This window comes from Massilia sp. AB1 (genome assembly GCF_018119385.1).
In the GTDB taxonomy this organism is placed as follows: domain Bacteria; phylum Pseudomonadota; class Gammaproteobacteria; order Burkholderiales; family Burkholderiaceae_D; genus Telluria.
The window spans coordinates 1-114297 of record NZ_JAGKSG010000014.1 but is presented as its reverse complement, the minus strand read 5'-3'; the positions used below and the strand labels follow the sequence as shown (position 1 = coordinate 114297).

General features: G+C 65.9%; 101 protein-coding genes and 2 tRNA genes (1 of these 103 only partly in view). 50 read left to right on the top strand and 53 right to left on the bottom strand.

Going from position 1 to position 114297, the window contains the following annotated elements:
- Positions 1–498: the end of a diguanylate cyclase gene (locus tag J8847_RS10830; RefSeq protein WP_211524704.1), read on the top strand. It extends 1581 nt beyond the left edge of the window; 498 of the gene's 2079 nt are visible here — the last part of the coding sequence; its start codon lies beyond the left edge, outside the window; its stop codon occupies positions 496–498.
- A 113-nt stretch (positions 499–611) separates the two neighbouring features.
- Here J8847_RS10830 and J8847_RS10825 read toward each other — a convergent pair whose 3' ends face one another.
- From J8847_RS10825 to J8847_RS10800, 6 genes are all read right to left on the bottom strand, one after another.
- Positions 612–905, bottom strand: a complete 294-nt coding sequence (locus J8847_RS10825) for a hypothetical protein (RefSeq protein WP_229512694.1) — start codon at positions 903–905, stop codon at positions 612–614.
- 73 nt (positions 906–978) lie between these two features.
- The gene (locus J8847_RS10820; protein ID WP_211524703.1) at positions 979–1773 is read right to left on the bottom strand and encodes a hypothetical protein; all 795 of its coding nucleotides are present in this window, start codon (positions 1771–1773) and stop codon (positions 979–981) included.
- A 9-nt stretch (positions 1774–1782) separates the two neighbouring features.
- Entirely contained in the window at positions 1783–5400 is a 3618-nt protein-coding gene (locus J8847_RS10815) for a tubulin-like doman-containing protein (protein WP_211524702.1), read from the bottom strand.
- Positions 5401–5424: 24 nt separating this feature from the next.
- Positions 5425–5883 (bottom strand): hypothetical protein, encoded by a 459-nt coding sequence (locus tag J8847_RS10810; RefSeq protein ID WP_229429696.1) that lies wholly within the window; start codon positions 5881–5883, stop codon positions 5425–5427.
- A 12-nt stretch (positions 5884–5895) separates the two neighbouring features.
- The gene (locus tag J8847_RS10805; protein ID WP_211524701.1) at positions 5896–7404 is read right to left on the bottom strand and encodes a hypothetical protein; all 1509 of its coding nucleotides are present in this window, start codon (positions 7402–7404) and stop codon (positions 5896–5898) included.
- The gene (locus J8847_RS10800) at positions 7404–8885 is read right to left on the bottom strand and encodes a hypothetical protein (protein WP_211524700.1); all 1482 of its coding nucleotides are present in this window, start codon (positions 8883–8885) and stop codon (positions 7404–7406) included. Before J8847_RS10800 ends, J8847_RS10805 begins: the two co-directional genes overlap by 1 nt.
- A 230-nt stretch (positions 8886–9115) precedes the next feature.
- Between J8847_RS10800 and J8847_RS10795 the strand changes: the two genes are divergently transcribed.
- The 7 genes from J8847_RS10795 to J8847_RS10765 all read left to right on the top strand — a co-directional run bounded on the left by J8847_RS10795 (position 9116) and on the right by J8847_RS10765 (position 19814).
- Complete coding sequence (locus J8847_RS10795) at positions 9116–10177, top strand: hypothetical protein (protein ID WP_211524699.1); 1062 nt, start codon at positions 9116–9118, stop codon at positions 10175–10177.
- A gap of 123 nt (positions 10178–10300) precedes the next feature.
- Positions 10301–11452, top strand: a complete 1152-nt coding sequence (locus tag J8847_RS10790; protein WP_373888791.1) for a sensor histidine kinase — start codon at positions 10301–10303, stop codon at positions 11450–11452.
- A 158-nt stretch (positions 11453–11610) separates the two neighbouring features.
- Positions 11611–13977, top strand: a complete 2367-nt coding sequence (locus J8847_RS10785) for a M1 family aminopeptidase (protein WP_211524697.1) — start codon at positions 11611–11613, stop codon at positions 13975–13977.
- Positions 13978–14084: 107 nt separating this feature from the next.
- Positions 14085–16475: a M1 family metallopeptidase gene (locus tag J8847_RS10780; protein ID WP_211524696.1), complete on the top strand. Its 2391-nt coding sequence runs from the start codon at positions 14085–14087 to the stop codon at positions 16473–16475.
- Positions 16472–16966, top strand: a complete 495-nt coding sequence (locus J8847_RS10775) for a DUF6702 family protein (protein ID WP_211524695.1) — start codon at positions 16472–16474, stop codon at positions 16964–16966. Before J8847_RS10780 ends, J8847_RS10775 begins: the two co-directional genes overlap by 4 nt.
- A 5-nt stretch (positions 16967–16971) precedes the next feature.
- Positions 16972–19026: a TonB-dependent receptor gene (locus J8847_RS10770; RefSeq protein WP_211524694.1), complete on the top strand. Its 2055-nt coding sequence runs from the start codon at positions 16972–16974 to the stop codon at positions 19024–19026.
- 41 nt (positions 19027–19067) lie between these two features.
- Positions 19068–19814, top strand: a complete 747-nt coding sequence (locus J8847_RS10765) for a 2OG-Fe dioxygenase family protein (RefSeq protein WP_211524693.1) — start codon at positions 19068–19070, stop codon at positions 19812–19814.
- A 235-nt stretch (positions 19815–20049) separates the two neighbouring features.
- Here J8847_RS10765 and J8847_RS10760 read toward each other — a convergent pair whose 3' ends face one another.
- Entirely contained in the window at positions 20050–21054 is a 1005-nt protein-coding gene (locus J8847_RS10760) for a DUF1800 family protein (protein ID WP_267876274.1), read from the bottom strand.
- A 135-nt stretch (positions 21055–21189) separates the two neighbouring features.
- Here J8847_RS10760 and J8847_RS10755 point away from each other — a divergent pair, with 135 nt between their 5' ends.
- The gene (locus tag J8847_RS10755) at positions 21190–22323 is read left to right on the top strand and encodes an efflux RND transporter periplasmic adaptor subunit (protein WP_211524691.1); all 1134 of its coding nucleotides are present in this window, start codon (positions 21190–21192) and stop codon (positions 22321–22323) included.
- A 13-nt stretch (positions 22324–22336) separates the two neighbouring features.
- The gene (locus J8847_RS10750) at positions 22337–25453 is read left to right on the top strand and encodes an efflux RND transporter permease subunit (RefSeq protein ID WP_211524690.1); all 3117 of its coding nucleotides are present in this window, start codon (positions 22337–22339) and stop codon (positions 25451–25453) included.
- A gap of 124 nt (positions 25454–25577) precedes the next feature.
- On the opposite strand, the gene J8847_RS10745 is transcribed toward J8847_RS10750, so the two are convergent.
- Positions 25578–26399, bottom strand: coding sequence for a YqjD family protein (locus tag J8847_RS10745; protein ID WP_211524689.1), 822 nt, complete (start codon positions 26397–26399; stop codon positions 25578–25580).
- A 477-nt stretch (positions 26400–26876) separates the two neighbouring features.
- Here J8847_RS10745 and J8847_RS10740 point away from each other — a divergent pair, with 477 nt between their 5' ends.
- Together J8847_RS10740 and J8847_RS10735 are read left to right on the top strand one after the other, a co-directional pair.
- Complete coding sequence (locus J8847_RS10740) at positions 26877–28058, top strand: DUF2325 domain-containing protein (RefSeq protein ID WP_211524688.1); 1182 nt, start codon at positions 26877–26879, stop codon at positions 28056–28058.
- A gap of 63 nt (positions 28059–28121) precedes the next feature.
- Entirely contained in the window at positions 28122–28727 is a 606-nt protein-coding gene (locus J8847_RS10735) for a YdeI family protein (RefSeq protein WP_211524687.1), read from the top strand.
- A 74-nt stretch (positions 28728–28801) separates the two neighbouring features.
- Here J8847_RS10735 and J8847_RS10730 read toward each other — a convergent pair whose 3' ends face one another.
- The 5 genes from J8847_RS10730 to J8847_RS10710 all read right to left on the bottom strand — a co-directional run bounded on the left by J8847_RS10730 (position 28802) and on the right by J8847_RS10710 (position 32331).
- Positions 28802–29749 carry a PEP-CTERM sorting domain-containing protein gene (locus tag J8847_RS10730; RefSeq protein WP_211524686.1) on the bottom strand — a complete coding sequence of 316 codons (948 nt, stop codon included), beginning with the start codon at positions 29747–29749 and terminating at the stop codon, positions 28802–28804.
- 272 nt (positions 29750–30021) lie between these two features.
- Positions 30022–30735 (bottom strand): arsenical resistance protein ArsH, encoded by a 714-nt coding sequence (gene arsH / locus J8847_RS10725; RefSeq protein ID WP_211524685.1) that lies wholly within the window; start codon positions 30733–30735, stop codon positions 30022–30024.
- A 3-nt stretch (positions 30736–30738) separates the two neighbouring features.
- Positions 30739–31461 (bottom strand): MIP/aquaporin family protein, encoded by a 723-nt coding sequence (locus J8847_RS10720; RefSeq protein WP_211524684.1) that lies wholly within the window; start codon positions 31459–31461, stop codon positions 30739–30741.
- A 12-nt stretch (positions 31462–31473) separates the two neighbouring features.
- Entirely contained in the window at positions 31474–31953 is a 480-nt protein-coding gene (locus tag J8847_RS10715; RefSeq protein ID WP_211524683.1) for an arsenate reductase ArsC, read from the bottom strand.
- A 33-nt stretch (positions 31954–31986) separates the two neighbouring features.
- Positions 31987–32331 carry a helix-turn-helix transcriptional regulator gene (locus J8847_RS10710; RefSeq protein WP_211524682.1) on the bottom strand — a complete coding sequence of 115 codons (345 nt, stop codon included), beginning with the start codon at positions 32329–32331 and terminating at the stop codon, positions 31987–31989.
- Between the two features lie 327 nt (positions 32332–32658).
- Between J8847_RS10710 and J8847_RS10705 the strand changes: the two genes are divergently transcribed.
- Genes J8847_RS10705 through J8847_RS10695 form a run of 3 tightly spaced genes read left to right on the top strand, consistent with a single transcriptional unit; the run spans position 32659 to position 35687 of the window.
- On the top strand, positions 32659–34065 hold the full coding sequence (locus J8847_RS10705) for an FAD-dependent oxidoreductase (protein ID WP_307727508.1): 1407 nt from the start codon (positions 32659–32661) through the stop codon (positions 34063–34065).
- Between the two features lie 52 nt (positions 34066–34117).
- On the top strand, positions 34118–35332 hold the full coding sequence (locus J8847_RS10700; RefSeq protein WP_211524681.1) for an MFS transporter: 1215 nt from the start codon (positions 34118–34120) through the stop codon (positions 35330–35332).
- Between the two features lie 37 nt (positions 35333–35369).
- On the top strand, positions 35370–35687 hold the full coding sequence (locus J8847_RS10695; RefSeq protein ID WP_211524680.1) for a helix-turn-helix transcriptional regulator: 318 nt from the start codon (positions 35370–35372) through the stop codon (positions 35685–35687).
- A gap of 122 nt (positions 35688–35809) precedes the next feature.
- Here the strand turns inward: J8847_RS10695 and arsN2 are convergent, their stop codons facing one another.
- The 4 genes from arsN2 to pepN all read right to left on the bottom strand — a co-directional run bounded on the left by arsN2 (position 35810) and on the right by pepN (position 40875).
- Positions 35810–36706 carry an arsenic resistance N-acetyltransferase ArsN2 gene (arsN2, locus tag J8847_RS10690; protein ID WP_211524679.1) on the bottom strand — a complete coding sequence of 299 codons (897 nt, stop codon included), beginning with the start codon at positions 36704–36706 and terminating at the stop codon, positions 35810–35812.
- A gap of 334 nt (positions 36707–37040) precedes the next feature.
- A tRNA-Thr gene (locus tag J8847_RS10685) sits at positions 37041–37116 on the bottom strand.
- Between the two features lie 78 nt (positions 37117–37194).
- The gene (locus J8847_RS10680) at positions 37195–38196 is read right to left on the bottom strand and encodes a class 1 fructose-bisphosphatase (RefSeq protein WP_211524678.1); all 1002 of its coding nucleotides are present in this window, start codon (positions 38194–38196) and stop codon (positions 37195–37197) included.
- 33 nt (positions 38197–38229) lie between these two features.
- A complete protein-coding gene (gene pepN, locus J8847_RS10675) occupies positions 38230–40875 on the bottom strand; it encodes an aminopeptidase N (protein ID WP_211524677.1) in 2646 nt (881 codons plus the stop codon).
- A gap of 182 nt (positions 40876–41057) precedes the next feature.
- Between pepN and J8847_RS10670 the strand changes: the two genes are divergently transcribed.
- Positions 41058–41723, top strand: coding sequence for a DUF4136 domain-containing protein (locus J8847_RS10670; RefSeq protein WP_211524676.1), 666 nt, complete (start codon positions 41058–41060; stop codon positions 41721–41723).
- A gap of 132 nt (positions 41724–41855) precedes the next feature.
- On the opposite strand, the gene J8847_RS10665 is transcribed toward J8847_RS10670, so the two are convergent.
- Genes J8847_RS10665 through J8847_RS10650 form a run of 4 tightly spaced genes read right to left on the bottom strand, consistent with a single transcriptional unit; the run spans position 41856 to position 44303 of the window.
- Entirely contained in the window at positions 41856–41999 is a 144-nt protein-coding gene (locus tag J8847_RS10665; RefSeq protein WP_211524675.1) for a hypothetical protein, read from the bottom strand.
- Positions 41996–42973 (bottom strand): quinone oxidoreductase, encoded by a 978-nt coding sequence (locus J8847_RS10660; RefSeq protein ID WP_211524674.1) that lies wholly within the window; start codon positions 42971–42973, stop codon positions 41996–41998. Before J8847_RS10660 ends, J8847_RS10665 begins: the two co-directional genes overlap by 4 nt.
- A 17-nt stretch (positions 42974–42990) precedes the next feature.
- Positions 42991–43386: a methylglyoxal synthase gene (locus tag J8847_RS10655; protein ID WP_211524673.1), complete on the bottom strand. Its 396-nt coding sequence runs from the start codon at positions 43384–43386 to the stop codon at positions 42991–42993.
- Entirely contained in the window at positions 43383–44303 is a 921-nt protein-coding gene (locus J8847_RS10650; RefSeq protein ID WP_211524672.1) for a DMT family transporter, read from the bottom strand. Before J8847_RS10650 ends, J8847_RS10655 begins: the two co-directional genes overlap by 4 nt.
- A gap of 244 nt (positions 44304–44547) precedes the next feature.
- Here J8847_RS10650 and J8847_RS10645 point away from each other — a divergent pair, with 244 nt between their 5' ends.
- The 10 genes from J8847_RS10645 to J8847_RS10600 all read left to right on the top strand — a co-directional run bounded on the left by J8847_RS10645 (position 44548) and on the right by J8847_RS10600 (position 53223).
- Positions 44548–45327, top strand: coding sequence for a DUF2182 domain-containing protein (locus J8847_RS10645; protein ID WP_211524671.1), 780 nt, complete (start codon positions 44548–44550; stop codon positions 45325–45327).
- 103 nt (positions 45328–45430) lie between these two features.
- Positions 45431–46156: a YebC/PmpR family DNA-binding transcriptional regulator gene (locus J8847_RS10640; RefSeq protein ID WP_211524670.1), complete on the top strand. Its 726-nt coding sequence runs from the start codon at positions 45431–45433 to the stop codon at positions 46154–46156.
- 13 nt (positions 46157–46169) lie between these two features.
- Complete coding sequence (purD, locus tag J8847_RS10635) at positions 46170–47435, top strand: phosphoribosylamine--glycine ligase (RefSeq protein WP_211524669.1); 1266 nt, start codon at positions 46170–46172, stop codon at positions 47433–47435.
- Positions 47436–47693: 258 nt separating this feature from the next.
- A complete protein-coding gene (hemF, locus tag J8847_RS10630) occupies positions 47694–48605 on the top strand; it encodes an oxygen-dependent coproporphyrinogen oxidase (RefSeq protein WP_211524668.1) in 912 nt (303 codons plus the stop codon).
- Positions 48602–49249, top strand: coding sequence for a nicotinate-nucleotide adenylyltransferase (nadD, locus tag J8847_RS10625; protein WP_373999879.1), 648 nt, complete (start codon positions 48602–48604; stop codon positions 49247–49249). Before hemF ends, nadD begins: the two co-directional genes overlap by 4 nt.
- Complete coding sequence (gene rsfS / locus J8847_RS10620; protein WP_211524666.1) at positions 49249–49926, top strand: ribosome silencing factor; 678 nt, start codon at positions 49249–49251, stop codon at positions 49924–49926. Before nadD ends, rsfS begins: the two co-directional genes overlap by 1 nt.
- Before the next feature lie 6 nt (positions 49927–49932).
- Positions 49933–50403, top strand: a complete 471-nt coding sequence (gene rlmH / locus J8847_RS10615) for a 23S rRNA (pseudouridine(1915)-N(3))-methyltransferase RlmH (protein WP_211524665.1) — start codon at positions 49933–49935, stop codon at positions 50401–50403.
- Between the two features lie 5 nt (positions 50404–50408).
- The gene (locus tag J8847_RS10610; protein ID WP_211524664.1) at positions 50409–51032 is read left to right on the top strand and encodes a nucleoside triphosphate pyrophosphatase; all 624 of its coding nucleotides are present in this window, start codon (positions 50409–50411) and stop codon (positions 51030–51032) included.
- A 93-nt stretch (positions 51033–51125) separates the two neighbouring features.
- A complete protein-coding gene (gene rng / locus J8847_RS10605) occupies positions 51126–52589 on the top strand; it encodes a ribonuclease G (RefSeq protein ID WP_211524663.1) in 1464 nt (487 codons plus the stop codon).
- Positions 52590–52593: 4 nt separating this feature from the next.
- Entirely contained in the window at positions 52594–53223 is a 630-nt protein-coding gene (locus J8847_RS10600; protein WP_211524662.1) for an N-methyl-D-aspartate receptor NMDAR2C subunit, read from the top strand.
- On the opposite strand, the gene J8847_RS10595 is transcribed toward J8847_RS10600, so the two are convergent.
- A complete protein-coding gene (locus J8847_RS10595; RefSeq protein WP_211524661.1) occupies positions 53213–54040 on the bottom strand; it encodes a trypsin-like serine protease in 828 nt (275 codons plus the stop codon). The two genes, J8847_RS10600 and J8847_RS10595, sit on opposite strands and share 11 nt — an antisense overlap.
- A 39-nt stretch (positions 54041–54079) precedes the next feature.
- Here J8847_RS10595 and J8847_RS10590 point away from each other — a divergent pair, with 39 nt between their 5' ends.
- Together J8847_RS10590 and J8847_RS10585 are read left to right on the top strand one after the other, a co-directional pair.
- Positions 54080–55303 carry a sensor histidine kinase gene (locus J8847_RS10590; RefSeq protein ID WP_211524660.1) on the top strand — a complete coding sequence of 408 codons (1224 nt, stop codon included), beginning with the start codon at positions 54080–54082 and terminating at the stop codon, positions 55301–55303.
- Between the two features lie 3 nt (positions 55304–55306).
- Complete coding sequence (locus J8847_RS10585; protein ID WP_211524659.1) at positions 55307–56035, top strand: LytTR family DNA-binding domain-containing protein; 729 nt, start codon at positions 55307–55309, stop codon at positions 56033–56035.
- A 26-nt stretch (positions 56036–56061) separates the two neighbouring features.
- Here J8847_RS10585 and J8847_RS10580 read toward each other — a convergent pair whose 3' ends face one another.
- The 4 genes from J8847_RS10580 to J8847_RS10565 form a co-directional block, all read right to left on the bottom strand.
- On the bottom strand, positions 56062–56460 hold the full coding sequence (locus tag J8847_RS10580) for a hypothetical protein (RefSeq protein WP_211524658.1): 399 nt from the start codon (positions 56458–56460) through the stop codon (positions 56062–56064).
- 5 nt (positions 56461–56465) lie between these two features.
- Positions 56466–56954 (bottom strand): hypothetical protein, encoded by a 489-nt coding sequence (locus J8847_RS10575; RefSeq protein WP_211524657.1) that lies wholly within the window; start codon positions 56952–56954, stop codon positions 56466–56468.
- Positions 56955–57008: 54 nt separating this feature from the next.
- A complete protein-coding gene (locus J8847_RS10570) occupies positions 57009–57158 on the bottom strand; it encodes a hypothetical protein (protein ID WP_211524656.1) in 150 nt (49 codons plus the stop codon).
- Positions 57159–57484: 326 nt separating this feature from the next.
- On the bottom strand, positions 57485–57889 hold the full coding sequence (locus J8847_RS10565; protein WP_229429695.1) for a DUF1622 domain-containing protein: 405 nt from the start codon (positions 57887–57889) through the stop codon (positions 57485–57487).
- Positions 57890–58044: 155 nt separating this feature from the next.
- Here J8847_RS10565 and J8847_RS10560 point away from each other — a divergent pair, with 155 nt between their 5' ends.
- From J8847_RS10560 to J8847_RS10550, 3 genes are read left to right on the top strand one after another with little or no spacing between them, the layout of a single operon-like run.
- On the top strand, positions 58045–59271 hold the full coding sequence (locus tag J8847_RS10560) for a hypothetical protein (protein WP_211524655.1): 1227 nt from the start codon (positions 58045–58047) through the stop codon (positions 59269–59271).
- The gene (locus tag J8847_RS10555; protein WP_211524654.1) at positions 59268–60317 is read left to right on the top strand and encodes a hypothetical protein; all 1050 of its coding nucleotides are present in this window, start codon (positions 59268–59270) and stop codon (positions 60315–60317) included. Before J8847_RS10560 ends, J8847_RS10555 begins: the two co-directional genes overlap by 4 nt.
- 37 nt (positions 60318–60354) lie before the next feature.
- A complete protein-coding gene (locus J8847_RS10550) occupies positions 60355–60966 on the top strand; it encodes a hypothetical protein (protein WP_211524653.1) in 612 nt (203 codons plus the stop codon).
- On the opposite strand, the gene J8847_RS10545 is transcribed toward J8847_RS10550, so the two are convergent.
- From J8847_RS10545 to J8847_RS10515, 7 genes are all read right to left on the bottom strand, one after another.
- A complete protein-coding gene (locus J8847_RS10545) occupies positions 60923–61726 on the bottom strand; it encodes an extracellular solute-binding protein (RefSeq protein ID WP_211524652.1) in 804 nt (267 codons plus the stop codon). The genes J8847_RS10550 and J8847_RS10545 overlap by 44 nt on opposite strands.
- Before the next feature lie 21 nt (positions 61727–61747).
- The gene (locus J8847_RS10540; protein WP_211524651.1) at positions 61748–62401 is read right to left on the bottom strand and encodes an energy-coupling factor ABC transporter ATP-binding protein; all 654 of its coding nucleotides are present in this window, start codon (positions 62399–62401) and stop codon (positions 61748–61750) included.
- Positions 62398–63105 carry an ABC transporter permease gene (locus J8847_RS10535; RefSeq protein WP_211524650.1) on the bottom strand — a complete coding sequence of 236 codons (708 nt, stop codon included), beginning with the start codon at positions 63103–63105 and terminating at the stop codon, positions 62398–62400. The genes J8847_RS10540 and J8847_RS10535 overlap by 4 nt, the downstream gene beginning before the upstream one ends.
- Positions 63105–63974 carry a formate dehydrogenase accessory sulfurtransferase FdhD gene (locus J8847_RS10530; RefSeq protein WP_229429694.1) on the bottom strand — a complete coding sequence of 290 codons (870 nt, stop codon included), beginning with the start codon at positions 63972–63974 and terminating at the stop codon, positions 63105–63107. Before J8847_RS10530 ends, J8847_RS10535 begins: the two co-directional genes overlap by 1 nt.
- Positions 63971–66772 (bottom strand): formate dehydrogenase subunit alpha, encoded by a 2802-nt coding sequence (gene fdhF, locus J8847_RS10525; protein ID WP_211524649.1) that lies wholly within the window; start codon positions 66770–66772, stop codon positions 63971–63973. Before fdhF ends, J8847_RS10530 begins: the two co-directional genes overlap by 4 nt.
- On the bottom strand, positions 66769–68472 hold the full coding sequence (locus tag J8847_RS10520) for an NAD(P)H-dependent oxidoreductase subunit E (protein WP_211524648.1): 1704 nt from the start codon (positions 68470–68472) through the stop codon (positions 66769–66771). The genes fdhF and J8847_RS10520 overlap by 4 nt, the downstream gene beginning before the upstream one ends.
- A gap of 64 nt (positions 68473–68536) precedes the next feature.
- Entirely contained in the window at positions 68537–70177 is a 1641-nt protein-coding gene (locus J8847_RS10515) for an OFA family MFS transporter (protein ID WP_211524647.1), read from the bottom strand.
- A gap of 122 nt (positions 70178–70299) precedes the next feature.
- Between J8847_RS10515 and J8847_RS10510 the strand changes: the two genes are divergently transcribed.
- The gene (locus tag J8847_RS10510) at positions 70300–71376 is read left to right on the top strand and encodes a substrate-binding domain-containing protein (RefSeq protein ID WP_211524646.1); all 1077 of its coding nucleotides are present in this window, start codon (positions 70300–70302) and stop codon (positions 71374–71376) included.
- Between the two features lie 176 nt (positions 71377–71552).
- On the opposite strand, the gene J8847_RS10505 is transcribed toward J8847_RS10510, so the two are convergent.
- Complete coding sequence (locus J8847_RS10505) at positions 71553–71789, bottom strand: hypothetical protein (protein WP_211524645.1); 237 nt, start codon at positions 71787–71789, stop codon at positions 71553–71555.
- Positions 71790–72022: 233 nt separating this feature from the next.
- Between J8847_RS10505 and J8847_RS10500 the strand changes: the two genes are divergently transcribed.
- Positions 72023–74287 (top strand): family 1 glycosylhydrolase, encoded by a 2265-nt coding sequence (locus tag J8847_RS10500; RefSeq protein ID WP_211524644.1) that lies wholly within the window; start codon positions 72023–72025, stop codon positions 74285–74287.
- Positions 74288–74368: 81 nt separating this feature from the next.
- On the opposite strand, the gene msbA is transcribed toward J8847_RS10500, so the two are convergent.
- Both msbA and J8847_RS10490 read right to left on the bottom strand, forming a co-directional pair.
- Positions 74369–76096 (bottom strand): lipid A export permease/ATP-binding protein MsbA, encoded by a 1728-nt coding sequence (msbA, locus tag J8847_RS10495; protein ID WP_211524643.1) that lies wholly within the window; start codon positions 76094–76096, stop codon positions 74369–74371.
- Positions 76086–77336 (bottom strand): O-antigen ligase, encoded by a 1251-nt coding sequence (locus J8847_RS10490; RefSeq protein ID WP_211524642.1) that lies wholly within the window; start codon positions 77334–77336, stop codon positions 76086–76088. Before J8847_RS10490 ends, msbA begins: the two co-directional genes overlap by 11 nt.
- Positions 77337–77388: 52 nt before the next feature.
- Between J8847_RS10490 and J8847_RS10485 the strand changes: the two genes are divergently transcribed.
- From J8847_RS10485 to J8847_RS10475, 3 genes are read left to right on the top strand one after another with little or no spacing between them, the layout of a single operon-like run.
- On the top strand, positions 77389–78222 hold the full coding sequence (locus J8847_RS10485) for a glycosyltransferase family 2 protein (protein ID WP_211524641.1): 834 nt from the start codon (positions 77389–77391) through the stop codon (positions 78220–78222).
- Complete coding sequence (locus tag J8847_RS10480) at positions 78222–78923, top strand: PepSY domain-containing protein (RefSeq protein WP_211524640.1); 702 nt, start codon at positions 78222–78224, stop codon at positions 78921–78923. Before J8847_RS10485 ends, J8847_RS10480 begins: the two co-directional genes overlap by 1 nt.
- Complete coding sequence (locus J8847_RS10475) at positions 78920–79621, top strand: PepSY domain-containing protein (RefSeq protein ID WP_211524639.1); 702 nt, start codon at positions 78920–78922, stop codon at positions 79619–79621. The genes J8847_RS10480 and J8847_RS10475 overlap by 4 nt, the downstream gene beginning before the upstream one ends.
- 138 nt (positions 79622–79759) lie before the next feature.
- Here J8847_RS10475 and J8847_RS10470 read toward each other — a convergent pair whose 3' ends face one another.
- On the bottom strand, positions 79760–81352 hold the full coding sequence (locus tag J8847_RS10470) for a methyl-accepting chemotaxis protein (RefSeq protein ID WP_211524638.1): 1593 nt from the start codon (positions 81350–81352) through the stop codon (positions 79760–79762).
- A 245-nt stretch (positions 81353–81597) separates the two neighbouring features.
- Complete coding sequence (dnaE, locus tag J8847_RS10465; RefSeq protein WP_211524637.1) at positions 81598–85092, bottom strand: DNA polymerase III subunit alpha; 3495 nt, start codon at positions 85090–85092, stop codon at positions 81598–81600.
- A 204-nt stretch (positions 85093–85296) separates the two neighbouring features.
- Between dnaE and J8847_RS10460 the strand changes: the two genes are divergently transcribed.
- Positions 85297–86172 (top strand): sulfurtransferase, encoded by an 876-nt coding sequence (locus J8847_RS10460; protein ID WP_211524636.1) that lies wholly within the window; start codon positions 85297–85299, stop codon positions 86170–86172.
- Between the two features lie 117 nt (positions 86173–86289).
- Here J8847_RS10460 and J8847_RS10455 read toward each other — a convergent pair whose 3' ends face one another.
- The 5 genes from J8847_RS10455 to J8847_RS10435 all read right to left on the bottom strand — a co-directional run bounded on the left by J8847_RS10455 (position 86290) and on the right by J8847_RS10435 (position 92394).
- Positions 86290–86883, bottom strand: coding sequence for a DUF4214 domain-containing protein (locus tag J8847_RS10455; RefSeq protein WP_211524635.1), 594 nt, complete (start codon positions 86881–86883; stop codon positions 86290–86292).
- 228 nt (positions 86884–87111) lie between these two features.
- Positions 87112–88449 carry a TolC family outer membrane protein gene (locus J8847_RS10450; protein WP_211524634.1) on the bottom strand — a complete coding sequence of 446 codons (1338 nt, stop codon included), beginning with the start codon at positions 88447–88449 and terminating at the stop codon, positions 87112–87114.
- 1 nt (position 88450) lies between these two features.
- Positions 88451–89803, bottom strand: coding sequence for an HlyD family type I secretion periplasmic adaptor subunit (locus tag J8847_RS10445; RefSeq protein ID WP_211524633.1), 1353 nt, complete (start codon positions 89801–89803; stop codon positions 88451–88453).
- Positions 89800–91578: a type I secretion system permease/ATPase gene (locus J8847_RS10440; protein WP_211524632.1), complete on the bottom strand. Its 1779-nt coding sequence runs from the start codon at positions 91576–91578 to the stop codon at positions 89800–89802. The genes J8847_RS10445 and J8847_RS10440 overlap by 4 nt, the downstream gene beginning before the upstream one ends.
- Before the next feature lie 258 nt (positions 91579–91836).
- A complete protein-coding gene (locus J8847_RS10435; RefSeq protein ID WP_211524631.1) occupies positions 91837–92394 on the bottom strand; it encodes a cytochrome C in 558 nt (185 codons plus the stop codon).
- Between the two features lie 264 nt (positions 92395–92658).
- Here J8847_RS10435 and J8847_RS10430 point away from each other — a divergent pair, with 264 nt between their 5' ends.
- The 4 genes from J8847_RS10430 to J8847_RS10415 are packed head-to-tail and all read left to right on the top strand — an operon-like array spanning position 92659 to position 96596.
- Positions 92659–93456: an ABC transporter permease gene (locus J8847_RS10430; RefSeq protein ID WP_307727507.1), complete on the top strand. Its 798-nt coding sequence runs from the start codon at positions 92659–92661 to the stop codon at positions 93454–93456.
- A gap of 11 nt (positions 93457–93467) precedes the next feature.
- A complete protein-coding gene (locus tag J8847_RS10425) occupies positions 93468–94742 on the top strand; it encodes an ABC transporter ATP-binding protein (protein WP_211524630.1) in 1275 nt (424 codons plus the stop codon).
- A 31-nt stretch (positions 94743–94773) separates the two neighbouring features.
- Positions 94774–95778, top strand: a complete 1005-nt coding sequence (locus J8847_RS10420; protein WP_211524629.1) for an FkbM family methyltransferase — start codon at positions 94774–94776, stop codon at positions 95776–95778.
- Positions 95775–96596, top strand: a complete 822-nt coding sequence (locus J8847_RS10415) for an FkbM family methyltransferase (protein ID WP_229512692.1) — start codon at positions 95775–95777, stop codon at positions 96594–96596. Before J8847_RS10420 ends, J8847_RS10415 begins: the two co-directional genes overlap by 4 nt.
- A 9-nt stretch (positions 96597–96605) precedes the next feature.
- On the opposite strand, the gene J8847_RS10410 is transcribed toward J8847_RS10415, so the two are convergent.
- Both J8847_RS10410 and J8847_RS10405 read right to left on the bottom strand, forming a co-directional pair.
- Positions 96606–97391: a hypothetical protein gene (locus tag J8847_RS10410; RefSeq protein WP_211524628.1), complete on the bottom strand. Its 786-nt coding sequence runs from the start codon at positions 97389–97391 to the stop codon at positions 96606–96608.
- Positions 97392–97507: 116 nt separating this feature from the next.
- On the bottom strand, positions 97508–98512 hold the full coding sequence (locus J8847_RS10405) for a hypothetical protein (protein ID WP_211524627.1): 1005 nt from the start codon (positions 98510–98512) through the stop codon (positions 97508–97510).
- A 242-nt stretch (positions 98513–98754) separates the two neighbouring features.
- Here J8847_RS10405 and J8847_RS10400 point away from each other — a divergent pair, with 242 nt between their 5' ends.
- On the top strand, positions 98755–99201 hold the full coding sequence (locus tag J8847_RS10400) for a nuclear transport factor 2 family protein (RefSeq protein ID WP_211524626.1): 447 nt from the start codon (positions 98755–98757) through the stop codon (positions 99199–99201).
- 17 nt (positions 99202–99218) lie between these two features.
- Here the strand turns inward: J8847_RS10400 and J8847_RS10395 are convergent, their stop codons facing one another.
- Positions 99219–100163 carry an ABC transporter substrate-binding protein gene (locus tag J8847_RS10395; RefSeq protein WP_229429973.1) on the bottom strand — a complete coding sequence of 315 codons (945 nt, stop codon included), beginning with the start codon at positions 100161–100163 and terminating at the stop codon, positions 99219–99221.
- A gap of 80 nt (positions 100164–100243) precedes the next feature.
- Positions 100244–101002, bottom strand: a complete 759-nt coding sequence (locus J8847_RS10390) for a CPBP family intramembrane glutamic endopeptidase (protein WP_211524625.1) — start codon at positions 101000–101002, stop codon at positions 100244–100246.
- 201 nt (positions 101003–101203) lie between these two features.
- Between J8847_RS10390 and J8847_RS10385 the strand changes: the two genes are divergently transcribed.
- Positions 101204–101542 carry a zinc ribbon domain-containing protein YjdM gene (locus J8847_RS10385; protein WP_211524624.1) on the top strand — a complete coding sequence of 113 codons (339 nt, stop codon included), beginning with the start codon at positions 101204–101206 and terminating at the stop codon, positions 101540–101542.
- Positions 101543–101659: 117 nt separating this feature from the next.
- Entirely contained in the window at positions 101660–103480 is a 1821-nt protein-coding gene (locus J8847_RS10380) for a hypothetical protein (RefSeq protein ID WP_229512690.1), read from the top strand.
- A 13-nt stretch (positions 103481–103493) separates the two neighbouring features.
- On the opposite strand, the gene J8847_RS10375 is transcribed toward J8847_RS10380, so the two are convergent.
- Positions 103494–104234 (bottom strand): hypothetical protein, encoded by a 741-nt coding sequence (locus tag J8847_RS10375; protein WP_211524623.1) that lies wholly within the window; start codon positions 104232–104234, stop codon positions 103494–103496.
- A gap of 446 nt (positions 104235–104680) precedes the next feature.
- Here J8847_RS10375 and J8847_RS10370 point away from each other — a divergent pair, with 446 nt between their 5' ends.
- The 4 genes from J8847_RS10370 to J8847_RS10355 all read left to right on the top strand — a co-directional run bounded on the left by J8847_RS10370 (position 104681) and on the right by J8847_RS10355 (position 107948).
- Positions 104681–105259 (top strand): lipocalin family protein, encoded by a 579-nt coding sequence (locus J8847_RS10370; protein WP_211524622.1) that lies wholly within the window; start codon positions 104681–104683, stop codon positions 105257–105259.
- 194 nt (positions 105260–105453) lie between these two features.
- Positions 105454–106380, top strand: coding sequence for a CAP domain-containing protein (locus tag J8847_RS10365; RefSeq protein WP_229429975.1), 927 nt, complete (start codon positions 105454–105456; stop codon positions 106378–106380).
- Positions 106381–106539: 159 nt separating this feature from the next.
- Positions 106540–107007, top strand: a complete 468-nt coding sequence (locus tag J8847_RS10360) for a host attachment protein (protein WP_211524621.1) — start codon at positions 106540–106542, stop codon at positions 107005–107007.
- A gap of 53 nt (positions 107008–107060) precedes the next feature.
- Positions 107061–107948, top strand: a complete 888-nt coding sequence (locus J8847_RS10355) for a UV damage endonuclease UvsE (RefSeq protein WP_211524620.1) — start codon at positions 107061–107063, stop codon at positions 107946–107948.
- 58 nt (positions 107949–108006) lie between these two features.
- On the opposite strand, the gene J8847_RS10350 is transcribed toward J8847_RS10355, so the two are convergent.
- Genes J8847_RS10350 through ssuE form a run of 3 tightly spaced genes read right to left on the bottom strand, consistent with a single transcriptional unit; the run spans position 108007 to position 109519 of the window.
- On the bottom strand, positions 108007–108702 hold the full coding sequence (locus J8847_RS10350) for an alpha/beta fold hydrolase (protein WP_211524619.1): 696 nt from the start codon (positions 108700–108702) through the stop codon (positions 108007–108009).
- A 14-nt stretch (positions 108703–108716) separates the two neighbouring features.
- On the bottom strand, positions 108717–108911 hold the full coding sequence (locus J8847_RS10345; RefSeq protein ID WP_211524618.1) for a hypothetical protein: 195 nt from the start codon (positions 108909–108911) through the stop codon (positions 108717–108719).
- A 26-nt stretch (positions 108912–108937) separates the two neighbouring features.
- Positions 108938–109519, bottom strand: a complete 582-nt coding sequence (gene ssuE, locus J8847_RS10340; protein ID WP_211524617.1) for an NADPH-dependent FMN reductase — start codon at positions 109517–109519, stop codon at positions 108938–108940.
- Positions 109520–109762: 243 nt separating this feature from the next.
- Between ssuE and J8847_RS10335 the strand changes: the two genes are divergently transcribed.
- Together J8847_RS10335 and J8847_RS10330 are read left to right on the top strand one after the other, a co-directional pair.
- Positions 109763–110260: an acyl-CoA thioesterase gene (locus J8847_RS10335; RefSeq protein ID WP_211524616.1), complete on the top strand. Its 498-nt coding sequence runs from the start codon at positions 109763–109765 to the stop codon at positions 110258–110260.
- A 57-nt stretch (positions 110261–110317) separates the two neighbouring features.
- Positions 110318–110393 (top strand) — tRNA-Phe (locus J8847_RS10330).
- Between the two features lie 521 nt (positions 110394–110914).
- On the opposite strand, the gene J8847_RS24145 is transcribed toward J8847_RS10330, so the two are convergent.
- Positions 110915–111805, bottom strand: coding sequence for a transposase (locus J8847_RS24145; protein ID WP_373999874.1), 891 nt, complete (start codon positions 111803–111805; stop codon positions 110915–110917).
- A gap of 447 nt (positions 111806–112252) precedes the next feature.
- Entirely contained in the window at positions 112253–113209 is a 957-nt protein-coding gene (locus J8847_RS10320; protein WP_211524615.1) for a GNAT family N-acetyltransferase, read from the bottom strand.
- Between the last annotated feature and the right edge of the window lie 1088 nt (positions 113210–114297).

The window sequence follows — 114297 nt, the reverse complement described above, 5'->3', positions numbered from 1 at the left end:
ATCAACGACACCTACGGCCACGCGGCCGGCGACGCGGTGCTGACCGCGATCGCGGCCGGCCTGCGCGAGATCCTGCGCGAGACCGACATGATCGTGCGCTGGGGCGGCGAGGAATTCCTGGCCTACCTGCCCACGATCCCGGCCGGCGGCCTGGACGAAGTGGCCCAGCGCATCCTGAACGGGATCGCCTCGATCCGCGTGCGGCACGGCGAGGGCGAACTGTCGGTGAACGTCTCGATCGGCTACGCGCCCTTCCCGATCCGGGTCGGCGGACAGGCCCTGCCGTGGGAGCGCGCGGTCAACCTGGTCGACATGGCGCTCTACCTGGCCAAGTCGCACGGGCGCAACCGCGCCTACGGCGTGCGCGGCTTCGCCGATCCGGAGAAGGCGTGCATCGACGAGATCGAGCAGAACCTGGAGCGTGCATGGCGCGCGGGACAAGTGGACCTGTCCGTCGTGCTGGGAGAGTGGAAGGAATTGCGCATCGCGAGCGCCTGAGGCGGGCGTAGGGTGGACGGCTTGCCGTCCACGCGGTGATAGTTTGCAGAAAAATCATCCGGCGCGATAGTCGAGCCGCCACTGTCTCCGCGTGGACGGGAAACCCGTCCACCCTACTTTTTATCCTGCAGCTTTTCCCCGGCCTCCTCGACCTTCTTTCCGATCTTGTCGGTCGCCCGGTCCAGCCCGCGGCTGGCGTCGCGCGTCGCATCCGCGACCTTGTCGCGCGCCTCTTCGGCGGCGCGGTCGGCCTTGGCCAGCTCGTCCTTCACGCTGTCCGATACCCGGGCGCCGGCTTCGTCCAGCACCTTGCCGGCCTTTTGCGCCGGCCCCATCTCTTCCTCGCCGCGGCCGCAGCCGGCCAGCACGGCCAGCGCCAGCAGCGCGCCCACCACGCTCGTTTTCATGTCGGTCTCCTTGCTGTCCTTCTGAGCGCCAGCATACACCCAGCCCGATTCAGGCGGCTGACGCTACAGTCGCTCATTGCCCGCTGCCAGACGGATCGGCCAGCGGATGCTCGCGCCTGCCCTCGTCGATGCGCTGCCTCAGCGCCCGCGTCTCCGCGTCCTCGCCCCAGCGCCGCGTGAACACCGCCAGGCGCGCCCGCGCCTTGTCGTAGGCGTCGGCCTTGATCAGTTTCTGGATCGCCCCGCGCGTCTCGAACCACGCTTCGCGGCGCTGCTCGGCGCGGGTGCAGGCCTTCGCCGCGTCGTTCAGGCGCCGCTGGACCTGGGTCAGCTGCTCGGCCGTCGCCCGCGTCTCGCGCAGCGCGATCAGCTCGTCCTGGGCTTCGCGCGCCTTGCACTCCTTGGCCAGCGCCACCGCCTTGTCCATGCGGCGCTCGATCAGGGCCTTGGAAGGATTCGCCACCAGCCACACCAGCCACAGCACGCCGAGTGCGAGCGCCCACCAGCGCAGGCGCACGGGACGGCGTCCGGGCGGCTGCTTGGCCGGCGCCGCACCTGCGGCCGGCTTGGCGCCGAGCGTGCTCTTGGCGGCGGATGCGGGAGCGGCCGCAGGCGCCGGCTGTGGCGCAGGTGGAGGCGATGCCGCAGCGGGCGGCGATGGCGGAGGCGGAGGAGGTGCAGGCGGCACCGGGCGCAGCGGCGGAGCAGCTACCGTCGCCGCCGCCGCTGCTCCCACTTTGACCGGCTGCGGCATGGGCGCGCCCGGGCGCTGGGCGGTCCCGCACCACGGGCAGAAATTCACCGCGCGCGGAAAGCTCCGCCCGCAAGCGGCGTTGATGCACCGGTAGATCGCTTCGTTCTGAGCCATGCGGTCCTTTTACTCCGGATCGGGAACGCCGTCGTCGGGATCGGGGATCGCCGCGCCCAGCAGCGGCGCCAGCTCGGGCAGCGCGCCGACGGTGCTCCACTTGTCCAGCTTCGGATTCCAGCGCATGTCCCAGACCCGGGTTCCCGCGTCGATCTCGCCGCGCGCCGCCATCTGGCCCAGCTCGTCCTGCGTGTAGGGACCGCGCTGCGCGCCCTGCAGGAACAGCTTGTAGCGGTTGGCGCCGGACGGCGCGGCAACCGGCGGCACCGCCTTGCGCTGCAGGACCTCGGCCGCCCTGTCATCGCTGGCCAGGTAGTCGGACAGGATCACGCGCTTGTCCACCGGCCGCTCGACTTCCCAGCTATAGGCGTCGCTGGCCGAGCCGGGCACGGTCTCGGTCCACTGCGCGATGCCCGAGAGCGCGGTCTCGATCTGGCTCGGCGACAATCCAGGATCGGCATTCGCCGCGCGCCGGATCCACTGGTCGTACAGGCGCCGCGCGGTGATGTTGGGCAGCGAAGGAGACGGCAGCTGGGCGCCGGTCTCGTCGACTTCCAGGCGCGGCTCGTAGACGCGCAGCTGGTAGTGGCGCATCAGGGCCGCCAGCAGGGCCAGCTGGTGCGGCCCCATTCCGGCCAGGCGCGCCTGCACCGCGCCGATCACCTGCTCGCGGTAATAGGACGGCAAGCCGTTGGAACGGATCGCGTATTCGTTGCCGATCTGAAGCCATTCGCCCGATCCCGGCTCGACCTCGAACAGGTATTGCCCGCGCGGCTGGAAGCTGGCTTCGCGGTCGCCCAGGTCGGCCTTGCGCCGGATGACGCCCAGCGCGATCGCCTGCAGGAACCATTCGTAGTCGTCCGCCAGCCGGTTCAGCTCGTCCATCGAGGGCGAGATCGGATGGCGGAAGCGCGTGGCGTCGAAATGCAGGTGGGTCGGGATCTTCGGGTTCTCGATCTGGTAGGAGGCGCGCCAGGTCGGCAGGCCGCGCAGCACCGTCATCGGGTAGCCGGACAGCTCGATGTAGCACACCGCGCGGCCATTGAAGCCGGTGTTGACGATGGAGACCAGGTCGCCGTGGAAGTACCCGGTCGGCACCGCCGCGCGCAGCTCGGCCTCCATCTTGCGCCAGGCGCTCACGTCGCCCACGCCGATGAAGCACTTGAACTGGTCGGCGGCGGGGGTGAACTCGGCCGAGAAGCGCGCGTTCACCCAGGGCATGGCGCTGCGTATCCATTCGCCGAACACGCGCTGGCGTTCCTGCGGGGTCAAGGCGGACAGGCGCTCGAGCAGCGGGTCGACGGGTTCGGGCTGTTCGAGCTCCTGGCTGGAGAGCTGCAGCTGGGCGCGGCGGAACAGCTTGAGCAGCAGTTCCGAACGCAGGCGCTCGTCGCCCAGTTGCGGGAACAGGCGCGCCGAGCCGCCGAATTCCAGCAGCACTTCCTCGCTCCAGGCGCTCACGTCGCCGGTCAGGCGCACGGGCGGCGGCGTGGTGTCGGCGGCCAGCTTGATATAGGTGGCGTGTTCCTGGCGCGCGTCGGCGCGCAGCTGGCTGATGCGCTGGTCGGCGGCGGCCAGCATGGCCTGCACCTGGCGCCGGCCTTCCTGGAATTCGCCGGCGATGCCGCTCCATTGCGCCTGCCCGTGCTCGTCGGTGCTCTGCGGGTCGCCCAGCCAGGCCGACATGCCGCGCATGACTTCGATCGACTGCCCGGCCGACACCGCCAGCAGGTGGAAGCGCAGGTAGTCGGCAATGTCGCGCTTGAGGTGGTTCATCACTTCGCGCGCCTGCGGCTCCTTGCCGAACATGCGGCCGGAGGCCTGCGACAGGTTGTTCAGCGATTCTTCCACCTGGCGGGTGCGCAGCGCGTCGCGGATGTCGCGGTAGCGGCGTCCGTTGCGCTCGGCGTTGGCCAGGTCGCGCTGCTGCAGGCGGGCCTTGACCTGCTCCAGCAGCGACAGCACGAATTCCAGCCCGCCCTGCTTGCGGTCGTCGAGCAGCGCGTACAGGCGCTCGCGCACGCGGCCTTTCAAGCGGCCCAGCAGTTCGTTCGTGTGCCGCTTGATGCGGTCTTCGCTGGTCTCGGCGGTGGCGCCGGCCTCGCGGATCGCATCGCGCTCCAGGTTCGGCAGCAGCTCGGCCACCTTCTCGCGCCACAGCTTGATGTCGTAGGACGCCATGATGCGGTCCATCTCGAGCTGCACCTTGCTCTCGACCCGCTCGAGCAGGGACCTGCCGTCGCGGTCCAGCAGCAGGGTATTGGTGAGGGTGTATTCGGGGAAGGCGGTGACGTCCACGGTGCCCTTGCGGAAGTCCGGGAACTCGTCGAAGGGACGCTCGGCCATGTCCATCTGCTCGCGCATGAAGCTGTCGCGTTCCTGGTCCCCTGCCCTCCGGGCGGCGGTCCCGTCGCTGCTCACCATGCCGAAGAAGGCCTTCACCATCAGCCCGGCCAGCTCGTAGGCGCGGATATCTTCGACCAGGCTTTGCTGGGTGTCGAGCACCGACTGCCCGAATGCCGAGTACACCTTCGAATAGGACAGGCGCATGTCGCCGAAGCGCGCCTCCGGCACCTTGGGATTGTAGGGCCCGAGCTTGTGCTGCTGCTGGTTGACCGCCACCGAGCGCTTGCGGTTGGCGAAATCGGCCGAGGCGAAGTCCTCGAACAGGGTGTCGGCCACCATCTGGTAGACGTCCTTGACGTCCAGTGTCGCCTTGTTGGCCAGGTTGGCGGTATCGACGAAATAGACGTCGTCGAAAGGCGTGCCGGTGCCCGTGATGCTGTCGGGCTCCATCCAGTGCACGCGCGCGTTCATGTCGCGCATCGCCGTCTCCAGTTCCATCAGGGTGGCGTAGGCGTTGGCCTCGGTGCGCTCCTTGTTGGCCTTGGCGTAGCCAGAGGGCATGAACAGCACCAGGTCGACCTGGCTGTCCGACACTTCCTGGCGCGCGATGGCCTTGGACAGCCAGCCCAGGTCGATCGCGCTGCCGGCGCCGGTGCCGCCGGCGGCGGAAGCGATCACGACGATGCGGAACTTGGAGGTATCGACCTGCAGGCCCAGGCGCTGGTAGTTCTCCTTGCGCTCGATGCCGGCATTACTGCTCAGGAAGTTGAGCGCGCCCTTGATGCGCCCGCGCAGCTTCGGGTATTTGTCGAACAGGTAGAGCCGCGCCAGCGCGCGGATCTGGCCCGCGCCCTTGGACGGGTCGATGCCCAGCGAGCGCAGCTTCTTGGGACGCAGCGGCATCCAGTTCTCGATCAGCGGGAAGCGCGCCAGGCTGTCGTCGGACTCGTGGTACTGGGGCAGGTCGAGCGGCTCGACCAGGCGCTCCTCGTCGCTCAGGCGCACCAGCTCGTACCAGGGATCGGTGCGCTGCGACTTGCCTTCGTCGATCACGGCATTGCTGTCGAGGTCGAAGTGCAGGAAGCGCGCGACCGGGAAGTCGCCGATGGATTCCACCCGCGTCGGATGGTGGCGGTTCCACACGGCCGACAGGATGCGGCGGCGGATGCGCATCATCACTTCCATGCCGGTGCCGCCGGCGCCGATGAACAGCGTGGGCCGCAGGTCGACCTTGAGCTCGGTCTTGGCGCCCAGGGTGCCGGGTTTGGGGAAATCTGCCATGTTCGATTCTCTTTCCAATAACTTTTAGCGTCGCCCGGTGAACAGCGCCGCAACCAGGGCCACCACCCCGACGATGACCAGCGGCCCCATGACGCCGAAAGTCATGTAGCGGCTGGCGTTGATGATCGCCAGCACCGCCGCCGCCGACAGGAAGCCGAGTCCGATGAACAGCAGCCAGCCCGCCGTGCCGGCCGACGAGGGCGCCACGCGGCGCACCACCAGGTGGTGCACGTAGGCGTTCCGCACGAAGAAGTAGACCACCAGCAGGATCACGAACACCACGGCGCCGATCGCCAGGTCGCGGGTCGAGGTGTCGGTGGCCGGGGGCATCCCCTCCGTGCCCGGCACCACTTCCACCGGGCGCCCCGCCGTCTCGGGCGCGGTCTTCGGCAGCGTATCCTGGGGCGAAGCCGATTCCTCGGGCAGCTTGAAGCCGGGATCGGCGGGCGACGGCGCGGTGGGTTGCTGGGTTCCTTGCATCATGGTCCTCTCGTCTTAGCGGCCCAGCCTGACCTGCGCGCCTTCGCGCAGGTCCAGCAGCTGGTGGCCGAACAGGGTGGTCTTGAGCTGGGCGACCTGCTGCCCGGCCTTGTCGTAGATCGGTTGGGTGGTGCCGGGACGCGCGCGCATGGTGCGCAGCTCGTCCTCGACGGTCAGGTGGGCGACGCGCGGCCGGGCATAGGCATAGGCCGCCGCGCCCGCCGCCCCCAGCAGCGCCAGCGCGGCGCCGCCCAGGGCCAGCAGCGGCCCCATGCCGTAGTGGACGCGCACTTCCACCGGCAACACGGCGGTCGAGGCCTGCACGCGCGCTGGCGGGATGAAGATGTCCGGCAGCGGGTCGCCCGGGAACAGCGCCGCCATGCGCTGGCGGAAGGCTTGCGACAGCTCCAGCTTCTGGTCCGCCAGGTGCAGCTGGATGGTCCCCGGCAGCACATAGGCCGAACCGGCCGATTTCAGCGCTTGCGCCGACCACTTGTCGGGGATTTGCGCCACCGGCAGGGTCATGGTCGAGCCCAGGGGAGCGGGTTTGCCCGGCGCCAGCGCGCTGACCTTGCTGCTGGCCAGCGAGATCGGGCGGTTCTCGCCGCCCAGCGTGGAGCGCGCGCTCAGGGTGGCCGAGGAGATCGTGTACGGGTACATCGTGTTCTCGAGATTCCACTCGATGCGCGCCGTGGGCTGGCGCGCATCCGGCGCCACGTCGGCGCGCAGCACGCCGTTCGGCGCGGTGGCGAAGCGCACGCCCGGCGCGTTCTCGACCTTGCGCGGCGCCAGCCGCACCGTGTCGCGGTCGAGCGGCTTCAGGCGCGCGGGCGGCTCGGTGATCACGCGCTCGACCCGCCTGGCGGCCAGCAGCGCGTCGAGCGCCCTGTTGCCCTCCGCGCCGACGGCGAAGGCGTACACCATCAGGCCGTTGGCGCTGTAGTGCTCGCCCTTGACCGGCATGCGCAGCGGGAAGGCCAGCGCCTTGGTGATCGCCGCGCCGCCGTGGATCAGCTGGTAGAACTCGCGGTTGCGCTCCGCCGTGGCCTGGTCGTTGTTGGGGCTGTTGCGGTTGTTGGTGAACAGCCAGACGATGCCGGGCTTGCCGCCCAGCGCCTGCGTGATGGCCGCCTGCACGGCCTCGCCCAGGTCGGTATCGGCCAGCGCGGCGCTGCCCGGCTTGCGGGCCGTGTCCAGGCCGCGCAAGGCCTGGGTGATCTTTTGCGCGGAGTCCTGTCCCGCCTTGAAGGACAACAGCGCCCTTGGCGACGGCGCGCCGGGCAGCGACTGGTTGAAGGCGGCCAGCACCACCGCCTCGCCCGGCTGCACCACGCTGCCCGCCAGCGCGCCGACCAGCGGCTTGAACTGCGACTGCGGATCGCTGTAGAAGGGTTCCATCCAGCCCGAGTTCTGCACCAGGAAAACGTGCGGAACGGCGAAGGCCCAGGCCGGGACCGCCGCCATAAACATGGCCAAAGCAGCCGCAGCCAGCATGCGCCCGAGGGAGGGGAACAAGGTCCTCATCACGCGAGCTCGTCCAGCCGCCAGCCGCGCATCTGGTTCCAGTCGGGATGCTGCAGCCACAGGCAGTTGTCGTAGACCAGCGGCACGCAGTCGAGCGGCCGCGCCAGGCGCGCGATCTCGTCCAGGATCACATTGCGGCGGCCGATCCATTCGACCGTCACGCGCGGAATCACGCGGTCGTCCAGGGCATCCTCGGCGCGTCCCGTGTACTTGTGCAGGCGCAGCACCAGTCCGCTCGGCTGGCTGCGGTTGTTGTTGAAGCTGCGCAGCAGCGGCACCACCAGGGTGTCGTCCTGGCTCTGGTCTTCGATGTGCTCGGCCGACCAGGGCTCGTCCACCACCGGATGGCCGCGCCGGAACAGGAAGTTGGCGAAGCCCAGGCGCGCGCCGTCGATGCCGACCCTTTCGGGCTGGTCCGAGCCTATTTCGAGGAAGGAATAGCCCTGGCCATCATGCCCGATGTGCCACAGGCGTCCGTCGCGGCTCTGGGTCGGACCGCCGAAGGCCAGGCGCGGCTGCCATTCCGGCGGCCAGGGCAGGAACCGGGGCGCTTCGCCGGGACGCCAGGCGAGCTGGCCCGCTTCGTGCAGCCAGAACAGGCGGCCGTCGTAGCCAAAAGGGCGCGACCAGCCGGAGGCCGGCAAATCGGGGCAGGGAAACTGCTGCGCCTCGTCCAAGTCGGTGCGCGCGCTCCACAGGTGCACATTGCCCGGCGCCCCGGCCAGGCAGGCCAGGTGGCGGCGCATGATGCCCGGCGCGGCCAGCACCGGCGCGTCGTGCACGGGTTCGAGGCGATAGCTTTCGCTGACGGGATTGATCCACAGGCGCTGCAGGCCGCCGGCGGTCGGGACCAGCGCCACTTCTCCGCGCCCGCTCCCCTCGGCGGGCAGCCATGCATATGCCGATGCGGTGAAGGCCAGGCTGGCGGCGCCATCCTCGGGCGCCAGCACGTGCCACAACTGGGCCAGCGGGTCCCAGTATTGCAGCACGCCGCGGGTGTGGGCCAGCGCCAGCAGGCGCTGCTCGGGAAAGCCGTAGCCGGCCGCGGCGAAGACGCACCAGGCGTTGGGCGGCGCGGGCATGCTGCGGTCGGCGCGGCCCACGTGCGGGGCCGCGGGGCGTTCTTCCAGGCTGTCGCCCAGCGCCAGCGAAGTGACCGGCAAGCCATGCGGAACATGGCGCGGCAGCGACTGGTCGGCGCCCGGCCCCCACCAGCCGGGCCGCCGGGAAGGCTGGCCGTTCAGGCGCTGCAGGGGCTGGCCGCAATGCGGGCAGTGGGCGAAACCTTCGGGATAGATGGGCGCGCAGCCGCAGCTGGCCGGCAGCGAGGCGCCGAGCAGGCGCGCGACGTCAGGCAGGCGCGCGCCGGCGTGGGACTGCCAGTCGATGCGTCCCAGTCCCTCGGTGGCCAGCAGTTCGAACTGCCCATTCCTCTCGTCTTCCTGCCAGATGCTGGCAGGCGTTTCCCATCGGTAAGCCACACATACTCCCGTTCACCGGCGCAGCGGCGCCCGCGCCATTTGATTTGTCGAAACAAGGCCTGTCGAGACCGTTGTTGTTGCTCAAATCATAGCGCCGCCCACTGTCGCGCGGCGCGCCGTTCACGGGGTAGCATGCAGCGACACTGCCGGGATCAAATAGCAGGCTGTTCAGCGGAACTTTCAGGCCGAAACCGTATAATGACGGGCTGGATATTCCGTTAGCTTTCCCCATGAACTCCGCCGTCCCTTCCACTATCGCGCCAGCTGGCGACCTGCCCCCGCACGCCGTCGAGGCCGCCAGCGCGCACCTGGCCGACCTGCTTGCCATCGCCGTCGAGCACGGTCCTGGATCCGCGCACGCCGCCCTGGTCGTCTACGACACCCGCACCGCCCTGGCGCGCGCCCTGCTCGCCGCCTACCGCCGCAACCTGCCGGACGCGCGCTTCATCGACTTCGACAGCGTCACGCCGGAAACGGTGCTGGAAGCCTTCCGCAGCATGCAAGCCAGGGATCTGGTAGTGCTGGTGCAGTCGACCAACTTCCGCCTGGACGGCTTCCGCATCCGGGTCGAGCTGTTCAAGCTGGGCCTGAAGGTGATCGAGCACGTGCACCTGTCGCGCATGCCGGGGGCGCAGTCCGAGCACTACATCGAGGCGCTGGCCTACGACCCGGCCTATTTCCGCGGCACCGGGCGGGCGCTGAAGGCGCGCATCGACAGCGCGTCGCATGCGCGCGTGGAAGGCGGCGGCGAGGTGCTGCACTTCGCCTCGCCCTTCGAGCCGGCCAAGCTGAACGTGGGCGACTACAGCGAGATGAACAACGTGGGCGGCCAGTTCCCGATCGGCGAGGTGTTCACCGAGGCGCTCGACCTGGAAGCGGTGCATGGCCGGGTCCAGGTGCATGTATTCGGCGACACCAGTTACCGCTCCAACCGCCCGGACACGCCCGTGACCATCGTGATCGACAAGGGCCGCGTGGTGGCGGCCGAAAACGCCACCCCGGCCTTCCAGGAAGTGCTGGACATCATCCGCGCCGACGAGGGCGAGGTCTGGGTGCGCGAGCTGGGCTTCGGCCTGAACCGCGCCTTCACGCGCGAGCGCCGGGTGGACGACATCGGCACCTACGAGCGCATGTGCGGCATCCACCTCTCGCTCGGGGCCAAGCACGGCGTCTACCCGAAGCCGGGCTTCAAGCGCAAGGACGCCCGCTATCACATCGACGTGTTCGCGGTGACCGACGCAGTCTACCTGGGCGACGAACGGGTATACGCCGACGGCCGCTGGCTGGTGTAACAAAAAAGTGCTTGTATTCCTGCGGCATGGTGATGCTATGATGTAATTATTACAATTTACAAACGGACGGCGATCATGGGAGACGGCGTTCTTGGGGATGTTCCAACTCATGTGAACGATCATGTGAGCGAAATACAGGGCATAGGCGCTGTTCCACGCATTCTCGACACCGTCGCCGCCATGACCGGGCTGCGCTTCGTCGCCATCGCCCATGTCACCGCTTCATCCTGGACCGCCTGCGCGGTGCACGACCGCCTCGACTTCGGCCTGCGCCCCGGCGACACGCTCGACGTCGACACCACCATCTGCAGCGAAGTCCACGCCACCCGCCAGGCGGTGATCATCGACAGCGTGCGCCACAGCGAACGCTATCGCGAACACTACACGCCGCGCATCTACGGCTTCCAGAGCTACTTCTCGATTCCCATCTTCCGCCCGGACGGCTTCTACTTCGGCACCCTGTGCGGCCTCGATCCGGAACCGGCGCGCCTGAGCGACGGGGCCACCGCCGCCACCCTGGCCCTGTTCGCGGAACTGATCTCGAACCAGCTGGAATCCGAGCGCTCGCTGCGCGCGGCCCGCAGCGCCCTGTTCACGGAACGCGAGACGGCCGAACTGCGCGAGCAGTTCATCGCCGTGCTGGGCCACGACCTGCGCACCCCGCTGGGCGCGATCCTCAGCGGCAGCGAGATCCTGGGGCGCCGGGTCGAGGATGCCGGCGCGCGCCAGCTGGTGGAGCGCATCCGCCGCAGCGCCCGGCGCATCGCGGGCCTGGTCGACGACGTGGTCGACTTCACGCGCGGGCGCATGGGATCGGGCATCGCCCTCGACCTGCGCGAGCGCGACGACATCGGCGTGGTGCTGGAACAAGTGGTGGACGAACTGCGCGGCGTCTACCCCGGCCGCCAGATCGACACCGCCATCGATACCCGGCTGGCGCTGCGCTGCGATCCGCAGCGCCTGTCCCAGCTGCTGTCGAACCTGCTCAAGAACGCGCTGGTGCACGGCGCTCCGCAGCGTCCGATCACGGTCACGGCCGCCCTCGACGGCCCCAGCTTCGTCCTGCGCGTAACCAACGAAGGCCCGGACCTGAGCCCGGCCATGATCGGCCAGCTGTTCAAGCCCTACTGGCGCGCTTCCTCGCGCGCCGGCAGCGAGGGGCTGGGCCTGGGGCTGTACATCGTCGGCCAGATCGCCGCCGGCCACGGCGGCGCGATCCGCGTCACCTCGGCCGAAGGACGCACCTCGTTCACCTTCAGCATGCCGGTGGAGTGATCCCGGCGGCGGCGTGGGGGGCGCATCGTCAATACGATGTGCCTTGCAAATGTCGCATATGTATTATGTATCAGCTTTTTTACAAATCCCCCGAACAATTGCCGGATGGCTAAAGATAGAATTGTTTTTCCTACTCCAACACCAATTCCAGGGGAAATATGATTCGTTTGCCCATCAGCCTGGCAGCGCTGTGCCTCACTGCCTCGGCTTTTGCAGCTGCGCCTTTCGACGACAAGTTCCGTCAGCTCGATGAACTGCTCCCGACCCCGGGGGCGATCCGTACCGCATCCGGTGCGCCAGGCCACGCCTACTGGCAGCAGCGCGCGGACTACACGATCCGCGCCACCCTCGACGAAGAGCGCCGCGCCATCAACGGCTCGGGCACGATCACGTACTACAACAATTCCCCGGATACGCTGAAGTACCTGTGGCTGCAGCTGGACCAGAACATCTACAAGCCGGATTCGGATGCGCGCCAGAGCGCCACCGTGGCCTCGCGCCAGGCATGGGAAAAGCCGCGCAGCCCGGCCGAAGGCCTGAAGTTCGACGGCATGCGCTCGATGCTGACCGCCGCCGAGTTCCCGGGCGGCTTCAACATCACGAGCGTGAAGGACAGCGGCGGCCGCACCCTGCCTTACACCATCAACAAGACCATGATGCGCATCGACCTGCCGCAGCCGCTCAAGCCGGGTGCGCGCGTGTCGTTCAACGTCGCCTGGAACTACAACATCAACGAGCAGAAGGTGCTCGGCGGCCGTTCCGGCTACGAGAAGTTCGACGACAAGAACGACCTGTTCGAGATCGCCCAGTGGTTCCCGCGCATGGCGGCCTACTACGACGTCTATGGCTGGCAGCACAAGCAGTTCCTGGGCGCCGGCGAATTCACGCTGGAATTCGGCGACTACGACGTGCAGATCACCGTGCCGGCCGACCACATCGTGGCCTCCACCGGCGAGCTGCAGAACCCGGGCGAGGTGCTCACCGCCGCCCAGCGCGACCGCCTGAAGCAGGCCCGCACGGCCAAGAAGCCGGTCATCATCGCCACCCAGGCGGAAGCCGAAGCGCGCGAAAAGCAGCGCACCGGCGGCACCAAGACCTGGCACTTCAAGGCCAGGAACGTGCGCGACTTCGCCTTCGCCACCAGCCGCAAGTTCATCTGGGACGCCCAGGGCATCAAGAGCGGCAACGTCGACGTGATGGCGATGTCCTACTACCCGAAGGAAGGCAATCCGCTGTGGGAAAAGTACTCGACCCACGCGATCGTCCACACCATCGAACAGTACAACAAGTACTCCCTCGACTATCCGTATCCGGTGTCGATCTCGGTCAACGGCCCGGTCGGCGGCATGGAATACCCGATGATCACGTTTAACGGTCCGCGTCCCGTCAAGGACAAGAAGACCGGCGAGCTGACCTATTCCAAGCGCACCAAGTACGGCCTGATCGGCGTGATCATCCACGAAGTGGGCCACAACTACTTCCCGATGATCGTCAACTCGGACGAGCGCCAGTGGACCTGGATGGACGAGGGCCTGAACTCCTTCGTGCAGTCGCTGGCCCAGGAAGCCTGGGAAGAGGACTGGTCGGAGATGCGCGGCCACCCGCGCCAGATCGTCGACTACATGCGCAGCCGTAACCAGGTGCCGATCATGACCAACTCGGAGTCCCTGCTCCAGTTCGGCAACAACGCCTACGCCAAGCCGGCCGCCGCGCTGAACATCCTGCGCGAGACCGTCCTCGGCCGCGAGCTGTTCGACTTCGCGTTCAAGGAATACGCGCAGCGCTGGAAGTTCAAGCGCCCGACCCCGGCCGACTTCTTCCGCACCATGGAAGACGCTTCCGGCACCGACCTCGACTGGTTCTGGCGCGGCTGGTTCTACACCACCGACGCGGTGGACGTGAGCCTGGACGGCATCACCGAGTACACGGTGGCCAGCAAGGATCCGGAAGTCGAGAAAGCCTGGCAGCGCGCCAGGAAACAAGCAGAGCCAATCTCGATCACCGACCAGCGCAACAAGGGCATGGAACGCCGCGTCGACCGCTTCCCGGAGCTGAAGGACTTCTACAACGAGCACGACGACTTCACCGTCACCAACAAGGACCGCAACAAGTTCAACGAAACGATGGCGGACCTGGAAGACTGGGAGAAGGAACTGCTCAAATCGGGCAAGCACCTGACCCTGGTGGACTTCACCAACAAGGGCGGTTTGGTGACCCCGCTGATCGTCGAGATCGAACTGAAGAGCGGCAAGAAGTACATCGAGCGCATCCCGGCCGAAGTGTGGCGCTATTCGCCGACCAGGATCACCAAGCTGTTCATCACCGACGAGCCGGTGGTGGGCATGGTCCAGGACCCGTATTGGGAAACGGCGGATATCGACGTCAGCAACAACGCCTGGCCGCGCAAGTCCGAGCCTTCGCGCCTGGAGCTGTTCAAGAGCGAGCGTGACCAGAACAACCTGATGCGCGACTACAACACCAAGCTCAAGACCAAGGAGCAGAAAGAAGACGCGAAGTCGGAGTAATCCGGTGTTCGAGCTTTAATTGAACGCGTCGGCGGCATAGCCGCCACCCCTACCGGCGGGACACATACAGGTGTCCTGCCGGTTTCTCATTCAGCCTATACACTTGTATGAACATCAAGCACCTGCAGGCCAGCCTGGCCGCACTGATCCTGGGAATGAGCGCGGCCGCGCATGCCGCGCCGGCGATCGAGGATAAATTCCGCCAGCTCGATGAGCTGCTGCCCACGCCCAACGAATTCCGCACCGCCTCCGGCGCACCGGGCCACGCCTACTGGCAGCAGCGCGCCGACTACCGCATCAAGGTCACGCTCGACGAGGCAAAGCGCGCGGTCACGGGTTCCGGCAGCATCACCTACCACAACAATTCGCCGGACACGCTCTCCTACCTGTGGGTGCAGCTGGACCAGAACATGTTCCGCGCCGATTCGGACAACCGCAACATCGCCACCCTGCCCTCGCGCGAGGCATGGCAGGCGCGCGGCAACGACGGCGTCAAGTTCGAGGCGCTGCGCTTCCAGCTCGAGTCGCGCGCCTTCGAGGGCGGCATCCAGATCCATGGCGTGACGGATGCCGGCGGCCGCAAGCTGGCCCATACCATCAACAAGACCATGATGCGGATCGACCTGCCGCAGCCGATGAAGCCGGGCGCGCGCTTCAGCTTCAACGTCGCCTGGAGCTTCAAGGTGCCCGAGATGAACGTGCTGGGCCGCCGCATGGGCTACGAGCGCTTCGACCGGGAAGACAAGGCCAACGACAGCGACCTGTTCGAGATCGCCCAGTTCTTCCCGCGCATGGCCGCCTACTACGACATCAAGGGCTGGCAGAACAAGCAGTACATGGGCGATGGCGAATTCACCCTGGAATTCGGCGACTACGACGTCGAGATCACCGTCCCGGCCGACCATATCGTCGCCTCCACCGGCGAACTGCAGAACCCTGGCGACGTGCTCACCAGCGCCCAGCGCGACCGCCTCAGGCAGGCGCGCACGGCCAAAAAGCCGGTCGTCATCGCGACCCAGGCCGAAGCCGAAGCGCGTGAAAAGCAGCGTGCCGTCGGCAGCAAGACCTGGCGCTTCACCGCGAAGAACGTGCGCGACTTCGCCTTCGCCAGCAGCCGCAAGTTCATCTGGGATGCCCAGGGCATCAAGAGCGGCGACCAGGACGTAATGGCGATGTCCTACTACCCGAAGGAAGCCAACCCGCTGTGGGGCACCTATTCGACGGCGGCGGTCGTCCACACCATCGAACAGTACAACAAGTACTCCTTCGACTACCCCTACCCGACCGCGATCTCGGTCAACGGCCCGGTGGGCGGCATGGAATACCCGATGATCTCGTTCAACGGGCCGCGTCCGGTGAAAGACAAGAAGACCGGCGAGATCACCTATTCGAAGCGCACCAAGTATGGTCTGATCAGCGTGATCATCCACGAAGTGGGCCACAACTACTTCCCGATGATCGTCAACTCGGACGAGCGCCAGTGGACCTGGATGGACGAGGGCCTGAACAGCTTCCTGCAGTTCCTGGCCGAGCAGGCCTGGGAAGAGAACTATCCCGACACCCGCGGCGAGGCGCGCAACATCGTCGACTACATGCGCAGCACCAACCAGGTGCCGGTCATGACCAATGCCGAATCGACGCTCCAGCGCGGCAACAACGCCTACGCCAAGCCGGCGACGGCCCTGAACATCCTGCGCGAGACCATCCTCGGCCGCGAGCTGTTCGACTTCGCCTTCCGCGAGTACGCCGAGCGCTGGAAGTTCAAGCGCCCGACCCCGGCCGACTTCTTCCGCACCATGGAAGACGCCTCCGGCACGGACCTCGACTGGTTCTGGCGCGGCTGGTTCTACACCACCGATCCGGTGGACGTGAGCGTGGACGGCATCACCGAGTACACCGTCGGCAGCAAGGACCCGGAAGTCGAGAAGGCCTGGCAGCGCGCCCGCGAAAAATCGGAACCGGTGTCGATCATCGACCAGCGCAACAAGGGTATGGTGCGCCGCGTCGACCGCTTCCCGGAGCTGAAGGACTTCTACAACGAGCACGACGACTTCACGGTCACCAACAAGGACCGCAACAAGTTCGCCGAAACGATGGCGGACCTGGAAGACTGGGAAAAGGAATTGCTCAAGTCGGGCAAGCGCCTCACGCTGGTGGACTTCACCAACAAGGGCGGCCTGGTGACCCCGCTGATCGTCGAGATCGAACTGAAGAGCGGCAAGAAGATCATCGAGCGCATCCCGGCCGAAGTGTGGCGCTATTCGCCGCAGAAAATCACGAAACTGTTCATCACCGACGAACCGATCGTTGGGCTCACGCAAGACCCCTACTGGGAAACGGCCGATATTGATGTCAGCAACAACGCCTGGCCGCGCAAGGCGACGCCTTCGCGCCTGGAGCTCTTCAAGACCGAACAGGACAGGAACAATCTGATGCGCGACTTCCGCACCCCGCTGAAGAAGAAGCCCGCCGCTGAAGCACCGAAGGCCGTCCAATGAAACTCAGGCTGTTCAAAGCCGCGTGCGCCGCCCTGCTCGTCGCGATGAGCGCGGGGGTGCATGCGCACCGCTTCCACACCAGCATCACGGACGTCTCGTACAACGCGCGCACCAAGAGCACCGAAGTGGTGCACACCTACATGGCGCACGACATCGAGGCGCTCTTGATGAACCTCTACCAGCGCCAGTTCGACCTGAGCGATCCGGAAGACCAGGAAGTGCTGCGCAAGTACATCGAGCAGCAGTTCGTGATCAAGGGCGCGGACAACAAGCCGCTCAAGCTGCGCTGGGTCGGGATGACCGCCGACGCGCAGAGCGTCGTGGTGTTCCAGGAAGCCGAGCAGACGCAGGTATCCCAGGCGGCCGTCATCCGCCAGGGCGTGCTGATCGACTTCTTGCCCGACCAGGTCAATACCGTCAACCTGAACGAAGCGGGAACCGTGCGTTCCCTCACTTTCATGCGCCAGGCGCTGGAACAAGCGGCCCGCTGACACCCATGCAATTACGTGCTCTACCCTGCGCGCTGGCCGCGCTGTTTGCCCACACCTCCATCCATGCCGATGCTCATGCAGACGATTTCGTGCTCCAGCGCGTGCTGGTCGAAGGCTCGCGCGCCAGCATGCTCGGCATCGCCGACTCGGCCGGCGCCGGCAGCGCGGGCGCCAAGGACCTCGCCAACCGCATCGCCTACCGTCCCGGCGAACTGCTCGAGGTCACGCCCGGCCTGATCGCCAGCCAGCACAGCGGCGAAGGCAAGGCCAACCAGTTCTACCTGCGCGGCTTCAACCTCGACCACGGCACCGACCTGGCCACCTGGGTCGACGGCATGCCGGTCAACCAGCGCAGCCATGCGCACGGCCAGGGCTGGACCGACCTGAACTTCCTGATTCCCGAACTGGTCGGCCGCCTTGACTACCGCAAGGGTCCCTATTCCTCGCGCGAAGGAGACTTTTCGTCGGCCGGCGTGGCTTCGCTCACCTACGCCAACCGCCTGAGCAAGAACCTGGCGACGGCCACCCTGGGCCAGGACGGCTATGCGCGCACGGTGCTGGCCGGCTCGCTGGATGCGACGGGCGGCAGCGTGCTGTTTGCGCTGGAAGGCATGAAGAACGACGGTCCGTGGACGCGCGCCGACGGCTACCGCAAGACCAATGCCGTGCTGCGCTACAGCCGCGGCTACGCCAACAACGGCTGGAGCGTGACCGCGATGAACTACAGCGGCCACTGGAACGCCACCGACCAGATTCCACTGCGCGCGGTGCAGGCCGGCCAGCTCGGGCGCTACGATAATCTCGACAGCACGGATGGCGGCGAGGCGCGCCGCGCCAGCCTGTCCGGGGTATGGCGCCGCACCGATGCCGATTCGGCCTCGAAGCTGAGCGCCTACGTGATCCGCAACCGGCTCGACCTGTATTCGAATTTCACCTACTTCATGAACGACCCGGTCAACGGCGACCAGTTCAGCCAGCCGGACCGCCGCGTGACCTCGGGCCTGGACGGCAGCCACACCTGGCACGTGCACCGCAGCGACAGCTTCTCGTCCGACGTGACGGTGGGCGCCCAGCTGCAGAACGACAACATCCACAACGGCCTGTACGACACCCGCGCGCGCCGGCGCCTGGCGACCACGCGCGAAGACCACATCGTCGAAACCAGCGGCGCCCTCTTCATCGAGAACGCCACCCGCTGGAACGAGGCGCTGCGCACCGTGGCCGGCGTGCGCGCCAGCCGCTACGCTTTTCGCGTCGACAGCGACCGCCCGGAGAACACGGGCAGCGCGCACGACACCCTGCTGACGCCTTCGCTGAATGTCGCCTACGGACCGTGGGCCTCGACCGAACTGTACGCCAACTACGGCCACGGCTTCCACAGCAACGACGCGCGCGGCACCGTCGCGGCGCTCGACCCGAAGACCCTCGACCCGGTCGAGCGCACGCCGGGGCTGGTGCGCTCGCGCGGCCTTGAATTCGGCGTCCGCAGCGCCGCGCTTCCCGCCATGCAGACTTCGTTCTCGGTGTACCGGCTCGACTTCGATTCCGAGCTGACCTATATCGGCGACGCCGGCAATACCGAGGCGGGCGATCCGAGCCGCCGCTACGGGATCGAGTTCTCGAACTACTGGCGCGCGCTCAAGTGGCTGTCGGTCGACTTCGACGCGGCCTATGCGCGCGCCCGCTCGCGCGGCGGCAACCCGGCAGGAGATAGGATTCCGGGCGCGATCGAAGGCGTGGCCCAGCTCAGCCTGACGGTGGACCGCAGCGGCCCGTGGTCGGGCGCGCTGCGCCTGCGCTGGTTCGGCCCGCGTCCGCTGGCCGAGGACGACAGCGTGCGCTCGCAGGCCAGCGTCACGCTGAACGGCCGTCTCGGCTACAAGCTGGCCAAGGACCTGCAGCTCGAACTGGAAGGATTCAACCTCACCAACCGGCGCGATTCGGCCATCGACTACTTCTACGCCTCGCAGCTGAAGGGCGAAGCGGCGCCGGTCGAGGACGTGCATTTCCACCCGATCGAACCGCGCTCCTTCCGCCTGACCCTGGTCAAGAATTGGTGAGGCTCAGACCGGCGGCGTGGAAAAGTGCTACGCTAGCCGGCATGACAACACCGCAAGCACCCTATCTTGATCCGTCGCAGCTGACGGACGCCCTGCGCAGCACCGGTTATGCCCTGCTGCGTCCCCTCGACGTCGCCCGCCTGGCCGGTTGCAGCCTGGACGAGCTCCAGACGCTGGCGCCGAGCTGGGAACGCCTCGAGCTGGACAACTACCTGAAGGACGGCGGCCGCTACCGCCGCCGCCGCCATTCCTGCTTCATCGACGACGGCAGCGCGCTCACGCAGACGCCGCACCGCGCCCACTGGCAGCCGGTGGAGTACAACGCCCTGCATGGCGGCATGCACCGCCTGTTCGAGCCGGTCGAGCCGGACACCGTGGCCAACCCGGCCTGGAAGCGCCTGCTGCGCTCACTGGGCGAAGTCTGCTCCGGCGTACGCGGCCCGCGCCGCTGGTACGTGGAAGCCCACCAGTTCCGCATCGATACCGCCGACGGCATCGGCCGCCCGACGCCGGAAGGCGCGCACCGCGACGGCGTGGACTTCGTGGCGGTGATCCTGATCGGCCGCCACGGCATCAAGGGTGGCGAGACCCGCGTGTTCGAAGCCAACGGCCCGGCGGGCCAGCGCTTCACGATGCTGGAGCCCTGGACCATGCTGCTGCTGGACGATGCGGCCGTGATCCACGAATCGACGCCGATCCAGCCGCTGGGCGAACACGGGCACCGCGATACCCTGGTGCTGACCTGGCGCCAGAACGCCTTCCAGGGCGAAGACGTGCAGGCCGGCTAAGCCAGCGACTCTTCTCTCCGGACTCCAGATAAAAAAACGCCCGCGAAGCCTGGAGGCTTGGCGGGCTGTAATCCAATTTTCGGAGAAAACTGGAGGAGACGGTTTCAATATAGTCCAAATTATTGTGCACTGCAATACCGTAGAACTACGATGCGTCATTGTGGAGAGAAACCTTTCCAAATCGACCATTTTTCTTGGGTTTGCGGCAGTGCGCAATGCGCGCGTCGGCGCTGCGTCAATAACGCAAAAAATCTTCGCTCTTGAGTAATTCCGCAGCTTGCGCGCTGAGCGGCGGCGTGGACATCGCCGCAGCCATCGCGGCTGCCGAGGGTGTCGGCGCTTCCGGCCTTACCGTGACAGGCGCAACCAGGGCGCCAGGCCGATCTACGGAGCGCACCGGCGGCGCCACCGAAGCCTGGCGATGGCGGCGCGGCGGCTCGGCGGCCAGCGGCAGGCGCCCCTGCGCCAGCGCAGCAGCCACCCCGGGCCATGCGGCCATCCCCTGCTCTTCCAGTCCTCGCTGCGCCTGGGCCAGGGGCGCCGCGTTGGCGACTTCCAGGCCGCCGGCGCGCACGGCCGAGGCCAGAAGGCGCAAGGGATCCTTGCGCTTCGCCGCATGCGACGCGGACGCCAGGAACTCGGGGCTCATGAACAGCTCCCGCAAGACGGCTTTCTGCGCGGCGCCGCTTTGCCGCCATGCCGCTTCCATGCGCGTCACCAGCGCCTGCGGCGCGCTGCCGACGAACCAGAGCGCCAGGGCCCGGCACCACGCGGCCGGACGCTCGGCCTCGGAGAAGGGAGCGAACACGCGCGGCCGCAGCGCGTCCGCCATGCGTGCCTGCGCGGCCGGTCCCAGCGCGTCGCCGCCCTTCTGCTGGAGCCAGAAGCCGACCAGCACTTCCTCGAGTTGGCGCCTGCTCGCGATCGCACGCAGCAGGCGTTCCTGCCGGGCCAGGTCATCGGCTTCCTCCGGGCCGGCGGCCACACGCGCACTGGCCAGCTCGTGCACCCGGCGCGCCGTCTCGCCCAGCAAATCGGGCCTGGACGCATCCAGCTGCTCCGCCACATAAGCCTGCAAGCCCATGCCCTGCAAGCGCGCAGCCTCGCCCGGCCGGGGGCCGAAGCTCATCCGATTGAGCACGTGCACGGCCTGCCCCGCCGACAGCGGCGCAGTGGCGAATGCGCGTCCGGCAAGCACCGTGCAAAACAAGGCAAGGGCGGCAGCCAGTATCCGGACCATGGGTTCTCCTCTCGATGAGGATTTATACCCCACCCTGTAAATCTTTGTAAGCGCCCTGCATAGTCCACACGAGTGCGCGCTGCCGTGCAGGCCGCTTTTGCTACACTTGATTGCTTACCTAAAAGTCTACAGACCATGCAAATCAAACGGATTCCACGCGCCGCGCTCCTGGCCGCGGCGGCAGCCTCCCTGTGCGCCCTGATCGCCTTCGCCCTGACCCGCGGCGCCGGCGCCAAGGACGAAGCGGCGCCTTCACCCAAGCCGGCCCTGACCGTCTCCACCGGCCTGCCGTCGAGCGCCAGCCTCCCCCTCAGCCTGACCGCCAACGGCAGCATTGCTTCGTGGCAGGAAGCGGTGATCGGCAGCGAATCGGGCGGGCTGCGCCTGACCGAAGTGCGCGTCAACGTCGGCGACGTCGTCAAGAAGGGCGACGTGCTGGCCGTGTTCTCCAGCGAGACCGTGCGCGCCGACGTCGAGCAGGCGCGCGCCGCCCTGCAGGAAGCGCAGGCCAACGCCGCGGAAGCCACGGCCAACGCCGAGCGCGCCCGCGCCCTGAAAAGCTCCGGCGCGCTGAGCGAGCAGCAGGTTACCCAGCTCCTCACCGCCGAGCGCACCGCGGCGGCGCGCGTGAACGCGGCCAAGGCCACGCTCACCCAGCAGCAGCTGCGCCTCAAGTACACGCAGGTGACGGCGCCGGACAGCGGCGTCATCTCGGCGCGCAACGCCACCGTGGGCGCCGTGGTCGGCATCGGCACGGAACTGTTCCGCATGATCCGCCAGGGCCGCCTCGAATGGCGCGCCGAGGTGACGGCGCCCGACCTGGGCCGCATCAAACCCGGCATGCGGGCCTACGTCCGCGCTGCGAGCGGCGGCGAAGTGACCGGCAAGGTGCGCACCGTCGCGCCTTCGGTGGATCCGCAAAGCCGCATCGCTTTGGTCTATGTCGACCTGCCGCCGGCGCTCTCGAGCAATGCGCCGCTCAAGGCCGGCATGTTCGCCAGCGGCCGCTTCGAACTGGGCGCATCGAACGCGCTCACCGTGCCGCAGCAGGCGATCGCGGTGCGCGACGGCTTCTCCTACGTGTTCCGGCTGAACCGCGACAGCCGCGTGAGCCAGCTGAAGGTCAGCACCGGACGCCGCCTGGGCGACCGGGTCGAGGTCACTGGCGGCCTGGCGGCGGGCACGACTATCGTGGTCAGCGGGGCAGGCTTCCTGAACGACGGCGACCTGGTTCGGAATGTACCCGCGCCGGCGCGTCCGGCGGGTTGAGGGGAAGCGCACGATGAATTTTTCCGCCCTCTCGATCCGCAACCCGATCCCGGCGATCATGCTGTTCGCCCTGCTCACCCTGGCGGGCATCCTCGCCTTCAACGCCAACAAGGTGCAGGACTTCCCGGACATCGAGCTGCCGATCGTGACCGTCAGCGCGGTGCTGGACGGCGCCGCCCCGGCCCAGCTGGAGACCGAGGTCGCGCGCAAGATCGAGGATTCGGTCGCCACCCTGCAAGGGGTCAAGAACATCTATACCCGCGTGCTCGACGGCGTGGCCACCATCACCGTCGAGTTCATCCTGGAGAAGGACTTGTCGGACGCGGTGAACGACGTGCGCGACGCCGTTTCGCGCGTACGCGCCGACCTGCCGGCCGAAATGCGCGACCCGAGCGTGACCAAGGCCGCCACCGCCGGGCGCGTGATCGCCACCTTCACCGTGGCGCGCGCACAAGGCGCGGGCAGCGGCATGGACGACCAGGAACTGAGCTGGTTCGTCGACAACGACGTCTCCAAGCGCCTGCTGAGCGTGCCGGGCCTGGGTGCGGTCAAGCGGGTCGGCGGCGTCGCGCGCGAGGTACGCGTGGAGCTGGACGACGCCCGCATGGCCGCGCTGCGCGTGTCCGCGCTGGACGTGTCGCGCCAGCTGCGCAACGTGCAGCGCGAAGCGCCGGGCGGACGCGGCGACGTCAGCGGCGCCGAGCAGTCGGTGCGCACCATCGCCACCGTCAAGACGGCCCAGGAGCTGGCCGCCATGGAGATTCCCCTGCCCGACGGCCGCCACGTGCGCCTCGACCAGGTGGCCACCGTCAGCGACACCGTGGCCGAGCCGCGCGCCATTGCCGAGCAGGACGGGCGCAAGGTGGTGGCCTTCGAGGTGTTCCGCACCCGCGGCGCGGGCGAGGTCGACGTGGCGGAAGGCGCGCGCGCGGCCGTGGCCCAGCTGCAGAAGGAGCACCCGAACCTGGTGCTGCGCGAAGTGATCGACAACTCCTTCGCCGTGGAAGAGAACTTCGACGCCTCGATGGAGATGCTGTACGAAGGCGCGCTGCTGGCGGTGCTGGTGGTGTGGTGGTTCCTGCGCGACTGGCGCGCGACCCTGATCGCGGCGGCGGCGCTGCCGCTGTCGGTGATCCCGGCCTTCCTTGGCCAGTACCTGTTCGGCTACACCCTCAACATGGTGACCCTGCTCTCGCTGGCGCTGGTGGTCGGGGTGCTGGTGGACGACGCCATCGTCGAGATCGAGAACATCTCGCGCCACCTCCACATGGGCAAGACCCCGATGCAGGCGGCGCTGGAAGCGGCAGACGAAATCGGCATGGCGGTGATCGCGACCACCTTCTCGCTGGTGGCGGTGTTCCTGCCGACCGCCTTCATGGGCGGCATTCCGGGCAAGTTCTTCAAGCAGTTCGGCTGGACCGCGGTGCTGGCGATCCTGGCTTCGCTGCTGGTGGCGCGCCTGCTGACGCCGATGATGTGCGCCTACCTGCTCAAGCCGGCCAAGCCGCACAAGGAAGAGGATGGGCCGATCATGCGCCGCTACATGAGGATCATGAAATGGTGCCTGCGCCACCGCCTCGCGACGGCGATCGGTTCGGCCGTGTTCTTCTTTGGTTCCATCGCGCTGGTGCCGCTGCTGCCGACCGGCTTCGTGCCGCCCGCCGACCGCTCGCAGACCCAGATCAACGTCGAGCTGCCGCCCGGCTCCACCCTGGCCCAGACGCATGCCGTGGCCGAGCAGACGCGCCTGGCGGCGATGCAGGTGCCGGGCGTGAAGAACGTGTTCAGCTCCATCGGCGGCGGCTCCAGCGGCGACGCTTTCGCGCCGGGTGCGGCGGCCGAGGCGCGCCGCGCGGTGCTGACCGTGAACACGGTGTACCGCGACGACCGCAACGAGTCCCTGTCCAGCATCGAGCAAGGCATCCGCGAGCGCGTAGCCGCGATTCCCGGCGCGCGCTTCAACGTCGGCGCGCCGGATACCGGCACCAAGATGCAGCTGGTGCTGCGCAGCGAAGATCCGGAAGCGCTGTCGGTGGCGGCGCGCCAGGCCGAGCGCGAGCTGCGCACCCTGCGCGGCACCGGCAACGTCAGCTCCAGCGCCTCGCTGGTGCGGCCCGAAATCATCGTGCGTCCGGACTTCGCGCGCGCGGCCGACCTGGGCGTGACCGCGGCCGCCATCGGCGAGACGGTGCGCGTGGCCACGGCCGGCGACTACGACCAGGCGCTGGCCAAGATGAACCTGTCCGAGCGCCAGGTGCCGATCCGCGTCAAGCTGCCGGACGCGGTGCGCGCCGACCTGGACGCCATCGGCCGCCTGACGGTGCCCGGGGCACAGGGTCCGGTGCTGCTGTCGAATGTCGCCACCATCACGGTGGAAAGCGGCCCGGCCCAGATCGACCGCCTGAACCGCAGCCGCAACGTGACGCTCGAGGTGGAGCTGTCTGGCCGTTCGCTGGGCGAGGTGAACGCCGAGGCGCGGGCCCTGCCCGTGTTCCAGAAGCTGCCGCCTTCGGTGCAGATCGCCGAGCTGGGCGACGCGCAGGAGATGCAGGCGCTGTTCGCCAGCTTCGGCGTGGCGATGCTGATCGGGGTGCTGTGCATCTATGGCGTGCTGGTGCTGCTGTTCAACGACTTCATGCAGCCTGCGACCATCCTGGCGGCCTTGCCGCTGTCCATTGGCGGGGCCTTCGTCGCCCTGCTCATCACCCGCAACGCGCTGTCGATGCCGACCATGATCGGCCTGATCATGCTGATGGGGATCGTGACCAAGAACTCGATCCTGCTGGTGGACTACGCGATCCTGGCGCGCAAGGCGGGCATGAACCGCTTCGACGCGCTGGTGGATGCCTGCCACAAGCGCAGCCGGCCGATCGTGATGACCACCATCGCCATGGGCGCGGGCATGCTGCCGCTGGCGCTGGGGTTCTCGGGCGACCCGAGCTTCCGCTCGCCGATGGCGATCGCGGTGATGGGGGGATTGATTACCTCGACCTTGCTCAGCTTGCTGGTGGTGCCGGCGGTGTTCACCTACGTGGATGATCTCGAGCATCTGCTCAAGCGCTGGAGGAACAAGCTGCGGCGGCATCCGGCGCCGGCTGTGGTGAAGGCGGGGGAGCATACGCCAGGGTGAACTGTTGGCGCTGCAAGTTTGCCTGCGTAACCGCAACCTTAAAACGTAACCCACAAAAAACGAAGCCCGGCCCAGCATACGCTGGCCGGGCTCCTTCAGATACCGCCTGAAGGCGGCCTACCGATCAATAATCGCGATAGTCGCGATACGAACGGGAATCACGCGAACGGTCGCTCGAACCGCCCAGCAGCTTGGCCAGGATGAAGCCGACGCCGATTGCCGCCAGCATGGCGCTGCCCGGGTTGTTGCGGACGTATTCGCGGCCTTGAGCCGACAGGTCCTGGTACTTGTCGTTCAGCTGCTGCGAGCGCTGGCCCATGCTTTCGCGGGTGCTGCCCAGCATGCTGCTGACGCGATCGACACCGGCGTGCGCGGTGCTGACCAGGCGGTCGACCAGAGGCTGAGCTGCCTGGGCTGCCTTGTCGATACCCTGGTGCATCTTGTCCGGAGACATCGACGCCATGGCGCCTTTGATGCCGCCCTGCTGCTGCTGCTGGCTCATGTCCGACTGGCTGCTGCCGGTGCTGCCGCCACCCATGCTGCCGCTGCTGCCGGTGCTGGTGCCCAGGCTGCTGCCGGTGGTGCTGCCCATGTTGGTGCTGCTTGCGCTGCTGCCCATCGAGCCGCTGCTGCCGGTGGAGCTGCTGCTGCCCATCGAGCCGCTGCTGCCGGCTGCGCTGCTGCCCAGCGAGCTGCCGCTCGAACCCGAGCTGGCGTTGCTGGTGCCGCCTACGGCGCCGGTGCTGGAGCTGGTGGCACCGCTGGAGCTGCTCGGCGAGGCGTTGGCGCTGCCGAGGCTGCCGCCCGACGCACCGCTGCCAAGGCTCGAGCCCGATGCACCGCTGCTCTTGCCGAGATTGGAATCCTGGCTTTTACCGATGCTCGAACCTGCGCCCTCGCGGCTTGCGTCGCTGCCTTTTCCCTCGGTTGACTTCTGATTATCCATGATGTATCCCTCGTAAAATTAGACCAACGCGGAGTAGACCGATACTCGACTATCACCACATTCTTCCTCGATTTCGCCCGCAACAAAACGAGGCGACGAGAATGGCCTGCGCTACATCAATCACTCTTGATGGGTAATGCTCTAGGTCAAGCATGTCGGTGTCTGTACCTAAAGCGAACTCAACAATTGTGAAGGCAGGCAGCCACCCCGTCCTCGCTGTCGGGCGCACGCCCCGTGGCGTCCGACACGAGCGCAGTATCGGACCACTGCGTCGCGATACAAAAAATACAACGTACAACATGTCCGGACCGTGCGCTGCCTAACAGAGCTCTACCATCCGCTGCGAACTTGCCGCGATTGGACTCCAAATGCGCCCTGCATGGCCTGCTTTCCTGTCCAGATAACTCTTGCATCCATTTCCGCTTTCGCTAAAATATAAATGAGAATCATTATCAGTTGGACGTGGAGCGAGGAAGAATGTGCGATAAGGAAGCATTGCATGAAAGCGGTTTGTCGAGCGCGCCGCAGGGTTCGCGCCGCCGGCGCGTCTGGGAACTCAGCCACACTTGCCACTGTCCGCTGATCGGCGTGGGCCTTCCGCTGGGCGTGCTGCGCAAGTTGGTAGAGAAAGTGACTGGCGGCCAGCTGATGCATGACGATTACGAAGTCCACGTCGGCGCCGTCGGCGACTGCCTGCTGCGCACGCCGGTCGCCGAAGCCGTGCAGAAAGAGCTCGAGCGCCGCTACGCCGTCTGCGTCCAGCGTTTCCGCGCGGCCAGGACCACGGCCGAGGTCGGGGCCATGTGGAACGCGGCCGTGGCCGCGGGCGACGTGGCGGGGGCCTTCTGGGCCGGCCTGAGCCATCCGCGCTGCAGCGCCGAGCTCGAAGAAAAGATGTGCCGCGACATCCACATGGTGCAGCACCAGGCCGGCGCCTGCGCCCGGGCGGACATCAACCAGTTCAATACGCTGGCGACCGGCCATGCCCGCCTCGAACGCGAGCTGTCCAGGCTGCAGCAGCGTTGCCAGGCCCTGGCGCAGGACAAGGCCGAGCAGGCCGAGCGGCACGAGCAGCTCCTCATGCAGGCCCGTGCGGTCGCCATCGGCAAGGACACCGAGATCCACGCCCTGCGCACTCAGCTCGCCCAACTGGAAGCTGCCGTCCCGGAGCTGGAGAGCCGCAAGCGCCTGGCGAACCGCGTGGCCCAGCTGGAAGCGCGCGAACAGGCGCTGCGCGCCCAGCTGGCCGAGCTGAAGGCCGCGCGCCCTGCTCCTCCACCGGTAAAAGAGGAAGCGGCGCCGGCCACCGTCCCTGCTCCCGTCGAGGCGCCGGTACGGCTGGTCAACCGCAGCGTGCTGTGCGTGGGCGGCCGCAACGGCGCCGTGCCGGGCTACCGCAGCCTGGTCGAGCGCGCCGGCGGCCAGTTCGCCCATCACGACGGCGGGCTGGAAGACAGCAGCAGCCAGCTCGACGCCAGCCTGGCGGCGGCGGACCTGGTGATCTGCCAGACCGGCTGCATCAGCCACGCCGCCTACTGGCGCGTGAAGGACCATTGCAAGCGCACGGGCAAGCGCTGCGTCTTCATCGACAATCCGAGCGTGTCCAGCCTGGCGCGCGGCCTGAACGAGGCGGGAAGCGCACTGGCCGTACAGTCCTGACACGCGGCAGATGGACAATTCTGATGCTATTGAGCAAAATCGGTATCAAAACCGGAGACCACCATGCCTACCCTCGACCCGCGTATCGACGCCTACATCGCCAACTCGGCCGAATTCGCCCAGCCCATCCTGACCCACCTGCGCCAGGTGGTGCACGAGGCTTGTCCCGAGGTCGAAGAGACCATCAAGTGGAGCATGCCCTTCTTCCTCTACCAGGGCATGCTGTGCAACATGGCCTCGTTCAAGGCCCATTGCGCCTTCGGCTTCTGGAAAGGCGAGCTCTTGATCGCCCAGGAAGACGACAAGGGACGCGAGGCCATGGGCCAGTTCGGCCGCATCGCCTCGCTCAAGGATTTGCCGCCGAAGAAGACGCTGGCCGGCTACGTCAAGAAGGCGATGGCGCTGAACGTGGAAGGCGTCAAGGCCCCGGCCCGCGCCAAGCCGAAGGTGGTGCGCGACGTCGTGGCGCCGGAGTATTTCCTCGCGGCGCTCGAAGACAAGCCGGGCGCGAGCGGGCACTTCCAGGCGTTCTCGCCCAGCGCCAAGCGCGAGTATGTGGAGTGGCTGCTCGACGCCAAGACCGAGGCCACCCGCCTGCGCCGCCTCGAGCAGGCAGTCGAATGGATCGCTGAAGGCAAGAAGCGCAACTGGAAATACATGAATTGCTGAACGACATACTGGACGCAATGAAGAAGGGCCGCCTGGCTGGCGGCCCTTCTTCATTGCCGGCTTTCGGCGGCGTATCAGCTTGCCTTGCGGCGGCGCATGCTCAACAAGGCCAGTCCGGACATGAATACGAATACCGAAGCAGGTTCAGGCACCACACCCGGAACGGGAATACTCTCCAACATGCTGAAGTCGTTGAACGCGAGGTTCAGTGTGTGCGAAGAGTCTGCGGTCAATCCGCAGCAAACACTGGCATCCAGGAAAGCTCCTACAAAGAATTCGTCGCCGGGATTGACAAGATGCCCGACCGTCAGCGATACCGTGCCGGTGTCAAACAAGCTGTCGCTTCCATGGGCGAATACCTGTGGGGCGCCCGAGCAGAACCTCGACGGGTTGTTCATCAGAGGGCAAAAGGTCGGCGAGTACGCCAGGCTGTTCTGGCCTGGATCGAACACATACGCATTCGCGTCGAAAATACTCAGTCTAAAACCGCTGTGGCCCAGGCTTCCTTGCTGTCCATTGGACGAAAACTGACTGTCGAGCACGCCGGTCACTGTCAACTGGAAGGGGGTCTGGCCCGTATACCGGTAACCCTGGACAGCCCAGACATTCGCGTCGGCGATGCCCGCGCCCGCGCCGGTATAGACGACGCCTGGTTGACCTGGACTGACCGCCTTGCCCGCCAAGGCCGAAAAGTTCGCAACATAGGCGCCGTTGCTGCTCGCGTAGGCATGCAAGCTCGGTAGATAACTATCGAAGTTCGCTTCCCCCCATGCCTTGGCCACGCCGCGCACGTCGGATGCGGAAGAGGCGCCGCTGATTGGGGTAGTGGTATTGCTGCCGACGGTTTCATAACCGGAGGCCGTGGAAGACTTCCATATGCATTTGCCATCGCTTGTCATGGCGCAGTCGAGCGTACCGGTCGCTGCGCCAACCCCGACTGTGCTTGGGATCGGTGCCGCCAAGGCGCTCATCGATGCGAGCGCCAGTATCGTCCCAAGAATCTTTTGCCCTAGTTTTCGCATATGCCCTCACCTGGATTCACAAGGTCGTGGATGTTTGCCTGCATGTTGACCAAGTATAATGCTAAAAAACCACTAGTTACAAAATAATTAAGTCCGGAGCACTTCCGTCATCACCTACAGGCGCTGAAATGGTTCGCCGAATGCAAGCCGCGCAACTGGAAAACCATGAACTGCTGAGCCAGTACAGGATTGCCGCCGCGATGCAGCGTCGGCGTTACGAGGAGCTTTGCCGCAAACCGCTATCGCCCCGGAACAGGATCTCGGACAGCGTCCTATAACTTTTCGATTTGCCGGTCGATCGCCTTACGGGCACGCTCGTTTCGCTCGCTATAGCGGTCCGTCAGGTAGCCGGCGCGACCACGCATCAGCAAGGTGATCTTGTAAAGCTCCTCCATCACGTCGACGACGCGGTCATAGTATGCGGAGGGCCGCATGCGGCCGGCTTCGTCGAATTCCTTGTACGCCATCGGTACCGATGACTGGTTCGGGATGGTGAACATGCGCATCCAGCGGCCCAGCAGGCGCAGGGTGTTCACCACATTGAAGGACTGGGAGCCGCCGCAGACCTGCATTACCGCCAGTGTGCGTCCCTGGCTTGGCCGGATAGCGCCCATTTCCAAGGGAATCCAGTCGATCTGGTTCTTCATGACCGCCGTGATTGCGCCATGGCGCTCGGGGCTGCACCATACCTGCCCTTCCGACCACAGACACAGTTCCCGCAGTTCAAGCACCTTCGGATGCGTTTCGGGCACGCTGCCGACCATCGGCAGCTCCATCGGATCGAATATCTTTACCTCGGCGCCGAAATGCTCCAGGATGCGCGCCGCCTCGTGGGTCAGGAAACGGCTGAAGGAGCGTTCGCGCAGCGAGCCATACAGCATCAGGATACGCGGCGGATGCGACAGGTCGCCCACCGGCATGAGCTTGTCGACGCTGGGGACGTCGAGCAACTCGGGCTTGACGTTAGGGAGGTCGGAAATCGTCATGGGTTAATGGTCCAGGTGTTGAGCGGCGAAGTCACCCGGTGCGACCGTGCCGCCAACGGTGGCATTGGCGGGCGGCGCCGGGTATAGCCAGGTGAAGAGCAAGGTCGCGGCCACGGCGCCGGCAAGCTGCGCCAGGATGAACCCGGGCGCATCGGCCGGGCGAATGCCGGCAAAGGTGTCGCTGGCGGCGCGCGCCAGCGTGACGGCCGGATTGGCGAAGGACGTCGACGCCGTGAACCAGTAAGCAGCGGTGATATAGGCGGCCACTGCAAACGGGGTCATTCCCGGCCGGCTTCTGGAGCAGCCGATGATCACACCGATCAGTCCAAACGTCGCGACAAACTCGCTCCACCATTGCGCGCCCCCGGTGCGCACGTGTTCGGACGCCAGGTAAAGCGGTTCGCCGAACATGGCGTGGGCTGCCGCCACGCCCGCAAATGCGCCGCCGATCTGCACCGCCAGGTAAGGAAGGATGTCGGACCTCGCGATGTTCTTCTGCCACGCTTCGGAGAGTGTAACCACCGGATTGAAATGGGCGCCCGAAATCGTACCGAACATCAGGATCAGCGCCACCAGGCCGGCCCCGGTGGCAATCGTGTTGGCCAGCAGCGCAATGGCGATATTGCCGCCCGCGAGGCCTTCGGCCATGATGCCCGAGCCGACCACTACCGCCAGCAGCATGGCCGTGCCCACGCCTTCCGCAACCAGACGTCGTGCGAGGGTCATACGCATCTCTCCTTAGCCCTGCATCGTGCCGATGCGGTCCAGCTCCGTCTTCAGGCGGACCCGGTCGCCCTTCAGTTCGTCCAGCGCCAGGGCGAGGAAGGCCTCGATGCGTGCACGCAAGATCCGGTACGCCTGCTCGAATGCGGCATTGATCTCGTCCTCGCTGCCGGCGACATGGCTCGGGTCTTCCACGCCCCAGTGCGTGCGCAGGACCGGGCCGAGATAAGCCGGGCAGGTTTCGCCGGCCGCGCTGGCGCAGACGGTGACGACGATGTCCGGCGTCGCCGGCAAATCGTCCCAGGACTTGCTGTAGTAGCCCTCGGTCGAGATTCCTTTGCTGGCCAGCAGGGCGAGCGCCTTGTCGTTCAGTTTGCCGGTCGGCTGGCTGCCTGCGCTGATGGCATGCCAGCCCGCAGGCGCCAGATGATTGAAGACGGCCTCGCTGATGAGCGAGCGGCAGGAATTGCCAGTGCAGAGAAACAGGACGTTCACAGGTAGACCTTCATTGGAAGAGACAGTGGAAAATCAGGCGGCGACGTCCGACGGCCCGCCGCCGCAGTGCGCCATGCTGGCCGGCGTACAAGGGTTGCCGCCACAACAGTTCTCGGTCAAGAAACCAAGTAAGCCGTTCATCGTGGCGAAGTTCGCCGAATAAATGATGAAACGCCCGTCCTGGCGGGGAATGACCAGCTGGGCGTGGGTGAGTTCCTTGAGGTGAAACGAGAGCGAGGAAGGCGGCAGGCCAAGCGCTTCTGCGATCTTGCTCGCCGGCAGACCGTCAGGCCCCGCCTGGACGAGCAGCCGGAAAGTCGCCAGGCGCGATTCCTGGGCCAGAGCAGCCAGTGCCGCGATTGCCGGTTTGGTATCCATCGTTCAGCCCTTTATTTTATATTTCCAGTATAGTGGAATCAAAAAGCGCAAGCAAGGACGAGGCTGGCGCAGCAAAGGCATCGTGACTCCGCCTGGACTAGATCATTACGACACTTCGAAATATATCGAAACTTCTTGACCGCTTCATGACAGGCGATTATTCTTCATTCGTCGAATGACGAAATAGTCCGAAAATCTTCAAGTTGAACGGAGTGATGTCCGGGATAGGGCTTGAGTTCCACAAACATATTCGTAATTCGACGAATGTAGTTTTACTTCCGGGCCGCGCGGGCTTGCGCCAAACCAGAACACATAAGGAGAGGAAAAATGATGATCGAGACCAAAGAACAGCTTCCAGTCGCCGTGCTGGGTGGAGGACCGGTAGGCCTCGCCGCCGCAGCGCATTTGATCGAGCGTGGGCTGAGGCCCTTGCTCCTCGAGGCCGGCACCACGGTCGGCGCCAACATGGCTTCATACCGTCATGTGCGCCTTTTCTCGCCATGGCAATACAACGTCGACAAGGCGGCGCGGCGCCTGCTGCAGCGCCATGGCTGGGCGGCGCCGGATGACGATGGCCTGCCGACCGCCGGCGAATTGCTGGACCAGTACCTGGCCCCATTGGCAGCGCTACCCGGCATTGCAGCAAACCTCTATCTCGGCCACCGCGTCACTGCAATCACACGCGCTGGTTTCGACAAGGTCAAGACCAAGGGCCGCGACGCTGCGCCCTTCCTCATCCGGGCTGAAACCGCGGACGGCGTACGCCAGTACCTGGCCAGCGCCGTGATCGACGCCACCGGCACGTGGTCGCATCAGAATCCCCTGGGCGCCGACGGCATTGCGGCATTGGGCGAAACGGCGCTGGCAGAACGGATCGACTATGGCATGCCCGACGTACTGGGCGCCGCACGCGAACTTTACGCTGGCCGGCGAGTCATGGTCGTGGGCGCCGGACACTCGGCCGCCGGCGCCTTGCTCGCGCTTGCCCAGCTGGCCCGGGAACACCCAGGCACGAGCATCGTATGGGTCACCCGTGGCACCCAGCTGGCCCGCGTGTTCGGCGGCGGCGAAGCCGATGGCCTGAAGGCGCGCGGCCAGCTGGGAATGCGCCTGCGGGCCTTGCGCGATTCGGGTGGACTGGAAATGCACCAGAACTTCCGGATCGAGCAGCTGGCCGAGCATGGCGGAAAAATCCGCGTGACCGGAGAGTCCGTCGACGGCATCGCGCCGACGGTCGACGGCATCGACCGCATCATCTGCGCGGCCGGTGCGCGGCCCGACCTCGGCATCACCCGCGAACTGCGCGTGCGTCACGACCCATGGCTCGAAAGCACCGACGCGCTCGCCCCGCTGATCGATCCGAACGAGCATAGCTGCGGGACGGTCCGCCCACATGGACACCGCGAACTGGCGCACCCGGAATCCGCTTACTACGCCGTTGGCGCCAAGAGTTACGGCCGTGCTCCCAACTTCCTGATGGCGACCGGCTACGAGCAGGTGCGCTCGGTCGTCGCGGCCCTGGCCGGGGACAGGGCGGCGGCCGACGACGTACAGCTCGACCTGCCGGAGACGGGTGTCTGCAATACGCGGCTGGCCTACGAGAGCACGGCCGAACCGGCAGGCTCCTGCTGCGATGTCCCGGCCGCGGTGGCCGCTTCCTGCTGCGTCCCGGCGCCATCGCCACGAGGCGCCTGCGGCTGCAGCAAGCCTGCCGAAACCAGCTGCTGCGCCTGAGCGCTCGATCCTGCCGCCGGCGTGCGCCGGCGGCGCCGTCCCGGAGTTCCCCATGCATCAGCCATCCAGAACCATCGGCATTCTTGCCCTTACCCAGATCGTTTCCTGGGGATCGCTGTACTACGCCTTCACCATCATGGCGCCCGGTATGCAGCGCGATCTGGGCCTCGCGCCCGAACTCGTCTTCGGCGCGTTTTCCTGGAGCCTGCTGGTCGCCGGGCTGGCGGCCACGCCGGCCGGCGTGCTGCTCGACCGCTACGGTGGCCGCTGCATCATGGCCGCCGGCTCCTTGCTCTGCGCGATCGGACTCGTGTGGCTCAGTCGTTCCAGCGACGCCATCTCCTTCTATCTCGCATGGACACTGATCGGCATCGCGATGGCGCTCACCTTGTACGAAGCCGCTTTCGCCACGATCAACCGCAAGCACGGATTCGATACACGGCGGGCGATCTCGACACTGACGCTGTTCGGCGGCTTTGCCAGCACCCTGTTCTGGCCCCTCACCGCCAGGCTCGATGCGATGTTCGGCTGGCGCGACACCTATCTGTGGTATGGCGTCGCGCAGCTCGCCGTGTGCATGCCCCTGCATCTCTGTCTCAGCGCCGATCCCAAGCCGCAAGGGCAGCATGGCTTCGCCAGCAAGCGCCGCAGCCACACGCTGGCCGAGGCGCTGCGCCATCCGGTCTTCTGGACCCTGGCTTTGGCGTTTTCGGCCAACACCTTCATCTTCTCCGCCATGGCGGTCCATCTGATCCCCCTGCTCGAGCGCATGGGGCAGACGGCCTCAATGGCAGTCCTCCTGGCCGCGCTGATCGGTCCGATGCAGGTGGCCGGGCGTATCGCCGAGATGGTGTTCGCACGCAACACGCCACCGCAGACGGTTGGCGTGCTCACCTTCTCGATGCTGCCCGCGGCCCTGCTCATCCTCGTACTGGCCGGCTCGCAGGCGTGGATGGTGGCCATGTTCTGCATGCTTTACGGCGCGAGCAACGGCATCCTGACGATCGTGCGCGGTTCGATTCCACAGGCCCTGTTCGGTCGCGAAAACTATGGCGCCATCGCGGGCGCCATGGCAGGTCCTTCGCTGCTATCGAAAGCCGCGGGGCCGCTTGTCGCCGCAACGCTGTTGCGCCATGACAGCGCCCCTGGCGTGCTGTTGTCCATATTGCTGGCGATGTCCCTTGTTTCGCTTGCCCTCTTCCTGCGGGCAGTCGCTGCTGAAAGCCGGCCTCGCTCCGTCAAATCCTTTGACAAAGGTGCCGCCTGAGCTCTATTCTGCGTTCGCCAAACAACGAATGAATCCAATGTCAACGTCCTGCTGCCCCCCGACCGCGCCTCGCTCACGCACCACGGAAATCGATGCCGATGACCTGGCGCGCATGTGCAAGGCGCTTGCGCATCCCGCACGCATCCAGTTGCTCCGCCACCTGATCGATTTCGGCGAGTGCTACTTCGGAAGCCTTGCCGACGTGCTGCCGCTGGCGCCGTCGACGATCTCGAAACACGTCTCGATTCTGAAAGACGCTGGTCTCATCGAAGGCTCGTCCGACGTGCAGCGGGTCTGCTACTGCGTGAACCCGGAGCGGCTCCAGCAGTTCAAACTGGTGATCGCCGACCTGTAGACACACCGATGCAAGTCTAACCTGGCCTTTATCTGCCGACGTTCAGCTGCCAATATCCCACGTCGAACGTGATCGCCGTGGCCAGCACGTAGTGGTTATAGATGGCGCAGATAGCGGCGGCGTCAGGTGACATTCAAGTCGCAGAGAGATAACGCCATGAGGCGGGCGCTGGCGGGGCACAGACTGGTGAACTCGCTTGTCTGTCGTATCGCCGGCGGGGCGTCGTCGCGCTCGACTGGCTTGAACCCGAAGCGGGCAAAGAATTGTTCGGCGGTTTGGGTCAGTAGAAAAACAGTCTCGATGCCTGCCTGCCGCGCATCGAGCAGAACATGCCGAAGCAGATCGGTTCCGTGGCTGCGTCCCTGCTCCGCCTCCGCGACGACAAAGGAACGCAGCAACGCATAGGCGCCGTGCGGCTCAAAGCCACCGGCCGCGAAGATGCCCCTCGACCCCGTCCCGACCGTGAAGTGCGCGATGTGCTCAGCCGCGCCTTCCACGGGCAGGTGTCCTGCACGCAGCAAGGCTTCAATTGCCGGCCAGTCGGCGCGGTCGGCGCGCCGGTACGTGGCGTCCCGCGCTCCTACTGAACATTTCCCCGCACAGCGGTCTGCGCGCAGGCTCCCCAGCACTTTCGCCAGCAGGGGCGCCAACCGGTCTTCTTCGTCCGCCGTCAGGCCGCCGAGCAAGGCCTTGGCGTGCATGTCGAGCCGGCCGTCGAGCGCCAGCGCGCGCCCCTTCCCTGCCGGGGTCAGCCGTATTTGAACCCGTCGCCTATCGGCCGGGTCCGGCGTCCGCGTGACCAGCCCTTCCTCAGCCAGGCGATCCAATCCCCGGCTGATCCAGCCTTTGTCGAGCATCAGCCGGGCGGCCAGCTCTTGTTGGGTACACGGCTCGGCACGCAGCAATTCAGTAAGGATGTGGCACTGGACGGTCGACGCCGTGTCGCCGCAATTGGCGGTACGGCGCTGTGAACGCACGTACTCGCGGACCAGGTCTCGCAATAATGTCGGGGTATTCATCACGCCAATCCGTTGTCATTGACAACCATATTGGCGAACCGAGGCGTTTTTGTCAATCCGTCAAGCAGTCCATGAGGCGGGGCCGTTCTTGAAGGCGATGGGATGAGTTCATCTGCCCGAACTCGCTATGCCCCGTCCGCCGGCACAGCCTTAAGCACGGCGTTAGCCTCATTGAAACGGCCAAGCAAGCGCAGCAGTTCGCCTTTGCTCGATCATTTCTCGCGCACCGATCTCGCCCTTTTTCAACACAGTGACACAACAGGAGAAGAGTCGGCAAAAAGAAAAAGGGTTACATGCTCTCGCCTGTAACCCTTTGACCTTATTACTGAATTCTTGGTGCCGCTGACCGGAATCGAACTGGTGACCTTCGCATTACGAATGCGCTGCTCTACCGACTGAGCTACAGCGGCGAAAACACCGTATTCTAGCAAATAACGCCACAAACTTGCTAGTGTGTATCGCAAGCGAGCGGCGTTATTGCAAAAATATTATTGCGCGTGGTAGCCCGTCACCACTTCGACCTCTTCCTTGGAACCCAGGAAGACCGGCACGCGCTGGTGCAGCTTGGTCGGCGGGATGTCCAGGATGCGGCCCTTGCCATCGGTGGCGGCGCCGCCGGCCTGCTCGACGATCATCGCCATCGGATTGGCTTCGTACATCAGGCGCAGCTTGCCCGGCGAGCCCGGGTCGCGCAGGTCGGCCGGGTACATGAAGACGCCGCCGCGGTTCAGGATGCGGTGCACGTCGGCCACCATCGAGGCGATCCAGCGCATGTTGAAGTCCTTGCCGCGCGGACCCGTCTTGCCAGCCAGCAGCTCGTCGACATAGCGCTGCACCGGCGGATGCCAGTGGCGCTTGTTCGACATGTTGATCGCGAATTCCTTGGTCGATTCCGGGATCTTCATGTCGCTCTGGGTCAGCACCCAGGAACCCATCTCGCGGTCCAGGGTGAAGCAATGCACGCCGTTGCCGGTGGTCAGGACCAGCATGGTCTGCGGGCCATACACGGCATAGCCGGCCGCCACCTGGGTGGCGCCGGGCTGCAGGAAGTCCTGCTCGGTCGGCTCGGCCATGCCTTCCGGCGCCTTCAGCACCGAGAAGATGGTGCCGATCGACACGTTCACGTCGATGTTCGACGAGCCGTCCAGCGGATCGAACAGCAGCAGGAATTCGCCCTTCGGATAGCGGCTCGGAATCTGGCGGATGGTTTCCATCTCTTCCGAGGCCATCGCGGCCAGGTGGCCGCCCCACTCGTTGGCTTCGAGCAGGATTTCGTTCGAGATCACGTCGAGCTTCTTCTGGACTTCGCCCTGGATGTTCTCGGTCTCGGCACTGCCCAGGACTTCACCCAGCGCGCCTTTGCTGACCGAGTAGCTGATGCGCTTGCACGCACGCGCCACCACTTCGATCAGGAGGCGCAGCTCGGCGTTGATGTTCTGGTGGAGGCGCTGTTCCTCCACCAGGTATTGCGTAAGGCTGACGCGTTTCATGGACTTCCTTTGTTGGATGGTGATTGAATTCTTTTAGTTGGCAAGGGCCTTGCTGACCACTTCGCGCACGTCGTTCGACAGCTCCGGCTGTCCGGCCACCTGCTGCAGGGCCGTTTGCATCTGGGCCTGCAGCTCGGGCGCGTAACGGCGCCAGCGGTCCATGGCGCGCGCCAGGCGGCTGGCGACCTGCGGGTTGAGCGCGTCGAGCGCGATCACCTGCTCGGCCCAGAACTGGTAGCCGCTGCCGTCCGGGGCGTGGAACTGCACCGGATTGCTGGCGCAGAAGGCCGCCACCAGGCTGCGTGCACGGTTCGGGTTGCGCAGGGTGAAGGCCGGATGGCGCATCAGTGCGCGCACCGCCGCCACGTCGGTGGTCGAGGCGGTGGCCTGCATCGTAAACCACTTGTCCACGACCAGGGCCTCGCCCTTGAACTCTTCGTAGAACACGCCCAGCGCATCGGCCGCTTCCGGCACGCGCGACTGGATCAGGGCGCTCAGCGCGGCGGCGCGGTCGGTCATGTTGTCGGCCGTGTCGAACTGGCGCTGGGCCAGCGCGACGCTCTCGGCGTCCGGCGCCGCGTTCAGGTAGGCCAGCGCCAGGTTCTTCAGTGCGCGCTTGCCGGCGGACGCCGCATCCGGGCTGTAGGGGCCCGGCGTCTGGTTGGCTTCGTACTGTTCCAGCAGCTCGGCGCGCAGGCGCGCGCCGAGGTCGGCGCGCATGAACTGGCGCGCGGTGTGCACCGCCAGCGGATGGACGGTATCGAGCTGCTCCGAGATCATGGTTTCCGAAGGCAGCAGCAAGGCCTGCTCGCGGAACGCCGGGTCCAGCGTATCGTCGGTCAACATCTTGCGCATGGCTTCGACAAAGGTATCGTCCAGGTCCAGGCGCGGCGAATGCCTGGCGTCGGCGGCCAGCTTGAGCAGGCGGCCCATGGCCAGGCGCTGGCCGGCTTCCCAGCGGTTGACCGGGTCGCTGTCATGGCTGAACAGGTGCAGCAGCTCGCTGTCGGTGTAGCCGTTCTGCAGGATGACCGGCGCCGAGAAGTCGCGCAGCAGGGACGGCACCGGCTGCACGTTCACGCCGGTGAACACGAAGGTCTGTTCGGCCTGGGTCAGCTCCAGCACCGCCGTCGTGCCGTATTCCACGCCGTCGACGGTCAGCTGCATGTCGCGGCCCTCCGGGTCGAGCAGGCCGACGGCCACCGGGATATGGAAGGGCAGCTTCTCCGGCTGGCCCGGAGTCGGTGGGCAGGACTGGAACAGCTTGAGCGTATAGGTGCCCGCCGTCTCGTCCCAGCGGGTCTCGAAGCGCAGCACCGGCGTACCCGCCTGGCTGTACCAGCGCTCGAACTGGACCAGGTTGCGGCCGTTGGCGTCGCCCATCGCGCGGCGGAAGTCGTCGCACTCGACGGCCTGGCCGTCATGGCGCTGGAAATACAGGTCCATGCCCTTGCGGAAGCCTTCGCGGCCCAGCAAGGTCTGGTACATGCGCACCACTTCGGCGCCCTTCTCGTACACGGTCACCGTGTAGAAGTTGTTGATCTCGACGAAGGAGTCGGGACGCACCGGGTGGGCCATCGGGCCGGCGTCTTCCGGGAACTGGGCCTGGCGCAGGGTGCGCACCTGATCGATACGGGTGACGGCGCGGCCAGTCTCGGTGCCGATCATGTCGGCCGTGAATTCCTGGTCGCGGAACACCGTCAGGCCTTCCTTCAGCGACAGCTGGAACCAGTCGCGGCAGGTGACGCGGTTGCCGGTCCAGTTGTGGAAGTACTCGTGCGCCACCACCGCTTCGATGCCCTGGAAGTCGATGTCGGTCGCCACGCGCGGGTTGGCCAGCACGAACTTGGTGTTGAAGATGTTCAGGCCCTTGTTTTCCATCGCGCCCATGTTGAAGTCGCTGGTGGCGACGATCATGAAGCGGTCCAGGTCGAGCTCGAGGCCGTAGCGCTCCTCGTCCCAGCGGATGCTGTGCTTGAGCGACTGCATCGCATAGTCGGTCTTGTCGAGGTTGCCCTCTTCCACCCACACCTGCAGCAAGGCGTCGCGGCCGTCGGCCAGGCGGAAGGTCTCTTCCTGGCACACCAGGCGCGCCGCCACCAGGGCGAACAAATAGGACGGCTTCTTGAACGGGTCTTCCCACAGCGCGTAGTGGCGGCCGTCGTCCAGCTCGCCCTCTTCGATGAGGTTACCGTTGGACAGCAGCACCGGATAGCGCTCCTTGTCGGCGCGCAGCATCACGGTATAGGTCGCCATCACGTCGGGGCGGTCCGGGAAGAAGGTGATGCGGCGGAAACCTTCCGCTTCGCATTGGGTGAAGAAGTTCCCATTCGAAACATACAGCCCGCTCAGGGTGGTGTTCTGCTCGGGAACGCAGATGGTCTCGATCTCGAGGGTCACCTGGTCGGGCGCCTCGGGAATGACCAGGATATTGTTGGCCAGGCGGTAGTCGCCCTTGCCGAGGGCCTTGCCGTTCAGGCGCAGCGCCACCAGTTCAATATCCTCCCCATGCAGCTCAATCGACCGCTGACTGCTGCCGGGATTGCGGCGCAGGGTCATGCGGTTGGCGACGACGGTCCGGGACGGATCGAGGTCGAAGCCGAGCTCGACAGTATCCACGAGGTAACTCGGCGGGGTATAGTCCTTCCGGTAGATCGTTTGGGGCGTATCGGTGCGCATAGGGAGTCCGCAAACACAGTGGATGAAGTGCTTATTTTACCAACAAGATTTTCGCGCGTTCCGTACGATTTCATGTATCGGAATGTGCCGCGCGTAACCGGGTGTAAATTCCGTGCAATAAATGTAGAACAAAGGCTAAGCTACATCATCGGGGAAACACCGACTATACAAGGGAGAATGTAATGAAACGCCTGATCATGGTCGCCGCGGGAACGGCGCTGGCACTGCTGCTGGGAGGCTGCGCCACGACCTACCGCAGCGATGTCACGACCTTCCATCAATGGCCCGCCCAGATGGCAGACAAGAGTTATGTCTTCGAGGTGCCGCCGCAGCAGGACGACACGCTCGAATGGCGCAGCTACCAGGAACTGGTGCGCGGCGAACTGGCGCGCCTGGGATTCCGCGACGCCAACGGCGCCACGCCGGCGCTGACCGTATCGATGCGTTTCACCACCACCGACATCCCGGTGCGGGTGCTGGAGCCGGTCATGTCCCCCTTCTATCACCCGATGTACCACCCGCTCTACCACCCGCGGGCGCGCTTCGGCTACCGCGGCTACTACCGCCGCTACTGGGGCGGCTACAGCCCGTTCTACGATCCGTTCTGGAGCCCGTTCCCGGCCTACCAGGTTTCGGTGGAACACCAGTACCGGCGCGAGCTGCAGGTCTCGATCAAGCAGGCGAGCGATGCGCGCAGGCTGTTCGACGTCACGGTGCACAACACCAGCCGCGAGCTGTCGACGCCGGAAGTGATGCCGGCGCTGGTGAGGAGCGCGTTCGCGGAGTTCCCGGGGCCGTCGGGGATGGCGCGGCGGGTTGAGGTGACGATGGACGAGAAGAAGGGCTGATTCGCGATTGCGGATGAAGGGAGGCCAGGCTGGTGCCTGGCCTTTTTGTTTGCCGGTGCCGATCTACCGTAACTACCTGCCCGCTGCCCTAAGCCTTCGCCGGAACGACGAGCTGAGGACTTCGGCGGCGGGTCAGCTGAACCACGCCTCCGACCCGAACGTGATCGCCACGATCATCAGGATCGCCCCCGCCAGCACGATCAGCAGCCTTCCAAACTTCGGCACCCCATCATCCCCCGACGGCGGCGGGCGGTTGTCTCCACTGGTATCCCTCATGGTAGCAGCACCGTCGAACCCGTCGTGCGCCGGCTCTCCAGCGCCCGGTGCGCGTCGGCCGCCCGCGACAGCGGGAAGGTCTGGTTGACCTCGATCTTCACCTTGCCGCTCTCGACCATCCCGAACAGGTCCGCCGCCATCGCCTCCAGCTCCGGCCGGGTCGCCATGTAGGCCCCCAGGGTCGGCCGCGTGAGGTAGAGCGAGCCGCGCTTGGCCAGCTCGCCCGGCGAGAACGGCTCCACCGCGCCGGACGAATTGCCGAAGCTGACCATCAGCCCGCGCGGCTTCAGGCAGTCGAGCGAACGGAAGAAGGTGTCCTTGCCCACCGAGTCGTACACCACCGGCACGCCCGTACCGTTGGTGATCTCGCGCACGCGCGCCACGATGTCTTCCTCGTTGTAGTTGATGACGTGCGCCGCGCCGTGCGCCAGCGCCAGCTCGCCCTTTTCCTTCGAGCCCACGGTGCCGATCAGGTTCACGCCCAGGGCGCGCGCCCACTGGCAGGCGATCAGGCCGACGCCGCCGGCGGCCGCATGGAACAGGATGGTCTGGCCGGTCATCAAGGGATAGGTGCTGCGGAACAGGTATTGCACCGTCAGCCCCTGCAGCATCATGGCGGCGGCGGTCTCGAAGCTCACCGCGTCCGGCAGCTTCACCAGCACATGAGCAGGCATGGTGCGCAGCTCGGCGTACGCGCCGTTCGGGCCGCCGGCATAGGCGACGCGGTCGCCCGGCTGCACGTGGGTCACGCCTTCGCCCACCGCCTCGACCACGCCCGCGCCCTCCTGCCCCAGGCCGGCGGGCAGCGGCTGCGGATACAGGCCGGTGCGGAAATACACGTCGATGAAGTTCAGGCCGACCGCGTGCTGGCGCACCAGCGCCTCGCCGGGTCCCGGCTGGCCTACCTCGACGTCGACATACTCCATCACTTCGGGACCGCCATTGGCGGCGATCCGGATCGCTTTGGCGCGCATGGGACCTCCTTGGTGGATTACTTGGCGAACGCGGCCCGCAGCTGCGACAGCACCAGGTGCGCAGTCGAGACATTGGTCGCGCAGGCGATGTTGTGCACGTCGCAGGCGCGGACCAGGGCGTTGATGTCGGGTTCGTGCGGCTGCGGCGTCATCGGGTCGCGCAGGAAGATCACGCAGTCGATCTGGCCGTTCACCAGCTGGGCGCCGATCTGCAGGTCGCCGCCCACCGGGCCGGAGTGCATGCGCTCGACCTGCAGGCCGAGTTCGTTGATCAGGCGTCCGCCGGTGGTCCCGGTGGCCGACAGGATGCAGGTCTGCAGGAACTCGCGGTACTCGCCCGCGAGCTTGATCATGTCGTCTTTTTTCTTGTCGTGCGCGATGAGCGCAATGCGTGGCTGGGTCGGTTTGGTCATTTTTTGAGCGACAGAAGATAAATCCCCACAAGCACAAGCCCGGTGCCGGCCAGCTGCACCGCCGTGATCGGCTCCCCGAGAATGAGGGCGCCGAAGAACAGCGTCGACGCCGGTCCGATCATGCCTGCCTGCGAGGCGGTCGCGGCGCCGATGCGCTGTACCGCGGCCATGGTCATAAATACCGGGAAGATCGTACAGAATACTCCATTCACGAGCGAGAGCATGTAAACCGGCGCCGGCTGGATCAGCACGCCCGGCGGATGCACGACGAAGAACTGCAGGATGCAGGCCGCGCTCGACACGCACATCGCATAGGCCACCAGGCGCAGCGAGCCGATGCGGCGCACCATCTCGCCCGAGCCCAGCAGGTAGACCGCATAGGCGATCGCCGAGCCCAGCACGAACAGCGAACCGAGCACGGTGCTGCCGGCGCCTCCGCCCAGGTCGTGCACGAACACCAGCACGATGCCGCAATACGCCAGCCCCAGGGCGCCCCACTCGACTGGCTTGACGCGCCGCTTGAAGAACACGGCATTGATGGCCAGGACGAAGGTCGGCGTCAGGAACAGGATCAGGCGCTCCAGCCCGGCCGAGATGTGCTGCAGCCCGAGGAAGTCGAGGTAGCTCGACAGGTAGTAGCCGACCAGGCCCAGCCCGGCGATGCGCCAGCGGTCCGAGGGGGTGAGCGGCGGCCCGGCGCGCATCTTCCAGATCGCCACCGCGGCGAACACCGGCAGCGAGAACAGCATTCTGAACGCGATCAATGTAACGGCATCGATGTGGTACCGGTACAGCAGTTTTGCGACCACCGCCTTCGTCGAAAACAAGACGGCGCCCGCGATGGCGATGGAGAGACCGGCGACGAGGGCGGAGCGTGGTAAAGGAGATGCAGGATTGGCGGCGAGACTCTTGTTCATCCGTCGATTGTAGAACGCCTGAGCCGGCTCTGCTGACGGGGCCGCTGAACGCCGGTGCGGACGAACGGTCGAACAGAACACATCAACGACAGGGGAAACCAATGCCGACCGTCTTTCCACCCGCGTTTGCAAGCCCATGCAGGCCGCAACGCGATCTCCCACCACCAGCCTTGAAACCGTCTCCCCCGCGAAGGCGGGGGCCCAAGTTTGCCGGCGTCCCGACGGCGCATCAAGGAGCCCCACAATGAACCTTATCGAAACCGGAAGCCACGCCCCCACCGAGCGCCAGGTCCGCCTGGGCCTGGCCTGGCTGACCCTGGTGGCCATCCTGTGCTGGCTGGTGCTCCTGGTCGGCGCCCTGTCCACGGGTCCCGCCGCTGTCCCGCCCGCCCAGAAACCGCCGGAACCGGCCCCCTATGGCGCCGGCCAGCTGGCCCTGGTCTTCGCGCTCTGGGCCGGCATGGCCGCCGCCGTCATGCTGCCGCTCGCGGTCCGTCCCACGGTGCTGGTCGCGCGGGCCGCGCGCTGGCACGGCGCGCCCCTGCCCCGCCTGCGCACGGCGCTGTTCGTGCTCGGCCACCTCATTCCCTGCGCCCTGTTCGCGCTCCTGGCAAGCCTGATGCAGTGGACCCTGCACGACGCCGGCATGCTCGACGAGTCCATGGCGGTGCGCTACCCGGCGGCCCTCGGCCTGGCGCTGGTGGCGGCCGGTATTTACCAGTGGCTGCCCCCCAAGCACGACTGCCTGGAGCACTGCCGCACCCCGCTGCCGGCGCTCCTGGCCGACTGGCGCGACGACACCTGGAGCGCCCTGTGCCGCGGCATCGGCCACTCGCGCACCTGCATGGGCAGCATCTGGCTCCTGATGCTGCTGCCGCTGGCGTCCGGGCCGGTCCACCCAGCCCCGGCCGCCGTCCTGCTGGTGCTGGCGCCGGCCGAAATCAAGCTGCGCGGAGGCCACTGGATCGCCTGCCTGGGAGGGCTCGCGCTCCTGGCCTGGGGAACCCGCTTGTTGTTTCCATAAGTCAGACCCGGCGATTTTGCAAGAGGGGCCTATGTTAGAATGTCGGCCACTCTTGCATTCTGGGAGGGCGGTGGCCCTCCCTTCTCGTCTAAGGATTCTCGACATGGCTGGACACAGCAAATGGGCCAACATCAAGCATAAGAAAGCCGCCACCGACGCCAAGCGCGGCAAGATCTGGACGCGCCTGATCAAGGAAATCACCGTGGCCGCCCGCATGGGCGGCGGCGACGTCGCCACCAACCCGCGCCTGCGCCTCGCCGTGGACAAGGCGGCCGACGCGAACATGCCGAAGGATAACGTCACCCGCGCGATCCAGCGCGGATCGGGCGGCCTGGAAGGCGTCAACTACGAAGAAGTCCGCTACGAAGGCTACGGCATCGGCGGCGCGGCGATCATCGTCGACTGCATGACCGACAACCGCGTGCGTACCGTGGCCGAAGTGCGCCACGCCTTCAGCAAATTCGGCGGCAACATGGGCACCGAGGGTTCGGTGGCCTTCATGTTCAAGCACACCGGCCAGTTCCTGTTCGCGCCGGGCGTGGAAGAGGACAAGCTGATGGAAGCGGCGCTGGAAGCCGGCGCCGACGACGTGATCCCCGACGAGGAAGGCGGCTTCGAAGTGCTGTGCGACCCGTTCGCCTTCGCCGGCGTGAAGGACGCGCTGGAAAAAGCCGGCTTCAAGGCCGAAGTGGCGGAAGTCATCATGAAGCCGGCCACCGAAACCGTGTTCACCGGCGAAGACGCCCTCAAGATGCAGAAGCTGCTCGACGCGCTGGAAAACCTGGACGACGTCCAGGAGGTGTACACCAACGCCGTGATCGAAGAATAAACCGGAAGCTCCCATGAAAATCCTCGTAGTCGGCTCGGGCGGCCGTGAACACGCCCTGGCCTGGAAACTGGCCCAATCCGAACGCGTCCAGACCGTCTTCGTCGCCCCAGGCAACGGCGGCACCGAACTCGATCCGCACCTGGTCAACGTCGGGATCACGGACCCGGCGGCCCTGGCCGACTTCGTGGTGGCCGAAGGCATCAACCTGACCCTGGTGGGCCCGGAAGCGCCGCTGGCCGCCGGCATCGTCAACCTGTTCCGCGCGCGCGGCCTCAAGATCTTCGGCCCGACCAAGGAAGCGGCGCAGCTGGAAAGCTCGAAGGACTTCGCCAAGGCCTTCATGCAGCGCCACGGCATCCCGACCGCCAAGTACCAGAGCTTCTCGGACGCGGCGCAAGCGCACGACTACGTCAACGCCAACGGCGCCCCGATCGTCATCAAGGCCGACGGCCTGGCGGCCGGCAAGGGCGTGGTGGTGGCGATGACCCTGGACGAGGCCCACGCGGCCGTCGACCACATGCTGTCGGATAACGCCTTCGGCGACGCCGGCGCGCGCATCGTGATCGAGGAATTCCTGGCCGGCGAAGAAGCCAGCTTCATCGTCATGTGCGACGGCAAGAACGTGCTGCCCCTGGCCACCAGCCAGGACCACAAGCGCCTCAAGGACCAGGACGAAGGCCCGAACACGGGCGGCATGGGCGCCTACTCCCCCGCCCCGATCGTGACCCCGTCGATGCACGCGCGCGTGATGCGCGAGATCATCAACCCGACCATCCAGGGCATGGCCAAGGACGGCATCATCTTCACCGGCTTCCTGTACGCCGGCCTGATGATCGACGCCGAAGGCAACCCGCGCACCCTGGAATTCAACTGCCGCATGGGCGACCCGGAGACGCAGCCGATCATGGCGCGCCTGAAGAGCGACCTCCTGAGCGTCGTGGACCACGCCTGCAACGGCACCCTGGACGCGGTGGAACTGGAATGGGACCGCCGCACCGCGGTGGGCGTCGTGATGGCCGCCGAAGGCTATCCGGAAAGCCCGCGCAAGGGCGACATCATCGACGGCATTCCGCCGGAGACCCCGGAATGCGTGACCTTCCACGCCGGCACCCAGATGGTGGGCGGCACCCTGCAGACCAGCGGCGGCCGCGTGCTGTGCGTGGTCGGCCTGGGCGACAGCGTCAAGATGGCGCAGAAGCAGGCCTACGATACGGTGGAGAAGATCCACTTCAACGGCGCGCAGTACCGCCGCGATATCGGGTGGCGTGGGGTGAAGTAAGTCCGCGTTATCGCTGAGCTCTCGCCAGCGGGTACGCACACAAACTTGGGTTCCGGCCTGCGCCGGAACGACGTGCTAAGGGACGTGGCCGAAATCAGATCAGCGATTTTCAGCCACCCGCTTCAAGACCGTCGTTCCGGCGAAGGCCGGAACCCAAGTTTCTTCGAGCAGCCGAAACACCCAGCGAACACCAAACATCTCAACACCTTAACGGCAGGTGTACAATCTGCCCACTTTTCACAAGCTTATCCGATCCGCATGTCCACCCCGTCCCCCCACGCCGTCAAAGCCTGGCTGCTCGCGCTCCAGGCCCGCATCGTGCAAGCCCTCGAGGAAGTCGACGGCAAGCCCTTCCTGCGCGACGCCTGGGAACGGCCGGAAGGCGGCGGCGGGATCTCGCGCCTGATCGAGGAAGGCAATGTGATCGAGCGCGGCGGGGTGAATTTCTCGCACGTGATGGGCGCCAGCCTGCCGCCGTCGGCCATGGCCGCGCGCCCGGAACTGGCGGGCCGCGCCTGGGAAGCCATGGGCGTGTCGCTGGTCCTGCACCCGCGTAACCCCTACGCCCCCACCGTGCACATGAACGTGCGCTTTTTCGAAGCCACGGCGGAAGGCAAGGAACCGGTCTGGTGGTTCGGCGGCGGCATGGACCTGACGCCCTACTACGGCAACGCGATCGATGTCCGCCACTTCCACCAGGCCTGCCACGACGCGCTCGCGCCCTATGGCGGCGACCTGCACGCGCGCTTCAAGAAGTGGTGCGACGAATACTTCTACCTGAAGCACCGCAAGGAGCCGCGCGGCGTGGGCGGCATCTTCTTCGACGACTTCAACGAAGTGGACTTCGACCAGTCCTTCGCGATGGTCCAGAGCGTGGGCGACAGCTTCCTCGACGCCTACCTGCCGATCCTGAAGGCGCGCAAGGACACGCCCTACGGCGAACGCGAACGCGACTTCCAGGCTTACCGCCGGGGCCGCTATGTCGAGTTCAACCTGGTCTGGGACCGCGGCACCCTGTTCGGCCTGCAGTCGGGCGGCCGCACCGAGGCCATCCTGATGTCGATGCCGCCGATCGTGAAATGGCGCTACGACTGGCATCCGGAACCCGGCAGCCTCGAGGCCCAGCTGTATTCGGACTTCCTGGTCCACCGGGACTGGCTGGCGTCGTGACCTTCTGCGTTGCCTTGCTGGGAGGAAGTTTTGACCCAGTGCATCACGGCCACGTCGCACTGGCCGAGTTGTTCGCCGATCTGCTGCAACCCGACCAGCTGCGCGTACTGCCGGCCCGTCCTTGGCAAAAAGGCGCGCTGCAGGCCAGCGATGCGGACCGCGTCGCCATGCTGGAACTGGCCTTCAAGGACAAGCCTTTCCCGGTGCTGCTGGATCTGCAGGAAATCGAGCGCGGCCAGCCGACCTACACGGTGGACACCCTGCGCGCCCTGCGCGCCGAGCTGGGCCCGGACGCTTCCATCGTGTTCCTGATGGGCGCCGACCAGCTGCAAAAGCTCGACAGCTGGCGCGAATGGCATGCGCTGTTCGACCTGGCCAACCTGGGCGTGGCCGCACGCCCCGGCTACGAGCTGGCCAGCGACAAGCTGCCGCCCGCCGTCGCCCAAGAATTGTCCGCGCGGCTTGCAACGCCGGACGCAGTGCGGAATAGCCCGCACGGAAAAGTTTGTCTGGCGCATACGCTGGCGGTCGATATTTCCGCCACCCGGATCCGCGAGGCCCTGCGCTCGGGCGCAGACGCTAGCGCGCTGGTGATGGCGCAAGTGCTAGACTATATTCAACAACACAACCTATATAAAAACTAATGGATATCAAGAAACTGCAAACGCTGGTCGTCGACGCCCTGGAAGACGTCAAGGGCCAGGACATCGTCCTGTTCGACACCACCCACCTGACCAGCCTGTTCGACCGCATCGCCGTGGTCTCGGGCACCTCGAACCGCCAGACCAAGGCGCTGGCTGCGTCGGTGCGCGACAAGGTCAAGGCCGCAGGCGGCGACGTGGTTGGCCTGGAAGGCGAAGACACCGGCGAATGGGTGCTGGTGGACCTGGGCGACATGATCGTCCACATCATGCAGCCGGCGATCCGCCAGTACTACCGCCTGGAAGAAATCTGGGGCGAGAAGCCGGTCAAGCTGGGCGCGGCCAAGCGCAAGTCGACCCCGGAAGCGGCGGAAGCGGACGCGCCGAAGACCAAGTCCAAGCACCTGGCGGCCAACCAGGAGCAGCCGGAAGCCAAGCCGGTGCGCGAGCGCAAGCCCGCGGCCAAGAAAGCTGCAACCGAAACCGCCGCCAAGAAACCGGCCGCCAAAAAGGTCCCGACCGGCAAGACCGTCAAGGTAGCGCCGAGCAAGAGCGAAACCGCGGCCGTCGAAGCGCTGAAGGCCAAGCCGCCGAAGCGCGCCGCCAAGACGGCAGCGCCGGCAGCCGACGAGGCGCCGGTGAAGAAGGTGATCCGCCGCGTGAAGAAAGCGGCCGAGTAAGCCTTCATGCAGTTGATGATTGTTGCGGTCGGCCACAAGATGCCGGCCTGGATCGAGACCGGCTTTGCCGAGTACGTCAAGCGCATGCCGCCCGAGCTGCGCATCGTGCTCAAGGAAATCAAGCCGGTCGAACGGTCCGGCAGCAAGACGGCGGCCACCGCGATGGCGCTCGAACGCGAGCGCATCGAAGCGGTGCTGCCGAAAGGCGTGCGCATCATTGCACTGGATGAGCGCGGCAAGGACCTGACCAGTGTCGGCCTGTCGCGCCAGCTGGAGCAATGGCAGCAGGACGGGCGCGACACCGCCTTCCTGATCGGCGGGGCCGACGGCCTCGATCCGGAGCTGAAGGCGCGCGCCGAAGGCATGATCCGCATCTCCAGCATGACGCTGCCGCACGGAATCGTGCGCGTCATGCTGGCGGAACAGTTGTACCGTGCCTGGACCATCACCCAGAACCATCCTTACCACCGCGTCTGAGCGCCATGTTCACGAGACCTAACGACAAGAAAATCTATCTCGCCTCCAAGAGCCCGCGCAGGCGCGAACTGCTGCGCCAGATCGGCGTCGACTTCGAACTGCTGGCCCTGCGCAACGACCCGGTGCGCGGCGCCGACGTCAGTGAAGACGTGCATGCGGGCGAGGCGCCCGTGGACTACGTGGCCCGCGTGGCGCGCGAAAAAGGCGCCTTCGCCTGGAACATGGTGCTGAGCCGGCGCCAGCCGCTGCGCCCGGTGCTGTCGGCCGACACCACCGTCACCATCGACGGCCAGATCCTTGGCAAGCCGGCCAACACCAGGGAAGCGGTGGAGATGCTGGAACGCCTGTCCGGCCGCACCCATGAGGTGCTGACCTCGGTGGCCGTGCACGGCATGAACATCGCCGAGCAGATCACCCAAGTGTCGACCGTGCGCTTCGCCAAGCTCACGCCGGAACAGATCCGCGCCTACTGCGCCTCGCCCGAGCCCTACGACAAGGCCGGCGGCTACGGCATCCAGGGCGCGGCGGCGGTCTTCATCGAGCACATCGAAGGCAGCCACTCCGGCATCATGGGCCTGCCGCTGTTCGAGACGGCGAACCTGCTGCGCAAAGCCGGCTACGTCCTGTAAATACGCCGCGCGTCATCCTGGTCCTGGCGGCTCCGCCGCCGGGCCAACCACCGTGTATCATGTCACTCTGAACAACATTGCACGGCTGGGTCCATGAACGAAGACATCCTCATCAACATCACACCGCAGGAAACGCGCGTCGCGCTGGTCCTGCAGGGCGCGGTTCAGGAGCTGCACATCGAGCGCACGCTCACGCGCGGGTTGGCGGGGAATATCTACCTGGGCAAGGTCGTGCGCGTGCTGCCGGGCATGCAATCTGCCTTCATCGACATCGGCCTGGAACGCGCCGCCTTCCTGCACGTGGCCGACATCTGGGAAGCGCGCAGCCACGAAGGCAACGGCACCCCTCCTACCCCCATCGAAAAGCTGCTGTTCGACGGCCAGGTATTGACGGTGCAGGTGATCAAGGACCCGATCGGCACCAAGGGTGCGCGCCTGTCGACCCAGATCTCGATCGCCGGCCGCATGCTCGTCTACCTGCCGCAGGACCAGCACATCGGCATCTCGCAAAAGATCGAGAAGGAAGCCGACCGCGAACTGCTGCGCACCCGCATGCAGAACCTGCTGCCGAGCGAGGAAAAAGGCGGCTACATCGTGCGCACCCAGGCGGAGGAAGCCTCGGACGAGGACCTGAAGGCCGACATCGACTACCTGCGCAAGACCTGGGGCGCCATCGTCCAGGGCGCGCGCACCAAGCCGCCTACCACCCTGCTCTACCAGGACCTGAGCCTGGCCCAGCGCGTGCTGCGCGACTTCGTGCACGACGAGACGGCCACCATCCAGGTCGACTCGCGCGAGAACTACCTGAAGCTGGTCGACTTCGCCCAGGTGTACACGCCCAGCGTGCTGTCGCGCCTGACCCACTACACCGGCGAGCGTCCGCTGTTCGACCTCTACGGCGTCGAGGAAGAAATCCTGCGCGCCCTGGGCCGCCGCGTCGATTTGAAATCCGGCGGCTACCTGATCGTCGACCAGACCGAGGCGATGACGACCATCGACGTCAACACCGGTGGCTTCGTGGGCGGACGCAACTTCGCCGACACCATCTTCAAGACCAACCTGGAAGCGGCGCACGCGATCGCGCGCCAGCTGCGCCTGCGGAACCTGGGCGGCATCATCATCCTCGACTTCATCGACATGGAGAACAACGAGCACCGCAACGCGGTGCTGGCCGAGCTGAAGAAGACCCTGGCGCGCGACCGCACGAAAGTCTCGGTGAGCGGCTTCTCCGCCCTCGGCCTGGTCGAGATGACGCGCAAGCGCACCCGCGAATCGCTGGCCCATATCCTGTGCGAACCCTGCCCCGCCTGCTCCGGCAAGGGCCAGGTCAAGACCAGCCGCACGATCTGCTACGAGATCCTGCGCGAGCTGCTGCGCGAAGCCAAGCAGTTCAACCCGCGCGAATTCCGCATCGTCGCCTCGCAGGAGGTGGTCGACCTGTTCCTGGAAGAGGAATCCCAGCACCTGGCGATGCTGGGCGACTTCATCGGCAAGCGCATTTCGCTGCAGGTGGAGAAGGGTTACCACCAGGAGCAGTACGACGTCATCCTGATGTAAGGCCATGGACGGCTTGAGGGCACGCTGGGCGGCGCTGTGGCAGAGGATGGACCTGCCGGAACCGGAAGGCCTGTGCGGCGCGCTGCTGGACGCCTACAGCGAGGCGCAGCGCCACTATCACACCCTCCAGCACCTCGGCGAATGCCTGGCGCTTGCCGAGACCTTCAGGGCCGAGGCGGAGCGCTTCGACGAGATCGAACTGGCGCTGTGGTTCCACGACGCCGTCTACGATGTGCGCGCGCACGACAACGAAGCCCGTTCGGCGCACTGGGCAGTCACGGCGCTGCACGCCGCAGGACTCGGCGAGCAGGCCTGCAGCCGCATCCACGACCTGGTCATGGCGACTTGCCACAACGCCCTCCCCGGCACACGGGACGCGGCCCTGCTGACCGACATCGACCTGTCCATCCTCGGCGCTCCCGAGGCGCGCTTCGCCGAATACGAACAGCAGATCCGGGCCGAATATGCCTGGGTGGCGCCGGACATCTACGCCGCCAGGCGCCGCGCCGTTCTCCAGGCATTTCTCGAGCGTGAGCCCATCTATGCGACGCCCGCGCTACGTCGTCGCTTCGAGGAGCAGGCGCGCCGCAATCTTTCGCACGCCATCGGCCATCCAGAGAAACCTAGTTCCTGAAACCGGGTGAACCCTTTGTTGCAATCTCCTGTTGTATCCACTGCAGATAACGAGACACGCGAACGGCAAAGCTTTTGCTGCCGTACCTGCCGGACTGCCACGCACTGACCTTACCTTCAGCAAACACCCAGGATGTCAGCCCCGCCAGCCTCCATTCGCCGTCCTCTTCGATGAGGATCGGGCCGCCGCTGTCTCCGTTCCCGCTCGTGCCTTCGAGCGGATGCGCGCCTGGCCCGGAATCGAACACATAGCCAAGCCAGCGCGCATCGGCGCTGCCGACGACATTGAATGCGCGCCGCATCGCAGTACGGTGCGCGCTGTGCGGCTCCAACCCACGCTCGCCGGTGCCGGTAGCACCCATTCCCATTACCTGCATGAGCTTGCCCGCTTCGTCATCGCCGCGGTAGAGCGCGAGCGGCTGCACATCGGTGACGGGTTCCGACAACTTGATCAAGGCGATGTCATCGGATGCGGCCAGATGCGCTATCCCGTGGGCGGCATCCGCCTCGGCTGCCGTCAGCGCCTTCGGCAGCGGCTTGTAGCCCTTGTGGACGATCAGGCGCTCGACTTTGCGGCATGCGCCGTTCAGCATGATCTCCGTCACCGGATGCCATTGGGTCGCGTGCGCGGCGGTGAGAACCCATTGCGGCGCGATCAGGACGCCATGGCCCTCATGAGGCAAGTTGGCGATGGCCCGCATCGGCGTTTCCTGGACCCGGTACTTCAGGTCGGCGACATCGTGCCGGATAACCACGGCCAGCGCGGGCAGAGAGACCGCCAGCAAAGCGCAGGCAAGGAAGTGTTTGAGCTTGGGCATGGAAGGAGTTTGTTAGGTTAACGAAAACGAGACGCCTTGATGAACAAGACGACCCAGTGTGACGGCCGCCTCCGCCCATGGCGATGCCGGCCGCTGCATGGCGCCGTCGTTTCGCTGCATTTTTTGCAAACCGTTCACTTTTTCGTTTATCGTTCACGCATGCAGACTTCCACTTCAGCCCCCATTCTTCCTGGCCGCTGGATGTCACGCGACTGGTTCTGGGCCGCCGTGGCGTGGTCGGGCATCGGCCTGTTCGACGCGATACAAACGCTGATCGTCATGAAGTCCGGCGGCATGCACCATGCCTGGCCGGAGCTGTTCTGCTTCCGGATGCTGTACTGGCTGGTCTGGGCCGTGGCCACGCCGGCGGTTCTGCGGCTGGGCATGCGCATCGCCGCGCAAGATGCGCAGCGCCTCGGGTGGCCCGGCCATCTTCTTGCCTGCCTGGGCATCGGCTTACTGTCCGCGCTGTGGACCGCTGTACTCGAACAGGCCCTCGACCCGTGGCTCGCGACACCGCCGCCGTCCTGGCGCGAGCTATGGCGCCAGCACTTCGTCAACGGCATGCTGACCAGCGTGGTGCTGTACGTGACGACGCTGGCCATCGGCTATGGCGTACGCGCCCGCGAAGGGCTGATGCTGGAGCGGGCCAAGCGCGCGCAGTTGAACGAGCAGCTCGTCCAGGCACAGCTCGACGCCTTGCGGCGCCAGATCGAGCCGCATTTCCTGTTTAACTCCCTGAATACGATCACGGGCCTGGTCCGCGAGCGGCGCAACGACGCCGCCGTGGGCATGATCACGGGGCTCAGCGAGCTGCTGCGCCGGGTGCTCGCGGACGCCGACCGCAACCTGGCCACACTGGACGAAGAGCTGGCCTTCCTGGACAAATACCTCGCCATCCAGAAAATGCGTTTCGGCGAGCGGCTGCACTACAGTGTCGACGCGCCGCCGGCCCTCCTGTCGGCGCAGGTGCCGACCCTGCTGCTCCAGCCCCTCGTCGAAAACGCCTTTAAACACGGCCTTGCCCACCGGCCGGAAAGCGGCAGAATCGGCGTGACGATCGGTACGGCGGCCGACAGATTATCGATAGCGGTCTACAACGATGGACCGCCTTTGCCGGCCGCCGTCCCGGCAGGCCGGATCGGCCTGGCGAACGTGCGCCAGCGTCTCGCGAGTCTCTACGATGGGAACTTTACGCTCGACCTGTGCAACCGTGGCGATGGGGTCGAGGTCAGGATTACCCTTCCACTTGTTCATTCCTGAGCCATGCAAGACGCTGCCCGAACAATCCGCGCGCTCATCGTCGACGACGAGGCGCCCGCACGCGCCAACCTGAAGGAGCTGCTGCGCCGGCACGCCGATATCGAGCTGGCTGGCGAATACGACCAGGGCAAGGCGGCGGCCGACGCCATGCGGGCATGCAGGCCGGATCTGGTCTTCCTCGATGTCCAGATGCCGGGCTGCGATGGTTTCGACGTGCTGGAGATGCTGGGCGCGAACCTGCCGCCTGCCGTCATCTTCGTGACCGCCTATGACAGCTATGCGTTGAAGGCATTCGATGCGGGTGCGCTGGACTACCTGCTCAAGCCGTACAGCGACGAGCGCTTCGACATGGCCTTGGCGAGGGCGAGGGAGAAGCTGACGACAAACAGGAAATCCGATCAGCGTCTCGTCCTCAAGAATGCGGGGCAAGTCCTGTTCCTGCCGATTCCCGACATCGACTGGATCGGAGCGGCGGATTACTACGCGTCCTTGCATGTCGGGACGCAGGTGCACTTGATGCGCCGCGGCCTGGCGGAACTTGAGGCGGATCTGGACCCTGCGCTCTTTTGCAGGATCCACCGGTCGACCATGATCAACCTCGATCGATTACAGGCGATCGAGTTGAATGCGGATGGGGAGCACGAGGCGGTGCTGAAAAGCGGTGTCCGGCTCAGGATAAGCCGGAGCTACCGTAAGCAGTTGATGCAGCGGATGGGAGTGCTCCAGACATGACGTAGGTGGCGGAACGCGCGGTGAAGTCAATCCATGTCCTCTTGCAGTGGTCCTTTGAAGCGCTTTTCCCTTGGCACCAGTTTCTGACGTGCCTTTCGCAACAGGGCGGACACTTGCTGAGGCTTGTTCATGCCTCTCATCGCACGGAACTTCAGTTTCCTGCCGACATAGTCAGCCAAGGGAGAATCAGGAATCTTTCGCCAAGAATTCGTCCCCGTCTTCCGGGCGATCGGATCGGCATCGTCGAGGAGTGCAAGCGATCGGGTCAGCGCAACATTTTGTGCATGCCGGAGGGACCGGCTTGCAAGCGCCTTTCTGCTGGCGATTGCCTTCCTGCTCGAGGAGCGGGACTCCGCAAAGGTATTTCGCCGGTCCTTTTTATAACGCAAGACTTTCTTCTCTTGCGGGGTCAAAAAGCGTTTCATGGTTTTCAATAGGGAGGACACCGCCCGAACTGTCCGCTCGCGCGTCTCCCGCAATAAATCGAGACATGCCCCGCTTCCACCAATAGTGAGAACGATTTCTGCGTGAAGCTGAACTGTTTCCAAGGGATGAAAATGCCCCGCTCGGCGTCATCGATATAGGCCTCAGGAGCGGCCTCGATTGAACACTGGCCAGGCATGCCACATGGCATGCCATGAAGAGAATCGTCCTCATCGCTCCGCTCCAGCACCCCATCGACGCGAAACAGCCGGACATCATGAAACTCGAATACCACTTCCGCACGCGCCGAATCGCGAGAACCCCAGCTTGGAGGGACCTGTTCAGGGAGCTGCATGAATTGACCGGCAATCGCTACGTCGTCGAACTGCGCGCGCCATGCATAGGGGGCGAAGGTGGACAGCGGCGGCGCTTTGCCTTTGTAGGGACCGAGTATGGCTTTCGGTTCAACGAGAAGTGCTGTCCAGTCGGGCTGCATATAAATATCTGGGGGTCAAAACCTTATCCTACACGGCCCACGCGCTGTCTCTACTTAAACAACGATCATTTCAGGATAAAACTGGACACTTTCGAACTCGGCGGAAGTGTCGTGCAGGCGCAGCTTCAAGGCATCTTTGAAATGGATTTCCAGTAGCCGTTCATCGAGTACGGCATAGCCCTCGATGATCGCGTCGAGCAGCACTTGAAAGCTGGCGGTCGACCACTTCCCCTCCTAATCCCATGCCGAAATCATTTCTCCACCCTGGAAAACCTCCACCAGGGCCTGGGTACAGATTGCGCGCCCTGAACCAAAACGAAATTGCACATCGAAACGGCCGAGACAGATCTGCTGTATCTCCGACCCGACAATATCGTCCAAGTCCAGGTCACGGGGAAAACCGTACATCGCATCCTTTCGTGTAGTCCGCCCAGGGTTGGGTGTCCGCCATTGAACGATGCGGAGGGTCGAAGAGTTCGGTGTACGAGGGTGTTGCTCTCAGAGCAAGGCAGAGGGATTGTTTGAGGCGATTACTCCGCACGCCTGCTTCCGGCGCGGTGCAAGTTGGACTCTTCGCCCACGCCTTCCTCCCTGATCTCCTTGCTCAGGAAGTAGTTCAGGCCAGTCCGGATGACAGCGATGGCAGCCAGCTTGCCGATCCGGTCCCAGGTCGGCGCCACCGAGGTGGACAGGATATCGGCGGCCAGCTGCAGTTCGAGAGCCATGGTCAGGTAACGGGCGAAGGTGAGCCGGATCGGCATGAAGCCGCCGCTCTGCCGCGACAGCAGGTGCCGGACCAGCCCGGCGACGACGAGCACGACCCCGGCTGCGATCACCAGCGCGCCGAGCGCCTCCACCACCAGCCGCAGCCATTCGACACTGGCGCGCACCTGCTCTTCGATGTGCGGAAACAAACCGTCCTCCGAGTGTGTCAATACCGCCTCGACTTTAGCCTTTCCGCGCCCCAGGCCGCGCGCCGTAGAGCGAACGCAAGCTATTAACATTATTGCCACATTTTTTGCGCTGCGACGAAACCCGGCCGGAAAGGCCATGTTCTGATGGAAGCGGTCGTACCAACCAGGAGAGAGGCATGAGCGCACGGATCCTTCAACGATGGCAGGAATGGGAACACGCGAGAGCAGGCACGCGGCGGCGGACGCCCAGGCCTTTACCGGCGCTGCTGTGCGCCGCAACGCTGGCCGCATTCGGCGCGGCGCCGGACCATGCGCTGGCCCAGGCCACCCCATGCAGCGCCGCCGGCAGCTGGCTCGACAGCTTCGCCGGCGTGCGCAATATCGCATCCACGCTCACAGGGACGAGCAAATTTCCCTACTGCTCGGCCACCCATAGCATGACCGTCACCATGACGGGACCGGGCAGCTTCACCACCAACAACCGCTACAACGGGGGCGGCGACTGCATCGGCTTTGTCGAGAGCATGAACTTCGCCCCATCGTGCAACCAGGCCAGCGGCGGCTACACCAACGACGACGGCGTCACCGGCGTCATCACCTGGAACCGCACGAATCTGCTCACCCTGACCCGCAACACGCTCACCACGGCCAGCGCCAGCGCCACGCCGGCCGGCGGCAGCTTCAGCCACGTGGGGACGATCGAGGCCGGGCCGAATCCGCCCACCGTCCAGATCGCGTCCGGCGGCACGGCGACGAGCAATCCCAATCCCATCGAGTTCAGGACCACCGCCAACAGCGGCGGCCCCAAAGCGGGCGGACGCATCAAGCTGACCAGCACCTATACCGCCGACGGAGCGCAGAGCGTGAACGACAGGAACCGCGTCGTGGCCTTCGGCATGTCCTGCTATATGCTGGCGCTCGAATCGGACTATGGCGCCCAGCCCGACTCCTGCACCTCCACGCGCATCGGCGGCGTGACCTACAGCGGAACGCGCACCGATCCCAACGGACTGAGCGGCACCTACTGCGCGTCCTTCATCGCCAACGTCCGCCTGCAGGGCAGCGGCCAGCTGAACGATGGCCGCTACGTGAACTATGATGTCAACAGCAACACCATCAATGTCGTCGCCGAGGTCCGCGGTTCGGACAACACGGCGGTGGTGGCCGACCGCACCGTCGCCCGCGACCTTGCCATCATTCCCAGCCGCGGCGTGCTGGTCGATGTCGACGGCATCGGCGACGGCCTGCTCGCCAACGACAGGGGCGGGCATATCGTCGGCTACCGCCTCGATCTGTTCCGCGGGGCCGGCAAGCAGGTCTGCGCGGCTTACGCCAACCCGATTCGCATCGGCGCCTGCCAGACCGCGCAAGGACTGACCTGTCCGGAAAGGAGATTCCAATGAAGATGTCGCGCATGATACTGCTGATGGCATGCATCAGCACCGGCGCGGGCGCCGCCCCGGCGGGCTACCGCACCGTGAGCATCCAGCAGGGCGCCGTCTGCGTCGCCGAGGCCGGCGGGCCGGCGCATTGCTTCGCGCGCGACGGCTTGCGCAAGTCGCTGCCCCTGATGTCCAGGGATGGCGACCGCATCGCCTTCATCAGCGAGGCCGGGCCGCTTGACGCCCGCCAGCGCCCGCTGGCAACGCTGCGGATCGCGGACCGGCACGGCCAGCAGCTGGCGGCCATCGCGATCAAGCCGCTGGGGCCGGACGAGGTGGCGAGCGGCATGCGGGCGGTCGAGTACCTGGAGTGGGTTGGCCGCGACCGCATCCTGGTCGGCGGCTCGATCAACCCATCGAGCGGCGAATACCTGGTCGTCGACACCGCCAGCGGGCAAGTAGTGCAGGAACTGATCGACGACGGCGGCGGCATCGGGGTATCGCCGGACGGCGCCCACATCGCGACGATCGGCGACGCGCCGCATTTCTCCCAAGGCCGGCCCCGCACCGGCAAGCTGGTGGTCGATGGCAATGAGGTCCTGAGCCTGGCGGCGCTGGGCGTGTCCCCGGACAGCCGGCCGCTCTGGTCGCCCGACGGCAAGGCGCTCGCGCTGCAGGTGCGGGGCCGCGGCGAGCGTCCCGGCGTCCTGGTGTGGAACCGGGGCCGGCGCAGCCACAGCCTCACGCTGCTTCCCGCACCCAAGCAGGCCGACGCCAGGCGCGCGCTCGCCTGGCAGGGCGGCGACCTGCTGGCGACGACGCAAGCAGAGCCCGCCCTCCCCGGCCGTCCCGGCGCGGCGGTCGAGGCGCTGGTATTGAAGAACGCCGCCACCTCGTCCGCGCCGGCACTGGTGCGCGCCCGGCCTCCCGCCGCATCGGGCGCCGCGCAGACCAGGAGCCGCCTGAAGGCGGAAGCCCTGCGCAAGGGCGCGCAGGAGGCGGATGTCTGGTGCGCCGACTGTGCGCTGCGCGAGCTGCCGCGCGCGGCCGGTCCGCTGTCCGAGTAGCGCTTGGTCCCGATTCTTCCTTCACCCAGGAGCAAACATGCGACATCTTCTCAACCTGGCCATCCTTGGCCTGGCCTTGTGCGCCGGCGCCGGCGCCCACGCGGTCCCCGTGACCTACACGCTCAGCGGCACCATCAGCGGCGAGCTTGCAGGAACCGGGTTCACCTCGACCCGGTTCGTCCTCACCGGCAAGTCCGACAGCGAGCTGCTCGAGTCGCCCGACCCCGGCGCCAGCCTGGCGCCGCTGGAGACGCTGGTGATCGAACTGGCCGGCATCGGCAGCTTCGAAGCGCTCAACAAGACCTATTTCTTCACCAACCGCGACCTGGTGCTGGCCGGTTTCCTCGACCAGCTGGAAGGCGACCTGATCGACTTCGCGGCGCCCCGCTTCGCCAGCTACGACGGCACGGCGGCGCTCGATGCGCTGCCGGTCGCTCCCGACTACCTCGGGCTACTCGACACCAGCGGCGGCTTGCTGACGCTGAGCGGCGCCAGCGGGCTCATACTCGAAGTCGAGCGCGCCGACGTTGCGCTGCCGGAACCCGGAACCCTGGTCCTCATGCTGGGACCGCTCGCCCTGCTGGCGCGCCGCCGGGCGGGCCGGCTTACTGCGCCGACGGAAAGAACAGCTGCTCGCCCGCCGGCCTGAAGGCCGCGATCCGGCCCTGGCCTTCCGGCGAAGTGATCCAGGCGACCAGCTGCTGCGCGCCCTTGTAGTTCACCTTCGGGTTTCTGGCGGGATTGACGGCGATGATGCCGTAGGGGTTGAACATGCGCTTGTCGCCTTCGACGATGATGGCCAGGCCGGTCCTGGCCTTGTAGGCGCCATAGGTCGCGCGGTCGGTCAGGGTATAGGCCCGCATCTCGGCCGCCATGTTCAGCACCTCGCCCATGCCCAGGCCCGCCGACACGTAGTTGGCGCCCGCAGGCTTCACGCCGGCCTGCTGCCAGTAGCCCTTCTCCATCACGTCGGTGCCCGAGTTGTCGCCGCGCGAGATGAACTTCACATTGGTCGCCGCGATGCGCTTGAAGGCGGCGATCACGTCCTTGGCGCCCTTCAGCTTAGCCGGATCGTTGTCCGGGCCGACCACGATGAAGTCGTTGTACATCACGTCATGCCGGGCTATGCCCCAGCCTTCGTCGACGAACTGGTCTTCCAGCTTGCGTGCATGGACCAGGGTCACGTCGACGTCGCCGTTCCTGGCCAGCTCCAGCGCCTTGCCGGTGCCGACCGAGATCACGTGGACCTTGTAGCCGGTCTTCGCCTCGAAGGCCGGCAGCAGGACCTTGAGCAGGCCGGAGTTCTCGGTGCTGGTGGTGGTCGACAGGCGGATCACTTCCTGGGCCAGCGCCAGCGGCGAGACCAGGGTGGCGGACAAGAGGACGGCGAACAGCGTACGGCGTTGCATGGTGTTCTCCTTCAGTGATGCTTATCGATGCTCGAGCCGGCCTTCGCGCAGCTTGAGGCGGCGCACGCCGGGCAGGCCGATCAGGTCGCGGTCGTGGCAAGCCATCACCACGCTGCCGCCCGCGTGCAGCAGGGTCGGAATCAGGGCGATCACCTGCTCGCGCGCCTGGCCGTCCAGGTTGGCGGTCGGCTCGTCCAGCAGCAGCAGGCGCGGTTGCAGCACGCGGGCGCGCGCCAGCGCCACGCGCTGCTTTTCTCCACCCGACAGGCGGTTGGGGTCGGTGTCGCGCAGGTGCTCCACGCCGGCCCAGCGCATCGCTTCCTCGACCAGGCCGCGCACCTTGCTCCGGTCTTCGCCGCGCGCCTGCAGGCCGTAGGCGATGTTATGGCCGACGCTGGTCGAGAACATGATCGGATGCTGGTGCACGTAGACGATCGCCCGCCGCAGCTCCTTCGGATACGGATACAGCGGCAGGGTGCGTCCGTCGACTTCGACCGTGCAGGCGTCGCAGCGTTCCAGCCCCGCCAGCATGCGAAGCAAGGTGCTCTTGCCGGCGCCGTTCACGCCGGTCAGCACGTAGGCGCTGGCGGTGTCGATAGTGAGCTGGTCGATCTCGAACAGCACCCGGCCGCCATGCTGGCGGCGCAGGCCGCGCACGGTGAGCAGCGCGCTCATGCCCGGACTCCCGGCATGCGCGCCTCGCCCTGCAGCAGCACCAGCGCGCCGTTCATCAGGAGCGCCAAGGTGACCAGCACGATGCCCAGCGCAATCCCCTGCGCGAACTCGCCCTTGCTGGTTTCCAGCGCAATCGCGGTGGTGATGGTGCGCGTCTCGCCTTCGATATTCCCGCCGATCATGAGGGCGCAGCCGACTTCCGAGATCACCCGGCCGAAGCCGCTGATCACGGCCGCCATCACGCCATAGCGCGCCTCGTGCAGCACGGTGAGCATCACGCGCAGGCGCGAGGCGCCGTGGGCGATGGCTGTCTCGGCATAGCGCGGGTCGAGCGCCTGCACCGCCGCCAGGGTGAAGGCCAGCAGCACCGGCAGGCCGATCACGAACTGGCCCGCCACGATGCCGGTCTGGCTGAACAGCCATTCGAGTCCGCCCAGCGGGCCGCGGCGCGACAGCATCAAATACAGCAGCAGGCCGATCAGGACCGTGGGCAGGGACAGCGCCGCCTGGGCCAGCCAGATCGCCACGCGCCGGCCACGGAAGCGGTGCATGGCGATGGCGTAGCCGAGCAGCACCGCGGGCGGCGTCGCCAGCAGCAGGCCGAGCAGACTGGTTTTCACCGAGACCCAGACGATGCGCCACAGCGCGGCGTCGCCGCTGAACAGCAGCGCGAAGGCGTGCGAGATGGCGTCCAGCAGGGACATCAGACTTGCCGCGGCGCGCCCAGGGGTTCGAGCAGGTCGGGTTCGAACACCAGGCGATCGTGCCCCGCCAGCAGCAGGAAATGCTTGCCGGTGCAGCGCGCCAGCAGCGACATGCCGACCCGCTCGGCCACCATATGCCCCATCTGGGTGGTGCCGGAGCGCGACAGCAGGAAGGGAATCCCCATCTGGGCGCCCTTGATGACCATCTCGGAAGTCAGGCGGCCGGTGGTGTAGAACACCTTGTCCTCGCCGCGCATGCCCTCCAGCCACATCAGGCCGGCGATGGCGTCCACCGCATTATGGCGGCCGACGTCTTCCACGAAGTACAGCAGCTCGCCCTCGTTCGAGAACAGCGCGCAGCCGTGCACCGAGCCGGCCTGCTTGTAGATCGACTGCTGGGTGCGGATGGTCTCGACGATGCGGTAGACCACCGATTGCGGCAGGCGCGCGTCCTCCGGCAGCGAGATCTGGTCGACTTCATCCATCAGGCCGCCGAACACGGAGCCCTGGCCGCAGCCGGTGGTGACGACCTTTTTCGCGGTGCGCTCCTCCACGTCCGCGATGCCGCTGCGGGTGACCACGGCCACGGAGTCCACTTCCCAGTCGACCTGGATCGAGACGATGTCCTCGATCGAGCGCACCAGGCGCTGGTTGCGCAGGTAGCCCAGGGTCAGCGCCTCGGGGGCGCCGCCCAGGGTCATTAGGGTGACCAGCTCGCGCTTGTCGACGTACACGGTCAGCGGCCGCTCGGCCGGGATCGAGATCGTCGAGCGGCGGCCGCGCTCGTCCACCGCCAGCACTTCCTGGGTCAGGACGGCGCGGGCGCTGGACAACTGCGGACGGTAGCGTGGCAGGTCGGGACAGTTCATGTTGCCAATTGTGCCATGCCGGCCAGGATTTGGCCGCCACCGTAGCTCCCCTGTGGCGCCACCTCCCCGCCAGGCGTGACCTTGATCGCGCAATACTTGAATTCCGGAATCTTTCCGAAGGGGTCGAGCGCGGCATTGGTCAGGCGGTTGATGGCTGCTTCGTAGTAGCAGAACGGCACGAAGATGGCGCCCACCGGCGAGCTGTCGTCGGCCCGCGCGTACAGCACCACTTCGCCGCGGCGCGAGGTGATCGTGATCGGCTGGCCCGGCTGGATGCCCATGCGCTCCAGGTCGAGCGGGTGCACCAGGGCCACCGGATCGGGTTCGATCGCATCCAGCACCGTCGCGCGGCGGGTCATGCTGCCGGTGTGCCAGTGCTCGAGCTGGCGGCCGGTGATCAGGACCAGCGGGTACTCGGTGTCCGGGCGTTCGTCGGCCGGGATGATGTCGGCCGGGACGAAGCGCGCCTTGCCGCCCTCGCGCGGGAACAGTTCGGTGAACACCACCGGCTGGCCGACGTCGCCCTCGTTCATGCAGGGGTAGACCACCGCGCCGTTGCGCTCCAGGCGTTCCCAGGTGATGCCGCCGATGCTGGCCATGGTCTTGCGCATCTCGTCGAACACCTCGGCCACGTGGCCGTAGTTCCACGGCAGGCCCAGGCGGTTCGCCATCTGCTGGATGATCCACAGGTCCTGCTTGGCCTCGCCCGGCGGCAGGATCGCCTGGCGGCCCAGCTGGACCAGGCGGTCGGTGTTGGTGAAGGTGCCGGTCTTTTCCGGGAAGGCGGACGCCGGCAGGATCACGTCGGCCAGGTAGGCGGTCTCGGTCAGGAAGATGTCCTGCACCACCAGGTGCTCGAGCGCGGCCAGGGCGGCGCGGGCGTGGTTGGCGTCGGGGTCGGACATGGCCGGGTTCTCGCCCATGATGTACATGCCGCGGATCTGGCCGGCATCGATCGCATCCATGATCTCGACCACGGTCAGGCCCGGTTTCGGGTCCAGGGTGGCGCCCCAGGCCTGCTCGAACTTCGCGCGCGCGGCCGGGTTGTCGACGCGCTGGTAGTCCGGCAGCATCATCGGGATCAGGCCGGCGTCGGAGGCGCCCTGCACGTTGTTCTGGCCGCGCAGCGGATGCAGGCCGGTGCCGGGACGGCCGATCTGGCCCGTCATCAAGCTCAGCGCGATCAGGCAGCGCGCATTGTCGGTGCCGTGCACGTGCTGGGACACGCCCATGCCCCACAGGATCATCGAGCCTTTCGAGGTGGCGTACAGGCGCGCCACATAGCGGATGGTGTCGGCGTCGATGCCGCAGATCGGCGCCATCGCTTCCGGGCTGTACTCGGCGACGTTCTGTTCCAGCTCTTCGTAGCCGATGGTGCGGCTGGCGATGAAGTCCTTGTCGACCAGGCCCTCGGTGACGATCACGTGCATCATCGCGTTCAGCAGGGCCACGTCGGTGTCGGGCTTGAATTGCAGGTAGCGGTGGGCGTGGCGCGCCAGCTCCGAGCGGCGCGGATCGAGCACGATCAGCTTGGCGCCGGTACGGACCGCATTCTTGATCCAGGTGGCGGCCACGGGGTGGTTGACGGTCGGGTTGGCGCCGATGATCACGATCACCTCGGCGCGGGTCACGTCCATCACCGGGTTGGAGACCGCGCCCGAGCCGATGCCCTCCAGTAGGGCCGACACCGAGGAGGCGTGGCACAGGCGGGTGCAGTGGTCGACGTTGTTGGTCTTGAATCCGGTGCGCACCAGCTTCTGGAACAAATAGGCTTCCTCATTGCTGCCCTTGGCCGAACCGAAACCGGCCAGCGCGGCGCCGCCGTGCTGGTCGCGGATCGCCGCCAGCTTGCCGCCGGCCAGCTCCAATGCCTCTTCCCAGCTCGCTTCGCGGAACACTTCCATGACGCGGTCCGGGTCCATCGTGAAGTCGCCCGTCTTGGGCACGCCTGCGCGGCGGATCAGCGGCTTGGTCAAGCGGTGCGGGTGGTGCGCGTAGTCGAAGCCGTAGCGGCCCTTGACGCACAGGCGGCCATGGTTGGCCGGGCCGTCGCGTCCTTCGACGTAGAGAATCTTGTTGTCCTTGACGTTGTAGGTCAGCTGGCAGCCGACGCCGCAATACGGGCAGACCGAGTCGACCTGCTTGTCGGGGATGTGCAGCGCCACTTCGCGCGCCGGCATCAGGGCGCCGGTCGGGCAGGCCTGCACGCACTCGCCGCAGGCCACGCAGGTGCTTGCTCCAAGCGGGTCGTCCTGGTCGAACACGATCTTGGCGCCCTCGCCGCGGAAGGCCAGGCCGATCACGTCGTTGACCTGTTCGTCGCGGCAGGCGCGCAGGCAGCGCGTGCACTGGATGCAGGCGTCCAGGTTGACGGTGATGGCGGCGTGGGTGGCGTCCATCTGCGGCTGCGCGCGCGTGGGCGCAAAGCGCGGCTTGCCGACGCCGAGCTTGTCCGCCCACAGGTCGACTTCGTTCTTGCGCGTGTATTCCGCTTCCGGCATGTCGGCCAGCAGCAATTCCAGCACCATCTTCTGGGCGGCCACGGCGCGCGGGCTGTCGGTGGTGACCTTCATGCCGTTGCTGGGATGGCGGCAGCAGGAAGGCGCCAGCACGCGCTCACCAATGATCTCGACCATGCAGGAGCGGCAGTTGCCGACAGCTTCCATGCCCTCCTTGTAGCACAGGCGCGGGACTTCGACACCCTCGCGTGCGGCGACTTCGATCAGGGTCTCGTGGGGCAGCGCCTCGACGGTGCGGCCGTTCAGTTCGAAGGATACGGTTCGGATGATGGCGTTCATTTTTGCCCCAATTCGTGCGGGAAGTATTTGATGACGCAGTCGAAAGGATTCGGCGCGGCCTGGCCCAGGCCGCAAATGGACGCGTCGCGCATCACTTGCGACAGCTCGCCCAGCAACGGCACATCCCATTGCGGCTGGCGGATCAGGTCGAGCGCCTTGGCGGTGCCGTTGCGGCAAGGGGTGCACTGGCCGCAGGACTCGTCCTTGAAGAAGGCCAGCGTGTTGCGCGCGGCCGCGACTGCGCTGTCGCGGTCCGACAGCACAACCACGGCGGCCGATCCGATGAAGCAGCCGTAGGGCTGCAGGGTGTCGAAGTCGAGCGGGATGTCGCCCATCGAGGCCGGCAGGATGCCGCCCGAGGCGCCGCCCGGCAGGTAGGCGTAGAAGTCCTGGCCGTCCTGCATGCCGCCGCAGTATTCATCGATCAGTTCGCGGATCGTGATGCCGGCCGGGGCCAGCTTCACGCCGGGGTTGCGCACCCGGCCGGAGACCGAGAACGAGCGCAGGCCGCGGCGGCCGTTGCGCCCGTGGCTGGCGAACCATTCGCCGCCGCGCTCCAGGATCTCGCGCACCCAGTGCAGCGATTCGAAGTTGTGTTCCAGCGTCGGGCGGCCGAACAGGCCCACCTGAGCCACATAGGGCGGGCGCAGGCGCGGCATGCCGCGCTTGCCCTCGATCGACTCGATCATGGCCGACTCTTCGCCGCAGATGTAGGCGCCGGCGCCGCGGCGGAGAATGATCGGCGGCATGCCCTGCACCGGCGGATCGAGGCGCAGCTTTTCCAGCTCGGCCTCCAGCATGGCGCGGCAGCCGTGGTATTCGTCGCGCAGGTAGATATAGATGGCCTCGATGCCCACCGCCCAGGCGGCGATCAGCGCGCCTTCCAGGAAACGGTGCGGGTCGCGCTCGAGGTAGACGCGGTCCTTGAAGGTGCCCGGTTCGCCTTCGTCGATATTGATGGCCATCAGGCGCGGACCCGCTTCGGCACGCACGATGCGCCATTTACGGCCCAGCGGGAAGCCTGCGCCGCCCAGGCCGCGCAGGCCCGAGGTTTCCAGGGTCGAGATGACCTGTTCGACTTCGTGTTCGCCGGCCACGCAGGCGCGCAGCAGCTGGTAGCCGCCTTCGGCGCGGTAGCCGGCGTAATCGGTGTAATCGGCGACAGCATCAATGGTCGAGCCGGATGCCACCTTGGCCAGCACCGTTTCGGCGCTCGCCTGCGGCACCGCCAGCTGGCCGACCACGGCCACCGGCGCCTGCTCGCAGCGGCCGACGCAGGGTGCTTCCAACACCCTCACCTCACGGCCCAGCAGTCCAGGCAGCTTCGCCAGCAATTCCCGGGCGCCCGCCATCTCGCAGGACAGGCCGGCGCAGACGCGGACGCTCAAGGAAGCTGGGGCCGCCTGCCCTTCCTTGACCACGTCGAAGTGGTGGTAGAAGGTGGCGACCTCGTAGACCTCGGTCTGGGCCAGCCCCATCTCCTGCGCCAGCGCGGCGAGATGGCTGCTGGACAGGCAGCCGTAGCGGTCTTGGATCTTGTGCAGGTGCTCGATGAGCAGGTCGCGCTGGCGCGACTCCGCGCCGAGCAGCGCCCGCACCTCGGCCAGCGCCTGCGGCTCGACGCGGCGGCCCTTCGGGGCCTCGCGCTTGCGCTGGCGGCTTGCGCCGGAGACGGCGATCGGGATGATGGGGTGGTTCATGATGGGTCCCAACGTGGTCGATTGGTGAAGGCGCGGACGATGGAACCGCCCGCGCCCGTCCTTGTTACTTGAACAGCACCACTGCCTTCTGCAGCGTGATCCACACGCCCATCAGCAGCGGAATGCCGACTGCGGCCCAGGCGAACATGGCCACGGCCGGGTTGACGCCGCCGGTGGCGACAGCCGCGCCGCCGCGTCCCGACGAGGCGGTGATATCGCGCTCGCTCGCCAGGCGCTTCTCGCGGGCCAGCTCGTCGTCGGTCATGAAGTGCTTGTCGGCGATCGGGCGCACCATCAGGTTGCACAGCACGCCCAGGCCCACCAGCGCGGCCAGCACGTACATCGTCACATCATACGCCTGCGCCTTGGGCACGCCCTGGGCGATCTGGTATTCGCGGATGTAGCCGATCAGGATCGGACCGAGCACGCCGGCGGCGGCCCAGGCGGTCAGCAGGCGGCCGTGGATCGCGCCCACCATCTGGGTGCCGAACAGGTCGGCCAGGTAGGCCGGCACGGTCGAGAAGCCGCCGCCGTACATCGACAGGATGATGCAGATGAAGGCGACGAACAGCGCCAGCTGGCCCGAGTGCGCCAGCGACGGAATCGACACGTAGAGCACGAAGCCCAGCACCAGGAACACGAAATAGGTCGCCTTGCGGCCGATGTAGTCCGAGCACGACGCCCACAGGAAGCGGCCGCCGATGTTGAACAGCGACAGCAGGCCGGTGAAGCCGGCGGCGATGGCCGCGATCTGGCCCTTCTGCGCCGCGTCGAGGTCGTTGAAGGCCACGTCCACGCCGATCAGGCGGCCGCCGAAGACTTCCTGCAGCAGCGGCGAGGCCATCGCCAGGATGCCGATGCCGGCCGAGACGTTCAGGAACAGCACCATCCACACCAGCCAGAACTGCGGGATCGACCAGACGCGGTCCACGTGCACGTGGCGCGCGGTGATCATGGTGTTGCCTTTTTTGGCTGCCGGCGGGGTCCAGCCTTCCGGGCGCCAAGAGCTGGCCGGGACGCGGTAGGCCAGCGCGCCGGCCATCATGAAGACGAAGTAGATCGCGGCCAGGGCCAGGAAGGTCTCCCACACGCCGACCGAGGCCGGGGTGGCGAAGTACTTCATCAGCTTGTCGGCCAGCGGGGCGCCGATCATCGCGCCGCCGCCGAAGCCCATGATCGCCATGCCGGTCGCCATGCCGCGGCGGTCGGGGAACCATTTGATGAGGGTGGACACGGGCGAGATATAGCCCAGTCCCAGGCCGATGCCGCCGATCACGCCCGAGCCCAGCCACATCAGCCAGATCTGGTGGGTATAGATGCCCACGCTTGAAATCACCAGGCCGCCGCACCAGCACAGGGCCGAGACGACGCCTGCCTTGCGCGGGCCGGCGTGCTCGAGCCAGCCGCCGAACAGCGCGGTGGCCAGGCCGAGGAAGACGAAGAACAGCGTGAACATCCAGCCCAGCATCGAGATCTTCCAGTCGCAGGTGGTGGCGAAGATCTCGGCCATGAAGCTCATGTCGGCCGGGCAGGCCAGCGATTCGGTGATGCCGACCGCTTTCGACAGCGGCAGCCAGAAGACCGAGAAGCCATAGGCCATGCCGATGCACAGGTGGATCGCCAGCGCCGCCGGCGGCACCAGCCAGCGGTTGAAACCGGGTCCTGCGATCGTGTGTTCCTTATCCAGAAAACGTAGTCCTGCCATGTTGTCTCCAGTTTTTATAAGTATCGGAATATGCTTTAAAGAGCATATTATTTCGTCTATTTTTATTATTTTGCGGAGCGTACCATGATGTTTTCTGCATAGAAATAGGCTATTTTCAGCATATGCTCAAGGTTCATATACGCCCGCATTGGGAGATCTCCCTGAAGGGAGAGGCGCCGCTGGACACCGCCGACCTGCTCGGTTTGCTGCTGTCCATCCAGGACACCGGCTCGATCGCCCAGGCGGCCAAATCGGTGAAGCTGTCCTATCGCTATGCGTGGGGATTGCTGCGCACGGCCGAGTCCTTGTTCGGCCAGCAGCTGCTGCAGACCGGGCGCGGACGCGGCACTCAGCTCACGCCGCTGGCGCAAAAGCTGGTGTGGGCCGACCGCCGCATCGCCGCGCGCCTCTCGCCTACCCTGCAGAGCCTGGCCTCGGAACTGGAAGTCGAGCTGGCGCGCATCGTCACGGCCGACAAGGCGCGCCCGCTGCGCCTGGACGCCAGCCACGGCTTCGCGGTGGCGGCGCTGATGGGCTGCGTCGACCGCGACGCCCTGCCCATCGATTCGCGCTACCGCACCAGCACCGATGCGGTGGTGGCGCTGGCGCGGCGCGAGTGCGACCTGGCCGGCTTCCATATTCCACAGGGACGCTTCCAGGCCCAGACCGCGGCCTGGTACCTGCGCTGGCTCGATCCGGAGCAGCATTGCCTGGTGCGGGTGGCGGGGCGCGAACAGGGCCTGATCACGGCGCGCGGCAATCCGCTCGGCCTGCGCGGCCTGGCCGACCTGGCCCGGCCGGGCGTGCGCTTCGTCAACCGCCAGGCCGGCTCCGGCACCCGCATGCTGCTCGAGATGATGCTGGAGGCGGACGGCCCGCCCTTCGACGCGATCCAGGGTTTCCACAGCGCCGAGTTCACCCACTCGGCGGTGGCGGCCTATATCGCCAGCGGCATGGCCGACGCCGGGTTCGGCATGCGCGCAGCGGCGGCACAGTTCAAGCTGGAGTTCATTCCATTGGTAAGCGAGGTCTATTATTTTGCGCTGCGCAGCGATGCGCTGGAGGAAGCGGCCATGCGCCAGTTGCTGGAGCTGATGCGGACGCCGGAGTATCACCGCTTGGTGGCGGCGCTGCCTGGTTACGAGGCCACAGGGACGGGCGAAGTAATCTCGATCACCGATGCGTTCGAACAGCCCTGAACGATATTAGTTCAGCTACCCTAAAAACCGTCGTGCCCGCCACTGGCGGCCACGACTTCCGGCGAAGGCCGGAACCCAAGTTCGTAGAGCAGCCGTAACGCATGCAAAACTTGGGTCCCGGCCTTCGCCGGGACGACGGTCTTGGGGCTAGCGGTGAAGGACACGCAAACAGCGTTCTAGCGCCGCCGCTTCTTCCAGTTGTAGTCAGGCCCCGTCACATCCACGCCTGGATGCCCCACCACATCCGGATGCTCCGAACACATGGTAATGAAGCGCACCCCCTCCCCCGCGCGCTGGCGCTTGCGCAGCTCTTCCATGAACTGCATCGCCGCCACCATCTCGGTCGTGTCGAAAGGCTGGCACTGAGGTTCGCCGCCGTCTTCCTCGACGATGGTCCAGTACACCATGTACATCGTATTCTCCCGCTGTCGGCTGTGGATATTGTGGCGCGATCGGCGCCGGGACGGCGCACGCGTTCGCCTGGAGGCTACTCATGCGTTTTAACCGAAATTAGGCCCAGTAATGCAAGATATGGGCGAAAAACGTAGGACTTGTCCGAAAAGGGGGTTTTATGTGCGCCATTTCACATAAGGGTCAAAACCAGGACAGTAGGCTTGAGGCTGTTTTCACAAAGCAGACGATCCTCATGAATCCACATATTGTTTCACAGCCGGACCAAGCCCCCGAGCTGGAGCTCTGGGGCGGACTTGAATGCACGGTCAACCGTGTACGCGACAACTACTTCAGCCAGATGGACCGCAACGGGCACGCGGAGCGCCTGCAGGACATCGAACGTTTCGCCTCCCTCGGCATCAAGGCGATCCGCTATCCGGTGCTGTGGGAGCGTACTGCGCCTGACGGCATCGAGTCGGCCGACTGGTCGTGGCCCGACGAGCGACTGCCTGCCCTGCAGCAGCTGGGCGTCACGCCCATCGTCGGCCTGATCCACCACGGCAGCGGACCACGCCATACCAGCCTGGTCGATCCGACTTTCGCCGACGAGCTCGCCGAGTACGCCGGCGCGGTCGCCCGGCGCTACCCCTGGGTCGAGTACTACACCCCGGTCAACGAGCCGTGCACCACGGCGCGCTTCTCGGGCCTGGCGGGCGTATGGTACCCGCACGGCAGCGACGAGGCGACCTTCGTGCGCGCCCTGCTCAACCAGACCCGCGCCACGGTGTTGTCGATGCGCGCCATCCGCGCCGTCAACCCGGACGCCAAGCTGGTCCAGACCGACGACCTGTCCAAGACCTATGGCACGCCGGAGATGGAAGAGATCACCAGCTTCTTCAACGAACGCCGCTGGCTGGGCTGGGACCTGCTGTGCGGGAAGGTCGACCAGCACCACAAGCTGTGGAACTACCTGCTGGAAGCGAACGCGACCGAGGAAGAACTGCTCTGGTTCCGCGACAATCCCTGCCCGCCGGACATCATCGGCGTGAACTACTACATCACCAGCGAACGCTGGCTCGACCACCGCCCGGAGCGCTATCCGGAAACGCACCGCCACGTGTACAAGGGCGTTCCGCACGCGGACATCGAGGCGCCGCGCGCGCTGGCCACGCCGACGCCGGGCATCGCGCCGCTGCTGATGGAAACCTGGGAGCGCTACGGCCTGCCGATCGCCATCACCGAGGCCCACATCGACGCCAACCGCGAAGACCAGCTGCGCTGGCTGGTCGAAATCTGGAACTCGGCCCGCAAGGCGCGCAACCAGGGCGCCGACGTGCGCGCCGTCACCGTCTGGGCCCTGCTCGGCTCCTTCGACTGGAACTGCCTGGTGACCGAATGCCGCGGCTATTACGAACCTGGCCCCTTCGACGTACGCGGCGGCACGCCGCGCGCCACCGCCGTCGCGACCCTGATGCGCGAACTGTCCAGCGGCCGTCCGCTGAGCAATCCGGTGCTGCAGGGCGAAGGCTGGTGGCGCCGTCCGGGACGCTTCCTGTGCAAGCCGGTGGCGACCAGCACCGCGGTGGCCGACCTGGCCGTGCGCAGCCAGTTCAAGTCGGCCCACGTGCAGCCGATCCTGATCACGGGCGCCACCGGCACCCTGGGCTCGGCCTTCGCGCGCATCTGCGAGAAGCGCAACCTGGCCTACCACGTGCTGACGCGCCAGGAGATGGACATCACCGACCCGGCCTCGGTGGAAAGCGCGATCCAGCGCTTCAAGCCCTGGGCCATCATCAACGCGGGCGGCTACGTGCGCGTCGACGATGCCGAGCAGGATGCCGAGCGCTGCATGCGCGAGAACACCCTGGGGCCGACCATCCTGTCGCTGGCCTGCATCCGCCATGGCCTGCGCTTCATGACCTTCTCGACCGACCTGGTGTTCGACGGCACCAAGGGCCAGCCCTATGTGGAATCGGACGCCGTCAACCCGCTGGGCGTCTACGGCCGCAGCAAGGCCGAGGCCGAGCAGCGCGTGCTGGACGCCGATCCGCAGGCCCTGGTGATCCGCACCAGCGCCTTCTTCGGCCCCTGGGACCAGCACAACTTCGTCACCCAGGCGCTGAACGCGCTCGACAACGGCCTGCCCTTCCAGGCGGCGCGCGACATGGTGGTGGCGCCGACCTATGTGCCGGACCTTGTGAACGTGTCGCTCGACCTGCTGATCGACCGCGAACGCGGCGTCTGGCACCTGACCAATGCCGAGGCGCTGAGCTGGGCCGAGCTGGCCAGGCGCGCCTGCGCGGCGGCCGGGGTCGATGCGGGACGGCTGGAGGAAGTGTCGATGGAGTCCGGCGGCTATGCCGCACGGCGCCCGGAGTTCAGTGCGCTGAGCAGCGAACGCGGACTGCTGCTGCCTTCGCTGGACGATGCGCTCAGGCGCTATATGGAGGCGGTGGAACAGCGGGCCAACGGAGTCGAGGCCGAACGTCCGGGAGAGGCGGCGCACTACGCCAGCTGATAACGATTGCTTTCTGCCAAGTTGCCGCGCTCTTCCTTCGGGGAGGCGCGGTTTTTTTGTGCGCAGGCGGGGACCCAAATTTCACGACTCTTCCACCGCCGCAAACTGCAGCCGATACAGGTTCGCATACATGCCGTTGGCCGCCAGCAGCTCCTCGTGCGTCCCCTGCTCCACGATCCGCCCATGCTCCATCACCACAATGCGGTCGGCCCGCTCGATGGTCGACAAGCGGTGCGCGATCACGATCGTGGTGCGCCCGGCCATCAGGGTATCGAGCGCCGCCTGCACCGCGCGCTCGGACTCGTTGTCCAGCGCCGAGGTGGCCTCGTCCAGGATCAGGATCGGCGCGTCCTTGTAGATCGCGCGTGCGATCGCCACGCGCTGGCGCTGGCCGCCCGACAGGCGCGAGCCGTTTTCGCCGATGCGCGTCTCCACGCCTTCCGGCAGCTTGGCCACCACGTCCGTCAGGTGCGCGGCCTTGACCGCGGCCGCCAGGCGCTCGTCGTCGATCTGTTCGGCGCCGTAGGCGATGTTGGCCGCCAGCGTGTCGTCGAACAGGACCACGTTCTGGCTCACCATCGCCAGCTGGGCGCGCAGGCTGGCCAGGCGGATGTCCTGGTAGGGCAGGCCGTCCAGCAGCAGGCGGCCGCCTTCCGGATCGTAGAAGCGCGTCACCAGGTTGACGAAGGTCGACTTGCCGCCGCCCGACATGCCCACCAGGGCCACCGTCTGGCCGGGCTGGATGTCGAGCGAGACTTCGTCGAGCGCCAGGCTGGGCGCGCCGGGATAGCGGAAGGCCACGCGCTCGAACACCAGGTGGCCCCTGGCGCGGCCCAGTTCCTGGCTGCCGGTATCGAGCTCGGTCGGCGAATCGATGATCTGGAACACCGTCTCGGCGGCCGCGATCCCGCGCTGCATCGGGCCGTTGACCTCGGCCAGCGACTTCAGGGGAGTCAGCAGCATCAGCATCATGGTCACGAAGTTGGTGAACTCGCCCACCGTCATCTGGGCGCGGATCGCCAGCACGATCACCAGCGACAGCGCCATCGCGGTGGCGATCTGGGTCACCGGCGTGGTGGCCGCGAAGGCCACCGTCATGCGCTGGGCGAAGCCGCGCAGCGCCTCGCTGCGGGCGTGGAAGCGGGCGCGCTCGTAGCGCTCGCCCGAGAACACGCGGATCACCTGGTGGCCGCGCGCGGCCTCTTCCACCACGCCGGTCATCTCGGCGGTGACGCGCTGGCTTTCGCGGTTCAGGCGGCGCAGGCGGCCGGTGGTGGTGCGCACGATCACGGCTGTCAGCGGCACCACCACGATCGCCACCAGGGTCAGCTTCCAGTTCAGGTAGAGCAGCGCGCCCAGCAGGCCGATCACCACCAGCACGTCACGCACGCAGGCCACGAACACCGACTGGATCATGTCCACCACCTGGCGCACGTCGTTCACCACGGTGTTGATGATGCGGCCCGTGGTCTCTTCCTGGAAGCGCGCCACCGGCAGGCGCAGCACGCGCTCGAAAGCCATGGCGCGCAGGTCGTTCAGCACGCGCGACAGCACCCAGTTGTTCAGGTAGGCGGTCGAGAAGGTGCCGATCCCGCGCAGGATGAAGATCGAGACCAGCACGCCGGGGATCCACCACAGGCTGAATGCGAGCTTTTCCTTGAAGCCCAGGTCGAGCAGCAGTTCCAGCGCCTTGCCCAGCAGCGGCTGGGTGGCGGCGGTGAGCGCCATCGCCAGGAGCGACATCCAGGCGCGCGATTGATAGGGCTTGAGGACCGCCAGCAGGCGTTTCACGATAAGGCTAGTTTTCACGTTTTTCTTTCGCAATCAGGCAGAAGCCCATCAGCAGGAAGATCATCAGCGCGTAGAAGGTGCAGCCCTTGAGCGACCAGAAGATCACTTCCGTCAGGCCGAAACTGAAATAGGAGAGCACGACCAGCATGCCGGCCAGCGCCGGCGCGAACTGCGGCATGCCCTTCCGGATGCCGCGTCCCAGCTCGCGCGCAAAGAACATGAAGGGCGCCAGCAGGATACCAGCCCAGGCCAGCAAGCCCCATATTCCGCCCGAGGCGAAGGCCTGAAAGGCGTCATTATGCAGGTGTTCCACCAGCAGGATCGCCGGATCGAGATCGCCCTCCTCCACATGGCGGCGCAATTCCATGCGCATCGCCACGGGGTCCAGGCCCGTGAGCGGGCGTTCGGCGATCAGCATGGTGGCGCCCTTCCACAGCTCGAGGCGGATGCCGAGGCTGCTGAAGGCGCTGCCGCCGTCCATCCAGGTGCGCACTTCGGTGACGCCCAGCTCGGCGCGATCCTGCATGCCGGTGGCCGGAACGAAGAAGGCCGCGCCGACCAGGGCGAAGCCGCCCACCAGCAGCAGACGCACGCGCTTGCTGTGCAGCAGCTGGGCGTAGCTGAGGAACAGCAGGCCAGCCAGCGGCAGTACGACCAGGCCGCCGCGCGAGCCGGTGGCGATCGAAGCCGCCAGTCCGGCCGCCGCGCCCAGGGCGGCCGGCAAGGCCTTGCGGGTGCTGTGGCGGTAATCGACCGCCGCCGCCAGCGCCAACAGGGCCAGGCACATGGCCAGGTCGCCGAAGGTGATCGGGTTCAGCCACCCGCCTGGCCGGTCCATGTTCAGGACGACGCGCTGCCATAGAACGAAAGGCAGCGCGGCCACGGCGCCGCCGATCACGCCCCACCACAGGACCGCGCGCGGCGGACGCGCCAGCAGCACCAGCATGGCCGCGCTCAGGGCCAGCAGCATGCGCGAAGGATTGTCGAGGCTGGACAGGTCGGCCTCGGGCCGCAGCAGGAAGACCGTGGCCAGGGCCAGCTGGAAGGAGAAGGCGCCGACCACCCAGCGCACGTCCTTCCAGTGCGGCGCCAGCGCCGCCCACGCCCTGCGCGGCACGAACAGCAGCGTGATCACGAACAGGACGCTGGAAAATCCGATACCCGAGGGAGTGATGAGGCTAAGGAAAGGAAATAGAAACACCTGGAAGCCGATCCACAGCTGCATCGGCGCCCAAGCTTGCATCGGCTTATTGTTCATTCAGGTTCATGTGGGATATTCTTGCCACCTTGAGCGATTCATTCAGGAAGCCATGCAGCAAGCACCGACAATCTCTGTCGTGATCACGACGTACAACCGGCCGGACGCCCTCACGGCGGTGGTGGAAGCCTGTTTTTTACAGGACGACAAGAATTTTGAAATCATTATCGCCGATGACGGCTCCGGTGCCAACACGAGGGACTGCATCGACGCCCTGCGCGCGCGCGCTCCGGTGCCGCTCAAGCACGTCTGGCAGCCCGACGAAGGCTTCCGCGCCGCCATGGCGCGCAACCGCGGCACGCTGGCGGCAAACGGCGACTATATCATTTTCCTCGACGGCGACTGCATTCCTCAGCGCGACTTCATCGCGCGCCACCGCGCACTGGCGCAGCCAGGCTTCCTGGTGTCGGGCAGCCGCATCCTGCTCAGCCAGCGCTTCACCGATCAGGTGCTGGCCGAGCACATCGACGTGCCGGGGCTCGGCTTGTTCGACAAGCTGCGCTACCGCCTGCGCGGCGACATGAACAAGGTGCTGCAGCTGATGCTGCGCTGGCCCGACCTGGGCCGGATCCGCCGCAAATTCAGCTGGCGCCGCATCAAGAGCTGCAACCTGGCCGTCTGGCGCGCCGACCTGGAGAAGGTCAACGGCTTCGACGAGAGCTTCGTCGGCTGGGGCCACGAGGACTCCGACCTGGTGGTGCGCCTGTTCCATGCCGGCGTGCTGCGCAAGGACGGCGCCCTCGCCACCGAGGTGCTGCACCTGTGGCACCGCGAGGCCAAACGCGACGAGGAATCGAGCAACCGCAAGGTGGTCCTGCAGCGCGCCGCCGACAAGACCATCCAGGCCACGCGCGGCCTGCGCGAGCACCAGGGCGAATCCGCCTGATGGCCGCGTCCCGCCTGCCCCTGTGGGTGCGGCGCACCCATAAATGGCTGTCCCTGGTCGTCGGCATCCAGGCCCTGCTCTGGGTGCTGGGCGGCCTGTACATGGTAGTGGTGCCGATCGAGATCGTGCATGGCGACCACCTGGCGCGCGGCGGGCGTCCCGCCCTGGCTGCCGATGCGCCGCGCATCGATCCGGCCGCGCTGGCGGCGCGCTATCCCGGCATGAGCGGTTTCGCCTTCAAGCAGCTGGGCGGGCGCGAAGTGGTCGAGGTCCGGCAGGGCAAGCAGGTGCTGTTGGCCGATGCCGCCAGCGGCGCCGCGCTCGCGCCCCTCGGCCGCGCCCAGGTCGAAGCGCTCGCCAGGGCCGCCTACCTGGGCGAGGGCGAGCTGCGCGCCATCGACTGGCTCACGACCTCCCCGCGCGAAGTCGGCGGCCGCCCGGCCCCGCTGTGGGCCGTGCACTTCGACGACATGGTGGCGACGACCCTGTACTACTCGCCTTATACCGGCGAACTGGTGACGCGCCGCCATGCGCTGTGGCGCTGGTTCGACTTCGTCTGGATGCTGCACATCATGGACTACGAGGAGCGCGAAGACGTCAACAACGGACTGCTGCGCACCAGCGCCACCGCCGCGTTCGCGATGGCGCTCAGCGGCGTGTGGCTGCTCGTGCTGTGGCTGCGCAAGAGGAAGAAGCCATGACCCGGATGATGCGCATCGCCCACAAGTGGCTGGGCCTGGTGATCGGCCTGCAGTTCCTGCTATGGGTCGCGAGCGGCCTGGTCATGAGCCTGCTCGACATGCACAAGGTGCATGGCCTGAACAGCCGCGCGCCGGCGCCTGCCGTGCGGCCGTGGATCGCGGATGCGCTGCCGGTGGGCCAGGTGCTGGCTGTGCAGGAGCGGCCGGTGGACCGGATCGCGACCGGCTGGCTGGACCAGCTGCCGGTGTACCGGCTGGCGCAGGGGAAGAACGGCTGGCTGGCGGATGCGCGCGACGGCAAGCCCGTGCGGGTCGACGCCGGCATGGCGGCGCGCCTGGCGCGCGCTTCGTACAAGGGGAACATGCCGATGCTGGCGCCGCAGCTGCTGGTGTCGACGCCGGAGGTGCGCGACCATGGCGGGCGGGTGTGGCGGGTGTACGTGCTCGACGCCGATACGACCACGATCTACGTGTCGGAACAGACCGGCGAGGTGCTGCCGCACCGGAACAGCACCTGGCGGCTGTTCGATTTCTTCTGGATGCTGCACATCATGGATTACCGGGAGCGGACGGATTTCAATCATCCGCTGGTGGTGACCAGCGCCGGGGTGGGCTTGCTGCTGACGCTGGGGGGATTGTGGCTGCTGGTGGCCACGTTCAGGGTGGCGGAGATTGTGCCGGGGAAGAGGAGGCGCTGACGGTGTTCACGCAAACTTGGGTCCCGGCCTGCGCGGGGACGACGTTGTTGTAGAGAGCGGGAAGGCTACAGCCTCGGCTTCGGACACGTACATAAGCACGTCGTCCCCGCGCAGGCCGGGACCCAAGTTTCGCACCACTTACGCAGCAATCAACTTCACCGCTTTAGGCGACCCAACACGCCGCGCCCCATCCCCCACCTTGAACACGCTCACCACCTCGGCCAGCTGCGCCGCCTGGTGCTGCATGGTCTCCGACGCCGCCGCCGCTTCCTCGACCAGCGACGCATTCTGCTGCGTCACCTGGTCCATCTGCCCGATCGCCTGGTTGATCTGCTCGATCCCCAGGGTCTGTTCCTGCGTCGCCACCATGATCTCGCCGATGATCGAGGTCACGCGCTGCACGCTGTCGACGATGTCCTTCATGGTCGTGCCGGCCTGGTCGACCAGGCGCGCGCCGTCGTCCACCTTGGCGACCGAGTCGCTGATCAGGGCCTTGATTTCCTTGGCCGCCGCCGCCGAGCGCTGCGCCAGGTTGCGCACCTCGGTCGCGACCACCGCGAAGCCCCTGCCCTGCTCGCCGGCGCGGGCGGCTTCCACCGCCGCGTTCAGCGCCAGGATGTTGGTCTGGAAGGCGATGCCGTCGATGACGCCGATGATGTCCACCACCTTCTTCGAGGACTCGTTGATCGAGGCCATGGTGTTCACCACCTGGGACACCACCTCGCCGCCGCGGTCGGCCACCGTGGACGCCGACTGCGCCAGCGCGTTGGCTTCGCGCGCATTGTCCGCGCTCTGCTTGACGGTCGAGGTCAGCTCTTCCATCGAGGACGCGGTTTCTTCCAGCGAGGAGGCCTGCTCCTCGGTGCGCGAGGACAAGTCCTGGTTGCCGGCCGCGATCTGGCAGGAGGCGGTGGCGATGGTGTCGGTGCCGCTGCGCACCTGGCTGACGATGCCGGCCAGCGCGTCGCGCATGCTCTTCATCGCGAACATCAGGCTGTGCTGGTCGCCCGGACGGATCTCCACCGGCACGCTCAGGTCGCCCGAGGCGATACGGCGCGCCGCCTCGGCCGCGGCTTCCGGCTCGCCGCCCACCGAACGCTCGATGCTGCGCACCACCGCCAGCACGACGCCGGTCAGCAGCAGGCCGATCACGGCCAGCATCACGGCCGAGGTGGCGACCGAACGGTGGAAGGCGGCGTCCACGTCGTCGACGTACAGGCCGGTCATGATGGTCCAGTTCCAGGGCTGGTACTGGATGTTGAAGGCCAGCTTGGGTTCGGGCGTGGTGCTGCCGGGCTTGGGCCAGACGAATTCCGTGAAGCCGCGGCCGCCGTCCTGCACCGCCTTGAGGGCGTCCAGGTAGACCTGACGGCCTTCCTGGTCCTTGGTCGCGTCGACGCTGGCGCCGACCAGCTCGGGCTTGATCGGATGCATCAGCACCTGCTTGTCGTTGAAGACCAGCAGGTAGCCGCTCTCGCCGTAGCGCAGCGCCTTGATGCGGGCCAGCGCCTGCTGCCTGGCTTCGTCTTCCGGCAAGGCCTTCGAGGCGGCCAGGGCGCCGAATTCCTTGGCGATCGAGAGCGCCATCTCGCCGGCATTGCCGAGCTGGGTCTTGCGCTCTTCCATGCGCAGGCTGCGGTCGCGCATGACGTTGAAAGACACCACGGTCAGCAGGCACAGCCAGCTGAGCACGAGCGGCAGGAAAAGTTTGGTACGAAAGCTCAATTTCATCGGTTCCCCTCCAGGTTGTCCCGGCTGCGCGGCACCCGGGATGCATATTTATCCTGTAAATATATCGTTCGCGCCCGGGGAAACTCGATGGCTAAAGTTTAAGTACGGCAATTTTATTTATGGAATGTGGATGCTACGTACGTGCCGGCGCTGAGATTCGTGCCACCGGTGTAGCGAATCCGCAACTACCAAAAAGCAAACGGCGCACCCGCAGGCGCGCCGTCCGGTCAAGCGCGGTGGACGAATCAGTATTCGACCGCCACGCCCTTCGCCCCGAGCGTGAGCTCGAGCGCATGCTTGAGCTGGTCGGAAGGCGCCACGCGCCAGTCGTCGCCCAGCTGCATCACGCATTCGATGCCCTGCGGGCTGATGCGCAGGCTGACCGGCAAGCCGTCCTGCACGCGGTAGGGCTGCAGCACCTCGGCGATCTTGGCCGGGCTGACCGTGGTGGCCAGGTCCATCTCCAGCTTGTGGCCGTACTGGATGCGCGAGGCCGCGATGTCGAACGCCTTCTCGGCGGTGATGCGCAGTCCGCCGTTGAAGCGGTCTTCCGACACCTTGCCCACCACCAGCAGGAACTCGTCTTCCTTGAAGATGTTCTTGTTGGCCTCGAACAGCTCGCTGTAGATGGTCACTTCGACCACGCCGGTCTTGTCGTCCAGCGAGACGATCAGGATCTTGCCGCGCTGGGTCATCTGGGTGCGCACGCCGGTGATCACGCCGCACAGCATGCGCGGATCGCGCGAGGGCTCCAGGTCCTTGAGCTTGGTCTTGGCGAAGCGCCGCACCTCGGCCGCATAGGAGTCGAACATGTGGCCCGACAGGTAGTAGCCGAGCGCGATCTTTTCCTCCGCCAGCTTCTGGCGGTCGGTCCAGGGCGTGGCCTTGACGTATTCCGGCGGGGCCACCAGGTCGCTGTCGTCGCCGCCGAACAGGCTGACCTGGTTGGCCGAGGCGGCCGCCTGGTCCGCCACTTCGATGGCGAAGCCGACCGATGCCAGCAAGACCGCGCGGTCGACGCCGAAGCAGTCCATCGCGCCCGCCCGAATGAGGGATTCGACGGTGCGGCGGTTGATCTGCTTGCGGTCCACGCGCTTGCAGAAGTCGAACAGGTCCTTGAACCTGCCGCCCGATTCGCGCGCCGCGATGATCGCCTCGATCGCGCCCTGGCCGGCGCCCTTCACGCCGCCCAGGCCGTAGCGGATGTTGGCCACCTGCTTGCCGGTGACGGAGCGCGGCGGGCCTTCCGGGGTGAAGCGGAAATGCGATTCGTTGACGTCCGGCGGCAGGATGGTCAGCTTGCAGACGTCGATCGCGTCCTCGACCAGGATCTTGATCTTGTCCGTGTCTTCCATGGCCAGCGACATGTTGGCTGCCATGAACGCGGCGGTGTGATGGACCTTGAGGTAGGCCGTGTGGTAGGACAGCAGCGCGTAGGCGGCGGCGTGCGACTTGTTGAAGCCGTAGCCCGCGAACTTCTCCATCAAGTCGAAGATCTCGTCGGCCTTCTCTTGCGACAGGCCGTCCTTGGCGGCGCCGGCGCGGAAGATCGCGCGGTGCTCGGCCATCTCCTCGGCCTTCTTCTTGCCCATCGCGCGGCGCAGCATGTCCGCGCCGCCGAGCGAATAGCCGCCCACGATCTGCGCCATCTGCATCACCTGCTCCTGGTAGACCATGATGCCGTAGGTCTCGGACAGGATGGACTCGGTGCGCGGATCGGGGTAGTCGAACTTCTCGCCGTGCTTGCGCTTGCAGAAGTCGGGAATCAGGTCCATCGGGCCCGGGCGGTAGAGCGCCACCAGCGCGATGATGTCCTCGAAGCGGTCGGGGCGCGCATCCTTCAGCATGCCCTGCATGCCGCGCGATTCAAGCTGGAAGATCGCGACCGTCTTGGCGTCGGAGAGCAGCTTGTACGAAGGCCGGTCGGTGAGCGGCAAGGTTTCGAGGTTGAAGTCGGCGTCGGCCGGGTCGAGCGCGCGGATGTAGTTGACCGCGCGGTCGAGGATGGTCAGGGTGGTCAGGCCCAGGAAGTCGAACTTCACCAGGCCGACGGCTTCCACGTCGTCCTTGTCGTATTGCGAGACCACGCCCGAGTCGCCGGACTGGGTGTAGAGCGGGCAGAAATCGGTCAGCTTGCCGGGGGCGATCAGCACGCCGCCGGCGTGCATGCCGATGTTACGGGTGATGCCTTCCACCTGCTGCGCCAGCTCGAGCAGCTGCTTGACCTCTTCCTCGTTCTCGAGGCGCTCCTTGAGCAGCGGTTCCTCTTCGATCGCCTCGGCGATCGAGACCTGCTTGCCCGGCTTGAAGGGAATCAGCTTGGAGACGCCGTCGCAGAAGTTGTAGCCGAAATCGAGCACGCGGCCGACGTCGCGGATCGCGCCCTTGGCCGCCATGGTGCCGAAGGTCGCGATCTGCGACACCGCGTCGCGGCCGTACAGGTCTTTCACGTGCTGGATCACCAGTTCGCGCTTTTCCTGGCAAAAGTCGATGTCGAAGTCGGGCATCGAGACGCGTTCCGGGTTCAGGAAGCGTTCGAACAGCAGGTTGTACTTGAGCGGGTCGAGGTCGGTGATCTTGAGCGCGTAGGCGACCAGCGAGCCGGCGCCCGAGCCGCGGCCCGGACCGATCGGCACGCCGTTGTTCTTGCCCCACTGGATGAACTCCGCAACGATCAGGAAGTATCCAGGGAACTTCATGTTGATGATCGTCTGGTTCTCGAACTCCAGACGCGCTTCGTAGCGGGGGCGCTCCTTCTCGCGCTGTACCGGATCCGGGTAGAGCTGCACCAGGCGCTCCTCCAGGCCCTTCTTGGTCTCGGCCACCAGGTATTCGTCGATGGTCATGCCCGGGGTCGGGAAGTTCGGCAGCTGCGGCTTGCCCAGGGTGAGGGTGACGTTGCAGCGCTTGGCGATCTCCACCGAGTTGGCGAGCGCGCCCGGCAGGTCGGCGAACAGGCGCGCCATCTCTTCCTGCGACTTGAAGCACATCTCTTCGTTGAAGCGGCGCACGCGCTTGGCGTTGGCCAGCATCTCGCCCTCGGCGATGCAGACGCGCGCTTCGTGGGCGATGAATTCGTCCTTGCTCAGGAACTGCACCGGGTGGGTGGCCACCACCGGCAGGCCGAGGCGCGAGGCCAGCGCCACCGAGTGGCGCACCTGCTGCTCCTGGTTGGGCTGGCCGGCGCGCTGGATCTCGATGTAGAAGTGGCCGGGGAAGATGCGCGCCCAGCGCTGGGCCGCGGCTTCCGCCTTGGCCAGGTCGCCGTTGTCGATGGCCTGGCCGATGTCGCCGAAGTGGGCGCCCGAGAGCACGATCAGGGCGTCGTGCTGCGGGGTCTCCGGTTCCAGGGTCGAAACGCTGGTGGCCAGGGCTTCGAGCCATTCGACACGGATCTCCGCCCTGCCCTTGTACTGGTTGGTGAGCCAGGCCTTGGACAGCAGGTCGCACAGCTGCAGGTAGCCGGTGCGGTTCTTGGCCAGGATCAGCAGGCGGAAAGGCTTGTCGCGGTTGTCGTCGTTGGTGATCCAGGCGTCGACCCCGACGATCGGCTTGATCCCCTTGCCGCGCGCCGCCTTGTAGAAGCGCACCAGGCAGAACGTGTTGGCCAGGTCGGTAACGGCCAGCGCTGGCTGCTGGTCCTTGGCGGCCGCGCCCACCAGCTCGTCAATACGGACCAGGCCGTCGACGATGGAGTACTCGGAGTGGACACGCAGGTGGGTGAAGATCGGGGAGGTCATCCTGACATTTTACCTTGCTCGGGCGGTGCGATGAAGCAATACGCGGGTCTGGCTGTTGCTTATAAACACGACAACGGGCGTGCATACCATCCAGCAACATTGTTGCTTGCTGAGTACGCCAACCGACCAAGAATGCCCTGACCCAGCGGCATGCACCCCACCCTGCCTTATAATATCGCCCTGACTTTTCACCGCGTATCCGCCATGTCCACCCAGTACGTCAACATCGCCGCCTACAAATTCGTCACGCTCGACAACTTGGAAGAGCTGCGTCCGCAATACCAGGACCTGTGCAACGAACTGGGCCTGAAGGGCACCGTGCTGCTGACCCCGGAAGGCATCAACATGTTCCTCTCGGGTACGCGCGAGCACATCGACCAGTACCTGGCCTGGGTGCGCAGTGACGCCCGCCTGGCGGACCTGGAGTGGAAGGAAAGCCTGTCGGCCGAGCAGTCGCACAAGCGCATGCTGGTGAAGATCAAGAAAGAGATCATCACCATGCGCATGCCCCTGATCAAGCCGGAACTCGGCCGTGCACCCTCGGTCGATCCGCAGACGCTCAAGCGCTGGCTCGACCAGGGCCACGACGACGAGGGCGTGCCGGTGGTGATGATGGAAACCCGCAATGCCTTCGAGGTCGATGTCGGCACCTTCAACAACACGCTCGACTACCGCATCGACAAGTTCACCGAATTCCCGGAAGTCGCGGCCCAGCACAAGGATGAGCTGGCCGGCAAGACCGTCGTCACCTTCTGCACCGGCGGCATCCGCTGCGAAAAAGCGGCGATCCACATGAAAAACATCGGCTACGACCGTGTTTACCAGCTCGAAGGCGGCATCCTGAAGTATTTCGAGGAAGTCGGCGGCGACCACTACACGGGCGACTGCTTCGTGTTCGACTACCGCACCGCCCTCAATCCCAAGCTGGAACCGACCGAAACCGCCCAATGCTTCGCCTGCCGCGCCGTGGTGACGCCGCGCCAGCAATTGTCGCCGCAGTATGTGGTGGGAGTGTCTTGCCCGCATTGCGCGCCGGAGACCGCGGGAGAAGCGGCCTCCGGGCAAGGTGCAGCTGCATGATGCAGTTTGCGTGAGTTTCTTTCAACGCGGCACAGCGTTTGAAATATTCTTTCACGTTTGCGCGGACGCCAGGTCCGTGCGAATTCAGGAACAGCTAAGCAGAATCAGCTAAGTCAGTCAGAAACCGGTCGGGCTGCCTACAATCGTGATGTCGTCCATGCCGGTCGGCGGCGACATCATCTTGGTGATCCAGGTATCCACATAGCCCGGGTCGTTGCCTGCGGCCGCGCTCTGGATATCCTTCACCGACGTGACGAAATCGACCGCGACATTGATCGCAGCCTCGCCCGCATAGGCCGCGACTTCGTTCGGCTGGTCGAGACGGGTGGTGAAGGTGTGCGCCGCCGAGGCCTTGCCGTTCAGGAGGAAGCCGTCGCTGTTGCCGGCCGCCGCTCGCGACACGTCGGTCACGATGTAGTCGATCGTGATCACGCCGCGGTCCATCAGGTCGGTCCAGTAATTCAAGCCGCCCGTGTCCGCCTCGCGCGCGAACAGGTTCTCGTAGACCTTGCTGACGATCTGGCGATTGGTCATGCCCGCATACTCGTCGCGGTATTCTTGCGACAGCCCGAACTGGCGCGAAATCTCGAGCAGGGCGTTGGGGTTGTAGCTCAGTGCATTCAACCAGTAATTCAGGCCGCCCGGATCCGCCGGACGGCCGAAGTAGGCCACATAGAGTTTCTGCACTGCGATTGCATTACTGTCTGCCATTTTGAGCCTCCTTAAGTTTGGTAGAGCCGATGCTACTCCAACCATCAAAAAAGCGGCGCAAACAACTGAAGAGTGCGTGAGATGCTTTCTTTTGAGCGATATTTCCCAAAAGATAGCAGCAAGTTAACTGCAGATAAATACCGACAGAACTCAGCCATACGGCGAACCCGGATACTGCCGGGTTCGCCCTACGGGCCAATGGATGAGTTTCCGGAGAATGCGGAAAGATCAGCGGAAGTAGGCGGCGATCTCGCGGATCGCGTCGTTTTCCAGAGTGCCGGCCGCCGCGCGCAGGCGCATCAAGCCGACGAGGTAGGTGTAGCGCGCCTGGGCCAGGTCGCGCTGGCTGGTGAACAGCTGCTGCTGGGCGTTGAGCAGGTCGAGGTTGATGCGCACCCCGCCCTTGATGCTCTGCTCGGTGGCGGTCATCAGGAGCTTTCCCGACTCGACCGCCTTGATCAGGGCGTCGATCTTACGTCCGCTGCTGGTCACCAGGCTGTGGGCTTTTCGCAACTCAACCAGGGTCTGGTTGGTCAGCGAATCCAGTTCCGCCTGCGCCCGGCCGTAGCTGGCCGCGGCCTGGCGCGTGCTGGCGCTGACGGCGCCGCCGGAATAGATCGGAATATTCACCTGCACGCCGAGCTGGCGGTTGGTGTTTTCCTGGCCCAGGAAGTTCAGGGTTTCGCTGTCGGCCTTGCTGTAAACGGCCACGAAATCGACGCGCGGCAGGTGGCCGGCCTTGTTGCGGCCGATGTCCAGGCGCGCGTTCTCGACCGCCAGGCGGGCGGCCGCCAGCTGGTTGTTGCGCGCCAGCGCCAGCTTGCTCCATTCCTCGAACGAGGACGGGTTCAGGGCCGGCGGGCGAAAATCGTCGCCCAGGCGCTCCAGCTCGCCCGGATCCATGCCGATCACCCCTTCCAGGGTCTCGCGCGCGGCCTTCAGGTTGTCCTGGGATTCGATCAGCTGGGCTTCGGCCAGGTCGAGCCGGGCCTGGGTTTCCAGCATGTCGGTCTTGGTGCCCTCGCCTTTTTCGAACAGGCGCTGGTTGACCTTCTGCTGCTCCAGGTGGGCGTCGCGCTGCACCCGCGCCAGCGCCAGCTGGTCCTGGGCGAACAGCACGTCCAGGTAGGAACTCACCACCCGCACCGACACCTCGTCGATGCCGGCCTCGTACAGCTCGCCGCTCTGGGCGCTCTGCACCTTGCCCTGGCGGTAGCGCATGATCGCGTCCAGGTTGAACAGCGGCTGGCGCAGCTGCACCACGCCTGAGCGGCTGGTGTATTTGGGATGGGTCACGACCGGCGCCGCGCCGATGCGCGCGAATTCCTGGTCGGCCACGTTCTTGCCGTAGGAAAAGCTGCCGGCGATATTCGGCAGCAGCTGCGCGCGTCCCAGCTTGCTCAGCTCCTTGCCGGATTCGTTTTCGTAGAAGCGCATGCGGAACTGCGGGTCGTGCCTCAGCGCGGCCTCGTAGGCCTGCTGCAGGGTGACGGCGCCGGCGCCGCCCGCCGACAGCGACAGCAAGAGGCCCACGGCACCGGCGCGAATAGCGAAGGTCGCGCGCATGTCAGTCCTCACTGAGCGCCGAATGGGCGCGGTCGACGATGGGTTTGAGCAGATAGTTCATCATGGTGCGCTCGCCGGTCTTGACGAACAGTTCCACCGGCATGCCGGGACGGATGTCCATCTTGTGCTGGGCGATCTTGCGCGCCCCTTCCGGCGTCACCTTGACGTGCACCTTGTAATAGGGGAAGCCGGTGCGCTCGTCGACGCTGCGGTCGGCCGAGACATGGGTCAGCTCGCCCTCGATGTGCGGGGTCTTGTTGGTGTTGAAGGCCGAGAAGATCAGCTCGACCGGCAGGCCCGGACGCACCTTGTCGACCAGGTTGGTCGGCAGCTGGCCGTCGACGATCAGCGGCGCGCCGCTGGGCACGATTTCCATCAGCTTGAAGCCGGGAGGCACCACGCCGCCGTTGGTGAACACGGCCAGGTTGACCACCGTGCCGCTGGCCGGCGCCCTGACCTCGACATTGCCCAGTTCGAAGCGCTGGGCTTGCAGGCGCGCGCGATGGGCGTCGGCTTCCTTGCGGTAGTCCGACAGCTGGGTGCGCACTTCCTTCTGGTATTCCTGCAGGCGCTGGGCGCGGCGCAGGCTCAGCTCCGTCACCTGGCGCTGGGAGCGGCCGATGTTGCCGATATCCTCGGAAATCGCCCCGCCCAGCTGGGCGTAGGTGCGCTCCAGGTCGAGCAGGCGGTTGCGGGCGACATAGCCTTCCCTGGCCAGGTCGCGCATGCCGGCCAGCTGTTCCTTGAGGATGGCGACCTGCTCCTTCTTGCTGTCGCGCGATTCCTGCAGGCCGGCCACCTGCAGCTTGAGGCCGGCGATGCTTTCGTCCAGGCCGCCCACTTCGTTCTGCAGCGAACCCTGGCGCGACAGCAGCAGCTGTTCCTGCAGGCTCATCAGCTCGGAGACGCGCGGCTCGCTGCGGCGCTTGAGCAGCTCGTCGGGGAAGACGATCTTCTTCTTGCCGTCGCGCTCGGCTTCCAGGCGCGCCACGTGGGCCAGCGCGGTCAGGTACTGGGTCTCGGTGACCTCGACCGCCGACTGGGCGGTGACCGGGTTCATGCGCACCAGGACCTGGCCCTGCTTGACCACGTCGCCGTCGCGCACCAGCAGCTGCTGGATGGTGCCGCCGGCCAGATGCTGGACCGCCTGGCGGTTGCTCTCGGCCGCCACCGTGCCGCTCAGGGGCACGCCCTTGTCCAGCGGCGCCAGCAGCGCCCACAGCAGGAAGCCGCCGACGCCCAGCAGCACGATCAGCCAGCCCATGCGGCTGAAGGCGCGCGCATCGGTGTTGACTTCGAGCGGAGTCACGTCGTGGGCGACGACTTCCGCGGTCTCGTTCTTCAGCAAGTTCATGGATTCGATCCTCCGCTGGCCGCCGGGGCCGCCGGAGCCGGCTGCCGGCCCTGGGCCGCGGCCTGCGCGGCCTGGGCCGCCTGCATGGCCTTGGTATTGGCTTCCGCCAGCGCCGCCAGCACCTGCTGGGTCGGCCCGAACATATGGACGCTGCCTTCGCGCATCAGGAGCAGCTTGGTGGTGACGCCGATCGCGCTCGGCCGGTGGGTGATCAGGACGATGGTCTTGCCGCGCTGGCGCAGGTCGGCGATCGCCGCCACCAGGGCCTGCTCGCCGGCGTCGTCCAGGTTGGAGTTCGGTTCGTCGAGCACGATCAGCGAAGGGTCGCCGTACATCGCGCGCGCCAGGCCGATGCGCTGCTTCTGGCCGCCGGACAGGCCGGCGCCGCCGTCGCCCAGCTTGGTGTCGTAGCCTTCCGGGAAATGCAGGATCAGGTCGTGCACGCCGGCGCGCTTGGCCGCTTCCACCACCTTCTCCGCATCGACTTCGCCGAAGCGCGCGATGTTTTCGCTGACGGTGCCGCCGAACAGTTCGATGTCCTGCGGCAGGTAGCCCAGGTAGGGCCCGAGTTCGGCCTTGTTCCAGTGGTGGACGTCGGCGCCGTCCAGGCGCACCTTGCCCATCATGGCCGGCCAGACGCCCACCAGCAGGCGCGCCAGGGTCGACTTGCCCGAGCCGCTGGGGCCGATGACGCCCAGCACGTCGCCCGGCTGGATGCCGAAGCTGACGTTCTTGACGATCGGGTTGCGCATGCCAGGGGGCGCCGCGGTCACGCCTTCCACGGTCAGCACGCCCTGGGGACGGGGCAGCGCCATGCCGGCTTCGCGCGCGGGATTGGCTTCCAACAGCTTGGTCAGGCGCTCGTAGGCGCTGCGCACCGTGCTCACGCTCTTCCACACCGCGATCACCTGCTGCACCGGCTGCAGGGTGCGGCCGACCAGGATCGAGGCGGCGATCATCATGCCCGGCGTGATCCGGTTTTCCAGCACCAGCAAGGCGCCGAAGCCGAGCACCAGGGACTGCAGCGCGGTCTGCACGAACTTGGTGGCGGCGCCGATGACGCCGGCCTTCTGGCTGGCGTCGGCCTGCAGGTTCAGGAACTTGCCGTGCATCTTGAACCAGCGGCCGATCAGGTTGGGCAGCATGCCCATCGATTCGATCACTTCGGCGTTGCGCAGGTTGTTGGTGGCCAGGGTGCTGGCCGCGATCGCCATGGTGTTCGCTTCCGACAGCGGCTTCTTGGTGACGCGCTCGTTGATATAGGCCAGCGCCACCAGGATGATGGTGCCGCCCAGGGCGAACAGGCCCAGGGTGGGCTCGAAGAAGAAGATGACGATCAGGTAGATCGGGAACCAGGGCGCGTCGAAGAAGGCGAACAGCGCGTTCCCGGTCAGGAACTGGCGCAGGCTGGTCAGGTCGTTCAGGGCCTGGCCGCCGTTCGCGCCGGCCTGCTTCAGGCTCTGCTCGAAGGAGGCGGTATAGATGCGCTTGTTGAGCATCATGTCGAAGCGCGCGCCCACCCGCACCAGCACGAAGGCGCGGATGGTCTCCAGCGCTCCCATGAACAGGAAGGCGCCCAGCATCAGCAGGGTCAGCATCAGGAGTGTGATCTCGTTGCGGCTGGCCAGGACCCGGTCGTAGACCTGCAGCATGTAGATCGAGGGCACCAGCATCAGGAGGTTGATGATGGCGCTGAAGGTGCCGATCGTCCAGAACGTGCGCTTGAAGGCCAGCAGGACGCGGCCGATTTCGGTTTTATCGTCTAAGAGTTTCATCTGTGATGCGTCATCTGTGATGCGTCATCGGTATGGCGCGTTCGGAAGCTGACATGGCGGGAACTTCCCGCCAGAAATTAGAGCACGGCGCATTATGGCGTAAAAGCCGCGGAGCTTGTGACGCACGTCACAATTCATTGCATATTCTACAATATTATTGTGCGGGATCCGATTGACGGACGTGCGGTGCCGCCGCCCGTAAGTACGGGCGGGGGAGCTTGAGGAGACGTGGACGGGCGCTACCGGGAGGCAGACCGTTTATTTCAGAGCGGCCGCAGCCCCCGGCGGCGGCCCCGGGAACTGGACCGCCGGCCCGGCCGGCGCCTGGCCCGGCGGCAGATAGGCCGGCGCCGGCTTGCCGGCCGGCCCGAGGTGGCGCACGAAGCGGTAGATCGCGCGCAGGTCTTCCTTGTCCATGTCGCGCAGCGCGAACCAGGGCATGGGCGGCCGCAGCTTGACGGTCTGGGCAGCCTTGATCCAGTCGTCTTCGCCGAGGGCCGTCATCGTCATGCGCAGGTTGGCCGGATAGGTTGTACCCCAGGGGCCGCGAAAGCCGAGCTGGTCGCCGAGCAACCATTCTTTTTCCGGCACCTGCCCCGCAGTCTGCGCATAGCCCGCCGTATGGCAGTCGTTGCAGCCGGCGATGCGCACCAGGTAGCGGCCGCGCTCGATGTACTGGGTGTCCGCCGCATTGGTGGAGACCGGCTTGCGGGCCGGCTGGCCGCCGGCGAAGGCCGCGGCCGGCAGGCAGAGCGCCAGCAGCGCGGCGGCCTGTGCGGCTGTTCTTCTACGAAGCTGATCGATGCTGTTTCCCATGTTGGACTCCCGCCTGATGTGTAAGTATTAGTTAGTCCGGCTCGCCGATACTAGGTTAAGCTTGCCAAGTCATCAAGAAGGAATTCTTAATAAGAGACGTCATTCGGATAGGGTGGGAATGTGTCGCACGCTTGGACAATTCGTTACAATTGGACAATAAGACAACAGGACCGTGGAGTATAATTTTTTCGCCCACCCGGCCTTGCTTATGATGACGACAACTACCACGCCTTCTTTCGAGGCGCCTGCCGCGCCGATCAACCCATGATGCCCCTGATGCTGCGAAGCCTGTGGACCTACCGCGGTTTCGTGCTGGGCAGCGTGAAGCGCGAGTTCCAGTCGAAATACGCGAACGCCATCCTGGGCGCGCTCTGGTCGCTGCTCAGTCCACTGGCCATGATCCTGGTGTACACGGTGATCTTCGCCGAGGTGATGCGCGCCCGCCTGCCCGGCAGCGAATCCAGCCTGGCCTATTCGGTCTACCTGTGCGCCGGCATCCTCACTTGGGGCTTGTTCGCCGAAATCGTCGCGCGCGGCCAAAACATGTTCATCGAGCAAGCCGAACTACTCAAGAAAGTCAGCTTCCCGCGCATCGCCCTGCCCGTCATCGCGGTGCTGAACGCGCTGGTCAACTTCGGCATCATCTTCGGCCTGTTCACCGTCTTCCTCCTCGCCAGCGGCAACTTCCCCGGCCCGGCCTACGCCGCCCTGCTCCCGGTCCTGCTGCTGATGGTGCTGCTGGCCCTGGGCATCGGCATGGTGAGCGGGATCCTGAATGTCTTCTTCCGCGACGTCGGCCAGTTCATGGGCATTGCCATGCAGTTCTGGTTCTGGTTCACGCCCATCGTCTACCCGGCCTCCATCCTGCCGGAGCACGTGCGCGGGCTGCTGGCCTGGAATCCGATGTATCCCGTGATCGCGGCCTGCCAGGACATCCTGGTGCGCGGCGCATGGCCGGCCTGGCGCGGCCTGGCGCCGGTGCTGGTCCTGGCCCTGCTGCTGTGCGTGCTGGGACTGCGCATGTTCCGCAAGCGCGCCGGCGAAATGGTGGACGAACTGTAATGGGCGCAGTCATGGGCACAATCGTCGCACAGGGCCTGGGCAAGGCCTATAAACAATACCGCTCGCGCTGGGCGCGGGTGGCCGACTGGGTGCTGCCGGGCGGACCGCGCCATGCGCTCAAGTGGGTGCTGCAGGACATCAGCTTCGCCATCCGGCCGGGCGAGGCGGTCGGCCTGATCGGCGTCAACGGCGCCGGCAAGAGCACTCTGCTCAAGCTGATCACCGGCACTACCCAGCCCACCTGCGGCGCCGTCGGCCTGGAAGGCCGCGTGGCCGCCCTGCTGGAGCTGGGCATGGGCTTCCATCCCGACTTCACGGGACGCCAGAACGCCGTGCTGGCCGGCCAGCTGCTGGGGCTGAAGCTGGAAGAGATCGAAGCGAGGATGGCCGACATCCTCGAGTTCGCCGACATCGGCGACTACATCGACCAGCCGGTGCGGGTCTACTCGAGCGGCATGCAGGTGCGCCTGGCCTTCAGCGTGGCCACCTGCGTGCGCCCCGACATCCTGATCGTGGACGAGGCGCTGGCCGTGGGCGACGTGTTCTTCCAGCAGAAATGCTACGCCCGCATCGAGCGCTTCATCCAGGCCGGCACCACCCTGCTGTTCGTGTCGCACAGCGCCGGCACCATCCTGAACATCTGCGACCGCTGCATCTTCCTGCGCGGCGGCCGCATCGCCTTCGACGGCGCGCCGGCCGACGCCCTCGACCTGTACCAGGCCGAGCTGCTGGGACGGGCCGACCAGGCGCCGGACGCGATCCGGATCCACACCGCCCCCGTCCAGCCCCTCGAACGGGCGCACATGACGGCGCTCGCGGGCAAGACCGGCAGCATCACCACCGCCGCCGCCGACTGCGTCGGCGTGCGCCTGCTGGACCGCCACGGCCACGAGCGCACGACCCTGGTGGCGGACGAGCCGGCGACCCTGCAGATCGACTACCTGCTGCACCAGGACGTGGCCGACCCGCATGTCGGCTTCAAGATCCGCAACCGCTTCGGCGCCGTGCTGTTCGAGACCAACAGCTATTGCATGCGGCGCGCGCCGGGGCCGGCCGCCGCCGGCGCGGTGCTGAGCGCCGGCTTTTCCCTGAACCTGAACCTGTTCCCGGACGAATACACCCTCACCGTCGGCCTGGGCGCCGGCGGCCATGGCGAAGGCTCGTTCGAGAACGTGCTGAACTACCTGCACGAGGTGCACAGCTTCGTGGTGGCCCCGAATCCCGCCTCCATCACCTGGGGCGGCCTGGTCAACCTGCATCCGCAGCTGCAGTTCAGCGTCCGCTGAGTCACTAACAAGAGCCCATTAACGAGAACCCATGCCAGATACCAGCGCAACCCATCATGCCATCGTGCGCAGCCTGTACCGGGGCTTCCTGGGCCGCGAACCCGACCCCGCCGGCCGGGCCTACTGGAGCGCGCGCCTGGCCGAAGGCGCCGGGGCCCAGGAGCTCGTCGCGGCGCTGATGGATTCCGAGGAATACCGCCTCGGCCACGGCACCGAGGGCAGCCTGGATGCGCTCAAGCGCCGCATCGCCGGCGAGGCCGCCGGCCTGCTGGCGCGCCCGCTGACCGTGGTCGACATCGGCGCCCAGGAACTCGAGACCGAGGAGCACATTTATGCGCCGCTGACGCGCCAGGGCCTGCCCTACCGCATCGTCGGCTTCGAGCCGCAGCAGGAAAAGATCGCGGCCAGCCGCCTGCGCAATCCGGACAGCCGGGTCACCCTCCATCCGACCTTCATCGGCGACGGCGGCACGCACACCTTCCACATCAACAGCGACGACGCCACCTCTTCGCTGCTGCCCTTCAACCGCGAGCTCACCAGCCAGCTGCGCGACCTGGACCACCTGCACACCCTGCGCACCGAGCAGGTCGCGACCAGCCGCCTGGACGAGGTGCTGGCGGACCTCGAGGCGGTCGACTTCCTGAAGCTCGACATCCAGGGCTTCGAATTGCCGGTGCTGCGCCATGCGAGCGCCGTGCTGGCGCGCACCAACGTCGTGCACTGCGAAGTGGCCTTCGCGCCGATCTATGCCGGCCAGGCCCTGTTCTCGGAGATCGAGATCCTGCTGCGGTCGGCCGGCTTCTACCTGCTGGACTTCCATTCGCTGTGCCGCTATCCCAGCGTCGACGGCGGCGGCCACCGCTCGCGCGACCGTCTCGGCTGGGGCGACGCCGTGTTCGTGCGCGAAACCGCGAGCACGCAGGACTTGCTGGCCCAGGCGCTGGTGCTGCTGTTCGTCTACGACAAGCCTTCGGCGGCGGCCGCGCTGGCGCGCCGCGCCGGCTTCGGCCGCCTGTTCGGGGACACCACCGCATGAAGCACGACTACTTCCTCTCCTACGCCCAGAACAACGAGGACGTGCTGCTGTGGCGCGCCCTCGGCCACGTGCAGGGCGGCTTCTACATCGACGTCGGCGCCAACGACCCGGTCGAGCATTCGGTCACCAAGGCCTTCTACGACCGCGGCTGGCGCGGCATCAGCATCGAACCCCTGCCCTCCTTCCACCAGGCCTTCCTGGCGCAGCGCCCGCGCGACGTCAACCTGGCGGTCGCGGCCGGCGCGCAGGACGGCGAACTGACCTTGTACGACGTCCCGGACGTGCGCGGCTGGGCCTCGCCGGACGCCGCGGTGGCCGAGCAGCACCGCGCCGAAGGCCACGCCATCGCCGAGCTGACGGTGCCGGTGCGCACCCTGGCCTCGGTGTGCGCCGAGCACGTGCACGGGGACATCCACTTCCTGAAGATCGATGTCGAAGGCTTCGAGGGCGAGGTGCTGCGCGGGATGGACTTCGCGCGCTGGCGCCCGTGGATCCTGGTGATCGAAGCGACCCTGCCGAACAGCCGCGCCACCAACCACGACAGCTGGGAGCCGCTGGTCACCGGGCAGGGCTACCGCTACGTCTGGTTCGATGGCCTGAACCGCTACTACGTGGCGCAGGAGCATCCGGAACTGGTGGACAAGTTCGGCATCCAGCCCAATGTGTTCGACGCCTACATTTCGCACCACCTGGATGCGGCCTGGCGCGCCGGCGGCGCCGCCCCCCGCCCCCCCCGCCCCCCCCCCCCCCCCCCCCCCGCCCCCCGGGGGGGGGGGGGGCGCGGGCGCGGCCCCCGCGCCGACGCATTGAAGGCTTGACTGTCCGGTTTAAAACACGGCCGACGCCGTCAGGGTGAGCGACTGCCGCCGATGTTCCGGCTGCGCCACCATGCCCCATAATTCTCCGCGCGCCGTCAGCGGCGTGTCGGCACTGCGCGGGATGCGCATCCAGTCGTAACGGGCGCTGAAGACAAGCTGCCTGGCGAACGCGGGGTTCAGGCTCACGCCGAGCCGCAGGCCGCGCCCGTGCCGCGTGTCGAAGGAAGCGGTGTCAAACATGCCGGAGAAATCGACGCGCATGCGCTCGGGCTCCGACAGGACGAGCGCCGCATCGGCGCGCACCAGTCCGGGCGCCGGACGCCAGTCCTTGGCCGCGCCCGCGACCAGCCGCCACGAGCGGTAGCTTTCCCGGAGGCCGGCGCTGCCGCCGGCAGGACGAATCGTGCGCTTCCACCGGTCCAGCTCGAGCGCCGCCAGTGCCGAGACATCGCGGCCCAGGGCATAGGCCGCGCCGACCTGCATCGACGCCAGGGTGGTCGACGTGGCCGAGTCGGCCCGGACCCCGCCTTGCGTCTGTCCGCGATAGTCGATATCGCCGCGATAGCCATCGATCCCGGCGGTCCAGGTGAGGTCGCCCGATTGCCAGGCGGCGCCGAGCGCCACCCCGGGCAGCCAGCCGCGCTCGCGCACCACGCGGCGGCCGGCGAGGTCGTATTCGGTGTGGGTGACGCTGCGCGCGCCCACGCCTGCGCTGGTTTGCCATTGTGCACTGGCGGGCGCAACCAGCGCCGCCGACAGTGCGATGCCGACTCCGGCGAAAAAGATCAGTTTCATGATTTTCACAGGAAGACCGCACCCGCCACAACGCGGTGGACAGGTGCGGCTGGTCCCTTACAAAGCGATATGTACGGCCTGGCGGGCGCGGGCGCGCACCAGGCCGTGGGACGCGATCATTGCAGGGCGAGGAAGGCGGCCCAGGTCAGGGTGTTGGTTTGCGTGATCACGCCGTCGCCCTTGGCGCTGTGGTCGAGGCGGACGTTGTTGCTGTCGACGACCGTCAGCGTCACGGAGGACCCGGCGCCGTTGACGATGAGCGCGCCGCTGTCCGGCACGGCCCTGCCGGTGCTGACGAAGGGCTGGACGTTTTTCACCGTGTAGCTGAATTGGCCCAGTGCGGTGCTGTTGCCCGCTACCGCAAAGCTCGCCGCGCTGGTGATGGCATTGCCATTGGTGCTGCCGGTCATCGTGTAATTCGCCAGGGTCACGCTTGCGATGGTGCTGCCGGAACGCTGTTCCGTCGCCTGCAGGGACTGGCCCGAGATCGAGAGCGAATTGGAAGTCGGGCTCGCCTGGTTGATCGCGACCTTCATGTCGCCGTTGACGGTCACCGCTTCGCTGCCGCTGGTGATGCTCAGGGTGGTGAAGCGCATGTCCAGGGTCGCGCCGAAAATCGAGCTGTTCAGCATGTCGCCGCTGAGGTTGGAGAACGTGACGCTCAATTTGCCGTTGACCGTTTCGCCGTCTTCGACGCAGTTCTGCGCCGACACGCTCATGGTGTCGCCATTGCTGAGCGCTTGCTCGCTGCGCATCGTGGCGTCGATCGTCACGGTGCCGCCGCCGGTGCAGCTGCTCGACATGGTAACGCCCGTCAGCAGCTGCGGTGCGCTGCCGGCGTGCTTGATCAGCTTGAGGACTGGGGCCACCACGCCGACGCCGCCGCCGCCGGACACGCTGACACCGGTCAGGATGCCGGTGAACGAGGAGGACGAGTCGCCGATCACGGTACTGGCGCCATATCCGTTGGCGGCGACACTGTTCGCGTTGCCGGCGGTGATCGTCGACAAGGTCGAGACTGGTGCGGAGGCGACGGGCGCGGGAGCATCGCCGCCGCCGCCACCGCAAGCCGACAGGATGAGGGCGGCGCCGACAGCAAGCGCGAGCGTAGTGTGTTTCATGGGTTCTCTCTTTTCAGGATGTCAGTATTGGGAAAGCCGATTGACGAAGCGGATATGGTATCTAAATTGCTTCTCAGAAAATCATCGGATTGTCACGGCGCTCCCTGCCCGCAGCGGCAGGTGAATGTTTTCACGCAGCCGACCTTGTATTTGCCGCCTCACGCAGTAGCCTGAAAGTGACCCGTGGCGGCTCCGGCAAGCGCGGCAGCCACGGAGCGACGACACAAGAGAGGAGAACTATCATGGACGCACAGGAAAACAAGCGGATAGTGATGGAAGGCTACCGGCTGTTCCAGAAAGGCGACATCATCCACCTGCTGGAGCGCTATCACGACGACGCGCTCTGGATCGAGCCCGAAGTGGAGAACGTGCCCTTCGCGGGCAGGCACAACGGCAAGGCGGAGATCGCCCGCTTCTTCGAACAGCTGGACCAGTCCATTCAGGCGGTACGCTTCGAACCGAAGGAATTCATCGCCGAAGGCGACAAGGTCGTCGTCACCGGCGAAGCCACCTGGCTGGCCAGGCATACCGGCCGCACCTACGACAGCCCCTGGGTGCACGTGTTCACGCTACGCGACGGCAAGGTCGCCTTCTTCCAGAGCTATCACGACACCGCCGCCGGCGAGAAGGCCTTCCGGCCCGCGCAACCAGGCCAGGCAGCAGGCATGGGGGCGCCCCTGCATCACTGACCCAGGCGCCTGACAATTTATAGCGCAGGCCCTTCCGCCGCGGGGCAGGCGCTCGCGGCGGCCGGCGGCCGCGCCTTGCCTCCTGCGGCGTCGAGGAAGGACGGCTTGCGCAAGTCCGCCAGCGAGAACCACAGGCCGCTCCGCTCGACCGGCAGGGATGGCGCGCGCACGGGATTCGGCAGGTCGATGATGCGGCGCCGCTCCAGGCCGGCGGCAGCGATCTGGGGCGCGAAATAGCTGTAGAACAGGCGGTCGAAGGAGCCGTCGGCGAGCGCCGCTTCCAGGCCCCGCTGCACGTCCGCCGCCAGGCGCGTGTTGCGCCGGTTGACGAAGAAATAGGCATCGGTCGGGTAGCGCAGCACCAGGTGGGGCTCGACCGCCAGGCTCGGGTAGCGCTCGCGCTCGGCGAAGACCTGCTGGACGGCGCGCGGGAAATAATCGATCCGCCCTGCTTCCAGCATCTTGAACATGCCGTCGTAGGTCGAGGACACCTCGACCGGCAAGCCGCTGGCGCGCAGGATCGCCGTGTCCGGCCAGTCGTGGCCCTGGCCGGCGATGAATTTTTTCAGCTGCGAGGCCGAGCGCACCTCGGCGAACTGGTCCAGCTTTTCCTTGCGCACCAGCGCGATGCGCCAGCCGAGCATGCCCTTGGTGAGCGGCACCGGCACGCCCAGCAGCGCAGCTTCGCGTTCCGGCGAGGTCATGGTGATCATGATGTCCAGCTTGCCGGAATCCCTTTCCAGCTCGAGCACGGCGCGCGCCTGTTTCATGCTCTGTTCGCTGTACACCAGGGTATGGCAGACCCTGGCCTTGGCGAAGGCCAGCTTCAGCAGCGCGACGCCGTAGGGATCGCGATCGGTATCGCTCCACTCGGGGCGCAGGTAGGTGTAGGTGGCGGCGCCGCCCGGCATGGTGCACAGGCAAAGCACGCTCGCCAGCAGGAAGGAAGCGATTCGGGGCATGATCGGGCGAATGGACGGCCTGCGGGAGCAGGCTTGCAGGCCGTATGCTAGCACCGTTTCCTGACCGTTTCCTTTCCTGCTCAGCCGGGCGTTGCTTGCGCGCCGCTCCCGCGGCGGCGGCCGGTCGCGAACAGCGCCCAGGCGACCAGCGCCAGCTCGAGGCCGTAGGCCGCGCGCTCGGCGATCAGCAGCGCGGCAGGACCGGCGGCCGGCTCGATGTTCGAATAGATCTTGCTCAGGTTGAGGACCATGTGCAGGACGATGGTCAGCCACAGGCTGCCGGTCTCGTAGCGCACCGCCGCGAACATCATGCCCGACAGCGTGGTCGCCAGCGCCCACCACATCGCGTGCGTCCAGTTGCCGTCCATGAAGCCATGGATCAGGTGCATGCCGCCGAACAGCACGCCCGAGATCACGATCCCCTTCCACTTCGCCAGGCGCAGCAGCACCGCGAAGATCAGGCCGCGGAACAGCAGTTCCTCGCCGAAGGCATTGATGAACTGGATGAGGATTTCGCTGCCCAGGGGACGCTGCTCCTGCAGGTGCACGCCCATCGACAGGAACAGCACGCACAGCAGCATGCTGGCCAGGAAGAATAAACCGGGCCGGGTCTTGCCGAATTCAAGGCCGACCTGGCGCCACAGGCCGAAGGCCTGGACCAGCAGGAGCGGCAGGATGACGGTGGAGGCGAAGGCGAGCAGCTTGACCTGGCCGAAGGCGCTGGCCGGTGCGAAGGCGCTGCCCAGTTTCAGGATCAGGGTCGTGACCAAGAACTGGAGGCCGGCGCAGGACACGGCGGTGAGGACGGGATGGGTACCCGCGAGTTGACGTAGTCGCATGTGTGGCTCCTGATTGTTGTTATTGACGAGCCGGATGATGCACCCGCGCGGCTAGCGCCGAGGCCGCCATGCGACGAAATGCAGAATGGGTGGAATGGCCGGGCGGATGGCGGCGAGCCGGCGCCGGTTCCGCAGTGGGCTAGAATGCCGGAATCCGAACAGGATGCATTCTTTCACCACCCGATCCAACAAGGTTTTCCCATGTCTTCCCTGCCTCCTTGCCCCCAGTGCCAGTCCGCCTATACTTATGAAGACGGCGGCCAGTACGTCTGCCCGGAATGCGCCCATGAGTGGCCGGACCAGGCGGCCGCCACGCTCGACGCCGTCCGGGTCTACCGCGATGCCTCCGGCAATGTCTTACAGGATGGCGATACCGTGACCGTGATCAAGGACCTCAAGCCCAAAGGTTCCGGCGGCGTCATCAAGCAGGGAACGAAGGTCAAGAACATCCGCCTGGTCGACGCCGACCACGACATCGACTGCAAGATCGACGGCTTCGGCGCCATGAGCCTGAAGTCGGAATTCGTGCGCAAGGCCTGAGCGGGGCCGCGCGGGAACTCAGCGCTTTCTTCCCGACTCCAAGGGCCATGCGCGCCATGACTGCACGCATTGAGTTGCACGCATTGAGCTGCAAACCTTGTCCTCCAGGGAGGCGTCATGAAAGCGCGTTTCGTGTTGCCGGGGATCGCCGCCGCGGCCGTCCTCGCCGCTGTCCTCGTTACTGTGCCGTCCACCCAGGCCGAGCCCCCCAAGGCGCGGCCTGCCTTCGACCCGCTGTTCGCATCCACGGTCTGCACGCCGGCCCGTCCCGGCCGGCCGCCGCTGCTCGACCACCTGCTGCTGGCCCAGGCCCAGGTGGAAACCCGTCCCTTCCAGCCGGGCCAGCAGCCGCCCGCCAGGAAAGAGGCGGGCAAGGAAGCCCCGCCCCCGCTGTACGACAATCTCGGCGCCCTGCACGTCCCGGTCTCCACCAGGAATCCCAAGGCCCAGGCCTATTTCGACCAGGGCATGCGCCTGACCTTCTCCTTCAACCACGCCGAGGCGGCGCGCGCCTTCCGCGCCGCGCAGCAACTCGATCCATCCTGCGCCATGTGCTATTGGGGCGAAGCGCTGGCGCTCGGCCCCAACATCAACGCGCCGATGTTCCCCGAGGCGGTGGCCCCGGCGGCGGCGGCGGCGGCCAGCGCCATGCGCCACGCCAAGGGCGCCACCCCGGCCGAGCAGTCCCTGATCCGGGCCGTGTCGCGCCGCTACAGCACCGATCCGACGGCCGACCGGGCCGCGCTCGACAAGGCCTATGCGGACGCCATGACCGAGGCCGCGCGCGCCCATCCGAACAACGACACCATCCAGGTGCTGTACGCGGAGTCGCTGATGGACCTCTCCCCCTGGGACTACTGGGCGGAAGGCGGCGCCCAGCCCAAGAACCGCACGGCGGAGATGGTCGACGCCCTCGAGCGCGTACTCGAACGCAATCCCAGCCACCCGGGTGCGGCCCACTACTACATCCACGCGATGGAAGCCTCGACCCACCCCGACAAGGCGCTGCCTTCGGCGCGCGTGCTGGCGCAGCAGATTCCCGGCGCCGGCCACATCGTGCACATGCCGTCCCACATCTATTACCGGCTCGGCCTGTACCGCGAGGCGCTGCAGTCCAACCTGGACGCGATCGCGGCCGACGAACGCTATTTCGCGAACACCGGCAGCGACCCGGTCTACCGCGGCGCCTACTACCCGCACAACATCCACTTCGTGATGGTGTCGGCCCTGATGGGCGGCGACGGCAAGACCACGCTCGATGCCGCGTCCAAGCTCGACCAGGTGATCAGCCCCGAGCTGCTCAAGGGCATCGGGGTGCTGCAGCCGGTCAAGTCGGCGCCCTACTTCGCCCATGTGCAGTTCAGCAGCCCGGACACCCTGGTGTCCCTGCCCGATCCGGGCCCGGACTTCGTGCTGGTCAAGGCGATGTGGCACTACGCGCGCGCCGTCGGCCATGCGCGCAAGGGGGCGCATGCGGCGGCCCGGCGCGAGATCGCCGCGCTCGAGCGCATCGAACGGGCCGGCGACTTCAAGGCGGTCACGGACTGGGGCGTGCCGGGACGCGAAATCGTCCAGACCGCGCGGGCGGTGGCGCGTGGCCGGCTGGCCGACAGCCAGGGCGACCTCAAGGGCGCGATCGCGGCCTACCGCGAAGCGGTGGCGGTGCAGGACAGCCTGCCCTACATGGAACCGCCCTACTGGTACTACCCGGTGCGCCAGTCGCTCGGCGTGACGCTGCTGCGCGCGAAGCAGCTTGATGAGGCCGAGCAGGTGTTCCGGGCTTCGCTGGCGCGCACGCCCAGCAACGGCTGGGCCTTGCGCGGATTGATGGAAGTCTACCGGGTACGCGGCGACGAGGCGGCGCTGAGCGCGGCGCGCCAGCGTTTCGCCACCACCTGGCTCGGCAAGCCCGAAGGGCCGGCCCTGTCTTCGCTCTAGGCTGGCGCCCGGTTCAGAGCAGCGGATCGCTGTCCTTCGGATCGAAGGCCGGCGCATCGGCCCGCCGCTGTCCGAAGGCCGGCATGGGATCGCCACCCGTGCCGGCGCCGCCCGCATTGCCTCCGCGCCCGCTGCCTTGGCCGCCACCCTGGCCGCTGCCGCGCTCCGCACCGGCGCGCTCCGCGCCGCCCTTCCTGCCGGCGGCGCCCTGGGTGCGGGTGGGCCCCTGCAGCGGAATCGCCAGGCCGGCCGGAATGGCTTCCAGGTCGAGCGCGGCGCGGATGAAGTTGCGCAGGGAAACGACCAGCTCGGCCGTGTGGATGGGACGCCCCGCCGCCATGTCGCTGGCGGCCTGGCTGGCCAGGCGGCAATGCTCTTCCGTTCCGAGCAGGATGATGTCGGCCAGCGCAGCCTCGACCGCATCGCGGATGCGGCGCGCACGGTCCGACCCTTCCGCCCCCTCTTCGATGCCCTGCCGGCTTTGCCCATCCATGGCTTCCATCTGCGCCTGGGCCGCCACGCGCAGGTCGCGCAAATGGGTCGGATCCACCGTCAGCCGGCCGGTAAAGGAGCCGCCCAGGGTGCGGTAGGCGCCGATCAGGGTCTTGAGGCGCTCGTTGATCTGGCGGTTCATGCGCTCGCGGCGCTGCTGCACGGTCTGCATCACCAGGATGCGGATGCCGACCCCGAGCAGCGTGAACACGGCCAGGCCGATCATGGTGGTCAGCGCGGCCTGCCAGGAACTGAAATCCATCGAATGCACCGTTCTCCCAAACTTACGTAAAGCTACTCGATACTGCTTAAAGTCGGCGATACAGTTGGATTCCTGCTTCATAGGGGCCGGTTTCACTTTGCGCTCGGACGCAAGGCCAGCGCCTTCCCCTCCACAGGCAGTCACGGTGGAACTCACCGCAAGCCAATTCAGTTCTATCGGCATGTAGACGTAGCGCAGCAAGACCCTACGAGCTTTGGCTACAGCGTTCGAACTGAATTTGCTTCTGTATGACTAACCAAAATTGAATAAGTTTCGCGCGAACTGTTAGAACCCCTGTCCTCGACGAATGTGGTGTTGGCGCCAGTGTAGCGGGGCGCGTGTTTGCCCGGCGCCCGGTCCCGGGCCTGGCCCTTTCCACCCAAGCAAGCGCCGGCGAAACGCCTTGTCATTTACGCTAGCCTGCATCACATTGCCGAGAGACCGATATGAAACGCGTGTTACTGAGCAGCGCCCTGTGCGCGCTGGGCCTGCATGCCGGGGCCGCGCCGGCCGCGGAAGCGCTGGCCACCATCCCCGCGCTCGACGTCCAGCGCTACATGGGCGCCTGGTACGAGATCGCCAAATTCCCGAACGACTTCCAGAAGAAATGCGTGGGCGACACCACGGCCACCTACAGCCTGCGCGAGGACGGCAGGGTCAAGGTCGTCAACCGCTGCCGCACCAGGGATGGCGGGGCCGAGGTGGCCGAAGGCGTGGCGCGCCAGGTCGGCTCCGCGACCTCGCCCAGGCTCGAAGTGCGCTTCGCGCCCGCGATCCTGTCCTTCCTTCCCATGGTCTGGGGCGATTACTGGGTTATCGACCTCGACCAGGACTACCGGCTGTCCGCGGTCAGCGAGCCCAAGCGCGAATACCTGTGGATCCTGTCGCGCACGCCGCAGGTGGATGCCGCTGCTTACGAGGCCTTGCTGGCCCGCCTGCGGGCGCAGGGACTGGACACGTCCAGGCTGGTGCGCACCATCCACGGCAATAACCCTGGCACGCTTGCGCCAGCCCAGTTACGCTAGCCTGCCCGCATCCGGCCGATACCGCCTGGCCGGGGAGCCGGGCGGTTCTATGGTATTTTCGCGGACCGTCCCCATCTGGGCTTGGGCTGGAATGCATCGCAGCGCCGACCGCCAGGTTGGCGTTTTTACTTTCCGGGTGACTTGGCTGCCCGTCACGCCTGGCCATGCCGAAGCGGCATAGTGAATTCGAAGACATGTCTGATTGCACGATCCTGAAACGGGGACGACCGCAGGCGTCCCTCCTGCTTGCCGCCGCCATGCTGGCGGCCGCTGCGCCTGCGTCTGCGGGTAGCGCCGCCAGTGCGCAGCCGGCCTCGGCCGCCGGCGGCCAGGCGGGTGAGCTGGTCGCGATGATCAATGCCTACCGCGCCGCGCCCGGCTCCTGCAATGGCGAGACGGCGGCGCCCGTCCCACCCTTGCAAGCCCATCCGGCGCTGGCCCGGGTGCGCATCGGTCCCGGCACCTTCATCGAATACGCGCTCGAAGGCGCGGGCTATGCCGCCGAACAGGCCGAGGCGATCTCGGTCAGGGGGCCGGACGACGCCCAGGCGGCCATGAACGTGATCCAGCAGAAATATTGCCGCATCTTGCTGAACACGCGCTTCTCGGCGGCCGGCAGCTACCGCGACGGCAAGGAATGGACCGTGGTGTTCGCCCGTCCGGCGCCGCCCTTGCCGTCGGCCATCTTCCCCGACTGGCGCGACGCCGGCAAGCTCATCCTCGAGGGCGTCAACGCCGCGCGCGCCAGCGGCCACACCTGCGGCGACCAGCATTTCCCGCCCGCGCCCCCGCTGAGCTGGAACCCGGCCCTGGCGCAGGCCGCGCTCGGCCACAGCGAAGACATGGCGGCGCGCCGCTACTTCAGCCACACGGCCAAGGACGGCAGCAAGGCGGCGGAACGCACGCGGCGCGCCGGCTATCACTGGAAGCTGGTGGGCGAGAACATCGCCTTCGGCCAGCACACGCCGCAACAGGCCGTGGCCAGCTGGCTCGACAGTCCCGGCCACTGCGCCAACATCATGAACGCCCGCTTCACCGAGATGGGCGCGGCCTACGGCATCGCCGCCGAGAAACGGTCCGGCATCGTCTACTGGACCCAGGTGTTCGGCCAGCCGCGCTGAACGCCAAGGCCGGCGCAGGCCCCACATGCACCGGCCGCGGACGCGCCTTTCGTGCCTCCCCAAAAACCTGCTTCGGATAGACTTCCCTTGAACAGCTAGACGGGAAGTGAATCGATTGGTTCACTAAAGAAAAACATTTCCATCGTCAACGGAGGTAGCATGAATACAACCTGGATCGTGTCGGCCGACAGTGGCCGCGCCCGCATCTTTGCCGAATCCGACTCGAACACGCCGCTGCAGGAAGTGCAGGACCTGGTCAATCCCGCCGCGCGTACAGGCACGACCGACGAACTCAGCGACCGCATGAGCCCGCTCGCGGCCGGCCAGAGCAAGCACGGTTCGGGGGACGCGATGCCGACCAAGCAATACCAGCCGCAACAGACGCCGGAGCAGCGCGAGTCGCAGACCTTTGCCAGCGACATTTGCGCCATGCTGCTGCAGGCAAAACAGGAAGGCCGCTTCGACCGCCTGGCGCTGGTTGCGGAACCGCAATTCCTCGGCGCCTTGCGCAACCAGCTCGATCCCCAGCTCAAGGCGATGGTGAGCTACGAGATCGACAAGGACTACACGCACTCGAACGGCCAGCAGCTGCGCGAACAGATCCGCGCCCACCAGGCCAAGGGCTGATCCCGCCATCCGCCGCGCGCCCCGGCGCGCGGCAGCCACGCCTCTCACACCCCATGCGACCACAGCTCGGCCTCGTCTGCATCACCACGTCCAGGGACGTCCGCTACCGCGCGCTGACACGCAAGCGCCTGCTGGAGCATTCCGAAGACGGCCAGCGCCGGCTGCTGGAAGACATCTACCGCGACAACCTGCAGACCTTCGACGAAGCGATGCGCTATTGCGAGCGCGAAGGCATTTCCCTGTACCGTCTGCCCTCCTCGATCTTCCCCTTCGCTGACGAGCCGAACGGCCGCGCCATCCTGGAGCAATTCGCGCCACAGCTCGCGCGTTCGGGGCGGCGCGCGATCGAGCGCGGCATCCGCCTGGTGATGCACCCCGACCAGTTCGTCGTCCTGAGCTCGGATTCGGAAGGCGTGGTCGCCAACAGCGTCAAGATCCTGCAGATGCACGCCGACATCATGGACTTGCTGGACCAGCCGCGCTCTCCCTGGGCCCTGCTCGAGATCCACGGCGGCAAATCCGACCGCGCCGACGCGCTGGTGGAGCGCATCGCCCTGCTGCCCGAGGCGATCCGCTGCCGCATCGGCCTGGAGAACGACGAATACGCCTACAGCGCCGACGAGATCCACGCGATCTGCCTGCGCGCCGGGGTGCCGATGGTGTTCGACGCCCACCATCATGTGGTGCACGAGAAGCTGGACAGCTACGAGCACCCGAGCGTGGAAGCCATGCTGCGCAAGGCGCGCGAGACCTGGTCCGTGCCCGAACACCAGCTGGTGCACATCTCGAACGGCCGCAGCGGCTTCAACGACCGCCAGCATGCGGACCTGATCGACACCATGCCCTCCAGCTACCGGCTGGCGCCCTGGATCGAGATCGAGGCCAAGCTCAAGGAAGAAGCCATCCGCGCCCTGGACGGCTGGGAAGCGCGCACGGGCTGAGCTGCAGGGGCGGGCATGATCGGCGATGCTGCTTGCAACATCGATGCGAGGTGACGGCTCAGGTGTCCGCCAGACCGGCGAGCCAGGGCAGCACGGCCTCGAGCAGCGCGTCCGGAGCCTCGATCGGAATCATGTGGCCGGTGTTCTCGATCAGCTTGAAGCTTGAACCGGCGATCCCCGCGTGCAGCTCCTGCGCCTCTTCCAGGCTGCGCAGCCGGTCCTGGGCCGCGGCCACGACCAGGGTCGGGCAGCGGATGGCGTGCAGGCGGTCCAGGTCGCCCGGCCGCTCCAGCATCGACTGGCGGCGGAAGGCTTCGCCGCCCAGGCGCACGCCCATGGCGCGCACGCGCTCGATCAAGGCCTCGTTAGTGCGCTGGTCGGGATGCAGCGAAGTGGCGATGGCCGTGCGGCTCAGGCCCGCGAAGGACACGGAAGGAGCGGCCTTCGCCACCGCGCCCTTGCTCTGCCTGAGCGCGGGCGAATCGGGACGGGTCGAGGTGGCGATCAGCACCAGCGCGCGCACTCGTTCGGGCGCCTGGTAGACGATCTCGCGGGCGACGTAGCCGCCCATCGAAAAACCGATGAGCACGAAGGATGGCGGCGCATCGAGCAAGGCGCGGCGCGCCATTGCCTCGAGGGTGGAATCGTGACGCAGGTCGGCATGCACGAGCGGGCCGAAAGGCGCCAGCCGGTCGCGCATGCCGTCCCAGAGCGTCTCGTCGGCCATGTAGCCGGGAACGAGCAGGATGGACATCGCGCCATGATAGCTCAGGCGGCCGGCGGCGGAGCGAAGTCCTTGGCGAGCGGACGCGAACCCGGTCCCGGCACGGCATGGGCCGGCAGGTAGTCCGCCCCGGCAAACGTACGCGGCGGGGCCGGCCGGTAGCCGGCGGCGCAGGCGTCGGTAAACAGCAGGGCCAGGTCTTGCCGGCGTGCGGCGCGGCGGTCGTAATGGTCGTTCATGAAAATTCTTCAACAGCTTGCAGGTGTCAGGCGGCGAACGGCGCCTCGAACAGGTCTTCCTCTTGCTCCGCGCGTTCGCCCAGGAGCTGCAGTTCGGCGGCCAGCTGCTCCACGCCCTGGGCCACGCGGGCGGCGACCGGCGGCGCCAGGCGCAAGCCGCAGCCGATGCCGGCCGCGACCTGCTCGGAGGTGGCGTAAATGCTCGGCAGGATGAAGCGCGCCGCCATCGAGGACAGTACCGGCCGCAGCGCGTAGTCGAGCGCCAGCACGTGCGACTGGCTGCCGCCGGTGGCGACCGGCAGCACCAGCTTGCCGGCCAGGCCGTCCTGCGGCAGCAGGTCGAGGAAGAGCTTGAGGACGCCGGTGTACGAAGCCTTGTAGACCGGCGTGGCGATCACGATGGCGTCGGCCTCGCGCACCAGGGTGACGGCGCGCGCCACGCCTGGCTCGCAGGTATCGGCGCGCAGCAGGGCCTGGGCCGGCAGCTCGCGCACGTCGATGCGCGTACTGGGATGGCCGTGCAGCGTGAGTTTGTCCCCGATGTGCTGCAGCAGGCGGTTGCAGGAAGACTGCGGCGACGGGCTTCCGCCCAGCAGGATGACGCTCATGGTGTGCTCCGTTCTCGACTTCGATGGACACAGCCTAAGGCGCAGGCCGGGGCTTGCAAACGAATTGTTTCGCTCATCCTTATGCATTCGCCGTTTTAACTTTCCGCGCATATCGAAGGGCGGATTTCTTCCAAGCCGGGCCAGCCGGCAAACCATGCCTTACACCGGCGCGATGTGCCAGTCCCTGCTATCCTTGCTCGAGTACGCCATCCCGGATCTCCCTTTCATTCGACGAGCCAGACCATGAACCTCCCCGCCCACCAGCTCAGCATGACAGTGCTGATGACGCCCGATACCGCGAATTTTTCCGGCAACGTCCATGGCGGCACCATCCTGAAACTGCTCGACCAGGTCGCCTACGCCTGCGCCAGCCGCTACGCCGGCAGCTATGTGGTGACCATGAGCGTCGATCAGGTGACCTTCCGCCAGCCGATCCACGTGGGCGAGCTGGTCACCTTCCTGGCGGCCGTGAACTACACCGGCCGCAGCTCGATGGAAATCGGAATCAAGGTGATCGCGGAAGACATCCGCAGCAAGGTGGTGCGCCACGTGAACAGCTGCTTCTTCACGATGGTGGCGGTGGACGACGACCGCAAGCCGGTGGCCATCACACCGCTGGAGCCGAGCACACCGGAAGAACAGCGCCGCTTCGAGGAAGCCAAGGGACGGCGCGAATCGCGCCTGGCCCTGGAGCGCCAGCACGCCGAGCGCATCGCCGCCCGGGCGGGAGAGCAAAGCTGATTGTTGCTCCCGCGCCAATTGTTTATCGGCCGCAAACGCTGCTATAATGGCGTTCTTGGCCTGGTAGCTCAGTTGGTAGAGCAGAGGATTGAAAATCCTTGTGTCGGTGGTTCGATTCCGCCCCGGGCCACCAAGAATATAGTTCACGCAACGCCAACCATCACAGGTTGGCGTTTTCGTTTGTGGATTTCACAGTCCTCGGCTCCGGTCTATTTCCGCTACGCCGCGCCCCGCAAAAACAAGCCCGCAAACTCGCGACCAAATCGTCCGAGCGACCGCGTTCCCCGACGCGTCTGACATGTGGACGCACCGACCACTACCAATCGCTCGATTCGTCAAAGTCATCTTCCGATTGCCTTTGGTACCGGTAGCGGCTGCCATGGCGACATGGTGACCTCGGCGACACACTTGCAATGTCAGCCTTGGCCTGGCGTCGCCAAGTCGCCGACGTCGCCACCATTGCTCACGGAGGGTATCTTCATATACCCCCCACAATCACCTTCAAGGACGAATGACGATAACGCAAAACTCGGCTAGTGCAACACCGAAACCGACGCCGACGCCGACGCCAGCACCAAGGAATCCAAGGGATGGCGTGCTTCCATGGGAAGAATGCGCGCCAATGCGCGCCCAATCCACCCAAGTTAAGACATCTCAGCAGTTTTTCTGAGTCATCTGCTTGTGTGGTTTTGCACCTCGCTTCCTCGGCTTCGAGCGATTCTCCCGATGCCGGTAGGTCTTCCCGGCAATTAGATCGAGCAGGCCGCGCAGCAGCGTTCCTACCTTTCTGCCGATTTTTCCGCCAAGCAGAAGTATGGGCAGCAGCGGCTTGAGCGCGGTGTGGGCGTAAGCATGGTTGATGCGTCTGTCCTCGGGCAAATCGGCGTCGGCATGGGCGGTCATCGAGACGAGCGTTTGCAGGTTATCGCAAAGGATTTTGGCGGAAACGTCCTGGACCACCGCCTGCTGACTCAAACCAGTGACGTGTTCGAGATTGAGGCGGTGCTTGAGGCGTTTCAACGCTTCCTCGATGCCCCAGCGCTTGTGATAGAGCTCGCCAAAGCAGTCGCCTGGAAAGAGTTTGTTGTCGCACAGATTGGTCATCAGCACGCGATGCTCGCCATTGGGCAAGACGTGACGGACCAAGCGCACGCGCTGCGGCTTGCGCGGGCATTCGTAGTCCAGCGCATCTTGTTTGCTCGGAGCCCGCAGCATGACGATGCGTTCGATAGCGCCAGAGCGCACGAACTCGCGCACGCAGGTGTAGCCGCCGTCGTTAGTGTCGACGCGCATGCACAGTTTGATGGTGCGTTGGTTCAGTACGGCGACCAACCAACTGGCGGGATAGCCTCGATCAAACAGCAGCAGGTCATCGGGAGAAAGGCGGTCGAGGTGTTCGATCAGAAACTGGCGTTCTCCACACTCGTGGATACCATGCAGGGAGGCGGCGAGCATTAGGTCGGGACCCGGTAGAAACAGGCCGAACAGGATTTGATCGGCATGGGCAGCCCGCTTGACATGGCTAGCGAGCAGTCCGAAACGCACGGTCTAGCCAGCGGCGGCGACCAGGCGCAGGCCGCGCCAGCGCGGCACAAATCCATCCTGCTCGACACGTGCAATTAACCAGTCGTTCAGACCCGGAATGGCAACTAGGGACAGCTTGGCGCGCGCCTGAGCGAACGCCTGTTCGGACACCTCGTGGACCAGCTGCGCCTGCAGACGCAGATGCGCAAAAAAAGGTGTCCAGTTAGGCTTGAACTCTCATGCGCATCCCGGTCAGCATGATCGCAACCAAGGTCGCCAACGCCAGCTTGCAGCAGCGGAAAAACGCTGTGGGGTGATCCGGACGGCGGGCATCGCGGAGAAATTCTGTTGAGCATAGGCGAGGGTGAAATCTTGAAACAGCGTGGTCAGAACGGACATGGCACTGGCTGTTGTGACGCGCAACATCCATCGCATTCGGGAACATCCTGGCCGCTTCCCTACCGCGACTCAACTTTTTAATCTTCTTATCCAAGCCTTCACATATTTTTTTACCCCGTACCGCTCTAACAACCGCCCTATTGCGCCGCTAACGAGTAGCAAGTAGTAATGAGCACTTACTAAAATTCTATGACGAACTGTATCGCGCAATAAATAGAGATCGACGAACTCTTTGCGGTGGGTCGAAAACATCGACTTATATTGCGCTTCTCCTGGGCCAAAATCGATTTCCTTATAATTGCCAGACGAAAAAACATCCTCAATAATATGATAGAGCAGCACAGTTCCCGCAGATAAATTGGAAAACTCTGGTAGATATCCAACCGTATCGTAAATTAATCGATCACCTTGCTGGCGACACCATGCAAAAGCGATAGCTCTACCAGAGTCCCGAAGAAGGTATCCGCGTGCTTGCCCATTCCGTGCTAAATTTTTCATATGCGCAAGGAAGGCCTCGCTATCTGCTAACCCGGCATGAAGTAATTTTGTCTGGTATGTCTGCTTCGAAATGCGCAAAGCTTCTGAATAGAATTCAGAAATCGTCTCATAATCAACATAAACTTCCCAACTAGGAAGCCCCTGTTGACGTTCCGCAAAACGTCGAACCGAGCGAGTCAAGTTTTGACGGGACTTCGTGGAAAATTTATTCAAATACTCCGTGAAGCTTCCACTCACCGATACATAATAAAGTACATCACGACACGGCACGTAACCGAGGAAAGATCCGTATTTTCTTAAGCCTGGCTTAAAGTTCTCAGCTGGTACTTTCCTGCAAAATACACCATCATTCTCATCCCCCAACATTTCAGCAAGTACTTCGGGTGCTGAGGGCCAGCCTTCTTGCTCAAACCTTTTGGGGATAAGTACTAATAGTTCAGGATACCAATTTCCAAGGACCAATTCTCCTAATAAGTACTTTAGACGGACCTTGACTTTGCTCACCGACTCAAATTGAATTTCATTCACTTCTACGCATTCCGAAAATTTTAACAAAATGTGCGGGCATATCATGTTGATTGCTCGCTGCATCGGTCGGCAGCAGCGCTACCGGATCTGAGGGATATACAGGGTGGTCGAGAAAGTCCATTCCGAGAAGCACAGAACGCGGTTTCCCGCCTGCCGTTTAAGGACAGGCGATTCAAGCGCACGAGCCGTCATATCGCGTCGGTGAACATACCGTCGCGCCACGAAATAAGGCATGGCGTGGCAATAATCTGAAAAGACCTGAACACCTTCCCCATGGGGCCACAATATCATGCCCCGTGCTGCCAGGAAGTGTCAACATGTCAATTATTTCGGACTATCTGGCTCGCGGTGGCGTGCTGGCCGGCATGAGCGGAGCTGGCGGCGCTCGGCCGGGCAGTGAGTGCAGCTTGCCCCGTAGTGACCATCGTTGCGTGCTTCGTGATGAACCGGCCAATCTTGGTGAAGTCAGGGGCAATGCCCCGGTGATCCACACGCAGCCGAGATCAGGACGGGCCAAGCGCCCAGCTCACACAGCGAATGCACGCCCTGCATCACACCGTAAAGAATCAAGCTCGTCATCTGACGCGACAAACAAGTTAAACTGCTGATCGTCGGGAGTGCCCGACTTCTTGGAAGCTGTACCCATCGCTGAAATCGCGATATTGTTAAAAACAATACTGTAAACCGGGATGGGCTTTTACTATATCCTCTACCGGCGCGGCGGCGCGAGCTTGTTCTCCGCGGTGGCCTGAGGCGGGCGTATCAGGGCGAAGAGTGTTGAGCGCATTTTTAAAAAAAATGTAGGATAATGCTTGATTATTTATTTATCGGGGTATCGGTCTCTTCATGCAAACTCACTTCACGTATGATGTCGAGATCTCGGTTGATGCCCAACCAGGGCTTGCCAGCGGCAACGCTGGTGTCGCGCAACTTCGAACTGCCGGGCGTCGCGCGCCGGCCGGTGCACGGGGAAAGCGGCAAGGATGAGTCCCTGGCAAGTGCGCGACGTGCCGTTCAAGTTTCAGCTGAGCGACTGTACCTTGTTCCAGGTCAATGAAGGCGGCCTGCGCTACTTTGATTTCATCGAA

Bases quoted from the DNA above. Each gene is read 5' to 3' on its own strand.
- J8847_RS10825 (WP_229512694.1), bottom strand. From the start codon at position 905: ATGAAAACGAGCGTGGTGGGCGCGCTGCTGGCGCTGGCCGTGCTGGCC.
- J8847_RS10820 (WP_211524703.1), bottom strand. From the start codon at position 1,773: ATGGCTCAGAACGAAGCGATCTACCGGTGCATCAACGCCGCTTGCGGG.
- J8847_RS10815 (WP_211524702.1), bottom strand. From the start codon at position 5,400: ATGGCAGATTTCCCCAAACCCGGCACCCTGGGCGCCAAGACCGAGCTC.
- J8847_RS10810 (WP_229429696.1), bottom strand. From the start codon at position 5,883: ATGATGCAAGGAACCCAGCAACCCACCGCGCCGTCGCCCGCCGATCCC.
- J8847_RS10805 (WP_211524701.1), bottom strand. From the start codon at position 7,404: ATGAGGACCTTGTTCCCCTCCCTCGGGCGCATGCTGGCTGCGGCTGCT.
- J8847_RS10795 (WP_211524699.1), top strand. From the start codon at position 9,116: ATGAACTCCGCCGTCCCTTCCACTATCGCGCCAGCTGGCGACCTGCCC.
- J8847_RS10785 (WP_211524697.1), top strand. From the start codon at position 11,611: ATGATTCGTTTGCCCATCAGCCTGGCAGCGCTGTGCCTCACTGCCTCG.
- J8847_RS10780 (WP_211524696.1), top strand. From the start codon at position 14,085: ATGAACATCAAGCACCTGCAGGCCAGCCTGGCCGCACTGATCCTGGGA.
- J8847_RS10775 (WP_211524695.1), top strand. From the start codon at position 16,472: ATGAAACTCAGGCTGTTCAAAGCCGCGTGCGCCGCCCTGCTCGTCGCG.
- J8847_RS10770 (WP_211524694.1), top strand. From the start codon at position 16,972: ATGCAATTACGTGCTCTACCCTGCGCGCTGGCCGCGCTGTTTGCCCAC.
- J8847_RS10765 (WP_211524693.1), top strand. From the start codon at position 19,068: ATGACAACACCGCAAGCACCCTATCTTGATCCGTCGCAGCTGACGGAC.
- J8847_RS10760 (WP_267876274.1), bottom strand. From the start codon at position 21,054: ATGGTCCGGATACTGGCTGCCGCCCTTGCCTTGTTTTGCACGGTGCTT.
- J8847_RS10755 (WP_211524691.1), top strand. From the start codon at position 21,190: ATGCAAATCAAACGGATTCCACGCGCCGCGCTCCTGGCCGCGGCGGCA.
- J8847_RS10750 (WP_211524690.1), top strand. From the start codon at position 22,337: ATGAATTTTTCCGCCCTCTCGATCCGCAACCCGATCCCGGCGATCATG.
- J8847_RS10745 (WP_211524689.1), bottom strand. From the start codon at position 26,399: ATGGATAATCAGAAGTCAACCGAGGGAAAAGGCAGCGACGCAAGCCGC.
- J8847_RS10740 (WP_211524688.1), top strand. From the start codon at position 26,877: ATGTGCGATAAGGAAGCATTGCATGAAAGCGGTTTGTCGAGCGCGCCG.
- J8847_RS10735 (WP_211524687.1), top strand. From the start codon at position 28,122: ATGCCTACCCTCGACCCGCGTATCGACGCCTACATCGCCAACTCGGCC.
- J8847_RS10730 (WP_211524686.1), bottom strand. From the start codon at position 29,749: ATGCGAAAACTAGGGCAAAAGATTCTTGGGACGATACTGGCGCTCGCA.
- arsH (WP_211524685.1), bottom strand. From the start codon at position 30,735: ATGACGATTTCCGACCTCCCTAACGTCAAGCCCGAGTTGCTCGACGTC.
- J8847_RS10720 (WP_211524684.1), bottom strand. From the start codon at position 31,461: ATGACCCTCGCACGACGTCTGGTTGCGGAAGGCGTGGGCACGGCCATG.
- J8847_RS10710 (WP_211524682.1), bottom strand. From the start codon at position 32,331: ATGGATACCAAACCGGCAATCGCGGCACTGGCTGCTCTGGCCCAGGAA.
- J8847_RS10705 (WP_307727508.1), top strand. From the start codon at position 32,659: ATGATGATCGAGACCAAAGAACAGCTTCCAGTCGCCGTGCTGGGTGGA.
- J8847_RS10700 (WP_211524681.1), top strand. From the start codon at position 34,118: ATGCATCAGCCATCCAGAACCATCGGCATTCTTGCCCTTACCCAGATC.
- J8847_RS10695 (WP_211524680.1), top strand. From the start codon at position 35,370: ATGTCAACGTCCTGCTGCCCCCCGACCGCGCCTCGCTCACGCACCACG.
- arsN2 (WP_211524679.1), bottom strand. From the start codon at position 36,706: ATGAATACCCCGACATTATTGCGAGACCTGGTCCGCGAGTACGTGCGT.
- J8847_RS10680 (WP_211524678.1), bottom strand. From the start codon at position 38,196: ATGAAACGCGTCAGCCTTACGCAATACCTGGTGGAGGAACAGCGCCTC.
- pepN (WP_211524677.1), bottom strand. From the start codon at position 40,875: ATGCGCACCGATACGCCCCAAACGATCTACCGGAAGGACTATACCCCG.
- J8847_RS10670 (WP_211524676.1), top strand. From the start codon at position 41,058: ATGAAACGCCTGATCATGGTCGCCGCGGGAACGGCGCTGGCACTGCTG.
- J8847_RS10665 (WP_211524675.1), bottom strand. From the start codon at position 41,999: ATGAGGGATACCAGTGGAGACAACCGCCCGCCGCCGTCGGGGGATGAT.
- J8847_RS10660 (WP_211524674.1), bottom strand. From the start codon at position 42,973: ATGCGCGCCAAAGCGATCCGGATCGCCGCCAATGGCGGTCCCGAAGTG.
- J8847_RS10655 (WP_211524673.1), bottom strand. From the start codon at position 43,386: ATGACCAAACCGACCCAGCCACGCATTGCGCTCATCGCGCACGACAAG.
- J8847_RS10650 (WP_211524672.1), bottom strand. From the start codon at position 44,303: ATGAACAAGAGTCTCGCCGCCAATCCTGCATCTCCTTTACCACGCTCC.
- J8847_RS10645 (WP_211524671.1), top strand. From the start codon at position 44,548: ATGAACCTTATCGAAACCGGAAGCCACGCCCCCACCGAGCGCCAGGTC.
- J8847_RS10640 (WP_211524670.1), top strand. From the start codon at position 45,431: ATGGCTGGACACAGCAAATGGGCCAACATCAAGCATAAGAAAGCCGCC.
- purD (WP_211524669.1), top strand. From the start codon at position 46,170: ATGAAAATCCTCGTAGTCGGCTCGGGCGGCCGTGAACACGCCCTGGCC.
- hemF (WP_211524668.1), top strand. From the start codon at position 47,694: ATGTCCACCCCGTCCCCCCACGCCGTCAAAGCCTGGCTGCTCGCGCTC.
- rsfS (WP_211524666.1), top strand. From the start codon at position 49,249: ATGGATATCAAGAAACTGCAAACGCTGGTCGTCGACGCCCTGGAAGAC.
- rlmH (WP_211524665.1), top strand. From the start codon at position 49,933: ATGCAGTTGATGATTGTTGCGGTCGGCCACAAGATGCCGGCCTGGATC.
- J8847_RS10610 (WP_211524664.1), top strand. From the start codon at position 50,409: ATGTTCACGAGACCTAACGACAAGAAAATCTATCTCGCCTCCAAGAGC.
- rng (WP_211524663.1), top strand. From the start codon at position 51,126: ATGAACGAAGACATCCTCATCAACATCACACCGCAGGAAACGCGCGTC.
- J8847_RS10600 (WP_211524662.1), top strand. From the start codon at position 52,594: ATGGACGGCTTGAGGGCACGCTGGGCGGCGCTGTGGCAGAGGATGGAC.
- J8847_RS10595 (WP_211524661.1), bottom strand. From the start codon at position 54,040: ATGCCCAAGCTCAAACACTTCCTTGCCTGCGCTTTGCTGGCGGTCTCT.
- J8847_RS10590 (WP_211524660.1), top strand. From the start codon at position 54,080: ATGAACAAGACGACCCAGTGTGACGGCCGCCTCCGCCCATGGCGATGC.
- J8847_RS10585 (WP_211524659.1), top strand. From the start codon at position 55,307: ATGCAAGACGCTGCCCGAACAATCCGCGCGCTCATCGTCGACGACGAG.
- J8847_RS10580 (WP_211524658.1), bottom strand. From the start codon at position 56,460: ATGAAACGCTTTTTGACCCCGCAAGAGAAGAAAGTCTTGCGTTATAAA.
- J8847_RS10575 (WP_211524657.1), bottom strand. From the start codon at position 56,954: ATGCAGCCCGACTGGACAGCACTTCTCGTTGAACCGAAAGCCATACTC.
- J8847_RS10560 (WP_211524655.1), top strand. From the start codon at position 58,045: ATGAGCGCACGGATCCTTCAACGATGGCAGGAATGGGAACACGCGAGA.
- J8847_RS10555 (WP_211524654.1), top strand. From the start codon at position 59,268: ATGAAGATGTCGCGCATGATACTGCTGATGGCATGCATCAGCACCGGC.
- J8847_RS10550 (WP_211524653.1), top strand. From the start codon at position 60,355: ATGCGACATCTTCTCAACCTGGCCATCCTTGGCCTGGCCTTGTGCGCC.
- J8847_RS10545 (WP_211524652.1), bottom strand. From the start codon at position 61,726: ATGCAACGCCGTACGCTGTTCGCCGTCCTCTTGTCCGCCACCCTGGTC.
- J8847_RS10540 (WP_211524651.1), bottom strand. From the start codon at position 62,401: ATGAGCGCGCTGCTCACCGTGCGCGGCCTGCGCCGCCAGCATGGCGGC.
- J8847_RS10535 (WP_211524650.1), bottom strand. From the start codon at position 63,105: ATGTCCCTGCTGGACGCCATCTCGCACGCCTTCGCGCTGCTGTTCAGC.
- J8847_RS10530 (WP_229429694.1), bottom strand. From the start codon at position 63,974: ATGAACTGTCCCGACCTGCCACGCTACCGTCCGCAGTTGTCCAGCGCC.
- fdhF (WP_211524649.1), bottom strand. From the start codon at position 66,772: ATGAACGCCATCATCCGAACCGTATCCTTCGAACTGAACGGCCGCACC.
- J8847_RS10520 (WP_211524648.1), bottom strand. From the start codon at position 68,472: ATGAACCACCCCATCATCCCGATCGCCGTCTCCGGCGCAAGCCGCCAG.
- J8847_RS10515 (WP_211524647.1), bottom strand. From the start codon at position 70,177: ATGGCAGGACTACGTTTTCTGGATAAGGAACACACGATCGCAGGACCC.
- J8847_RS10510 (WP_211524646.1), top strand. From the start codon at position 70,300: ATGCTCAAGGTTCATATACGCCCGCATTGGGAGATCTCCCTGAAGGGA.
- J8847_RS10505 (WP_211524645.1), bottom strand. From the start codon at position 71,789: ATGTACATGGTGTACTGGACCATCGTCGAGGAAGACGGCGGCGAACCT.
- J8847_RS10500 (WP_211524644.1), top strand. From the start codon at position 72,023: ATGAATCCACATATTGTTTCACAGCCGGACCAAGCCCCCGAGCTGGAG.
- J8847_RS10490 (WP_211524642.1), bottom strand. From the start codon at position 77,336: ATGAACAATAAGCCGATGCAAGCTTGGGCGCCGATGCAGCTGTGGATC.
- J8847_RS10485 (WP_211524641.1), top strand. From the start codon at position 77,389: ATGCAGCAAGCACCGACAATCTCTGTCGTGATCACGACGTACAACCGG.
- J8847_RS10480 (WP_211524640.1), top strand. From the start codon at position 78,222: ATGGCCGCGTCCCGCCTGCCCCTGTGGGTGCGGCGCACCCATAAATGG.
- J8847_RS10475 (WP_211524639.1), top strand. From the start codon at position 78,920: ATGACCCGGATGATGCGCATCGCCCACAAGTGGCTGGGCCTGGTGATC.
- J8847_RS10470 (WP_211524638.1), bottom strand. From the start codon at position 81,352: ATGAAATTGAGCTTTCGTACCAAACTTTTCCTGCCGCTCGTGCTCAGC.
- dnaE (WP_211524637.1), bottom strand. From the start codon at position 85,092: ATGACCTCCCCGATCTTCACCCACCTGCGTGTCCACTCCGAGTACTCC.
- J8847_RS10460 (WP_211524636.1), top strand. From the start codon at position 85,297: ATGTCCACCCAGTACGTCAACATCGCCGCCTACAAATTCGTCACGCTC.
- J8847_RS10455 (WP_211524635.1), bottom strand. From the start codon at position 86,883: ATGGCAGACAGTAATGCAATCGCAGTGCAGAAACTCTATGTGGCCTAC.
- J8847_RS10450 (WP_211524634.1), bottom strand. From the start codon at position 88,449: ATGCGCGCGACCTTCGCTATTCGCGCCGGTGCCGTGGGCCTCTTGCTG.
- J8847_RS10445 (WP_211524633.1), bottom strand. From the start codon at position 89,803: ATGAACTTGCTGAAGAACGAGACCGCGGAAGTCGTCGCCCACGACGTG.
- J8847_RS10440 (WP_211524632.1), bottom strand. From the start codon at position 91,578: ATGAAACTCTTAGACGATAAAACCGAAATCGGCCGCGTCCTGCTGGCC.
- J8847_RS10435 (WP_211524631.1), bottom strand. From the start codon at position 92,394: ATGGGAAACAGCATCGATCAGCTTCGTAGAAGAACAGCCGCACAGGCC.
- J8847_RS10430 (WP_307727507.1), top strand. From the start codon at position 92,659: ATGATGCCCCTGATGCTGCGAAGCCTGTGGACCTACCGCGGTTTCGTG.
- J8847_RS10425 (WP_211524630.1), top strand. From the start codon at position 93,468: ATGGGCACAATCGTCGCACAGGGCCTGGGCAAGGCCTATAAACAATAC.
- J8847_RS10420 (WP_211524629.1), top strand. From the start codon at position 94,774: ATGCCAGATACCAGCGCAACCCATCATGCCATCGTGCGCAGCCTGTAC.
- J8847_RS10415 (WP_229512692.1), top strand. From the start codon at position 95,775: ATGAAGCACGACTACTTCCTCTCCTACGCCCAGAACAACGAGGACGTG.
- J8847_RS10410 (WP_211524628.1), bottom strand. From the start codon at position 97,391: ATGAAACTGATCTTTTTCGCCGGAGTCGGCATCGCACTGTCGGCGGCG.
- J8847_RS10405 (WP_211524627.1), bottom strand. From the start codon at position 98,512: ATGAAACACACTACGCTCGCGCTTGCTGTCGGCGCCGCCCTCATCCTG.
- J8847_RS10400 (WP_211524626.1), top strand. From the start codon at position 98,755: ATGGACGCACAGGAAAACAAGCGGATAGTGATGGAAGGCTACCGGCTG.
- J8847_RS10395 (WP_229429973.1), bottom strand. From the start codon at position 100,163: ATGCCCCGAATCGCTTCCTTCCTGCTGGCGAGCGTGCTTTGCCTGTGC.
- J8847_RS10390 (WP_211524625.1), bottom strand. From the start codon at position 101,002: ATGCGACTACGTCAACTCGCGGGTACCCATCCCGTCCTCACCGCCGTG.
- J8847_RS10385 (WP_211524624.1), top strand. From the start codon at position 101,204: ATGTCTTCCCTGCCTCCTTGCCCCCAGTGCCAGTCCGCCTATACTTAT.
- J8847_RS10380 (WP_229512690.1), top strand. From the start codon at position 101,660: ATGAAAGCGCGTTTCGTGTTGCCGGGGATCGCCGCCGCGGCCGTCCTC.
- J8847_RS10375 (WP_211524623.1), bottom strand. From the start codon at position 104,234: ATGGATTTCAGTTCCTGGCAGGCCGCGCTGACCACCATGATCGGCCTG.
- J8847_RS10370 (WP_211524622.1), top strand. From the start codon at position 104,681: ATGAAACGCGTGTTACTGAGCAGCGCCCTGTGCGCGCTGGGCCTGCAT.
- J8847_RS10365 (WP_229429975.1), top strand. From the start codon at position 105,454: ATGTCTGATTGCACGATCCTGAAACGGGGACGACCGCAGGCGTCCCTC.
- J8847_RS10360 (WP_211524621.1), top strand. From the start codon at position 106,540: ATGAATACAACCTGGATCGTGTCGGCCGACAGTGGCCGCGCCCGCATC.
- J8847_RS10355 (WP_211524620.1), top strand. From the start codon at position 107,061: ATGCGACCACAGCTCGGCCTCGTCTGCATCACCACGTCCAGGGACGTC.
- J8847_RS10350 (WP_211524619.1), bottom strand. From the start codon at position 108,702: ATGTCCATCCTGCTCGTTCCCGGCTACATGGCCGACGAGACGCTCTGG.
- J8847_RS10345 (WP_211524618.1), bottom strand. From the start codon at position 108,911: ATGAACGACCATTACGACCGCCGCGCCGCACGCCGGCAAGACCTGGCC.
- ssuE (WP_211524617.1), bottom strand. From the start codon at position 109,519: ATGAGCGTCATCCTGCTGGGCGGAAGCCCGTCGCCGCAGTCTTCCTGC.
- J8847_RS10335 (WP_211524616.1), top strand. From the start codon at position 109,763: ATGAACCTCCCCGCCCACCAGCTCAGCATGACAGTGCTGATGACGCCC.